We start from the raw sequence: 115343 nt of genomic DNA, 5'->3' as shown, positions 1-115343 counted from the left end.
GCACCACGCTCATCTGTGTTGCCGACACATTGGCATCGGGCGTACGGCCCTTTACATTAACTTCATCCAGTTGGCGGGTGTCTGGATTGAGTGCCACTTCCATCCGTATGTTCCCCCGCTCTATTTCCAGAAACCGGCTACGGGTGTAATAGCCTACGGCAGAAAACGTCAGGTTATACGGCCCGGGCAGCACTTGCATGCTAAAAGCGCCAGTACTATCTGTTGTTGTGCCAGCACCCTGCTTCTTGTCATAGACCGACACGTTGGCCAATGGTTTGTTCGTTACGCCATCCATTACCTGACCGTAAATACGGAAACGGGTCTGGGCGTGGGCAGACCCACAAAGAAACCAGCAACTGACGAAGAGAAGCCAATACTTAATACGTATACGGTATGTCATAAATAAGTCGATTAAGCGAGTTCATTACCAGTTCGTTGGCGGACCCAGTTGAGACAGCGGGAAATTACCAGGACAGCTTCCGGGTGGAATAAACGCCTTGTTCAGCCGATTCAGGAATCTGTCGTACTGAATCGTATCGCCCGGAATAATCAATCGTTGTTTGCTCACGGCCGAGGCTCCAAAGTAACCCAGCGCCAGCACGGTTGTATCAACCTGCTGGTGCACGTTGCCCTCAATAGAAGCCGGTTGCGGATCGAATAGTGAACCGGTTCGGCTGCGTTGTTCCTCAAAATGAGTCCAGTATTGATAAGCCGAGCGGGTTAATGAATACTGCCGAACTTCAACGAATTGTTTCCCAATGGCATACACCGGCGAATTAAATACCAGTCTATGACTGATCCGGTTACCATTGATGAGCGCATCCGACAGCACATTGGTTAGCTCACTGAAATAAGGGGCCCAGCAAGAACAAACACTACAGCTAGAATGCATGGGATCAACGTTAGTCCAGCGGGGTACATAACTGTAGGTCGACCAGCGATAATAGTCTCCCAGAGAAGCCGGATCTCGGGTGTCGATAAAAATACCATACAGATCGGGCTGACCGAAGCTGCTGTTCTGTCGGCGATATTCCGCATCAACTCGCTCAATGGTTGCCACCGGAGCCAGCAATTCAGGATTCGATATATAGACCGTACCATCGGGCAAAACCACCTTTAATGTGTACCGATGGCCAGCTTGGCCCTGAAAACTGGGGTCGCGTACCCAATAATAGGACGGTTGAAGCAAGTCCTGCTCAAGTTGCACCGTCCGATCACCATTATCGGTAATGGTGACCACAGCTCCATTGATAATCAACTCTTCCGGGAAGCCTCCTCCCGACGAATACGCTCCCGACAAAGTCAGTTTGATGGGATAAGGGGGCGCTTCGTCGGTAATCAACCCATCCACCACCAGGCGCGGTTTTACCTGCCGAATGGGGAGCTGTACCTCATTCACGCAAGCGGTTAAGATCATACCACAGAGATACGCAGAGATGGCACAGAGATTCATAAAGACTTTTGTTTGCCGTACGACTAGTTTGTTTAACCCGCCAGTCCAGCTAAAAACCTCAGTGTATCTCCATACCATCGCTGTGTATCTCTGTGTCATAACCTGTTTTCTTTGTATCTACCAACCCACGGGCGGGCCTAATTGAAAGATCGAAAAATTATCCGGGCAATGACCGGGAGGGATAAATACCTTATTGAGTCGGTTCAGGAATTTGTCATATTGAATCGTATCGCCCCGAATAACCAGCCGCTGTCGACTTACCGACGATGCACCAAAATAGCCCAGCGCCAGCACGGTTGTATCGGCTTGCTGATGCACATTTCCCTCAATAGAAGCCGGTTGCGGGTCGAAGAGGGAGCCCGTTCGGCTACGTTGCTCCTCAAAACGAGTCCAGTATTGGTACGCCAAACGGGTAAGCGAATATTGGCGTACCTCAACGTACTGCTTACCAACCGCATAGACGGGCGAATTGAATACAGACCGATGGCTGATGCGATTCCCATTGATGAGCGCATCCGACAGCACATTGGTTAGCTGACTATAGTAAGGCACCCAGCAAGAGCAAGTATTACAAACGCCACCCACCCCCGGCGGGGGTGGGTGCTGAGGATCATAACTTGTCCAGCGGGGTACGTAGCTATACGTCGACCAGCGGTAGTAATCTCCCAACGTGGCTGGGTCACGGGTATCGATCAGAATGTTATACAGGTCGGGCTGACCAAGACTACCATCAGACTGATGAAATTCGGCAGAAACCTGCTCCAGAGGTGCCACTGGAGCCAGTAATTCAGAAGTCGATACATATACAGTCCCATCCGGCATAACCACCTTCAGCGTATACCAATGGCCCGCCTGACCCCGAAATGTAGTGTCCCGAACCCAATAATAAGACGGAAGTAAAGGATCTTGCTCAAGTTGTACGGTTCGGTCGCCGTTATCCCTAATGGTCACAACGGCTCCGTTGATAATCAACTCTTCCGGAAAACCTCCTCCCGACGAGTAGGCTCCCGACAAGGTCAATTTTATTGGATATGGTGGTGCTTCGTCCGTAATCAGCCCATCAACCACCAACCGCGCTTTCACTTGCCGAATGGGAAGTTGAACCTCATTCACGCAGGAGGCTACGAGTAAGACACTTAGAAATGTGAAGATGCTCCGGAGTTTCATATGCTTTTTTCTCATGGCAAGAACTCCCAAAAATCCGTACACCCCACTTGCCGATAACCCTGTGATCCTACAACCGTCTGGCTCTCGTAGCCCCAGCCGAGGTAGGCCCGATTAGGTCCACTCCACACCACCAGATAGCGATTGCCTTCGCCCGGATAGTCGGTCATGTATTGCCATTTATCGGTAGTGGGATCATACTGCCAGATGTCGCGAAGGCCCTGCTGGCTGGTGGCAATGCCCAGCCCAAAATAGCCCTTTCCTTTGACCGAAAAGCCAGCACCGCGTGTTCGCTGAGTACCCGGGAAGTCGGCCTTACGTGTCCATATATCTTTCTGCGAATCGTAGGCAAACAAATGTGGCTGGCTTCCCTGAACCTGATTAACAACGTAACCGACTTCACCAATACTGAACGTAGCCATAACTCCCGGTTTTTCTGGTAAAGGAGCACGAGCTTCCTGATCAAATTGCACATAAATTCCCCGCATGGCCGGTGATCCATTATTAGTCAGGAAAAACGCCCATTCTGTAGTTGTAAAATAAGCAAGCTCACCATCTTCGCCCTGGTAGTAGGGAAATACAGCACTACCGCCACCCGGAAAAACAGCATATTGATCTCGTAGATAGACATACTTACCTGGGAACAAATCATCTGTTTGATAGCCCAACCCATAGAAGTACGACCGGTCGATATTATGCCCGTACAAAATATACTCAATCAGACCCCGCCGAACTGTTACCCCAGGTGCATAGGCATCATACCAGGCATTTTGCTCATTTCCAAATACAACGGTTTGCCAGGTTTCGGCATCAACATAGCGCGTAACCCGAACCGAACTACCCGAGCGGTCGGCGGTGTAATCAATGATGGAGCCCGTAAAATCACCACTGTCAAATGGCAAATGTTCCCGTCGCTTCCAGGGGTTGTAGGTCGTATGTGTGTACGCCCGCTCCAGGGTCAGGCTGTCTTTCTGATTGTACCGAAAACCCAACTGTAGTTTATAGGTCTGCCCTACCTGCACACCTGTTAGTTTAAATGTAGTTAAGGTAAATGGGTCGTATGCTTTTGTCTCGCCGGTCTCCAATGGCAAAAGCACCCCCGAAGTGGTTTGCGCCGTCAATCGCCAATCCGTCGATTTAATAGCCGACGTGAGTTTAATGACTACCTCAGCCGTTGTTGCACCGGTCGTCTGCACCGATACCAGCGCAGCCTGTGAGGGTAACACAATTTTCGTATTAATGATGGTAGCCGGTCCGGGCGATTTGGGTTGGCAACCGATCAGGCTTAGCAGCACAACAAGGAGCAACCCAATAACTTCTTTCATGAACGCAGAGCGGATAGTTATTATAAACTTACAGTTATTTAATTAAACGAATACAGGATAGCGAATCTACATTAAAATGATTGCCAACTGGTTATTTAACGGATCAGTTTTTAAAATGCAGCTCGTTGGCAAAGCTGCTATCAGAAAGCAGCTAAGTAGTCGAATGGCGCTTGAACGCATGCGTAGACGGATCAAAGTCGATCCGTTAATTCACAACGATTCAGCAAGATACGCTACTCGCAACAAATCAATCAGCAGAAATCTAAATTAAATTTTATCGAAATAGTTGTATTAATTCTTTTTATTTACCAATTTTGAACCACTTACTGCTTCGGCAGTAGCCAACATTGCTTTTTTCAATTCAGGTTGTATTCAACAGGAAAGGCTGGTCGCCCTACGACCAGCCTTTTTTTATTGGATTTACCAAGCTTCTAACTTCTGGAACTCTTACCTTTGCGGCTTCAATCGCCCGCGTTCGGTAATGCCGCTGATTGCCCCATCAAGTTATAAGCCACCCACCCGTTTGTGGAACGGCCACCTGCAAACCATCATTCCCTCGCTGTTCCGCAAGGTAGCAGTCTCCTACGTCCGCGAACGTATCGAAACCCCCGATGATGATTTTCTGGATTTGGATTGGGCGAATTCGATGAATAGTGAACAATGGATAATGAACAATGCAGAAATTCCTTCTCAGCATTATCCATTATCCATTACACATTATCCATTGGTTATCCTCACCCACGGTCTGGAAGGCAGCTCCACGAGTCCTTATCTGGCCGGAATGGTACGCCATCTAACGCAAAATGGATTCGACTGTCTGGCCTGGCACTACCGGTCCTGTAGCGGTGAGATGAATCGGCAGCAACGGTTTTATCACGTTGGCGAAACTGGTGATTTGCAGCTGGTTATACAACATGCGCTTTCGAAAGGCTATCAAACCATTTATCTGATGGGGTTCAGCGCAGGAGGCAACGTAACGCTCAAATACCTGGGAGAACACGGTACGGCAGTACATCCAGCCATCAAAAAAGCGGTAGTGTTTTCAGTTCCCATGTATTTAATGGGATCGGCACGGCGGCTTGAACAGTGGGACAGTCTGGTTTATAATTACCGATTTAACCGAACGTTAAAACGAAAAGTATTGGAAAAAGCCGCAGTCATGCCGGGCATTTTTCCGACCGAAGCCGTGCGAAAAGTACGCAGCGTTCGGGAGTTCGATAATACGTTTACGGCCCCCATGAACGGTTTTCTGGATGTGGAAGACTATTATACGCGAAGCAGTTCATTGCAGTTTATACCCGCCATTACCATTCCAACACTGATTGTCAATGCAAAAAATGACCCTTTCCTGTCGCCGGAATGTTTCCCGAGCGAGTTGGCAAGGGAACTACCGAACATGTGGATGGAGTTCCCTGAACAGGGCGGCCACTGTGGCTTCCCGGCAAAAGATGAAGGCATCCAGGGGACGTACTGGTCAGAGAAACGGGCAGTAGCATTTTTAACAGCACCTAACTTGATTTACCAATAAGAAGATCACTAAATCGCTGCGATGGCGATATCCCAATCATGCTCACTAAACAACCGAACGTCGGCACGACCGAACAGACGTATTACATTATTGATTTCGACAGCACCTTCACCAAGGTAGAAGCACTGGACGTACTGGGCGAGATTTCGCTCATCGGTCGCCCAGACCGCGACGATGTACTGAATCAGGTTAAAGCCATTACTGACCGGGGTATGTCGGGCGAAATTTCCTTCACCGAATCGCTCAATCTACGCCTGAATCTTTTAAAGGCCCACCGTGATCAGTTGCCTGCTCTGATCGAAAATCTGATGGGTAAAATATCCGATTCGTTTCAGCGGAACAAGGCGTTCCTGACTGAGAACGCGGATAATATTTACATCGTCTCGAATGGCTTCCGGGAGTTTATCGTCCCCATCGTAACATCGCTGGGTGTTCGGGCCGATCACGTGTTTGCCAATACGTTCGTGTTCGATGAAGCGGGTGCAATTGTTGGTTTCGACCCTAAAAATCCACTTTCGGCCAACGATGGCAAATCGCAGGTGATCCGGAATCTGAAACTCGATGGCGAAGTGTACGTTATTGGGGATGGCTATACCGACTATGAAATTCGGGCATCGGGTCTGGCGAACCGGTTTTATGCCTTTACCGAAAATGTAATGCGTCCTCGTGTCGTTGAAAAAGCCGATCACGTAGCCCCTTCTCTCGACGAATTCCTATACCATAATAACCTGAGCCGGAGCCAGTCGTACCCCAAAAGTCGGATTAAAGTGTTGCTGTTGGAAAATGTCCACCCCGTGGCGGTTCAGCTCTTCGAACAGGAAGGCTTTAACGTGGAAATTCGGAAAGGTGCATTGGATGAAGAGGAACTCATTGAAGCCATTCGTGATGTATCGATTCTGGGTATCCGCTCAAAAACGAACGTGACGGCACGCGTTCTTGAACACGCGAATAAACTGATGACCGTTGGTGCCTTTTGCATCGGTACCAACCAGATCGACCTGGATGCCTGTACCGAAAAAGGCATCGCCGTTTTCAATGCGCCTTACAGTAACACCCGCTCGGTCGTTGAACTAGCCATTGGCGAGATCATTATGCTGATCCGGAGTATTGTGCCCAAGAGTAATTTGATGCACAAGGGTGGCTGGGATAAATCAGCAAAAAATAGTTTTGAAGTTCGTGGGAAGAAACTTGGGCTGGTTGGTTATGGCAACATCGGCACCCAGTTATCGGTCGTCGCCGAAGCCCTTGGCATGGAAGTTTACTTCTACGATATAGTTGATAAACTGGCTCTTGGTAATGCCCGCAAATGCAAATCGCTGGACGAACTGCTGGCCATTGCCGATATTATCAGCCTGCATACCGATGGACGGAAGGAAAACAAAAACCTCATCAGCTACCGGGAGTTTTCGCTGATGAAAAATGGGGTTATCTTCCTGAATCTCTCCCGTGGCCATATTGTTGATATTCCTGCGCTGGTCGATTCCATTGAGCGTGGTAAGGTTGTAGGGGCTGGCATCGATGTTTTCCCGCATGAGCCAAAAACCAACAATGAGGAATTCATGAGTACGCTTCGCCGGTTGCCAAACGTAATCCTGACGCCACACATTGGAGGTAGCACCGAAGAAGCGCAGGCAAACATCGGTAATTTCGTTCCGGGCAAGCTGCTGGAATACATTAACAACGGAAGCACTTATGGCAGCGTTAATTTCCCTGAACTGCAACTACCTATGCTGAAAGGAGCACACAGACTGTTGCATATTCATACCAACGTACCGGGTATTCTGGCAAAAATGAACTCTATTTTCGCTAAATACCACATCAATATTCATGGTCAGTACCTGAAAACAAACGAGCAGATTGGCTACGTAATTACGGATGTCGCCAAAGAATACGCTGACGAAGTGGTTGAGGAACTGAAAGGGATTGATAACACGATTAAGTTTAGGCTTCTTTATTAATGAAAAACACCTACTACACGCCCGGCCCCGCCGAACTCTACCCAACCTTCTACCAACACCTTCAACAGGCGCTGGATGATCAGATTGGCTCGATTTCGCACCGGAGTAAGCAGTTTCGGGAAATCTATAGATTTACCGACGAGCAGTTACGAACCTTACTGAATATACCCGCCACGCATGGCATTTTCTTTACCGGCTCGGCATCGGAGGTGTGGGAACGTGTCCTGCTGAATTGCGTTGAATTTGAGAGTTTTCACGCCGTAAATGGCTCCTTCTCCCAAAAGTTTTATGACTATGCCAATGCCCTTAACAAGCATACGCATCTGGTCGAAAAACCATTTGGAGAGGGATTTGACGCGGCTGATATTGAGGTACCCGCCTATGCTGAACTGGTTTGCCTGACGCATAACGAAACCTCATCGGGTGTGCAGATGAAACCTACAGAAATCCATAAGCTCAAGCGCAAATACCCCAAGAAGCTGTTTTGCGTGGATATGGTCTCATCCGCCCCCTACCCTGACCTGGATTTCGGCATCATTGATTCAGCGTTTTTCTCGGTACAGAAAGCGTTTGGTATGCCTGCCGGATTAGGGGTCTGGATTGCCAGCCAGGCGTGCCTGGAAAAAGCCGAACGCTTACAAAAAACGGACGACTTCACGATTGGCGCGCATCACACGTTACCAACCCTCTGGAAACATTATAAGGACTTCGAGACGCCGGCAACGCCAAACGTGCTGTACATTTATCTGTTGGGTAAAATTGCGGAAGATTTTAACCGGATTGGCATTGATACGATTCGAAAACAGACCGAAGAAAAGGCCCGGATGATTTATAAATTCCTGGATAGTTCTGACGCCTACGAACCGTTTGTCAAACAGGAACGGCACCGGTCGCAAACGGTCGTTGTAGCCACCACAAAAAAGCCATCGGCAGAAGTCATTGCATCGGCTAAAACGGCCAATATGATTGTGGGTAGCGGCTACGGAAAGTTCAAAGACACGCAAATTAGGATAGCTAATTTCCCTGCCACATCAGTTGAGCAGGTGTCGGCACTGCTTGATCAATTGAAGTAATTCTGAGTCACTCCTCAAGTTGTAGTACAAACGCCTTCTCATAAAATGGGAGGGCGTTTTTTTTGTTCACCCGGTCCTGGCAGCGGTAAAACACAAACTTTATGCCTCATTCGTGGTTAATAGGACATTAGTTGCATGCTCTCAACTCAACGACGATGAAAAAAATACTTACGCTCCTATTGGTATCGACAAGCCTATCGATAGTTGGTCTGGCTCAGAACCGATCCGATTCAACCGACCGTTCGCAGCCGCTTGTCAACGACCGGACGAAACAGGAACTGCGTCAGAAGGCCACACAGGCTAGTGACAAGATCGAAGATGAAATCGACAAATCACTTAGTTATCAGGAAACACATCAGTTAAGCTGGTTCGATCCCGGAAACGTATTTGTTGGTGGAGGTATTGGTTTTGGCACAACTAGTGGTCAGGTGTACTTCGACGTCAATACCCGCCTTGGCTATTTTTTCCAGCCGGGTTTTGCGGCTGGTTTACGCTACGACGCAGACCGTCTTGTGGGAAATAAATATCACGCCCGGCAGGTCGGCGCATTTGCCCGGTATTACCCATTTCGTACCCGAATCAGCAGCTTTGTGGGAGCCAGTATCAATAGCGGGCGGGAATTCTCGGAAACGATCCCGCTCGACACCAAATCTAAATACACGAGTGTTGGTCTTGAAATTGGTATGATGGCCTGGATTCTACACCGATTGGGAGCTGAAATTTCGTACGAAAGCAGTTTCTACAATAAAATAGACCCAACCGTTAGCCGGGGTAAAGGAGGACGACTGAAATTCGGCGTTAACTACTACTTCGGCCGTGTTGGAAATCGCGGCCTGAAGCTCGCCCGGTAATCTTGCTATAAAAAAGGCCAGCAGAAATGATCTGCTGGCCTTTTTTTATACTTCAGGTAATAGCCTCAAGTGGTGTTGCGTATGTATGTCGGTAAAAATTAGCATTTCCTGAACCGTTAGCTTGCCAAGTACGGGGTGGGGTATACAATAGGTGGCTAGCTCCTGCTCTGACCAGGTAGTAATTGCCTCCACTAACGCCTGATAAATCCCGGTAAAACGTTCCACTAGTACACTTTTCTCAACCTGCATATCCTCCAGCCGGGGCGACATAGCAACAGGAGCTTTAGCGCCTGTCCCCAGTATTTCTGAATAGGCCGACGCTAGTTCGGTATAGGTTCTTGAGGGCCAATCGGCTTTGCCCCACTGTACCAACCCCTCACGCGGACCAGTCATCAGTCGTACGACAGGTCGGGCTGATAAGTAAAGGTGTTGCATTACCTCAGCCACCGACCACTTTTCATTAATATGCGAGTGAAATTGCTCTTCGGAGAGACTATCTGCCAGGTCAATAAATGCCTGACAGTTGGCAGATAGGTGTTGTTGAATTGTCATAGTTGTGTTTTTAAAGCGCCCTCACGGCAGAAATTACTACTTTTGTCTACGAATGCTTCGCAACCCAAACACAATCAATTTCACCAATCTTCTGAAAACCAATGAAACATCTTCTGTTATTATGTTTGTTGCTTGCCGCGTCAACGGGTGTATTTGCCCAGAATGAAGCTAGTTTCCATGGCAAAAAAATTACCGAAAAAGGGGCGATTCCAGCAACTCAGTTAGCTACTAAAATGGCCGACAAAACTGAAATGCCAGCCAAAGTAGAAGGCACCGTTGAGTCGGTCTGTAAGGTAAAAGGGTGCTGGATGAAAGTCAAAACCGGTGATGGGCAAACCATGCGCGTTACATTTAAAGACTACGGTTTCTTTGTTCCGAAAGACATTGTCGGTAAAACTGTTGTGGTTGAAGGTACCGCTGAAACCACCACCACCCCTGTAGCCGATTTACGTCACTACGCCGAGGATGCGGGCAAGTCGAAAGAAGAAATTGCAAAAATTACCGAGCCTGAAAAAGCGCTGACCTTTGTTGCGGATGGCGTCATTGTGAAAAAATAAGGAAGCGGTTCCAACCATTTTTCTGGCAGTAGTATCCTTGTAGGAAACAAATTGCAAGTACTATGTTAGACTCAATGAAACGGCTTTCTGGTTTTCTCATCGTTGGAACTCTTCTCTTTTCAGCCTGTAAATCGTCCGATACGCAACCGTCTGATCTGGTCTCGGTTGGCTTACACCAATCAGCCCGACTAGCTTCGGATGTAGTTGTTCGGGTCGATTCTATTCAGGATAGCCGCTGCCCAACGGGTGCTACCTGCGTCTGGGCTGGGCAAGCAAAAGTAAAGATGCTGCTAGTGAAAGAAACAGATTCCACGAAAGTTAATCTGGTCATTGGAGCAAGCCTTAATCCAGACTCGACAAAGCGCCAGGACTCAACGAATGTTACCCTGAGCAACCAGACCTATAAGGTAATTCTACGCGACGTTTATCCCTATCCGACCACATCGACCCAGGGCCAGCCCCAGGCAGCGGTTGTCCAGGTAACAAAAATATAAGGGTTCTTCAACGTCTTTTCGTATTTTGAGGGCTGTAACCGATGGTTACAGCCTTTTTTGTACCCAACCAACTTCATTTATGAAAAAACTATACCTGCTGGCAAGCTTGTCCTTGCTGGCCTCTCCTCTGTTTGCCCAACGCACACTGATTCATTGCGGCAATCTCTTCGATGGTGTTGGCAATAGCCTTCAACCCCAAATGACGGTCGTTGTTGAAGGCAACAAGATTACTGCCGTACAAAAAGGATACACAGCACCTGCCGGGCAGGATCGGGTGCTGGACATGAAATCAAAAACCGTTCTGCCTGGACTGATCGATATGCACGTTCATTTGGAAAGCCAGACGCGTCGGGGTGGTGCCATTGACGGCTTTACAAGCAACCCAGCAGATGTTGCCTATCGGGCGGCAGGCTACGCTAAAACTACATTATTAGCAGGCTTCACAACCGTTCGAGACCTGGGTGGATCAGGCGTAAATGTATCACTTCGCAACGCCATCAATGCTGGACTGGTAGAAGGGCCGCGTGTACTTACTGTAGGTAAATCCATTGCCACAACGGGCGGTCACGCCGATCCAACCAACGGTTACCGCAAAGACCTGATGGGCGATCCCGGCCCAACGGAGGGTGTTATCAACGGTCCTGAAGATGCTCGAAAGGCGGTTCGGCAGCGCTACAAGGATGGATCTGACCTGATCAAAATTACCGCAACGGGTGGTGTACTAAGCAACGCCAAAGATGGCTCGGGACCACAGTTTACGGAAGAAGAAGTAAAAGCGGTTGTTGATGCGGCCAAAGATTACGGTTTTGCGGTAGCTGCCCACGCCCATGGTGCCGAAGGAATGAAACGCGCTATCCGTGCTGGTGTACAGACCATCGAACATGGCACGCTGATGGATGATGAAGCGATTGATCTGTTCAAAAAGCATGGTACATATTATGTTCCAACAATCATTGCCGGTAAAACCGCGGCTGATTCGGCCCGGCATTTCGGCTATTACCCTGCTCTGGTAACTCCGAAAGCGTTGGCCATCGGCCCAAAAATTCAGGCCACATTTGCCAAAGCTTACAAAGCAGGGGTAAAAATTGCCTTTGGCACCGATGCGGGTGTTTACATTCACGGCTTCAACGCCAAAGAATTTGAATACATGGTTGAAGCAGGAATGCCACCAGTAGAAGCTATTAAAGCAGCCTTGATGACCAACGCAAAACTGCTGGGTATGGATGCGCAAATCGGATCGGTTGAAGCCGGTAAGTTTGCCGACATTATCGCCGTAGACGAAAACCCGATTCAGAATATCAAAACGCTGCAAGCCGTCAAATTTGTCATGAAAGACGGGAAGGTGTATAAGCAATAGAGGGAGAAGGGAGGAAAGAAAGAAGGAGGAGGAAGATAGGATTATGCAAAAGCCGACCTCCTTATTCCTCTCCTCCCTTCTGTCCCTCTCCTCCTTCCTCCCTTTCCTCCTTCTTCCCCATTATCAACTCATTCACCCGTTTAGCTTCATCATGTTGCACCCAGTGGGTGGCATTTTCGATAAATTCGACGCGTCCGTTGTCGCAAAGATCAATGCTGAGTTGTGCCATCTCCCGCTTTAGGAATTGATCCCGGACGCCCCAGATTAATAAGGTCGGTACAGTAACCCGTATAGTTGGTTGTCGAGCAGGTGGTTTTTGAAGGGAAGCCCGATACCAGTTGATCATGGCCTTCGCAGCACCTGGCTGCGACCAGGCTGCTGTATAGTGTTTTAGATCAGTATCACTAAATATTCCCCGTCGGCTGCTACGTCGTAGTGTTTGGGTCAGGAAAGTCCAATTGCCCAGGCGAACGACGGCTTCCGGCAGCCAGGGCAACTGAAAGAAACCGATATACCAGCTACGCAGCATTTGCCCTATGTTCCGACTGGCGTACCGCTTCATCACAATCGGGTGCGGGACATTCAGAACAACCAACCGCTCTACGCGTTCCGGGAACGAAACCGCCGTCCACCAGGCAACAGCCGCGCCCCAATCGTGACCCACAAGTATAGCGTTGTGCCGACCTGCGGCATCGATTAGTCCAATAACATCTGCCACCAATGAATCAAGGCTATAGGCAGCTATCCCAGTTGGTTTATCACTGATGTTATAGCCCCGCTGATCGGGCGCCCAAACCCGGAAACCGGCCTCTGCTAAGGCATCTATCTGTTTCCGCCAGCCATACCAGAATTCCGGGAACCCATGTAGCAAAATAATAAGAGGCCCATCTATTGGCCCTGCCTGAACGACATGAAGTCGAACGGGGGGCGAACCGGCAGATGGGCCACTTGTGTCAATAAACGTATGCGTCACAGATCGAAGTTAAAAGCCAAAATAGCGTTCGGCGTTGCGATAGCAGATATCCTGAACGATCTCACCAACCCAGGCAACGTCGTTAGGTAATTCACCGTTTTCGATTTCGTTACCGAATATATTGCACAAAATCCGCCGGAAATATTCGTGACGGGGAAATGACACGAAACTGCGCGAATCGGTCACCATACCCACAAATGCACTCAGGAGACCCATGTTGGAGAGGGCGTTGATCTGTTTCTCCATCCCATCTTTCTGATCCAGAAACCACCAGCCTGAGCCAAACTGCACTTTACCTCGTATCGACCCATCGTTGAAGTTCCCGATCATGGTGGCTATCACTTCATTATCTGCCGGATTGAGGTTATAAAGAATCGTTTTAGCCAGTTGATTCCGATCATCCAGGCCACCCAGAAAACGTGACAACGAGGCTGCTTGCGGAAAATCGCCGATACTATCCCAACCCGTATCAGGGCCAAGCTCACGGAGTCGGCGGAGGTTATTGTTTCGCAGAGCGCCCAGGTGAAACTGTTGTGTCCAGCCCTTTTCGTGATCCCACTCAGCAAACTGAACCAGCATGAAGGATTTGAATTTCAGAACGTCAATTGGCAAAATGGCAACTCCCCTATTCAGTTGATCGAATATCCGTTGTACCTCACCTTCGGTGTAGGGTTCGGCATAGATCACCTCCAGGCCATGATCGGACAGGCGGCAGCCCATTTCAGCGAAATAATCATGACGCGATTTCAGGGCGTCGAGGTAGCTGGCCAGTGTGTGAATCTCGCGATTGGTCAACTCGGCTAGTTTCTGCACGTATCCCCGAAACACGATAGGATCATCGGCAGCCATCGCTTTATCGGGGCGAAAAGCGGGCAGAATCTTCACATTGAAGCCATCCTGCACCAGCTGCTTGTGGTGTTCCAGTGAATCCAGTGGATCATCAGTTGTACACACCACCCGAACATTGAAATACCGAAGTAGGCTCCGGGCCGACAAATCCGGCAATTGATCGTTACAGGTATCGTACACCAACCGGGCGGTCGTGGGATTTAAAACGTCGGTTATCCCAAACGGGCTTTTCAATTCCAGATGTGTCCAGTGATACAACGGGTTTCGAAGTGTATACGGAACGGTTTCCGCCCATTTTTCAAATTTCTCCCAGTCACTTGCATTACCCGTGCAATAGCGTTCGTCGATGCCATGCGTACGCATAGCCCGCCATTTGTAATGATCGCCATAGAGCCAGAGTTGCGTAATGGTGTCAAACTGTTTATCGGCCGCAATCTGATCGGGTGGCAGGTGACAATGGTAGTCGATAATGGGCATTTTTCGGGCATAGTCGTGGTAGAGTCGACGGGCCGTTTCGGTTTGCAATAGAAAATCGTCAGATAAAAATGTAGGAGCGGGCGAAAGTGTAGTCATGCTGGCAAAAGCAAAAGCCGGGTCATTTCTCCCGGCTTTTGCTTTTATTTTTACGGTTATGCTATAGCCATCTGGCAATTCAATAGAACTCCCCTCCCAGCAAACCGAGCCTTAACCCGCGCAATTCGGCCAGTCAACGGATACTGACTCATTTACCAACTGAGTGTTTAGAAAAAAAAGCGTTCTTTGCTGCTTTTCTCCCTAAACACGTAAACTTGTTTTGCAAACGCCAACTACTTCGGGCCGTTTTCGATGGCGGATTGTTGCCTTACTATTTCTGGCAACGACGATAAATTATGTAGATCGGCAGGTGTTATCGTTTACGATGACCGACGATTTATTCCGAAAAGAGATGCTCGATGTAGCGCCTAATACAGTTCTTACCAAAGAAGCCACCGACCGGTTTAAGGTATTGTATGGCGATGTGGATGCTGCCTTTAAATTTGCCTATGCCATTGGTTTTCTGCTGGTTGGCTGGCTCATTGACCGCATTGGCACTCGAAGGGGATTCTCACTGGGTATTATTATCTGGAGTATTGCCGCTGTTCTGACCGCGTTTGTCAACAATATGACCGGGCTTCGATGGGCGCGTGCATTTCTCGGTCTGGGCGAATCGGCCAACTTCCCCTCCTCGGTTAAAACCGTTGCCGACTGGTTTCCTAAAAACGAACGTTCATTTGCGCATGGCCTATTCAATGCCGGCACAAACGTGGGTATCATTCTCACCGCCATTTCTGTACCCTATTTAATTTTGCAATTTGGCTGGCGCAGTTCGTTCCTCGTAACCGGTCTTCTGGGCTTTGGCCTGCTCATTTTATGGTGGTTCACCTACAGTAAACCCGAACGGAGCACCAAACTTACCGCAGAAGAACTGGCCTATATTCGCAGCGACAACGAGAAAGTAGCACCCCGGACGGTATCCTGGGGGCAGTTATTGGGGTATAAACAAACCTGGGCTTTTGCTGTCGGGAAATTAATGGCCGACCCGATCTGGTGGTTCTACATGTCGTGGCTACCCGATTTCTTCAACTCCAACGACGCCCTCGACCAGAAACTCGATCTTAAAAGTTTTGGTGTTCCTTTCCTAATTATTTATGTCGTGTCTGATGCCGGCAGTATCTTTTTCGGCTGGCTCAGTACGCAGTTTATGAAGCGGGGTTGGTCGGCTAACCGCGCGCGTAAAACAACCATGCTAATCTGTGCACTCTGTGTTGTTCCTATCTTCTTTGCGGCCCAAACCAGTAGTCTGACGGTTGCCATTGCGCTGATTTCCCTGGCAACCGCGGCTCACCAGGGCTGGGCCGCCAATATGTACACGTTTGCGTCAGACCTTTTTCCGAAAAACGTAGTCGCGTCTGTTAGCGGAATCGGCGGTATGTTTGGGTCGGTAGGCGGTATTTTATTGTCCTTATTGGCAGGCCGGATCATCACCGCTTTCGGGTACAGGCCAATGTTTATTATTGCAAGCTGTTCGTATCTAATTGCATTAGCTATTATTCATTTAGTATTGCCGAAATTAGAGCCCGTCAAGGCCGAAGAATTAGAAAAAAGTGGTCACTGGCTGATGGGGACCCGCTCCTAATTAATCCGTTTCAAGTTCAATCGAATGAAAATTATCACTTTTGGCGAAGTTATGCTCCGGCTTAGTCCGCCGGGTGTTGGGCGGTTTGCTCAGACAGACAACCTGATGATGCACTTTGGAGGTACCGAAGCGAATGTGGCCGTCTCCCTGGCGCAGTTTGGCTTACAGTCCTTCCATGTTACTCGTTTTCCAGATCATGCCCTTGGTCGGTCGGCCGCTGGTTATCTTCGTAAGTATGCTGTTAGTACCCAACACATCCAATACGGCGATGGGCGACTCGGGCTCTATTTCCTGGAAACCGGAGCCGGAAGCCGGGCCAGCCAGATCATTTATGACCGGGTCGATTCCGCTTTTTCACGAATAAAACCGGATGACATTGACTGGGAATCCATTTTACAGGGGGCCGACTGGTTTCACTGGACAGGCATCACCCCTGCCCTCTCACAAGGCGCTGCCGACTGTTTGCTGGCAGGTATTCAAACGGCCAATCGGCTCGGTGTTCCTGTTTCGAGCGACATCGTTTATCGAAGTAATTTGTGGCAGTACGGCCGAAGTCCGCAGGAGATCATGCCTGCCCTTACCGAAGGCTGTACGCTGGTACTGGGCAGCAAAGGGTTGTTTTCTGAGCTTTACGGCGTTGTTGGAAGCACGTTTCAGGAATCAGGGCGTGCGCTGATGAAGCGCTTTCCGAACGTTCGGTACATAACGGATACCAAACGGACCTCTGTTAGTGCATCCCACAATCGGCTGGGGGCTAAGTTATTCGATGGGCAGGATGTGTATAAGTCAAGAGTCTATGATATTCAGCCGATTACCGACCGAATTGGTACAGGAGATGCCTATATGGCGGGCTTAATTTATGGGTTGCTAACGTTCAACGACTTGCAGCGGGCTGTGGAGTTTGGCGCGGCAGCCTCGGCCTTAAAACATACCATTCCGGGCGATGTAAACCTGGCTACCGTTGCCGAAGTAAACACGCTGGCCAATGGCAACAGTTCGGGAAAACTGAAACGGTAAGTAAGTGAGCCAATTTTGATTCTTTAGAGTCTATTACCGCTCAATAGACTCTAAAGAATTCAACGAATCAATAGATTCTAAAAAGCGCCTGATTCGCAAAGTAGTTCGTATTATTGCTGAATTATGAAGAATCCAGCCATAAATTTCCATTTCAGATAACAGTAACGATTATCCAACTGATGACTGCAAAGCAGATTGCCACCCATCCAATCATGGCTAAATTAACCCGTTCGACACACCCCGCACCCGTTTTTCCCGAAAAAATTCTTCAATTTGGTACTGGCGTTCTCCTCCGCGGATTGCCCGACTACCTGGTTCAGAAAGCGAATGCGGAAGGGCGATTTGGGGGGTCTATTGTCGTCGTCAAATCGACGGATAGCCAAACCAATGAATTTTCGGATCAGGATAACCTGTACACCGTGGCAGTTCGTGGACTTCAGCAAGGGCAACCTGTTTCCGAAACCACAATTGTTTCGGCCATTAGCCGAGTACTGGCGGCACAAACGCAATGGAAAGAAATTCTGATGCTGGCCCGGAATCCAAAACTGCAGATCATCATTTCAAATACCACCGAAGTAGGTCTGGATTATGTAGAGGAAAGCATTTTTCAGCATCCTCCGCAGTCGTTTCCGGCTAAATTAACGGCCTTTCTGTACGAACGTTTTCGGAGCGTTGGTGGCTCACGAGCCAAAGGGCTAGTAGTTATCCCAACCGAACTTGTCACGGATAACGGCCTGAAACTCCGCGATGCGGTCGAAAAAATGGCCCAATTCAACGAGCTGGGAAAATTGTTCACCAAATGGCTCAAGTTCCACGTTCGGTTCTGTAACTCACTGGTTGACCGGATTGTAACCCGCCCTACTAAAGAAGCTCAGGAAGCATTACAACAGGAGGCTGGCTACGAAGATGAGCTATTAACCTTTACTGAGCCCTATCACCTCTGGGCCATTGAGGGCGACGATCGTGTGCGGGAAACGTTGAGTTTCGCGGATGCCAGCACCCCACAGATCATTATCGACGAAGACATCAATTTTTACCGGGAGCGTAAGTTGCGGGTGCTTAATGGTACGCACTCCCTGACAATGCCGTTAGGTTATCTGCTTGGCCTGGAAACCGTTGCCGACGAAATGAGCCATCCCGCTATGAGCAAGTTCATCGAATCGCTGATGCTTACCGAGATTGTACCGACCGTACCGGATTATGATATTCCGGGTATGGATAAAGCAGCGGTTGCACAGTTTGCCAACGATGTACTCGATCGTTTCCGTAACCCCAACCTCGACCACTTGCTGTTAAATATTTCGCTTCAGGAAACCGCAAAAATGCAGTCCCGCAATGTAGCAACCATTCAGCGCTATTTTGAGCAGTTCAATGCCGTGCCCAAACACATTGCATTGGGCTTTGCGGCTTATTTGCTGTTCATGAAAGCAGTTCGGGAAGAAAAAGGGCAGTTTTTTGGAGAAATCGCCGTTAATGGCGGCATCCTGACCTACCCAATCCGCGACGATAAGGCGGGCTATTTTTATGGCGATTGGAAGACGGTCAAAAAAGGAGTTCCTTCAACTGTACAGCCTTTTGTAAAAAGCGTACTCTCCGATGTGTCAATCTGGCAAACCGATCTGTCGGCACTTCCCGGTTTTGTTGAGGCCGTAGCTCAATACCTAAACGACATGCTAACAGCTGGCGTAGAAAAAACCCTGACAAAAGCGCTCTCCTAGCTTCTCTCTGGGCTACTAGTAGCCCACTCTTTTCTGGTAGTCCACGAAACAAACAGTTCCTGTCAAACATAAGTTGGCAGGAACTGTTTGTTTACTATATCCTATCAAATCATCTAATTTTTACATTTTAGATGAATTAACTACTTATTCATTCGTTCGGCAGCGTTTATGAAAACTCTTTCTTATTGGGCCAGTCGTCATGTATCCCTTGCTATTTTTCTAATTATACTCGGCGAACTAGCGAATGGTGTTAACGGCGTTTTACTAGGTGCTACACTAGTAGGGGAATTCCCGTTGATTTATCTCTATGTATGTATGCTGGTCCTGATCGGCCTGGCAATTTACGTACAGCTTTCTGCAAGGCAGCTACCATCAGCAACCCATTATTGGCTTGGCCGACGGTGGCTGTTCGTCGCCTTTCTGAGTAACTTCCTACTGTTTGGATTATTGGGTGGGATCTGGAATCAACGCGTACAGACACAACAGTCAACGGCAAACGTCTTCGGTGGTCGACGTATTGTCGTAGCTGGTGATTCGCTGTCACCAGTAGATTCTGTCCGCCGGTCAACTCAGCCGGAAATTAAGGCTACTCCTTCCGACACACCGAAGAGTCCACGTGGGCTCTACATCGTATTGGGTATACTAGGTATAGCTGTCGCCTATGTTGTCACCGGCTTAGCGTGCAATATCGCCTGTGCAGGCAACGGATTTCTGGCATTATTGGCTTTTTATCTAGGTTTGGGAGGTCTGGCAGGTTCCTTTTACTACGTCAGCAAAGCCGTTCAGAAAACACCCAAACGACGACGAGATATGACGGTCGATGAGCGAAAAAGGGATAGTCGTCGGTTCTGGCTGCCCTGGGTCATTCTGATTGGCATTGCGTCGGTACTTCTTCTGGTAGGAGCCACTAAATGAAAAAGCCACTGCAACACGAAATTTAGTCGTGTTGCAGTGGCTTAGGAAGTAGCAAAACTACCTGCTTATAAAAACGCTCGTATCTTCTCAGCCGTCTCAGTCAGTTCAGCCTGAGTCGGTTTTAGTTTATTGTAAAAATTCATATCCGCCATGGAGTTGAGTGGGATTAAATGGACATGTGCATGTGGCACCTCCAATCCAATAACGGCGACTCCGATGCGTATACAGGGAATAGCTTTCTCGATAGCCGGGGCAATCTTTTTAGCAAACGCCATCAGCCCGATATACAGCTCATCATCCAGGTCAAAGATATAATCGACCTCTTTTTTAGGAATGACCAGCGTATGGCCTGTGGCCGTTGGCATCACATCCAGAAACGCAAGGTAATTGTCCGTTTCGGCAATTTTGTGCGCCGGAATCTCACCAGCAACGATACGAGAGAAAATGGAAGGCATAATGAATGAATAATGTAAAATGGATAATGAATAATGTAGGATAGCAGCCGTCCCATTATCCATTTTGCATTATTCATTATCCATTAATTTACCGGGCTATATCGATTACTTCAAATTCCAGTACACCGGCGGGGACTTTGATCTCGGCAACATCACCCACATGTTTGCCTAACAGCCCTTTCCCGATGGGAGAACCTACAGATATCCGGCCCGATTTCAGGTCAGCTTCTTCCTCAGAAACCAGCATGTAGGTCATTTCAGCACCGTTTTTCTTGTTTTTAATCTTCACTTTCGACAGCACCGAAACTTGCGATACGTCAATCGTTGATTCATCAAGAACCCGAGCGTTAGAGAGAACTTCTTCAAGTTTCGATATTTTCAGTTCATGTAAACCCTGAGCATCTTTTGCCGCATCGTACTCCGCGTTTTCGCTGAGATCTCCCTTATCGCGGGCTTCGGCAATCTGGCGGGCAATTGCGGTCCGCCCTTTCGTTTTCAGATCAACTAATTCAGCTTTCAGCCGGTTGAGCCCTTCTTCTGTGTAATATGAAATCTTTGCCATAATATAATAATACGTACTCGTTATTCACATTGGTTTGGTGTGCTCCCTAAAAACAAAAAGAACGGTACACCGACCGTTCTGCAACCAAATTGGTTTTCTTTGCAGACGCGTCAGGGGTGCCGTCGGGTTTCCGAAGCAAACGGTTCAGGACTATAAAAAATTGTTCGTCGCATAGGCTAAGCCATTTTCTGGCCGGTCACATTCTGACGCAGCGCGTTCTAACCAACGCAACTGTGATACAAAAGTAAAAATACTTCACGGCTATATCAACACATAGCCCATTCGCTTCGTAAAAACTGATTTACTGATTCATGCCTACTCCTCTTCGCATTGTATTCATGGGTACGCCCGATTTCGCCGTTGCCAGCTTACATCGGCTGCTGGGCGCGGGTTGCCAGGTTGTTGCAGTCGTTACCGCTCCAGACCGTCCTTCTGGCCGTGGGTTACAGTTGACTCCCTCACCGGTTAAGAAAGCGGCAGAAGCAGCCAATTTACCCGTTCTTCAACCCGAAAAACTCCGTGATCCGGCATTTCTGGAACAACTCGCCAGTTATCAGGCCGATCTGCAGGTAGTGGTTGCTTTCCGAATGCTGCCTGAGGTAGTCTGGGCTATGCCAACCATCGGCACGTTTAATTTACATGGCTCCTTGTTACCGCAATACCGAGGGGCAGCTCCTATCAACTGGGCCATTATTAATGGTGAAACCGAAACGGGTGTTACAACCTTTTTTATCGAAAAAGAAATTGATACGGGGCAGATGATCTTTCAGGATTACGAGCCTATTTACCCCGACGATAACGCCGGAACGGTGCATGACCGATTGATGGAGCGTGGGGCCAATCTGGTGCTCAAAACCGTGCACGCCATTGAAGCCGGTGAGTATCCACGCACGCCCCAGCCCGTTGCCAATGATCTGAAACCAGCACCGAAACTCAGTCGGGAAACAACGGAAATCAACTGGAATCAACCTGCCCACGCCATTCGTAATTTTGTACGCGGCCTATCGCCCTACCCCTCGGCCTGGACGTTGATCAACGGAAAAGTATTCAAACTCTACGATGTCTCGCTAGCCAACGAATCCCCGTTTGCGGCTGAACCGGGAGAAGCCTATACAGATAATAAGAAAACGATTCTGGTTCGGGCGACCGACGGATGGCTGCAACTCAACACCCTCCAGGCCGAAGGCAAACGACGTATGACTGCCGAGGAGTTTTTACGAGGGAATAAATTGTGAAGTTAAACACAGAGGCACAGAGAACATAGAATTAAATCAATTATCTCTGTGGCTAACTTCACAATTTTAATTCAGATTTTTCCCAATTACCCTAAACCCCCAACCATTCATGAAACAATTCCTTGCCTGCCTGCTCCTGATAACCTTAACCCACTTGTCCGTTAACGCCCAAACTGAAACCTACGCGGAGAAACTTGGCTTTCCGAAAGGCAAAAAAGTCGTTATTCTCCACGTCGATGATGCAGGGATGAGCTATGAATCGAACGTGGGTACGATTACCGCCATCGACAAAGGCATTGCCAACTCAACGAGTGTTATGATGCCTTGTGGATGGGTACCGCAATTTTTCGACTACCTAAAAAAACACCCCAACACCGATTCAGGGGTTCACTTAACGCTGACCTCTGAGTGGGATAACTACCGATGGTCGCCGGTGGTGGGTTGCAAAAACGCACCGGGTTTGTGCGACGAACAGGGTGCCTTCTGGCATTCGGTGGCGCAGGTCGTTCAGCACGCTTCGGCTAATGAAGTGGAGGCCGAAATCAGGGCGCAACTGGCCCGATACCGGGCGTTTGGGATGCAGCCAACGCATATGGATTCGCATATGGGAACCCTGTTCGATCCTAAGTTTATCATGAGCTACGCCAAAGTGGCGATGGAAGAAAAAATTCCGGTTCTGTTTCCGGCTGGTCACGCGTCCCTGATCTTTAAGGTTAACAATGTACCAGAGCCCATGCAGAAACTGGCTCAGCAGGTAGGCAAACAGCTTTGGGATGCAGGGCTGCCCGTTTTAGACGATCTGGACGGCACTAGTTATGGCTGGACTTTACCCGCCGGAACGCCAGTTACTGATGCCAACATTCAAAAGTACAAAACCCAGAAATTTATCGAGCTGATCAACTCGGCAAAGCCGGGCCTGACCTATATTATCATGCACTGCACCTCGCCTACACCTACCTTCGACCAGATTAGCGATTCAGGGCAGACGCGTAAAGGCGATATGCTGGCCATGATGGACCCCGCCCTGAAGGCCTTCGTCGAAAAGGAAGGCATCATCGTCACGAACTGGAAAGAGTTGACACAACGACGGGGAAACGTTAAGTAAATCTAAACGCAAAGGCGCAAAGGATGCGCAAAGAGCGCTAAGTATAACTATAATCTTTGCGACCTTTGCGTTGTCCTTTGCGCCTTTGCGTTTAAAAAACATGAAAATCAGTCTTATCTCTGCCGTTGCTGACAATGGCGTTATTGGCCTCAACAACGATATGCCCTGGCACTTGCCCGACGACTTTGCTTTTTTCAAACGCAAGACCAGTCACCATCCCATCATTATGGGCCGTAAATCGCTGGAAGCCTTGGGTAAACCACTGCCTAACCGGACCAACATTGTTATTACCCGTAACCCCGACTTTACTGCAGAAAGTGTGACAGTCGTACATACACTTGACGATGCGATTGACAAAGCGCGAAAAGCCGATCGAGCCACCGATGAAATTTTCGTCATTGGCGGTGCTGAGATTTATAAACTGGCCCTACCCATTGCCACAACGCTTTACCTAACCGAAATTCATCAGACATTCGAAGGAGACACGTATTTCCCAGCCTTCAACAAGAGCGAGTGGCAGGAAGTGAGTCGACGACTGCACCCAGCCGATGAGCGCCATGCAGTGGCCTTTGATTTTGTGGAATATGAACGCGTAAGTTGATTTATTTTTTGTCATTCCGACGAAAGGAGGAATCTCAAGTCTCTTGATAGTCAAGTTTGAGATTCCTCCTTTCGTCGGAATGACAAAAAATCTAGCCGTTACAACAGGATCAGCTTAATTCTCCTCCACGATCTTCACACCCCAGGGCTCCAGCGGTAATACCGCATTTGGCGCGATTGCTCCGTTAGAAAGCAACTCTTTTCCGGCTTTATAGGGGTAGGTCACAGAGGCAGGAGCAGCCGAATAATTAAAGTAGTAGTGAATTTGTTTGCCCTGCTGATTGACCCCGGATTTGGTAATGAGCGGGAAAGCCAGTTGCTGGTCGGCCCCCCAAATACCCGCTTTTTTCACCGCATCTTCCAGTATTTTTTTTAGGATCGCATCGCTGGTGATACAGCCCATATAAGTTGCTAACCCCTTCCCGTACTTATTTTCGGTGATGGCTGCGTATTTACCCCAAACGGGATGATCATAGTAAGCAAGTACGCTGGCAGTAGTCGGTGTGATCAACTCCATCCAGGTCTTGACGCTATTTTGCTCGTTGCCTACTTTATAAGGATCGCCCTTCAACGAAACCTGCACTGGAATTGTGAATTGACTATAATAAATCCCGCAGGCTTCATTGATAATACCTGGCTGACGCGTTGATCTCACTTTCACGTTTTCGTCGGAGAAACCACTTTTAAAGGTGTAAACAATGTGCCCGCCGTTTTTCACGAAACTATTCAGTCGATTCAGCAACGCATCCGAAGCCGCATAAAGAGCCGGAACGATCAGCACTTTGTAGCTTTCCAGGTTTGTACTCGTTGGATCGACGAAATCAATGCCGACGTTCATCTGATACAGCGCGTCATACATGGGCCGCAGCACATCGTTGTACTTTTCTCGGGCACCCCATCCAAAACTAAAGGCGTTGAAAGCGGTCAGCGCTTCGTTGCTGAACAGCATTGCCACCGAGTTTGTCTTTTTGAGGTTAACCAGTTTCGAACTGAGCTTCTCAAAATCACGCCCAATGGTTTTGGCTTCGTCGTAGGTAGGATTCGGTTCAAAATCGTGGCTCAACAGCCCTTTCCAGTATGTTTCGGCAGAGTTATGAATGGAATGCCAGTGCCAGTATTCCAGCATGTTAGCACCCGACGCCAGATGACTGAACGCCTGTAACCGCAACTGACCCGGATAGGGAACCCACTGCGGAAAGCCCTGCGCTTCGGTTTCGAGAACCAGGTAATTTTTGCCACGTTTCGACGCATCGACTTTCATAGAACGGGCTAGGTCGCCACCTAATGAAATTTCGGTTCCGGTGAGCTTATCCTGCGTTGGGTGATAAATGTCGATTCCGGCAACATCCATTGCCTTAGCTGCCGCGAAATGATCAACATCAGCCTGAATACCATACGAATAGCCCCGCCAATCAAGATCAAAATTCTGCGTAATAAATTGATCCGGACGTTTGTATTCCCGCACAAGCGCAGCCTGCCAGGCTAGATAATCGGTGACCAGCTTTCGCTGAAACTTCGAGAACTCCGAACTCAAACTGGCGTTGATCGTACCGACTGTCGATGGAAAATCGTCCCAGTTATTGATTCGATTGCTCCAGTAATCCAGCCCATACGCCTTGTTGATAGCGTCCAGTGTTTTGTACTTTTCCTTCATGTACTGAACAAAAGCCTGCTGAACGTTATCTCCTGTCGTATAGTAGTGCTTCGTTTCATTATCGACCTGATACCCAATAATAGCCGGATGCGATTTGACGTGTTCCAGCATCTTCCGAATCACGCGTTCGGCATGAAACCGGAAGTGTGTATTGGTAATATCCATATTCTGGCGAGCACCGTACCGATTGGGTCCCTGTGGCGTAATAGCCAATACATCCGGGTATTTTTTGACTAGCCAGGTCGGCACGGCATAGGTAGGCGTTCCAATGATCACCTGGATACCTGCCTTGTGCATCGCGTTCAGTACACGGTCGATGTGCGAATAATCGAACACGCCATCCTGCGGCTCCACTGTGCTCCAGGTTGATTCGGCAATTCGAACGACATTGATACCGGCCTCTTTCATCATCTGGATGTCCTTCTCCAAACGCTCATAGGGCATGTACTCATCATAATACGCTACGCCAAACAGAAGCTTATCCTGCTTAGGTGTTTGGGCCGATGCCGTGCCAGCGAGAAGACTAAACGTAACAGCAAGGAAATAATAGATTTTGGTCATGTAGGTTATGGCTTACACTAATTTGCTCCCCACCGATTCGAGCAGGGCCTTTGTCCGGCGGATACCTTCCTCCTCGGCCATTCCTTCGCCTTCGAACTCAACACCAATATAGCCTTTGAAACCCGAGTCTTTCACCAATTTGAGCATACGGGCGTAGTCGATCTTGGTTTCCTGGCCCTGAGCGTTGAACCCATAACTTTTGGCACTTACCCCACCTTTGGCATAGGGCAACATTTCGGTGACGCCTTTATAACGGTCGTATAGCTTCTCACAGTTTTTTTCTGAACTACCCCAGTCATGCGACTGACAGAAGTTTCCAAAGTCAGGCAAGAGTCCGCAGTTTGATTTGCCAACGGCTTTCGCTACGGAGGCCATCCAACTCCCATCCGACGAGTGGCCACCGTGGTTTTCGGCAACGACATTGATACCCAGCGGAGAAACTTTTTCAGCCAGTCGACCCATACTTTCGATAGCCCGCTTGCGGACTTCATCGGCCGAATCTTTGCTTTGTAGATTCACCCGAATCGTTTTGCAGCCTAAATAGTGAGCCGCTTCTGCCCAGACATAATGGCGCGTAATGGCATCGGCCCGTTTGGCCGCGTCGGCATCCACCAGATTCCCGGCGGTGTCGATCATCAGCAGATGGTTCGTAACGCCCTCGTCCTTACTCCGCTTGAGCAGTTCCTGTAGATAGGCCGGTTCGTTCTTCACGAATTGATCGACGTACTCGACCACCGTGATGCCGAAATCCCGGCGGGCTCGGGTTGGGAAATCAAGTGTCGTGGTTTCCTTTTTGAACAACGCCCGATGCAGCGACCACTGAGCCAGGGAGATGCTGAAAAATAAAGGCTTAGGAGCCGCCAGTGACTCTAGGGTCGGCAAGAGTGGCAGTGTAGCAAGAGCACCTAGCTGCCCCAGAAAATGGCGCCGGGTTGTGTGCATAGTAGTATGGGTTGATTAGGTAGATTACGAAATCGAAATGGGGACCTTTCTGTGCTGTCAGATTTAAGAATCTGACAGCACGCAACAGCACTCAAAAGAGAGGGAACGCACTTATTTCAAACTCAAAACCGCTTTCTTATACTTCGCGGTTCGGGCATCCTGAATGACGCCTTTCCAGTTCAGACCAAAGCCGAAATCATAGACATGCCCTTCCGAATCGCGGTACGAAGTCATATCACGGGGAACATCTTCGGCTTGAGTTTCTACGGTTTTCATATCGACGGGAAATTGCATGGGTAACAGGGCCGAGGGTTCGTGTGCACCCGTGAGGATGTCCATGAGCGCCTGATCCTGCACGCCAAAATGGGCCAGAATGGCGTTCGATTGGCTTTCAAACTCTTTAACAACCGTTGGGTTCGACACCTGTAAGGCAACAATTACGGGCTTCCCCTTCATCATAGCATAAGTTTCGGTGACCATGTTCAGATCTGACGTGTTGATCGTCTTGGCGGTTTTGCCGTTATAGGTCCGGTTCGTGAATTTCTCCAGTGGATCGCCACCCGCAATACTTGGGTCACGGGTACCCTGAGCGGTATAATCGCCGTATTGCAGACTAACGGGAACGTAGCCGGTTCCGCCCGCTTTGGCATCGGGAATGCTGTATCCCCCGCCCGAATCCGGACTTCGCATGAACACCAGCGCGTAATCGGCTTCGGCAGGGTTATCCGTTACCGTGAAATACTTCTTCACGATGTTCAGGCTGACAGGATATTCGAGTTTTTCGGGAATATCCATACCCAGAAAATTGCGGCCGGCAGGTGTAAATTGCTTAGGAATATAAACCGTTTTGCCTTTAGTCAGCGGCAGGGTTTTGGCTTTGTTTTTCAGCATCACCACCGATTCCAGTTGCGCCTGATAGCCCGCCTTCATGAACTCAGCCATACCTACCGATTTTTGCGAAACCTGCGGATCTAAGTAGGGATTTTCAAACAGCCCAACCCGGAAGACATTCTTGAGCAATCGAACGGCCGATTGTTCAAACCTGGCCCGCATGAAGGCTTCGCCGTGCTCTTTAACGCCCATTTTGTAGGCTTCCATAACCGGTCCCGATTCATTGTTGCCGCCAAACTGATCGACGCCATTCATCAGGATTTTGTAGTGTCGTTGCGCAACCGACAGTTTTTCGACACCCCACGATTTACCCGTCAGAAACACATCGACCGCCGTTTCATCGGCTGTAATGAGCCAGTCGGTGCAAACGACACCGTCGTATTTGTATTTGGTCCGTAGAAGGTCGTGGATGATGTATTTGTTATAGCTGTTCCCTACGTTTTCGCCGTATTTCTTATCCTGATCGAACGAAATTGTGTAATACGGCATCACCGCCGAGGCCATGCCCGTTTTACCACTTAGTTTGAAAGCACCGTTCAGAAATGGCAGAAAATGCGTCTGGAAATTCTTGCCCGGATAAACGGCGTATTTACCATAGCCATAGTGCGCGTCACGTCCGCCCTCACCCGAGCCACCACCCGGCCAGTGTTTTACCATGGCATTTACACTATGGTAACCCCAGCCGCCTGTAATTTCGTTAGCTCCGGTTGAGGTTTGAAAGCCATCTACGTAGGCACGAGCCATATCGGTAGCCAATTGCGGATCTTCACCAAACGTACCACTCACCCGGTTCCAGCGCGGATCAGTTGCTATATCGATCTGGGGAGATAGGGCTGTAGCAATACCCAGCGAACGATATTCGGTAGCAGCAATCTGACCGAATCGTTGCACTAGTTCAGGCTTGAACGTAGCCGCTAAACCCAGCGAACCGGGCCACATGGAAATTGTGCCCCCCGCTCCGGCGTTAAATTCGGCATTTGCACGCGTACCGTGGCGCGGATCGGAACTGCTGTTAACTGGAATTCCCAACCCAAATCCTTCGACCAATGCCTGGGCATTATTGTTCCATTCGGCAGCCGCTTCAGGGCTTTGCACCGACGTAATCAGGACGTGCCGCAGGTTATCTTTAGTCAGGAACTCCCGTTGCTGGTCTGATAGATCGGCAACTTTAGCGCCACTTTGGGCGAATATTTTCCCATTATACGTACCTGCAAACGGGCCACCCGCTGCTGCCGGAATAGGCTGGTGTTTACTGTACAACATCAGCCCGGCAATCTGGTCGATGGACATTTTGGAGGCCAGATCTTTAGCTCGAACATCGGCCGATAGCCGCCAGTCTTCGTACTTATCCAGTTTACCGTTCTTATTCAGGTCTTTAAAGGCAAACCCTTTATCGGTTAGCAGTTTAACGCCGGAAGTGGTGGCGTAGCCCAAAGTCTGCCCACCTTTATTAGTAACTTTCGTCCAGTTTCCGGACTTTGTTTCGGTCCAGTTTTGGCCTATTGCTACGGATGCAGATAGCAAGCTTAATAGGCCGATATAGGTACTTTTCTTTCTCATAGTTGGTCGGTTATTAATCAAATTTATTGAGCTTTTTTTGTCATCCCGACGCCAGGAGGGATCTCAAGCTTGACTAATGTGGAAGCTTGAGATCCCTCCTGGCGTCGGGATGACAAAAAACTTATTCAGGCAATCTTTAGTCATTTCCCAACTCCATAATAAGTCTCCCAAAAAGCCATCTGCGGTTTTGTTGGGAGTAGGCGATTCTGGATGGTTGTATCCAGAATTAAGACGTTTTCGATGGCAGGCGTATAGGCAACCCACTTAGGTAAATCTTTGCCATTGGGGTTACCCGTTTTAGCGAAATTCACCCAGTACGATGACATTGCATCGGCTAGTGATTGATCGACGGGTTCCCAAGGGCGATTGAGTGTATGCAGGTTATTATAGGCGTACACAATCTCGCCCGAGTGAAAGGCCCCAAATTGTGTCTCGGGTGTTGCGGCAGGTAGTTTGCGATTAAAATTATACATATAGACCGGCGCTTTACCTGTTTTTGTCTGCATTTTAGCCCACGTATAATCCTGAATACCAAACGATTCATCCCGACCGCTGGCGATTTTCGACTGGGCTGCTTCCGAGTCAGTTTTTGCCGGATATACGGCCAGAAAATCGTCGGCTCTATTGGCAAATCGTTTTTTCACCTGCTCCCGAAAAGCCTCCGCTTTGGTGGGAGGTCCAGACACCCGATCCTCCGCATTCCAGCCCACAATGAGCGGCACATCATTCTGGTGGCCTTTCGCATAGATGTCCATTATCGACTCGGGAACCACGTAGCCATCCGTAATGGGTGCACTCAAGCCACCATTCGCTTTCAGAATATCGTCGGCCGATTTAGACCGAAGTTCGCTCAGAGAAGTTGCGCCCAGCGATGTAGCGAACGTAACCCCCTGTTGCTCGGCTCCCTGAAAGGTCAACTTAGGTCGAATAGGACTAGCCACGAAGCTTCCACCACTTTCGGCAATTGCCTTTTGAAAAAGCCCTTTGGTCAGTGGCGAAGCCGTCAGGAAATTAACCGCAAAGGCACCTGCCGACTGTCCGGCAATGGTAACGTTAGCAGGATCACCACCCATCGCGGCTATGTTTTTCTGAACCCAGCGGAGGGCCGCGATCATATCCATCAATGCATAGTTGCCTGACGCATTATGACCTGACTCCTGCGATAATTCGGGGTGCGCCATAAAACCGAAAACACCGAGCCGGTAGTTGATATTGACGAAGACAACTCCTTTTTTCGCCATCGCTTCCCCGTCATAAATGGGGCAGGCTCCTCCCCCACTCCGAAAGCCTCCACCCGGTATAAAGACGATCACCGGTCGTTTTTCGGTAGCGGACTTAGCACCAGTCCACACATTCAGATACAAACAGTCTTCGCTAATAGGGGCTTCAGGAATCAGAAACTCCGTCGACCAGTACATAAAGGGTGTAGGTTTGCCTTGCATCGGGCTTGGCCCAAATACCTGGCACTTCCGAACGCCCGTCCAATTGGCAACAGGCTGTGGCGCTTTCCAGCGCAGATTCCCAACGGGCGGGGCCGCAAATGGAATGCCTTTAAAGATGCGGATATCGCCCGTTTTGTTGGCCGTTCCCTCAATCGGGCCATTCTCCGTTTTAACAATCGTTGATTGACTAAAGGCAGAAAAGGAAATTAGGGCCAGGATAAAGAGGAAGGTTCGTTTCATAGAGGATTACCGGCTGTGATGTCGGGTAGAAGTGCCAGACACCACAAGAATAAGGTTTTTAAATCCCCTTCAGGGGATTTAGGGGTTTCAAGACGGTTATTTATAGTTTTATAAGCTCACAACGGGTTGCCTTTCTATCTCTTAAGGTGCTACAACGCCATTGCTTTTCAAAATCTTTTGAAAAAACAGGACATGAAAAGGGAGCGAATTCTCCCAATAATCCCATGTATGACCGCCGGGATGCTCGGTATAATCGTGAGGGGTTTGATTATACACCAGCCGTCGGTGCAATTCGCGGTTTGGTTCAATCAGGAAATCGTCGACACCACAATCAATGATTAATGGCAAGCCGTTGGCTTTCATTTTGTCGGCCATGTTCACTACCGAATTGAGGGCGTATAAATCGGGCGTTGAGCCAACTGGACCCAGAATCCGGGCGAATTGGGGGGCAATCTGTTTGGCAAATTCAGGGGTAATTTTCCAGTGTGTTGCACTTAAATCCAGGGCTCCGCTCATGCTCCCTGCCGCACAGTAGAGATCCGGGTGGCGGGTAGACAAGTACAAGGCACCATGACCACCCATACTCAGGCCCGTAATGACCCGCCCTTTCCGGTCACGAACGGTCCGGTAGGTATTATCAATCTTCTCGATAACTTCCTTCGTAATGTAAGTCTCGAAGAGGTTATCTTTCTGAATAGGACTGTCCAGATAGCCACTTAGCGGCTCCCCTTCCGGGGTTACAATAATCAGATTATACTGATCCGATAGATTCTGCAACAGCATCTTGTCGGGCGTTTTGGTCAGCCAATCGCTGAACTTTCCACCGCCCCCATGCAACAAATACAAGACCGGATAAACCGCTTTGCCTTTGGCGTAGGAGTTGGGCAGAATAACTCCAGCTCGCAGGTTTTTCTGCATGGCCGCCGAAGGGATGTCCAGCGAATCGACTTTGGCCGCGAAGGATAAGACGCCTAAGCTTATAAAGTAAATAAAGAGAAAGGAGCGAAGTAATTTCATGTAAGCAACTTTTTGTCTGGGCCAAGCTCCGGCTTAGCCCGTTAAACCAATTCTATAGGGCCAAGCCGGAGCCTGGCCCAGACAAAATCTAGCTAATCACTTAAAAAGCATCGGCGTATATTCATTGAGGTACTGCCGCCAGTTCACCCAGGTATGACCTCCTGATGTTTCTTTGTACTGGTATTTAATGTTGTGTTTATCGAGCATAGCCAGCGTTTTTTTGTTGGCGTCCATCACAAAATCATCTTTACCAATAGCAACCCAGAACAGCTTTTTACCCTTGTTGAAAGAAGGGTCGTTTAATACCTTCGCGTATTTTGTATCGGCTTCGTCAGCGGTTGCACCAAAGAACCCCGAGCTAAATACACCCACGTAATTGAATAGCTCTGGATGCGTCAGCGTTACATCAAGAGTTTGAAAGCCGCCCATCGACAGGCCAGCAATCGCCCGACTTTCGGGGGTAGCTACCGTCCGATACGTTTTCTCTACGGTAGGCATTACGTCTTTCAGTAACTCGCTGGAAAACTGATCCCGCATTTGATTCATTGCCTGCGCATTGGGCATACCCGTTTGTGGAGGTAGCGGCATACTGCCGTTGGGCATCACCACGATCATGGGTTTCGCTTTTCCAGCCGCAATCAGATTGTCCAGAATGAAACCCGACCGGCCAATGGTATTCCAGCCCGAGTCATCATCACCTCCGCCGTGCAACAAATAAAAGACGGGGTATTTACTCGATCCTTTTTCGTAACCTGGTGGTGTGTACACGTGCATCCGGCGCATCATACCCAATGTGTTCGATGAATACCAAACCTCGCGCACTTCGCCGTGTGGCACCGCTTTGTTATCCTCAAAAGCAGTCTCCGGGCCAGTCACTGCCATCATGTTTTCTAAACTGCTGATGCCTTGTTTGATAACCGGATTCTTAGGGTCCATCGTCCGAACGCCATCCACCGATAAGGTATACGAATAGTAATCAGGCTTCAATGGGCCAATCACCACCGCCCAAACACCCTGATCATTCTTGGTCAGACTGAGCGGTTTCGGGCTGGACTGGAAGTCGCCCCCTACGGTTACTTCTGTTGCTTTGGGCGCATAAATCTGAATGATCACGCGCTTATCGGACAGCACTTTAGGCGAATTGAGGGTGTCGTTGGGCGTTGGTGTCCGCTGGGGCATTTGAGCCATAGCCCCCATCGAGATCAGCGTAGTACATAGGGCCAGCGCAAAACTGCGGGCATTTGTCAGGGTTTTCATAGGAAATAAAAAATGGTTTGAGTGATGGCGCGAGGCTCTGGCCTCGTACCTATTATTCATCGGCCTCTGGCCGATAGTGTTAGTGTTTAATGAAACCGGCCAGAGGCCGGGGAATAATAGAGACGAGGCCAGAGCCTCGCGCCATCGTCATTTCCGCCAGAGGTTTGGCAACAATTTGTAATAGAGTAGATGCCGCCAGGTGCCCCAATCATGTGCGCCTTCACCACCTACATAGTACTCGTGGTTGACGTTATGTTTTTGCAAAGCTTCATGAAGCGCCACCGCCCGTTTGCCAATGGTCTCCACCTCGCCCGTTCCCTGTCCAACCAGCAGGTAATCAACTTTCCGGTTGACGGCAGGATCGTTTAGCAGCGCGGCACTCACTTTTTCGGTTTCCAGATCGCCCGCACTCAGCACACCGAAGGAGCTAAACAGATCGAGATTTTTGAGCGCTACTAATTGCGTGTGCCGACCACCCATCGACAAGCCAGCAAACGCACGACCTTTCCGGTCGGCACGGGTACTGTAGGTCTTGTCTACAAAGGGGATGATCTGTTTTTTTAATTCCTCTTCAAACAGGGGAAATGTCTTTTCGGTATGATTTGGGTCGCTGCGGTGAACAACCTGATTGTTAGGCATGGCAATCAGCATGGGCACCATTTTACCCTCGGCAATCAGGTTATCGGCAATGAAGTTAGCGCGCCCATCCAGTGCCCAACCCGACGCCAGTTCACCACTGCCGCCGACCAGATACAGAACCGGGTATTTCTTTTTGGGCGAATAACCAGGGGGCGTGTACACATAGATTTCCCGTTCGCCATTCAGCACGTCGGAATGGTAAATATGCCGGGTTACAGCGCCATGTGGCACGGGCCTGGCATCGTAATAAGCCGGGCCATCGCCCTGAACGACCACGTTACTATAGCCCGGCTGGTCGTTGAAACCAGTCAGCGTATTGTTAGGGTCAACGACCTGTACGCCGTCGATCACGAATTTGTACACGTAAATATCTGGCTTAACGGGGCCAACGGTTAAGGTCCATAGTCCGTCGTCGCCTTTCTGAAATGGAATAGGCTCTTTTGCCTTTAAGGCCAGCAATATCGGCCCACCCGTAAGCATAACCTGTTTGGCCTCAGGTGCTTTGAGTCGGAAGGTTATGGTATGATCATCGCGGACTTCGGGCGAGATTACGTTCGCCCCAAACGGCAGTAGATTCTGCGTATTTTTCTGGGGATTCCAGTCCAGATTGACATGTGCCTGCTGGGCATTTACCCCTTGGATGCCTGCCAGCAACAGCAATGCCAGCAGGCTGTTAATTCGATTTTTAACCATCTGTTCACCTTTGTGTCAAAAGTACATAAAGTTCGTATTCATTATAAGTACGGCAAGGATTTTTTGCAGGATTTTGAGATTAAGAAATTGGTATCTCAAGCCTCAAAACGGTCTATACTATATATATACATCTTGACTGTGAGCGGAGCAGCCCCTTTGGGGGCGGCATGTTAATAGCAATTGTAGTTCACAAAGTCTTATAGCTCCGTAGGTGCGACCTGTATATATCAAAATAGGTCTCACCTACGGAGCTACAGGGTTAGGGTCTAGTATTTTCTATTAACATACCGCCCCTAACGGGGCTTAGGCAACGGTCAAAAGATGTATATGCTGTAGCTATTTTCACGAGAGTGGTTTACCGTATAGACCGCTATCTTCATTTAAGTCAATAGTGCGGAGATCACTCCTATAAACAAATCCTGACAACGTTCCCGGCAACGATTGCGTAAATAAAGGACAATCGTTGCTTGAAGGAGTACCGATTTTTGGGTCACTTTAGGATGAAAATCAGCATCAGATCGTCTAAAATCGCGTCATTACAACTAGTCGATTTCTCTCCCGAGCCCCAATGAAAACGCTTACTGGCCTACTCGCACTCATTCTCATTACTGCCTTTCGCATGGCTCCTGGCAGCTCAGAAGGCAATGTCAGTTTTAATTCAGCAGGAGTTGATTTGCCGAAAATCCAGGCTCCTACATTTCGAAAAGATACCTTACTGATTAGCAAATTTGGTGCGGTAGCCGATGGACTCACACTCAATACGTCGGCCATTAACAAAGCCATTGAGCAATGCAATCGCCGTGGCGGGGGTGTAGTCGTGATACCGCGTGGCCTTTGGTTAACCGGACCAATTTCCCTGAAAAGCAACGTCAATCTGCATCTGGCCGAAGGTGCTTTAGTACAATTCACCGACCAGCGCACCGCCTATCCCTTAGTGAACACGTCCTGGGAAGGTGAAGACGCTGTTCGGAATCAGGCTCCTATTTCGGGCACTGACCTCGACAACATCGCCATTACTGGCAAAGGCATTCTGGACGGGGCTGGCGATGCGTGGCGAATGGTCAAAAAAATCAAACTCACCGACGATCAGTGGAAGAAGCTCGTGGCATCGGGCGGGGTGGTAAACGATAAAAAGGATATGTGGTATCCCTCAGAACAGTCGTTTAAGGGAGCCACTATGACGGCCGTAAAATCTGGCCAGCCGATGGCGTATTACGAGGGCATCAAGGATTTCCTGCGCCCAAACATGCTGAGCCTGACGCGCTGCAAACGCATTTTACTCGAAGGTGTCACCTTTCAGAACTCGCCTGCCTGGTGCCTCCACCCGCTTCTGTGCGAGCATATTACGTTACGTAACGTCACGGTAAAGAACCCCTGGTATGCGCAGAACGGCGATGGTCTTGATCTGGAATCATGCCGGAATGGACTGGTTGAGGCTTGTACGTTCGATGTGGGCGATGATGGCATCTGCATCAAATCAGGGCGTGACGAACAGGGCCGCAAGCGGGGCGTTCCGACCGAAAATATCATTGTGCGGAATTGCCGGGTGTATCATGCCCACGGCGGGTTTGTGATCGGGAGTGAAATGTCGGGCGGGGTGAAAAATCTGTACGTCTCGAACTGTCAGTTTATGGGTACCGATATAGGGCTACGGTTCAAAACGGCCCGTGGACGCGGGGGTGTCGTTGAAAACATCTATGTAGATGGCATCGACATGACCAACATTGCCGGAGAAGCCATTCTGTTCGACATGTATTACGCGGCCAAGGACCCGGTGCCGCAACAGGGCGAATCCACGCCGAGCGAGAGCAACGAACTTCCAATAATTCCGGCCCAGCCACTTTCTGAAGCCACTCCTCAATTCCGGTCGTTTCAGATTCGGAACATAACCTGCAAAGGGGCTGAAAAGGGTATCATGGTGCGTGGCTTACCCGAAATGGCGGTGAAGGCTATTCTGATTGAAAACGCGGTTCTCCAAAGTCGGAAGGGGTTTGTCTGCATCGAAGCTGAGAACATCCGCCTGAAAAACGTAACCCTACTGTCACCAGCCAAAACGCTGATGCAAATCCAGAACAGCCGTAACATCACGCTCGACAACATCCACTACGCCGACAACACCAACCTGCTCATGCACATCTCCGGCGACCGCTCGAACGGCATCAAACTCCTGAACACCAATACCTCGCACGCAAAGAAAACGGCAGAGACAAGCGCCGGTGTCCCAGCGAATGCGTTGAGGATGAACTAGATTCTATCCATACCTCTAGTTGTGACTCAGGGCCTGTAAGCTAGCTTACAGGCCCTGAGTTTTTATAAGGGTGTGTTCTCTATCGAACTATTAGTTGCCTCTCCTCAAAATATATATGGTTAGTTCTTATGGCTAATTTATAGAGATAATAGTAAGTATTTTTTCAAATTTAGTTGCATAAGTCAAATCGATAGCATAAGATTGCAGGCAGTACTAAGGCAAAACCTAGCAGAAGAATCCCATAAAAACCTGAACAAAAAAGTCTTGTGACTGAGGAGGTTAAATTAAAAAACCACATTTACGATGCTAAAGAAGGGATCAAGCGATACGTTACGGAAGTGGTAGCCGAGTAACTATTTGAATGTGGATACGACATCATATTGATTCAGGAATTACTTAGCTACAATGCTATTCAAACGACCATGCGCTACACCTAAATTAGCAAAATAACTATCGCACCTGAAAAATTTAAAATATTAGTCTTTGGGTTAAAAAAATGAGAAAACATGAGGGTTTTTTCGTTTAGATTACCCCAATATAGATTCAAAATAAAATTCGAACAAATACTTAATAATGTAAAAGAAAAAATGGCTTTAAGGTTAACTGGATGCTTAATAGAGGACAAAAACAAAAAATTAATCCCACAGAATAGCCAATCGATATAATTAACAACATAGTGTTGGTCGAATATTTTTTGCAACCCATTTTCATAGCAATATTTCTTCTGTAAGTAAAAACTAAAGAAAGGAAATATCATAAATAGAAATGATAAAAATTTGTACTTCATATATTTTAATTTTGAGTGGTGGTGACCATTAAATAAGAACCTAAATTAGGTAAGTATACATATAAAATAGACAACATTCAACATCATATTTATAAAAAAAAGTGACGAACATAAGTACATCAACAAACATTTGTACCAGCAACCATTATACTATGAGGCAGTGTGATTCACTCGAAATTCACCACTTACTAACTCTAGTCACAGTAGGCGAGCTCCTAATTCCCTATTTTTTTAAATACTTTTCCATTGGTAGAAATTAAAAAAAGTATCCAGGTATTGACAAGTAAGAAAAAAATTGGGCTTTTCAGTTTAGCTTTTTTCGTTGTTTGGCTATTAATTCCACAGAAGTTCTCAATGCCTGTGGACAAAGCCTCGAAGAAAAGTTACAACCCAAAATCATTTTGGTACTACCCATGGGGAAAATCTATAACACACAAAGGCGTCGATATCTTTGCGAAAGAAGGCACAATTGTTCACTCGTCAACGATTGGATTTGTTCTTTACAGCGGACAAATTAATAGAGGAGGAAATGTAGTTTTGGTGTTAGGTCCGAAATGGCGACTTCACTATTACGCTCACCTGCAGACAATAAAAACGTCAACTTTTTCTTGGGTAAACAGGACTAAAACTATTGGAACAGTTGGAACGAGCGGAAATGCAGTCGGTAAAGAGCCCCATTTGCATTATTCAATAGTAACAATTATTCCATATTTCTGGCGTATTGATAGTAAAAGGCAAGGTTGGAAAAAAATATTTTTCCTTAATCCAATTGACTACTTGGACAACTATTTTGAACGTAAAACTTCATAATAGATATACAACCGTATGAGAAAACTACTACCATGCCAAATCTCTGTCTGTAACAAGTGCTATTCACTGATGGATTAGGCTGTATTTTTTTCTAATTTAGTTTCCCGCTGACAGGAGCCATATCCCAAACCAAAGCTGGCCCCTCTTTGATGTTGAATCCAATAACTAACCACCCAATTCAAATCCCTAAACCCCATGCTCTACATCACTCAGCTAATTTTCATCAAAGAAGGCCAGGAGCAGGTATTTCAGCAATTTGAAGACATTGCGATTCCGACAATCGCGAAATACAACGGACGGCTCTTGCTGCGCGTACGGCCTACAGAGGACGCGTTCATCGAACAGCAGATTGATAAACCCTACGAAATTCACCTCGTGGAATTTGATGCAGAGCAGGATTTTGAAAACTTTATGCAGGACGACGAACGGAAGAAGTTCCTACACCTTAAAGAGCAGTCCATCAAGGCGTCAATCCTGATCAAGGGAACAAAACTATAATACCTACAACCCCCTAAATTAAGCCTTCGTCACCATATCAACCGGCTGCGACGATGCCCGGACAATCATCCGGGTTGGAATTCGGATCATGTTGGGTTGCGCTACTTTTTGCTTGCCTTCAATCAAGTCGATCAATTTTTCGGCGGCTGTCTGACCAATTTCAAGAGCAGGCTGCACAACGGTACTCATGGGGGGTGCGAGCAAATCGGCAACGGCGGTGTTCGTAAAACCAATCAGCGAAATAGCTTCTGGAATGGCTACGTTGCGCTTTTTCAGGGCAGCTAAACAACCCAGCGCCAGCCGGTCACCAGCGGCAAAGAACGCATCGGGGGATTGATTCAGTAAATCATTCACAACGGGGTCCACGTCGTTCTGGTTGAATTCAGAATACCGGATCAGGTTTTCATCGTAGGGCAAGCCGTATTTCTCGAGGGCGGCCCGATAGCCTGCCAACCGCTCCTGGGTAATAGAGATGTAGGACGGAATAGCCAGATGCGCGATGCGCCGTCGGCCCGATTGAATCAGGTGCTCGGTAGCCGCAAAGGCACCGGTAAAATTATCGGCAGTGACGCAGAGTGAATCCAGCTCTTTTGAAACCCGGTCGAACAGGACAATGGGTAGTTTTCGATTCTGCAAGTCGCGCAGATGTGCGACATCTGCCGTACCACCCGACAGGGAAATAAGTAACCCATCTACCTTACGGGCAACCGCCTGCTGCACAATCAACAGTTCCCGTTCGTAGGACTCGTGGCTTTGAAAAATGATAACCTGATAGCCCCGGCTGTAGGCAATGGCATCGATCCCATTGATCGCCTGGGAAAAATAATTATTGGCAATTTGAGGAACAATAACCCCAATAACCCGGCTACGGTTTTCCTTTAAGCTAAGTGCAATTGGATTAGGCCGGTAATTGAACCGTTCGGCGTATTCGACGACCAGACGTTTGGTCTCCGGATTAATTTCATAGCTATCCCGCAACGCCCGCGAGACCGTCGAGGTCGAAAGGTTTAACGCACGCGCAATATCTTTTATCGTAATGGCCTCCAAAACAAAATACTGGTAAAGTACAAAAATTAACTAGTTCCTCGATACGTCAGTGATATAAGGTAAGTAGTGCGGTCAACTACTCATTTCTACGTTTTCCAGTAGGATAATCAAAATCCGGCAACGTTCCCGATAACGTTTGCGTGAATAAATATCTTTAAAAGTTTCTAACTAACAAATAGCCTGCTTAACCTTAGGAAGGCAAGTAACTAAACACTACTGCCAATGGGTTATTTGTTTTCCATAAAAAAGACAATTTTCGACATAGTTCCATCCGGCCTTATGAATCCCCTATCTATCCAGTCGCTGCCCCTGATTCAATCCAGCACCGATGTCAGTTTACCAATCCATCAGTTCCAGCAGCTACCCGAGCGGGTGCTTCAGTTCGGAACGGGTGTTCTGTTACGCGGCCTACCCGATTACCTGATCGACAAAGCGAATCGTCAGGGTATTTTCAACGGGCGAATTGTGGTCGTAAAATCGACGGATGGGGGCGATATGTCGGCCTTTGCTCGACAGGATAATTTATATACGCTCTGCATTCGGGGGGTTGAGAACAAAAAACTCGTTGAAGAAAACGTGATCTGCTCGGCCATCAGCCGGGTCTTGTCGGCGAAACAGCAGTGGGACGAGATCTTACGCGTTGCCATCAGCCCTGACCTGCAAATCGTCCTATCTAATACGACAGAAGTTGGTATTCAGTTAGTGCAGGACGATATTAAACAGTCTCCGCCGGAGTCATTTCCGGGCAAATTACTGGCCGTATTGTACGCTCGCTATCAAGCGTTTAACGGTGATCCCACAAAAGGGCTGGTCATCGTTCCAACGGAACTTATTCCAGATAACGGCACCAAATTGAAAGCTATTTTGCTGGAATTGTCCAATCAAAACGGACTGGAAGATACCTTTATTAATTGGCTCGAAACGGCTAATACCTGTTGCAATTCGCTGGTTGACCGAATCGTACCCGGCCGCCCAGACCCCGCTACCTATAAAGCGCTCTCTGAACAACTTGGTTATGAAGATGAGCTACTGACCATGTCGGAAGTATACCGACTGTGGGCTATCGAGGGAGACGAACATGTACAAGATATTTTGTCGTTCCATCAGGCCGATGAGAATATCTTCATCCGTCCCAACATCGACCAGTTCCGCGAACTGAAGCTTCGTTTGCTCAACGGCACCCATACACTGAGTTGCGGGCTGGCGTATCTGAGTGGTTTCGAAACGGTTCGGGAAGGAATGGACGATGAGGTGCTATCAGCATTTATCAGTAGCGTAATGCTGGCCGAATTGATTCCGGGAATCCCCTATTCGGTGGATGAAAAAATCGCGCAACGATTTGGTTTTCATGTGCTTGACCGCTTCCGAAATCCATTCATCGAACACCGCTGGATAGCCATTACGATGCAATATTCAGCTAAAATGCAGATGCGTAACATTCCTACGCTGCTCCATTATTACAAGCAATTAGGCGTAACACCCCGCTATATTTCCCTCGGCTTTGCGGCTTATCTGCTGTTTATGCGAGCAACCACACAACAGGATGGTGTATGGTATGGCGAACGGGCTGGTGAGGCTTATCCCATTCAGGATGCGCAGGCTGGCTATTTTGCCGATGTATGGGCCCGCCTGACACCCCAGGAATTAACGACAACTGTCCTTCAGAATACAGCGCTCTGGGGGCATGACCTGAACCAGTTACCGGGCTTTGCTGATTCGGTAGCTGGTTATCTGACGCAGATGATCGAAAACGGCGTATCAGTAACGTTAGCAGCTCAGTTCGACCATATAGAAAGTGTAACAAAATGAATAATTGAAACACAGAGGCACAGAGTTATTCACAGAGAACACAAAGGAAAAAATAGGTAGCTAAAAATTGTATCTCTGTATTCTCTGTGAATGACTCCGTGCCTCTGTGTTTCAATTACGTTATATCAAGATGAAACAGACCGTTTTAAAAATACATCCTAACGACTCCGTGCTGGTCGCTCTCACCGATCTGGAACCGGGCGAACGCGTGCAGGACGAAGGCAATTCGATACTGGTGACCGAGGCTATCCCGGCAAAACACAAGCTGGCGATCAATGCATTTGCGCCCGGTGACTCCATCACGATGTACGGTGTGCTGGTCGGTAAAGCCAGGCATGCGATTCCGGCCGGTGGTCGGCTGACGACGTTCAATGTGCAACATGCACCCAACAGCTACGATCTGCATGCGGCATCGTATCAATGGACACCACCCGCCGTTGATCAATGGAAGAACCAGACGTTCATGGGCTATCATCGTTCCGACGGAAGCGTTGGAACGGCCAATTACTGGCTCGTTATTCCACTGGTATTCTGCGAAAACCGAAACATTCAGGTACTCGAAGAAGCGCTCGTCAATGACCTTGGTTACGGTCGGAAGAAAACCTACCAGCGGCAGGCTCAGGAATTGAAAGCGCTGGTTCAGGCCGGGCGCTCCGTTGAAGAAGTGTTGCAGGCTGATCTGCAAAGCGCAGAACAATCGGTAAGTGGCCAGTTAAAACTATTTCCGAATGTTGATGGCGTGAAGTTCCTGATGCACGATGGTGGTTGCGGAGGCACCCGACAAGATGCCCAGGCGCTCTGCGGGATGCTGGCCGGCTACATCACTCACCCGAACGTGGCTGGCGCTACCGTCCTGAGTCTGGGTTGCCAGAATGCACAGGTGGCCATGTTGCAGGAAGAAATCCAAAAGCGAACTCCGCATTTCGACAAGCCGTTATTTGTGCTGGAACAACAAACCGTTGGTACTGAAGAATCCCTGATTAGTCAGGCACTCCGCCAGACATTCGCGGGACTGATGCAAGCCAATTCAGCTGTCCGACAACCCGCTCCACTCAGTAAACTGGTCATAGGATTGGAATGTGGTGGTTCCGATGGTTTTTCGGGTATTTCGGCCAACCCGGCTGTGGGCCATGCGTCTGATTTGATGGTTGCGCTGGGAGGCACCGTTATTTTATCGGAATTCCCCGAACTCTGTGGCGTTGAGCAGGAACTTTGTGATCGCGCTGTTGATGCCGAAACCGCCACCCGGTTCCGCGAATTGATGAATATTTACGCTCAGCGAGCCAAAGAAGCTGGGTCGGGTTTCGATATGAATCCATCGCCGGGTAATATCCGCGACGGCCTGATTACCGACGCCATGAAATCGGCGGGCGCGTCAAAGAAAGGTGGTAGTTCGCCCGTTGTGGCCGTGCTCGATTACCCGGAACCCGTACGCAAGCAGGGTCTAAACTTACTATGTACACCCGGCAATGACGTAGAATCGACGACGGCAGAAGTGGCTTCAGGCGCTACGGTTGTCCTGTTCACAACCGGACTTGGTACGCCAACCGGCAATCCAATTGCGCCCGTCATTAAAATTTCGAGCAATACGGCTTTAGCTAACCGAATGCCCGATATTATTGACATCAATACCGGTACTATTATTGATGGCGACGAAACCATTCAGCAAGCTGGCGAACGAATTCTGGAACACATTATCCGGGTAGCCAATGGTGATCTGGAAATAGCCGCCGTCCGCCACGGTCAGGATGATTTCATTCCCTGGAAACGGGGAGTTTCCTTATAATGAATAATGAACAATGAACAATGTATAATGTAAATGTCTGTCCATTATACATTGTCCATTCTCCATTATTCATTAGTTTATCGATTTACCCCCATGAAAAAGCCCTTTCTGAACAACGATTTTTTGTTGCAAACCGAAACAGCCCAACAGTTGTATCACGAGTTTGCCAAGCCGATGCCCATCATCGACTACCACTGCCACCTACCTCCCGATCAGATTGCGGAGAATAAGCAGTTCGAAAACCTGACGCAAATCTGGCTCTACGGCGACCATTATAAATGGCGGGCCATGCGCTCGAATGGAGTCGATGAAAGCTATTGCACGGGCAATCAGTCTGATTTTGCCAAGTTCCAAAAATGGGCAGAAACTGTACCGTATACCCTTCGGAACCCACTTTACCACTGGACACACCTGGAATTACAACGGTATTTCGGCATCACCGAAACGCTTAATGGCAAAAACGCCCGGCGTATCTACGATGCCTGCACGGAACAGTTACAGTCGCCGGATTTTTCGGTTCGGAATCTGCTTCGTCGGATGAACGTCGAAACTGTTTGTACAACCGATGATCCAGTCGATTCGCTGGAAAATCACCAGAAGCTTGCTAATGAGGGGTTTGAGATTGGTGTTTTGCCAACCTTCCGGCCCGACAAAGCCATGACCGTTGAGGATGCCGGGGTATTCAATCTATATGTTGCCCGTTTAGAAGCGGCCAGCAATATCTCAATTAGCAGCTTCAATGATTTTTTGACTGCCCTTCGCCAGCGGCACGATTATTTTGCGGCTATGGGTTGCAAACTTTCCGATCACGGTCTGGAACAGATTTACGCAGAAGACTATACCGACGCAGAAATCAGCCTCATTTTCGATAAAGTTCGTTCGGGGGATGAGTTGACTGGTTTAGAAGCCCTGAAGTTCAAATCGGCGATGCTGGTTCATCTGGCAGAGATGGATTGGGAAAAAGGCTGGACACAGCAGTTTCACCTCGGAGCGCTTCGGAACAACAACAGCCGGATGCTTCGTCAGCTTGGCCCCGATACCGGCTGGGATAGCATCGGCGATTTCGCCCAGGCGCGCGCCCTCTCCCGTTTCCTCGACCGGCTCGACACGAACGACAAACTAGCCAAGACGATTCTGTACAATCTTAACCCCAACGATAACGAACTTATCGCGACCATGATTGGTAATTTCAATGATGGATCGGTGGCCGGAAAAGTGCAATTTGGGTCGGGTTGGTGGTTTTTGGACCAAAAAGAGGGTATGGAACGGCAAATCAATGCTCTTTCTAATATGGGCTTGCTGAGTCGTTTTGTAGGCATGCTCACCGATTCACGCTCGTTCCTGTCGTACCCCCGGCACGAGTATTTCCGCCGGATTTTGTGCAATATGTTCGGCAACGATATCGAAAACGGTGAACTCCCCGACGATATGGACTGGACCGGCCAGGTAGTGCAAAACATCTGCTACGGAAATGCTAAAACCTATTTCGGATTCAGCAATAAGCCGATGTCGTTGACGGTTTGATCACTGATGGGTGATGTCAGTTTCTCAAAACTGACACTGAGCGGTTTCTTAAAACCGCGTTTGTAATTCATTTCAGACGGTTTTGAGAAACCGCACTTGTCAGGTTTAGAACCTGACATCACAGGATCGTTAAACTCTCGTTCTCGCTTGGCTTTGCCGAGTGAGAGCAGGGAACAGGAACCAGTTTATATGACCAAAGTCTGCTGCTTCGGCGAGTTATTATTACGATTTTCTCCAGTCGCTAATGGCGAATGGATTCGGCAAACAGCCATGCCCGTATTTGTAGGCGGGGCCGAACTGAACGTGGCAACCGCATTAGCCAATTGGGACGTACCCGTAAAATACAGCACGGTTCTTCCCGAAAACTCGCTGGCCGACGATATTATCGGGTACGTGTCCGACAAAGGAATTGACCCATCGGGCATTGTTCGTTTTGGGCAACGGGTGGGGAGTTATTATCTGCCCCAGGGAAGCGACCTTAAACATGCGGGCGTCTTTTACGACCGGGCTCATTCGGCTTTTTCAGAGTTGGCGGTTGGCAAAGTTGATTGGAACACTGTCCTACAGGATACTAGCTGGCTACATGTCAGCGCCATTAGTCCGGCGTTGAGTGCCGATGTAGCCGCAGCCTGTCAGGAATTAGTGACTGTAGCTTCGGCTAAAGGCATTACCGTCTCAATCGACCTGAACCACCGGGCGCGGCTGTGGCAATATGGAAAAGCCCCTACCGACATTATGCCGGGTATCGTTGACTATTGCGACGTTGTGATGGGCAACATATGGGCAGCCAATGCACTACTGGGTATCCCGGTCGATACGCATATCCATAGCAAAGGGCAACAGAGTGATTATCTGAACCATGCCCTGGCAACGTCAGAAGCGATTCAGAAACAGTTTCCGCGCTGTAAAGTCGTGGCCAACACATTCCGGTTCGATACGCCACCCGCTGGGCTTCGCTATTATACGACCCTGTACACGGGTGGTCAACAATACGTTTCGACTGAATTACTGACCGATTCGGTGGTTGACCGGGTGGGAAGTGGCGATTGCTTTATGGCAGGACTAATTTATGGGCTCTATAACCAACATTCACCACAGGACGTGGTCGATTTTGCTGCTGCCGCTGCTTTTGGTAAGTTGCAGGAACTCGGCGACGCCACAGGTCAAACGGTGGCCGATATAATTCAACGAAGTAGTTTGAAGTCTGCAGTTTAACGTTTGACGTTATTGTTTCAGGTAAGAATCGTTTTCTGGAGACTTAAGCCAGACAAACCGCAGACTTCAAACCTCAAACGACAAACAACCTTAACCACAACGAATTTATGCCCGTATTCTCCCCAAAAGAAATCCTTGACCTGGTTATCAATCACCCGATTGTACCCGTATTCTACCATCCCGACGCCGACCATGCTCAGGCTATTGTGCAAGCTTGTTACGACGGAGGTTTACGCGTATTTGAGTTCACGAACCGGGGCGACAAAGCGCTTTCTGTTTTCACTCAGTTAGCTGGCTATGTACGAAAAAATTGTCCCGAAATGGCACTGGGTATCGGCACGATCCTGACCGCCGATGATGCCCGGAAATTTATAGCCGCCGGGGCCGATTTCGTGGTTCAGCCCATAACAACACCCACGGTGGGCGATGCATGCCGCGTTCAGGGCGTCCCCTGGATGCCAGCGGGTTCTACACTGAACGAAATTTATCAGGCTACCCTGCTGGGTGCTGATCTGGTAAAAGTGTTTCCGGGCAATGTGGTTGGGCCGGGCTTTATTAAAGCCATCAAAGGGCCAATGCCTTCGCTGAAACTCATGGTTACGGGGGGTGTTGAACCAACGAGTGAGAGCCTGAATGCCTGGTTCAAAGCGGGTGTTACGGCCGTGGGCATTGGCTCGCAATTATTCTCCGGCGATAGCGCCGACCCATCAGCTTTACGAGACCGCGTAGCTGCCCTAGTCCAGATTGTTACACCCTACATTCCTCAAGCCGCATGAATAAACCCATGGGAAGCTACCGCTGGACTATTGTAGCCCTGCTGTTCTTTGCGACCACCATCAATTACCTCGACCGGCAGGTGGTTGGCTTATTGAAGCCCGCGCTGGAACAGGAATTCCACTGGTCGGAGCTGGATTTTAGTCGAATTATACAGGTTTTTTCGGCGGCCTACGCCATCGGGTTGCTTGCGTTTGGGCGGGTAATCGACCGTATCGGCACCAAAATGGGCTATACGATCTCCATTATTTTCTGGAGTTTGGCCGCTATGGGTCATGCGCTGGCCACCAGCACGTTCGGCTTTATCATTGCCCGTATTGGGCTGGGGCTGGGCGAAGCCGGTAACTTTCCCGCAGCCATTAAAACTGTAGCCGAATGGTTTCCCAAAAAAGAACGGGCCCTGGCAACGGGTATTTTTAACTCAGGAGCCAACATTGGTGCGGTGGTCGCGCCGATCTTAGTACCCTGGATTCTGGGTGTTTACGGCTGGCAAATGGCATTCATTATCACTGGAGCCGTTGGTTTTGTGTGGCTGGTTTTCTGGCACTTTACCTACCAGATACCCGCGAAGCAGGCTAAACTTTCTAAAGCCGAATTCGACTACATTCACAGCGACAACGAAACTACTCCCGACGATGTGGCCGATCACGGCAAACCCGTATCCTGGGCTAAACTGCTCAGTGTTCGTCAGACCTGGGCGTTTGTTTTCGGTAAGATGCTGACCGATCCCATCTGGTGGTTTTTCCTCTTCTGGTTGCAGGATTATTTTGCCACTACGTTCCACCTCGACACAAAAAAGCCAAACCTATATCTGGCGGTTCTGTATACGCTGGTCAGTATTGGTAGCATTGGCGGAGGGTATCTATCATCGGCGCTGATTAGTCGGGGATGGACCGTCTGGCGGGCGCGCAAAACGGCCATGTTCATCTTCGCCTTACTGGTGATACCCGTTATTGCTGTTCGCTTTGGACCGGGTATCTGGGGCGCTGTTGCTCTGATTGGTTTGGCTGGTGCTGCCCACCAGGCCTGGAGCGCCAACATTTTTACAACTGCTTCCGACATGTTTCCGAAACGGGCCGTTAGCTCAATCGTGGGCATCGGCAGTATGGCCGGTTCAATTGGCGGTATCATTTTCCCGGAGATTGTCGGCCGTATTCTGGATACGTATAAACATGCGGGCGACGCCCAGGGGGGGTATAGTATCATCTTCCTAATGTGCGGATCGGCCTATTTGCTGGCCTGGTTGGTCATGCACCTACTTACCCCAACCATGCAGCCCGTTAATTTAGGAATACCTGAATCAGAGCCAGTTGCTTAACTGTTTGACGTTTGCAGTTCGAGGTTTGATGTTGAATCCAGAACATCAAACCTCGAACTGCAAACGTCAAACCTAAGAATATAATAAACCTATATAAAACGTCCAGATAAGTCTAAACCTACCAAAAATCCCAGTTAATCGGTAAACTATCTATTTATATCTAATTTTTCGATACGTATGGACGTGCAACAAATCGACATTACCGCTTCACATCCGCTGGCCCTACCCGTTGGGGTAACGCTCGACCGGTACATTATGCACCGGCAAACCGCCTTTCCTTATGCTACAGGCGAACTTTCACAACTCCTGCGCGACATTGCCTTGGCGGGTAAAATCATCCACCGGGAAGTAAATCGGGCGGGACTGATCGACCTCACGGGCGGTATGGGCATTCAGAATGTGCAGGGCGAAAGCCAGCAGAAACTGGACATGATTGCCAATATTCGGTTCAAACGGGCATTGACCAACGGCGGAGAAGCATGCGCCATTATTTCGGAAGAAGAAGAAGATATTATCTATACGGGCAACAATCACGGCAAATATGTAGTAGCGATGGACCCGCTCGATGGCTCATCGAATATTGATGTAAACGTCTCCATTGGCACTATTTTCTCCATCTATCGCCGGGTAACCCCTATTGGAAGCGAGCCCACCCTGGCCGACTTTCTACAAGGTGGCCGTCGACAGGTGGCGGCTGGCTATATTCTTTATGGCTCCTCGACCATCATGGTCTACACCACGGGGCATAGCGTTAATGGATTTACCTACGATGCCTCTCTGGGCGAATACATCCTATCCCACCCCGACATTCATAGCCCCTGCACCGGTCAGATTTACTCCTGCAACGATGGAAATGTAGATGGTTACGAGGACGGGATCAAAGAGTATTTAGCTGATTGCCGGAAGAAACAGTATTCTGCCCGATATATTGGTTCGTTAGTTGCTGACTTCCATCGTAATCTGCTCAAAGGCGGCATCTATTTGTACCCGCCAACGAAGAAAAGCCCAGATGGTAAACTACGCCTGCTCTACGAGGCTTTCCCCTTAGCATTTCTGGCTGAGAAATCAGGCTGTTTGGCCACCTCAGGCCATCAGGCCATTCTGGATATTAAACCCCACAGCTTGCACCAACGGACACCGTTGTACATCGGTGCGCCTGTAATGGTGGAAAGTTTGATTGATTTATTGAAGTAGAAGCTTCTGGTGAAGCTGTTTAAACTTCCCCTTTAATAGAAAAAGCTATGCTGTTTTTTTGTCATCCCGACGCCAGGAGGGATCTCAAGTTTGACTAATACGGAAGCTTGAGATCCCTCCTGGCGTCGGGATGACAAAAAAACGCAAACCCAAGCTAGAGAATGAAAGTTAAAACAACCCCATTACAAAACCCTTCTCCCAAGAATAACAAAAAAACGCTGTTTTATCCTGTCTAAAAAACCCACTATCTTGTCGGTATCATTATGCATTCGTTTAGCAACCGATAAGATGCTTCCAGCCCGTTTTTTACTAGCCGCTTTTGGAGCGATTTGTTCCTGCCCGCTGCTGTTCGCCCAACAGACCATTTCGATTTCTTCGCCCGATAAAGGCATTGTTCTTTCAGTCAGCAATGCCCAAACTGGCGCGGTCACCTATAAGGTTTCGTACAAAGGCAAAAAGGTCATTGAACCCTCGGGGGTTGGGTTTATAATGAGCAAGCCGAAGATATCGCTAACCCAGTTTACGATTGCATCGGCCGATTCATCAACCAAAGATGAAACCTGGAAACCGGTTTGGGGCGAGGTCAGTCAGATCCGCAATCACTATAAAGAACTGGCACTTACCTTGACGGACAAAGGCATTTCGGGAATTAAAATGCGGGTTCGGTTTCGGGTGTTTAATGATGGCGTTGGTTTCCGGTACGAGTTTCCGCAACAAACGGCCCTTACCCATTTCGTTGTAGCCGATGAAAAAACGCAGTTTGCGCTGTCCGCCGACCATAAAACCTTCTGGCAACCTGGCGATTACGACTCAAATGAATACCTCTATAACACCACCCGACTGAGCGAAGTTGATGCGGTTACGGCGTCGAATAAGGAGAAAGACACGGCCTTAAAATCACTCATTGGGCCAAATGCGATCCAGACACCTTTGCTCTTTAAAACGGGCGATGGGCTTTACTTCAGTATTTACGAAGCGGCTTTGCTCAATTATCCAGTCATGCACCTGCAACTGGACAAGAAGAAATTAACGCTCACCTCGCAATTAGTGCCCGATGCCGTGGGGAACAAAGCGTATTTACAAACGCCCACCCAAACGCCCTGGCGAACGATTATCGTTAGCGACAAAGCTACCGATATACTGGCCTCCAAACTGATTCTGAACCTGAACGAACCCTCAACCATTGCCGACCCATCCTGGATAAAACCGCAGAAATTTGTGGGCATGTGGTGGGAGATGCACATCGGGAAAGCAACCTGGGAAAAAGCGGGTGGCAAACACGGGGCCAATACCCAGAACGTGAAAAAGTACATCGACTTTGCCGCAAAATACGGCTTCGATGGAGTATTGGTGGAAGGCTGGAACGTGGGTTGGGAAGACTGGTTTGGCAACTGGAAAGAGAACGTGTCCGACTTTGTAACTCCCTACCCCGATTATAACCTCGATTCACTAACGGCCTACGCTCAATCGAAAGGTGTTCGGATTATTATGCACCACGAAACGTCCGGTTCCGTCACCAACTACGAGCGCCGGATGGATGCCGCGTTTCAGTATATGGTGAATGAAGGCATCAATACGGTGAAGACGGGCTACGTGGGCCGGATTATTCCACGCGGTGAACACCACGACGGGCAGTGGATGGTTGGCCATTACGAACGTGTAGCCGAAAAAGCCGCCCAGTACAAGATCATGATCGATTCGCACGAATCGGCCCACCCAACCGGTTTGCACCGTACTTACCCGAACTGGATGGCGAGCGAAGCTGCACGGGGCAGCGAATTCAACAACGCCCCTACCCTCGGCATCACGCCCGAACACACCACGATTCTGCCGTTTACCCGAATGCTGGGAGGGCCAATGGATTTCACGCCGGGTCTGTTCCGATTTAAACTCAACCAGTTCGATAGTACCCGGACAACGCGCGTTCGCACAACGCTGGCGAAACAATTGGCCCTGTATATCACACTCTATAGCCCGCTGCAAATGGCCGCCGATTTGCCGGAAAACTACGAGAAACATCTGGATGCCTTTCAGTTTATCCGGGATGTGCCCGTCGACTGGGACGATACCAAAATTATTGCTGCTGAACCAGGTGATTATCTGATCATTGCCCGAAAGACAAAAGGAAAAGATAGCTGGTTTTTAGGGGCAATTACGGACGAAAACAGCCGGGACATATCCATCGACTTTGACTTTCTGGAGCTTGGCAAAACCTACGAAGCCATCGTTTATCGTGACGCCCTCACTGCCGATTGGCAAGCCAATCCCGAAGCGTACACCATCGAAAAGATACCCGTGAACAGTAAAACAAGGCTGCCTATTCATCTGGCCAAAGGCGGTGGTTGTGCTATTCAGGTGAAGAAACAGTAAAAGCCATAACTATCTTATTCCAACCTCATTAGTCAGTTCAGGGTCTACCAGGCAAATCAACGACAATGGCCATGAAAAACGGAATACAGTTTTTTTGCTTATTGGTTGGTATCTGGGCTTGTTCAAAATCAAACAACGACTCGGCTATCAGTCCGGATGGAGTGGACGGGCCAAAGAATGCCACCGCGCTACTGAATGACGAAGACTGGTATGGGCGTGGAACTGCATCTAAACTGGTGGCAATTTCAGGAGATACCTGCCGCATAAATCGGTTCAACGTGTACATTTCAAATGAGCTGCCTTACCCAAAAGGAGCCAGAAAAGCAGCGCCTTACAATTGTATTGGCCCCTGTGACCAAACCCAGTACCTGAGTTTCGAGAAAGTGCCCTTAGCCATTGGAAAATACGATGCGGTCAGGCTAACTAGCTGTACACCTGCTCCAATTACAGGTGTCAGTTACGGGCTAATTATTGGTGGCGATGTGGTTTTTACTGCTTACCGGGCCCAGGGAGCCAATAGCGGCTGGATCGAAGTTACCCGAGCCGATACGGTTGCGAACGTAATTGAAGGAAAGTTTGAGCTAACGCTAACATCGCAGGAGGCCAAAACGGTTCAATTTCGGAACGGCAGTTTCACCCTCCCCCTACAGAAATAAATCGAACGTTTGTGAGTAGGCTGGTTTCTCTTCGAGATTTGACTTATCAACAGTTGGTGTAGTACAGTTATTTTTCAACGCAAAGGCGCAAAGACTGACGCAACGGACGCAATGAAATACTCTTAGCGTTGGTTGCGTCATTTCGTTGCGCCTTTGCGTTAAAAAGTAGAGCATACCGATAAACGAATGAAACTACACAGGTTTAACCTAGGCCAACCTCTTAATACCTACATTCACATATTGCTTCTTGCGGCTGGCTGCGTCATCCCATTTCGGTCATTCAGCCAGTCCGGATTCTCGAAACCGCTTGCCTTTCCTGGTGCCGAAGGTTTCGGGAAATACACAACCGGCGGTCGGGGTGGGCAGGTGCTGATTGTTCGAAACCTGGACGATAGCGGCCCCGGAAGTTTTCGGGAAGCGGTTACAAGCCGAGGACCACGCATCGTTGTCTTTGCCGTATCCGGCACGATAGCGCTCCAATCGAAAATCCTAATCCGGCAGGGCAACCTAACCATTGCAGGCCAGTCGGCACCGGGCGAAGGCATCTGCTTGAAAAACTACAACCTTAGCATCGAAGCCAACAACGTCATCATCCGCTACCTACGCTTCCGATTGGGTGATGAAGCGAAGCAGCAGGACGACGCCATTACGGGACTTCGGCAGAAGAAAATCATGATTGACCATTGCTCCATGAGTTGGGCAACGGACGAATGTGCGTCGTTTTACGACAACGAGAATTTCACCATGCAGTGGTGCCTGATCTCCGAGAGTTTGAACAAGTCTGTCCACGAAAAAGGCGCGCACGGCTACGGTGGCATCTGGGGTGGTCTGGGTGCTTCGTTTCACCATAACCTGATAGCTCACCAAAACAGCCGAATGCCCCGCTTCTGTGGGTCACGTTACCACAAGCAGCCCCAGCGCGAACTCGTTGATTTCCGAAACAATGTCATTTATAACTGGGGAATCAACAATGTGTATGGGGGCGAAAAAGGCAACCACAATCTGATTAACAACTACTACAAGCGCGGCCCAGCAACACCGCTCAACCTGCAAAGCCGGATTGTAAACCCATCGAAACCCTACGGCCAATTTTACGTATCCGGCAATTTTGTCGTAGGCGATTCAGTGATCAGCCGCAACAATCTCGATGGAGGAATCCAATGCGATGAGCCCGATTCAGCCATTGCCACGCAGCCATTTCTAGTTGAAAGCATTGCCGAACAAACCGCACAGCAAGCCTTTGAACAAGTGCTAAACAAAGCCGGAGCCAGTTACCGGCGCGACGCCACCGATGTTCGGATCGCCAATGACGTTCGCGTGGGAACAGCTTCCTTTGGTCCACAGAAAAAAGGAATTATTGACTCCCAAAAAGATGTAGGCGGCTGGGTTACCCTCAAGCAGGAGCCTGCCCCCACCGACACTGACGCCGATGGCATGCCCGACAACTGGGAAACCAACCACGGTCTTGACCCAAGTAGTCCGTCGGATGCCAGTCAGTTTAAGCTCGACGAGCACTACACGAATGTTGAGGTATACCTCAATAGTTTAGTTTTATAGTCGGTGACAGGATAGCGCGAACGTCTTCGTTCGTGCTGATTATTCCCCGGCCTCTGGCCGGAAGTAAGTAACGGCAAGGCAAATCGGCCAGAGGCCGAAGAATAGTCAGCACGAACGAAGACGTTCGCGCTATCCGGCTGGAATCCATTCTGATGTTCTCGCTTGGCTTCGCCGATTGAAGACTATTGTTTTAACGGCCTCTGGCCGGTGTTGTATAGCAAAAACGGGCCAGAGGCCCTTGAAGGAATAGCCCTCACTGGTACGCCAGCCCGGTCGGCAGAGCCAAGCGAGAACATCAGCGCAACCCATCATCATTGCGCAGGATGTGGTAGTAGCGATTTCAAAATGGCACTAAAGGCTAGAATCCACATCCCTTTATGTATAAAATACAATATTACTTTTATCTAGTTTATCTTCGAATCGAGTTCTTACGGGCAATACACATCCAATAGTTATAGGAATACCGAGTTGGTTTATAGTTTGGCAACGTTCCCGGTAACGATTGCATAGAAAAAAGCAATAAATTATTTGTTAAGTTTAACTAATAAGAGGAATTTAATAGATGAAAGGTCCGACAACTGATAGATAAGCTTAACAGCTATCCTTCCTAAAATACAATATTCCTTTTAGGTAGAAGTCGTTCTATTAGTTGTCCGAAAAGCCTTCATAAGTTAAAACTCTATACGTTTTTACCGTGAACTATAAATCGCTCCCCGACGAAATGTTGCTACTCTATTTACGGACAGGAGATCAGCAGGCTTTTCGAGAGATTTACCAGCGTTACTGGAAAAAACTGTATGCCATTGCCAGGCATAAGATCCAATCCCTAGATGTAGTTGAAGAACTGGTGCAGGACATTTTCCTCAAATTATGGGAGCGTCGGGACTCGCTACGGGTCGATAAGTTGGATGCCTATCTGGCTACCGCTGTCCGGTATGCGATTATCAATCACGTCAAATCAACGCTGGTTCACGAAAAATACGCCGACTATGCCTACGCACATTTTACCGAAGCGTCGTACGCAACCGAAGAACAGCTCGATCTGGCCGAGTTAATGCAGGCCGTTGAGCAGCAATTAAATGATCTGCCCGAAAAAACCCGCCAAATATTCCGCCTGAATCGCCTTGAATATCAGTCCGTCAAAGAAATTTCTTCCCAGCTAAAAGTCCCCGAGCGAACGGTTGAGTATCACATTAGTCAGGCCATCAAATCCCTCCGCATCTATCTTCGCGACTACCTGTTAGCCGGCTTTTTGATAGGGTTATTTCTGTGATTTTTAAGGACGTCAACTATTTTTTTGTGATGTCAGATGCTTACATTTGACATGTTAGGTTTCTCAAAACCTAATGAATTAGAGTAGGTTACTCAAAACCTCATAGCATCGGTTAAAAGTAACCGACGCCACAAAACAGTTGGCGCATGTTGACCCTCAGTACGTACCATTCCAAACCCACAAATAAAACTTTATCAAGAATTTGTATCCCCAGCCAATAATAACAGTATATTTTTCAAAGAATTAATAAGATTGATTGCGGTTAGCTGTACAGCTCACTGACTTAGGTAGTAGAAACCATTGCTACTGCGTCATGAGCCGAAAATCATTCGGATTACTCTTACAGAAATACCTGCGGGGGGAATGCACACCTGAAGAAAAATCATTTGTTGAACACTGGTATGGCTTGCTCGAAACCGAAACGGGCGAATCAAATCAGGCGCTGGATACAAACGAACTGGAGGCCCGTCTCTGGAATCAGATCCAGCGTAAAATGGAGACCGATGAGTCTACCGATCAGGGCCGGGTTATTCCGCTACGTACATACCGCTATCGGTGGATTGGAATTGCAGCAGCGTTGCTCCTGGTTGGTGGCTGGTTTTTCGCTGATTTAATACCGCTACGGTCGCTTACAAGCTCGATTCATACCGACTGGGTTGAACAGGCCAATACGTCAGCAAAACCGTTGGTCGTTCGCCTGGAAGATGGAAGCACCGTTCAGTTAGCGGCTCAGAGTTCCCTTCGATTTCCCAAACACTTTACCGCTACCGAACGAACCGTTTACCTGACGGGAAATGCTTTTTTTTCGATTCAGAAAATGCCAACCCGCCCGTTTTATGTCCACACGGGCGAGGTTATTACGAAGGTTTTAGGCACGAGTTTTTTCATCCGGACCAAGGCCGACACTCGTCAGGTACGGGTTGAGGTGGTTACAGGCCGGGTTGCCGTTTATACACAACAGGAAGAGAAGCAACCAGCCACCAATGGCGTAGTGCTGAGCCCCAATCAAGCCGCCACCTTTTTCGCTAAAGAACAGCACTTTGTAACCGGCCTCGTTGATGCGCCCAAAGTCATTCCAGCGCCAGAAACAGACCGAAAGCAAGTCTCCTTTCAATTTGATGACGCCCCCTTAGCAACCGTTCTTGCGCAACTTGAGCAGGCCTATGGAATCGATATTGAAGTCGAAAATGAGCAGCAGAATAACTGCCCGCTCACAGCCGATCTGACGAATCAACCGCTGTATACGCAGTTAGATATTATTTGTGCAGCCCTGAAATCAACATACGAAGTCCAGGGTACCACTATTTTAATCAGTGGCAAAGGCTGCGTTGACTAAGTCAATGAATAAAGAATAATGGATAATGTAAAATTAGCAATGGTCAATTAAAATCTCCTGGTTATCAATCCATTATCCATTATCCATTATCCATTATCCATTATCCATTATCCATTATCCATTTACAAAAAAAAACCAAAACCCTATGAATCGATCGTTTCCAAACCCCTGATTTTCTAAAAAACGCTGGTCATGCGATCAACATGAACCAGCGTCAAGTATCCAGAATCCCATCGGGCAGACCGCGAATCGTGCTCCGACGGGAAGGATCATTTTGCCGATTGTCCAATCAAACAAAACTCTTAAAGGTATGAAAAAAAGAGAACCTGTACGTACAGGCAACTCGCCCAGCCAGCATGCTCGTTTATTTCTGCGGCTTATGAATTTATCACTCGTTCAACTCGTCCTGATGATTGCCTGTACGAGTCTGTCCATTGCATTCGATGGCAAGGGGCAGGAATTGATGAACCGTCCGGTTACGCTGAAAGTGGAGGGACAACGGCTCCGCTCGGTGCTGACGCAAATCGAAAAACAAACTGCCGCCCGGTTTGTCTATAGCTCAAAAACAATCAACGCCGATCGGCTCGTTACGCTTACGATTACCGATAAGCAATTAAATGACGTTCTGACCGAACTTCTTAAACCACTGAAACTAACCTACCGATTAGTGGGTGGCCAGATCGTGCTGGAGACTGACGATGCTGCCCATACGCTTGTCAGTCCATCTAGCGAAGCGGTTGATCAAACCGTATCGGGCACGGTAACCGACGAAAAAAACGCTGGTCTACCGGGCGTTAGTGTTGTCGTGAAAGGTACCAACCGTGGTTCGACGACCGATGCGAATGGAAAGTATAAACTCACAATACCCGACGGTAACGGGGTAGTGCTGACATTTTCTTTTGTTGGCTACCAGAGTCAGGATGTAGCGGTGGGTAGTCAAACGACGCTCAACGTGTCTATGACGCCCGACGTAAGCGCATTGGACGAAGTTGTTGTGATTGGCTATGGGGCCGTTCGTAAAAAAGATCTGACGGGTTCGGTTGTTCAGCTTAAGGGCGAACAACTGAAAGAAATTCCAACATCCAATGTACTGGAAGCAGCACAGGGTAAAATTGCCGGGGCCGACATTACCCGAAGCAGTGGTCAGGCAGGTGCCAAAGTGAACATCACGATTCGTGGCAACCGCTCCATTGGGGGTAATAACTCACCGCTGATTATTGTGGATGGCATTCAGTACAGCAATCTGGAGGATATCAATTCCAATGACATCGAAACGATGGATGTACTGAAAGATGCCTCGTCCACGGCTATCTACGGTTCGCGGGGTTCCAACGGGGTTATTCTGATTACTACCAAAAAAGGCAAAACAGGCAAACCAGACATTTCCTTTAATGCATACTCGGGTATTTCGCAGGTAACGATGTATCCGAAAGCGATGGATATCACCGCGTTCCGGGATTTTAAACGGGAAGCCTGGCGGGCGGGCGGGGTCTGGAAAAGTCCAGCCGATGATGCTGCCATTTTCACCAACGTAGCGGAATACAATGCGTTGCAGAACGGCGTCTGGACCGATTACCAGGATGCTCTCATTCACAATGGCCTGCAACAGGATTATCAGGTTGGCATTCGGGCCGGTACCGACCGCCTGAAATCGTACGTTTCTGTTGATTATTACAATGAAAAGGGGATTCTGAAACTGGATGAACTGAAGCGCTACACCGGCCGACTCAATGTCGATTTTACCGTTAACGACTGGATGAAAATCGGACTACAAAGTCAGCTTACCTATTATAACCAGAGCGTACGGAGAGATCCGCTGAACCAGGCCAATAAAATCAGTCCCCTCGGTTCTCTGTATGATGCGAACGGCAATTTCAATTACATCATGCTGGATGGCCAAACGGCGAACCCACTTTCGGATGAGCAGCCTAATGTCTTCAACAACACGGTATTAACGACTCGTGTCTTAACGAACGGCTATCTGGAATTAACGCCCATTAAAGGGTTGATGATTCGGAGTACGCTGGGCGTTAACCTCGCTTCTGTACGGGATGGAGCTTATTCGTCGCCGAAATCGATTGATCGCTCACTGTCAGGAAAGTCGCTCGCAACCTATAATACCAGCAGTAGCCGAAGCCTTAACTGGGAAAACGTGGCCACTTATCAGCGCACGTTGGGACAGCACGCTGTAACGCTGACGGGTATTGCCAGTTACCTGAGCAATTCATCCGACAATGCCTCGGCTTCGGGTGTTAATCAGTTGCTGCCGTCGCAGTTATTTTATTCACTGGGCAGCGCTACCGAGGAAATCAAGATTAATTCAGCCTACTCCCAGAACAACCTGGTGTCGTTTGCCGGTCGGTTGAATTACGCGTTTCGGGATCGGTATTTGCTAACGGTAACGGCTCGGGAAGATGGTTCGTCGAAACTGGCTGTAGGCAATAAATGGACATTTTTCCCATCAGCAGCTTTTGCGTGGCGCGTTATCGACGAAAAGTTTATGCAGGGTGTTAAGGGACTGAGCGATCTGAAAGTACGGGCCAGTTATGGCGTGGCGGGTAATGATCCATCAGGGCCTTACGCTACGCAGACAACACTAACCCGGCTCGCCTTCGGTTACGATGAAGTGGCCGCTCCGGCCTACACTTTTTCCCGGAACGTCGGCAATATGGAATTAGGCTGGGAACTATCGTATACCAAAAATGTAGGCCTCGACTTTGGGTTGCTCAATGGCCGGATCAATGCCTCTGTTGATTATTACGATACCCGTACGCAGGACTTACTGCTAGACCGTGGTTTGCCACCAACAACGGGCGTAACGACTGTTAAGCAAAACATCGGCAAAACGCGGAACCGCGGTATCGAAGTATCGTTGGGAAGCACCAACATTCGAACCTCCAGCCTAAGCTGGACCAGCAACGTTACCTTCACCAAAAACAAGGAAGAGATTACAGAACTGGTAACGGGTGGCAACGACATTGGCAATGGCTGGTTCATCGGTTCGCCCATCAATGTGTTTTACGATTACGAAAAACTGGGTATCTGGCAGACGTCCGAAGCCGATCTGGCGGCCAAGTTATCGCCAACCCAGTTGCCGGGCGAGATTAAAGTCAGAGATCAGAACAACGACGGTAAGATTGACGCCGTTAATGATCGGATCATCCTGGGAAATCCTCGTCCGAAATGGAGTGGTGGTTTCGATAACACCGTCAAATTCAAAGGCTTCGATCTGAATGTATTTCTATACGCGCGTATCGGGCAGATGATTAACTCCGACCGCTCGGCCCGTTTCGACCAGCAGGGTGTTGGCAACAGTACGGCGGGGCTGGATTACTGGACACCCGAAAATCCTACCAATGCGTATCCACGACCCAACAAAAACGGTGGTCTGAAATACCTGTCGACCCTGGGCTATGTGGATGGTTCTTTCGCCCGGATTCGGAATATCACCCTGGCTTATAACGTACCGGCAAAAGTACTCCCCAAAGCCATCCGTGGGGTGCGGCTCTACGTGACGGGTAAGAACCTGGTCACCTTCACTAAGCTAAACTACGACCCGGAGCGGGGTGGTTCCGAAAACTTCCCCCTGACCAAACTCTATGTATTTGGCCTGAACGTCAACCTATAACCCAAAAATTTCGTATCGATCATGAACGCATTTCTTTTAAAAACGGGGTTATTGACACTGTCTCTGCTTACCCTTTTCTCGTGTAACGATGTCCTGGAGGAATATAACCCCAGCGGCCTGACCGCCGAAACGGTGTACACCACCCCCGAGGGCTTTGAAACCTTAGTCAACGCGGCCTACACCTATCAGCGCTGGTGGTATGGCAAGGAAGAAGCGCACAACATCGCCGAAACCGGCACCGACATCTGGACCAGCGGATCGGGTGAAACCGACCGGGGACTTACTCAGTACCTGAACCTTCAGGGTAGTGATGCCTATTTGACTACGGAATGGCGCGAGTTCTATGCTGCCATTAATCTATGTAACGGGGGTATAAACCGCATCGATAAAGCGGGGCTGTCGGCTACTTTGCGGCCCATCCGGGAAGGTGAACTTCGGTTTCTGCGTGCCTTCTATTACTGGCATATCGTTGAAACCTGGGGTGGGGTTCACTTCACGACTGAGGAGACCAATGGCATTGTTTCAACGGCCAATCGCACACCCGTTGAAACATTTTACAACCTGATTTTTGAAGATTTGAAAATAGCCGTTGCCAACCTGCCCGTTACTCAGCCACAATACGGTAAAGTGACCAAAGGAGCTGCTCAGGCGTTTCTGGCCCGGATGTACCTAACACGGGGCATGAACAAAGAAGCCCTGGAAATGGCGCAGGCCGTAATCGCAAGCAATACCTACAAACTGGAAGCCAATTACGCCGACCTCTGGAAGATGAGCAATCTGAAAACCAAGGAGGCTATTTATGTCGTGGATTATTCGGCAAACCTGGCTCTCGATGACCTGGCCAATACGACCTTCAACCCCTACGGACACAGCCGGGGCAGCAACAACGCGCACCTGTTGTACCTCATGAAATACGACGACCGACCCGGTATGGTACGTGACATCCTGAATGGCCGTCCGTTCAACCGCTACATGCCTACCCGCTTCCTGCTGGATCTGTACAGCGACGATGACGCTCGTTACGAAGGTTCGTTCAATGAAGTATGGTATGCCAATTCAACCACTCGTCCTGCCGGCATGAACCTGGGCGATACGGCGGTGTATTGCACCCGGAAAGAAATTCCCGATGCGTTTGAGGCTACCCGCAAATACCAGACGTATGACCGAAGCAAGATTTACAATGCCAACGGAACCGTAAAAGACAACCTACGCTACCCAAGCCTGTCGAAATTTATGGACCCGACCCGGCCTAGTCTGAACGAAGCCCAAAGCGCCCGTGATGTGTTTGTTATCCGCCTGGCCGAAGTCTACCTGATTGCTGCCGAAGCCCAGATGAAGTTAGGGAACTTGCAGGCCGCTGCCGATTACATCAACGTATTGCGCACCCGGGCTGCGAAAGCAGGTAAAGCGGCCGCCATGCAGATTACGTCGACACAGGTAACGCTCGATTTCATTCTGGACGAACGCGCCCGCGAACTGGCCGGAGAGCAAATCCGCTGGTTCGACCTGAAGCGTACTGGCAAGCTGGTGGAACGTGTTAAAGCCTATGCGCCTGATAATGCCGTCAATATCCAGGATTATCACGTCCTGCGTCCCATTCCGCAAACGCAGTTGGATGCCGTAACCAACAAAACAGAGTTTGCCCAAAATCAGGGGTATCAGTAGACAATAGAATGAATGATGGATAATGGACAATGAATAATGGATAATGGATAATGTAAAATGGGTACCCAAATGGCCATTATTCATTATTCATTATTCATTATTCATTATTCATTATCCATTACTATATAGCATGAACCGAAGCCGCTTTCTCCAACTCACTGCCTCACTCGGCCTTACCGCTTTGCTGGCGTTTACACCCCCGCCCGGCAAAATCACCGTCTACCTCATCGGCGATTCGACCATGTCGATCAAGGACGTGAAGGCCTATCCCGAAACGGGTTGGGGAATGCCATTTGCCCATTTTTTCAATGAAAGCGTAACCGTTGATAATCGGGCGATGAATGGCCGCAGTACCCGAACCTTCATTGAGGAAAACCGCTGGCAACCCGTAGCCGACAACCTCAACGAAGGCGATTATGTACTGATTCAGTTTGGCCATAACGACGAGGTAAAAACCAAGAAAAGCTATACCACCGAAGACGAGTTCAGGAAAAACCTGATTCGATTCATCACCGAAAGTCGGGCCAAGAAAGCCAATCCGGTACTCATCACCCCCGTTGCCCGACGCCAGTTTGATGCCGCCGGAAAGATAGAAGGCACCCATACGCTTTATTCCGAACTGGTGCGGGCTGTGGCCAGTGAATACAAAACCCCACTGATTGATTTAGACAAACAAAGTCAGGAACTTCTGCAAACCTTCGGCCCCGAAAATTCTAAACTGCTCTTTCTCCAGCTAGCACCCGGCGAACACCCAAACTACCCCGATGGTAAAGTAGACAATACGCACTTCAATGAACTCGGAGCCCGCAGAATGGCCGAGTTAGTATTGGCTACTATTCGAACGTTAAAATTGGATCTGGCCGATCGGGTTGTGAAACGAGAAACGAAATAGCAGGAATACCCAACCAACGTTTTGCACTTTATCCATTTATTGCGATAACCCAGGAAAGGAATTTACCAGAAGCGTATAAATGTTTTTTAGAACGAGTTATGTAAACTAAAAATTCATCCCTCAACAGTATATTGGCTTGCCTGATTAGCTTAAAGCACTAATTAGCTTATCCTGTATCACTATTTCGGGACGCACGCTTTACAACCCGTTGCCCTATGATTCATTATACACACCCGAACCGAATTCTGGTTGCATTAGATTGTATCATTTTTGGTTTCGATGGCGGAGAACTGAAGCTACTACTCATTAAACGAAACTTCGATCCCGAACGTGGCAAATGGTCATTAATGGGTGGCTTTTTGAAGGAAGAAGAAGACCTGGAGGCTGCCGCCCAGCGTATCCTGTATGATCTCACAGGGTTAACGAATAACTACCTCGAACAGTTACAAACCTTCGGCGCGATAAACCGTGATCCGGTGGAGCGAACCATTTCGGTCGTGTATTACGCGCTGGTCAATATTCAGGAGCAGGACGTCAATGCTATCAACGCGCATAATGCCTACTGGATTAACCTGAGTGAAAAGCCGGATCTGATTTTCGACCATAATGCGATGGTTGATCAGGCAATGCGTCAACTGCGATACAAGGCGGCCTTGCACGCTATCGGCTTTGAACTTATGCCCGATAAGTTCACCATTCCGCAGCTTCAGAAGGTGTACGAAGCCATCTACAACACCCAGCTCGACCGTCGGAACTTCAGCCGGAAAATTATGTCGACGGAACTCCTGACTGATACCGGAGAGAAAGACACGAACTCGGTGACCAAAAAAGGAAAGCTCTACAAACTAAACACCGAGAAATACCAGCAATACCTGACCGATTATGTCAGTTTCTTCCCGGAGTTAACGCTTTCATAATTCCTTAGGAAGCCGTCTAAAAACCCCTAAATCCCCTGAAGGGGACATTGCTCACTCTTAGATAAAGTCCCCTTCAGGGGATTTAGGGGTTTTTAGACGGTCCCAACAAATAATAATTGCATTTTCCATGAAAATAACACAAAAGCGCTGTAATATTGTGTCACAAACACACTATTCAACAAAACTGTAAGTCCCTGCTACTAAAACCGTACTTTTTAGTCAACCCGAGTACCCTTATCTATGAATAATCAATACGTTATCGGCGTCGATTTTGGTAGCGATTCGGTCAGAGCCTTAGTTGTGAATGCCCAAACGGGCGAAACCGTAGGAACGCACGTTCACGAATACACTCGCTGGAAACAGGGACTGTACTGCGACCCAGCCAGCTCGCAGTTTCGGCAGCACCCACTCGACTACCTCGAAGGACTAACGGAAACCATATCGGGTGCGTTAGCACAGGCTCCCGACGAAGTTCGCCAGCAGGTGGTAGGCATTTCCATTGACACCACGGGTTCTACACCCGGCCCCGTCGATGAAACCGGCCTCCCTCTAGCCTTACGGCCTGATTTTGCGGAGAACCCAAACGGCATGTTCATTCTTTGGAAAGACCATACCGCCAACGCCGAAGCAGAGGAAATCAATACCCTGGCACACCATTGGGATACGGATTACACCAAATATGTTGGTGGTATTTATTCCTCAGAATGGTTCTGGGCCAAGATGCTACGAACGCTCCGGGTCGATGAAGCCGTTCGTGAACACGCGTTTTCCTGGGTCGAACACTGCGATTGGATATCGGCGGTGTTGACGGGCAACACCAATCCGCTAACCCTCCGGCGCTCCCGCTGTGCGGCTGGCCATAAAGCGCTCTGGCATAGCGAGTTCGACGGACTTCCTTCCGATGAATTTCTGACTAAACTTGATCCGTTACTCAGTGGATTACGTGATCGGCTATTCACGGATACGTATACTTCCGATCAGGCCATGGGCAAGCTATCCCCTGAATGGGCAGAAAAACTGGGACTGTCGACAAACGTAGTGATCGGTATAGGTGCCTTTGATGCGCATATGGGCGCGATCGGTGCCGAAATTGAACCCTACGCCTTCGTGCGCATCATTGGCACCTCCACCTGCGACATTCTGATGGCCCCCAACGAGGAAATCGGCCACCGGCTTATTCGGGGAATTTGTGGCCAGGTCGATGGGTCGGTGGCACCGGGGATGCTCGGCCTGGAAGCAGGACAGTCTGCATTTGGGGATGTATATGCCTGGTTCGCCCGTTTGATTACCGGTCCGGTGCGCGAATTGCTGGGAGCAGAAGCCGCCGAAACGTTAAGCCAACAACTAATTCCACACCTATCGGCACAAGCCGCTAAGTTGCCCGTTACCGGGAATGATGTGATTGCGCTCGACTGGATCAACGGTCGCCGGACACCCGATGCCAATCACACGCTTAAGGCAGCCATTGCCGGATTGAACCTGGGTACCGACGCCCCCAAAGTGTTTAAGGCACTGGTCGAAGCAACGGCCTTTGGCTCCCGTAGTATCGTTGACCGGTTTATTGAGGAAGGTGTCCCCATCAAAAAGGTAATCGCCATTGGCGGTGTAGCCAAAAAATCGCCCTTCGTCATGCAAACCCTCGCCGATGTGCTGAATAAGCCCATCCAGGTAGCTAGTGCCGACCAGGCTTGCGCCCTCGGTGCGGCTATGTGTGCATCCGTAGCGGCTGGCGTTCACCCTACCATGGAAGCCGCCCAGCAAGCCATGGGTTCCGGTTTCGATGCCGAATACATCCCCCGCCCCGACAACGTGGCCGTGTACGAGACGTTGTATGCGAAGTATTTGAAATTGGGTGCCTTTATAGAAGGCAAATAACACAAGTGGTGTCAGGTTCTTCAACCTGACACAGAGCGGTTTCTGGGACGCCAGCCGGTCAAAACCGTCTGAATAAATGTAAAACGCGGTTTTGAGAAACCGCACACGTCAGCTTTAAGAAGCTGACACCACAAAAAACAGTATTATAATGATCGATTTAAAACAATTTGAAGTCTGGTTCGTAACCGGAAGCCAGCATTTATACGGGGAAGAAACCCTGAAGCAAGTTGATGCCCACTCGCTCATCATCGCCAATTTTCTGGGTGATAAAATACCGGTACGCGTGGTTTTTAAGCCCGTCGTGAAAACGCCGGACGAAATTTATGCCATTTGTCAGGAAGCCAATGTAGCGCCCAACTGCGTCGGTATCATTACCTGGATGCACACGTTTTCGCCCGCCAAAATGTGGATTCGGGGGTTGAGCGTCCTGAAAAAGCCACTGCTTCACCTGCATACGCAGTTTAACCGGGATATTCCCTGGAATGATATCGACATGGATTTCATGAACCTCAACCAGTCGGCGCACGGCGACCGGGAGTTTGGGTTCATCATGTCACGCATGCGTTTGAATCGCAAAATCGTCGTTGGTTTCTGGCAGGAGCAGGATGTGATCGACAAGATTGCTTCCTGGAGCCGGGTCGCAGTGGCCGCTTTTGAGCTAAAAACCATGAAAGTGGTTCGTTTTGGTGACAACATGCGGCAGGTAGCCGTAACCGATGGCGATAAAGTTGCCGCCGAAATGACCTTCGGCATGTCGGTGAATACGCATGGCATTGGCGATCTGGTAGCCGTTATCAATCAGGTGACGGACGCCGAAATCGACCGGCTCGTCGCCGAATATGCGGATAGCTACACGCTAATGGACTCGCTGTTGAAAGGTGGAGCACAGCATAGTTCCCTACGTGATGCGGCCAAGATCGAGATTGGCATGCGGGCCTTCCTGAAAGATGGCAATTTCACGGCCTACACCGATACGTTCGAAGATTTGCACGGCATGACTCAACTACCGGGTATTCCTTCGCAACGCCTGATGGCCGATGGCTACGGCTTCGGTGGAGAAGGCGACTGGAAAACGTCGGCGATGGTTCGCACGATGAAAGTGATGGCTGCTGGCCTGAAAGGCGGCAACTCGTTCATGGAAGACTATACCTATCATTTCGATCCGGTAAATCCATTGGTGCTGGGTTCGCATATGCTCGAAATCTGCCCGTCTATCGCGGCTGGCAAACCAACCTGCGAGATTCACCCATTGGGTATTGGTGGCAAAGCAGATCCTGTTCGCCTGGTATTTAACGCACCGGCTGGGCCAGCCATCAACGTATCGCTCATCGACATGGGCAACCGGTTCCGACTGCTGGTCAACGAAGTAGAAGCGGTTGAGGTGCCGGAAGCACTACCGAAACTGCCCGTAGCACGTGCCATCTGGAAACCCATGCCCGATATGCAAACCGGCTGTGCAGCCTGGATTCTGGCGGGTGGTGCCCACCACACGGTTTACAGCCAGAATCTGACGACCGATCAAATCGAAGACTTTGCCGACATCTTCGGTGTCGAATTAGTAGTCATCGACCGCAACACAAATCTTCGGCAGTTAAAGAACGAACTGCGCTGGAGCGAAGCCGCTTACCGGTAGCTTTAAGATAGCACGAACGAGGACGTTCGCGCTATCACAAGAAACCCAACCTTTTCCTATGAAAAAACAACTCCTAACCTTCCTTGTTGCCGGGAGCAGCCTGATGGCTTCAGCCCAGAACAAAGCGACGATCAATGCCAGCGAGGGCAAACACGTCATTAGTCGTCATATCTACGGCCACTTCGCCGAGCATTTGGGCCGTTCTATTTACGATGGTTTTTATGTGGGCGATGGCAACACGAAAATCCCTAATAAAAACGGGGTTCGGCTGGATGTGGTCGATGCACTCAAAAAGCTAAAGATTCCGAACCTCCGCTGGCCGGGTGGCTGTTTCGCCGATACGTATCATTGGAAAGATGGTATTGGTCCCAAAGCCAAACGGCCTAAAATTGTCAATACCTGGTGGGGTGGCGTTACTGAAGATAATAGTTTCGGCACCCATGATTTCCTGAACATGTGCGAACTCCTGGGAACGGAGCCGTATCTGGCCGGTAACGTGGGGAGCGGCACCGTACAGGAATTGTCGGATTGGGTTCAATATGTAAACTTTGAAAAGAACAGTCCCATGTCGAACCTGCGCCAGCAGAATGGCCGACAGGCTCCCTGGAATGTGCGCTATTGGGGTGTAGCCAACGAAGCCTGGGGTTGTGGCGGCAATATGAAACCGGATTTCTATGCTAACCTGTACCGTCAGTACAGCACCTTTATGAACAACCGGGTGGGCAAGGAACGTATTTTCAGGATTGCATCAGGAGCCAGCGACAACGATTATACCTGGACCGAAACCCTCATGAAAAATATTCCCGCCAGCATGATGGAAGGCCTGGCCATGCACCATTATTCAGTGCTGTCGTGGGGCGAGGGCAAAAAAGGTTCGGCTACGCAGTTCTCCGATCAGGAGTACTTCAAAACCATGCAACAGGCATTGCTGATGGACGAGTTAATCGAAAAGCACTCGGCCGTAATGGACAAGTATGACCCAGAGAAGAAAATAGCCCTGATCGTGGATGAATGGGGTGGCTGGTACAATGTCGAGCCCGGCACCAATCCAGGGTTCCTGTATCAGCAGAATACCATGCGCGATGCCGTTCTGGCGGGAGCCACGCTCAACATTTTCCATAAACACTGCGAACGTGTCCGCATGGCGAATCTGGCACAGGCCATCAATGTATTACAGGCGGTCATTCTGACCAAAGGCGACAAGATATTGCTAACGCCTACTTACCACGTCCTGGAAATGTATAATGTCCATCAGGATGCAACGATGCTGCCCGTTGACGTGAAATCGGACGATTTTGTTATGGATAAGGAAAAATTACCTGCCGTATCCGTTTCCGCGTCCCGCGATAAGGCCGGTAAGGTGCATATCTCACTCGTGAACATCGACCCGAACAAACCGCAGGATATTTCGGTGGATCTAAAGGGGTTAAAAGCCGCGGGCATCACCGGACGCATCCTGACCTCCGCCAACGTACACGATCATAATACGTTCGAGAACCTGACTAAAATCAAGCCGGTCGCCTTCAATGGTGCCAAACTCTCCGGCGATAATGTAACAGTAACCCTGCCGCCCGTTTCGGTGGTAGTGTTAGAACTTTAAAGAGTGAAAGAGTGAATGAGTGACAGAGCGAATCCGTGTCTCGAGTACTCATCCACTCTTTCGCTCATTCACTCTTTCGCTCTTTAACCATGTACACATCCTTAAAAGAAGAATGTTACGAAGCCAATATGCAACTCCCCAAGCTGGGCCTGGTGTTGTTTACGTTTGGCAATGTAAGCGCCGTAGACCGTGAACGGGGGGTATTCGCGATCAAACCCAGTGGCGTTCCCTACGACGAACTGACGCCTTACGACATTGTCATTTGTGACTACGATGCGAAGGTGGTTGAAGGCACGATGCGTCCGTCGTCGGATACGAAGACCCATGCCCTGCTCTACAAAACCTGGGAGAAAATTGGCGGCATTTCACACACCCACAGTACCCATGCGGTGGCCTGGTCGCAGGCGGGAATGGACATTCCTATTTTCGGAACCACCCACGCCGATCATACGCATCAGGACATCCCCTGCGCTCCCGCCCTGACCGACGAGATGATTCAGGGCGATTACGAGCACGAAACAGGCCATCAGATCTTTAATGCATTCGCGGAAAAAGGGCTGCTGTATACCGAAATGGAAATGGTGCTCCTGCAAAATCATGGGCCATTTACCTGGGGAAAAACTGCGGAGAAAGCCGTCTATAATTCGGCCGTGCTCGAAGAACTCGCTCGTATGGCGTACCTGACCTTGCAGATTAACCCAAACACACCCCGTATAAAAGACACCCTCCGGCTGAAACATTACGAACGCAAGCACGGGAAAGATGCCTATTACGGGCAAGGGTGTTGAGGCATTGATTCTATTTTTGTAGTAGTATAGCCGACAAACAGACTTTGTCTGTGGTGTCGGGTGGCGTACCACAGACAAATATCCATTTCCCAAACCCCTTACTCGTTCATGAAATTTTTGACTCAATTTTTATCTCTGGCCCTGTTAGCGGGTTGCGTGACCATGAATTCCTGCACTTCCAAAAAAGAAACAACCGAGCAAAAGCCGGGAATCGAAAAAGCCGCATACGGCCAACTGCCCGATGGCCAAACGGCTGATTTATACACGTTGCATAACGAATCGGGCATGACCGTCAGCATCACCAACTACGGCGGCATCATTGTGTCGCTAACGACGCCTGATCGAAATGGCAAATTTGAGGATGTTACCCTGGGGATGGATTCGCTGGCGGGCTACGTAAAAGGAGTACCTTATTTTGGTGCCTTAGTGGGTCGGTATGGCAACCGGATTGCCAAAGGGAAGTTTACGCTGGATGGCAAGCAATACACGCTCGTTACCAACAACTTTGGCAATCACCTGCATGGAGGTACCAAAGGGTTCGATAAAGTTCTCTGGACCGCCACACCCGTTGAAGGCGACGAACCTGCGCTCAAGCTTACCTATGTATCGAAAGATGGCGAAGAAGGTTATCCGGGCAATTTATCGGTAGAGGTAACGTATACATTGCAAAAAGATAACGCCCTCAAGATTGATTACCAGGCAACTACCGACAAGCCAACGGTTGTCAACCTGACCAATCACACTTACTTCAACCTCACTGGCGGTGCCAAGCGCGACATTCTCGACCACGTCGTGACGCTCTACGCCGACAAGTTTATCCCGATCGACAAAACGCTGATTCCAACGGGCAAACTACAACCTGTTGCGGGGACACCCTTCGATTTCACGAAGCCAACGGTTGTTGGTACGCGCATCAACGATTCGACCGACACACAGATCAAATACGGCGGAGGCTATGATCATGGCTGGGTGCTAAACGGTACAGGCGATTCGCTGAAACTGGCGGCTACGGTCTATGAACCCACCAGCGGACGCGTCATGGATGTGCGCACAACGCAACCTGCCATTCAGTTCTACACCGGTAACTTCCTGGACGGAACATTGACTGGTCGTGAGGGATTCCCCTACAAAAAGCGGTATGCTTTGTGCCTGGAAACAGAGCACTATCCTGATTCTCCAAACCAGCCTAACTTCCCAACAACGACACTGCGGCCTGGTGAGACCTACAAATCCACCACGATTTACCAATTCTCGTCGAAGAAGTAGATTTTTTAACCGCAAAGGGCGCTAAGGTTTCGCAAAGAACGCTAAGGGTATGTCCATTGCGTTCTTTGCGTTAATCTTAGCGCCCTTTGCGGTTAAAATCCAATGTCAGATTAACCCATTACCGAACGGGCTACTATACCCAGGGGTTACAATCCTGTGCTGGAACGACGGCTCCAGGCTATTGCTGATTATGGCAACTGGATTGCCGCCATCGGTGAGTCGGTGACGATATATTTGCTGGCTGTTGAAGCGCAGCAACCGATTATTAGTCCATAATTTCAATTTTGGATTCGGCATTTCCATTAACTCACCTCAGTACATTATGGCGACCAAATACCTTAGATTTCAACACATTGACAATCTTTTTGAGCTTATTCTTGTTGCTAAAAAAAATACGTTTGTATATTCGGCATAGTTAGAGATAACAAAGCGCCTTTGCCATGGAAGAGCTAAAGCATTATAATAGCTTTGAGGAACTGAAAGATCACTCAGAATCGATCAATCCGGCTTCTGCTAAATCGATGGAACGTCATGATCGATTTGAGGAATTCATAAGTCTTTTGAGGAACGCACATGTCAGTGATACCCCGTCTACAGAGAATAATAAGGCAGTAGACAAACATACTGTGTATGCAGTATAACAGTTCCATACTTGAGATATTCGCTATATTTAAAAGAAATTTTGTAGAATATATGATTGTGGGCGGCACTGCCGTAGCGTATTATGGGTATTCTAGAAAATCAACAAATACAAAGGGAGAAATTGTAGACAAACCTGACTTAGATTTTTGGTACAATCCAACCTATCCGAACTATTTCAATCTAATTAATGCCTTAGAGGAGCTAGGGAAAGATGTAACAAAATATAGAGACGATTTTTCCCCTAATCCTAAGACGTCTTTCTTCAAATTAGAATTTGAGGATTATACGCTTGATCTTCTTCCAACTATAAAAGCCCCCTTAAAATTCAGTGTATCTTTTGCAAAGAAGAAAGTGGCTCAATATGATGGCGTTGACATTCCATTTATAAGCTTAGACGATTTAATCCAAGATAAACTGACTACACCAAGGCAAAAGGATATAGATGACATTGAGCAGTTGAGAAGGCTTAAATAGCTTCAGTGATAAAACCTGCAAAATCGTAATCATCATAACAATCTGCTGGAGCCACCCATGTGGTTCTACTTTACGCCCATACTCTCCGCAAAAACCGCAACCAGTTACCGTGCATAACATTGGCAATATCTTCCTCAGTGTAACCCCGCTGGCGTAGTAAATCGGGCACTTTCTGTAAGTCGGCAATAGTTTCCAGATCATAAGGCGATTGCTCCTTGCCGAAGGCACCGTCTAAATCCGAGCCGATGCCGATGTGGCGGGCGTTACCGGCAATCTGACAGATATGATCCAGGTGATCGATCATTTTGGCCAGATTACAGTTCATGCTTTCGGGGGTCGATTGACCGCGCACCCAGCCAGGCACCATCATCCAGGCATCCAACGCCCCGCCAATAACGGCATCACGAGCAATGAGTTCCCGAAGTTGTTCGTCGCTAAACTGGCGGTTATGGTCGACCAGTGCACGGCAATTATTGTGGCTCGCCCAAACTGGCCCCGTGAAGAAATCGAGCGCTTCCCAGAAACTATCGTCGCAGAGGTGAGTTGCATCCAGGATCATATTGAACCGTTGCATTTCCAGCAACAGATCCCGTCCGGCCATCCCTATGAAACCTATGGCATCGGTGCCCTGTGCGTAACGTCCCGGCCCATAGTGAGCGGGTCCAATAGCCCGCAAGCCATAGTTATAGGCCGTTTCAACATAAGCGGGTGTCACCATTGAATCGGCACCTTCCAGGCTTAGTATATAACCCACCGGTTTTGACTCATTCGGCGTTCCATCGTTCCAGAGCGCAATGTGTTTCTCCAGACCTGCCAGATCCCGGATTTGAATCATCTCACCGGCGGCTTCCATTTGTTCATACCAGATTCGCTGCGCCTGTGTTTGTGCCCAGGCCTGCTCTGGCGAATGCCAGCCGGGAAGTGGGTTATCAGGGGCAACATAACGACCAATCTGCGTAGCCACAACTAACCCAATGGTACCCTGGCGTAAGTCAGGCAACGATACAGTACCCTTGGCCCGGTCTGGCTTATCGGTCATACCGTGTTCGCGTTCGCGCAAGCGCGCAACCGGCTGTCGCAGGTCGCGATTCCACTCCATCGCGTTCATACTCAGGTCGAGGTGGGCATCTATTGTAAACATGAAAGAAAATTAAATGGTAATGACCCGATCCCGGGAAACAGCCAGCCATTCACCCGTAGTAAGGCCGTTTTCGATGGTATAGCCCCGTTCGTACAGGGCAACGGTTGGGCAAACGTGGTTGGGTATCCCGTAAAATACATCACCTACTTTGTAGGAATGCCCCTCCCCTGTTTCCAGAACCAGATGCTCTTCACTCTGACCAACGGCTTTCAACTCCGGCGCATTCAAAAACGTAACCCGACTGAGTAAATCGCCTTCGGGAGCGATGGATTTATGCCCCAGATCAACGCAGATTTTCGAGGATTCCGGGAGTGAGATAACCCGCGACACAACCAACGCGGCTGGCAGAAACCCCTGCTCAGGCAAAATGGTCTGGTAGCCTTTATCCCAATAGATAAACGTACCGGGACTACACTCAACATCCGGCCGTTTGGCATGAATCGGGAACGTGGGGCTACCCCCAATTACAATGACCGGTTTTGCAAATCCGCGTGCAGTCAGGGTTTCGCTGAGCAGTTGCACGGGCCAGAAAGCCGCATCACATTCAGACGTACGAATGGCCAGGTCGGAATTCCGAAGGTGACCGTCGTAAGCATGTAAGCCTACTGGCCGAACGCCCGGCAGTTGATCAAGTTCGGAATAGAGCGTTAGTACAGCCCCGCCCGGCGCAATGCCTGTGCGGTTCATACCTACATTCAGGTCGATGTACACGGGTACAACCAGGCCAGCCGCCACCGCTAGTTCTGATAGCGTGGTGGCGGTAGTAATAGTATCGACCAGACACGAAAAATGCGTATCTGGGTAGGCTTTAATCAACGCCAGCAGGCGATGCATTTTGGCTTCGTTTGGCTGATAGGCCAGCAACACATCGGGGGCACCAATCATGGCCAGCATTTCGGCTTCGGCAATGGTGGCACATTTGAACTTCCGGATACCCGCTTCCAGCAGCAGTCGGGAGGCTTCCCGCGATTTATTGGTTTTTACATGCGGTCGCAACCGACTCACATCACCGATCGTGCTTTTCAGCAGGGCGATATTATGCTTCACCCGGTCGGGATACAGCACCAGTGCAGGCGTATCGAGTTGGGCAACATCATCAATCAGGTACCAGGATGCTTGTTCCATCGATCAGACCAGTTCAAATAAGGCTTCTACTTCAACCGGAATATTGTCGGGTAAAGAACCCATCCCTACTGCCGACCGTACACCAATCCCGTTATCGGGTCCCCAAACGGCAGAAAACAGTTCGCTACATCCGTTGATGACGTAAGGATGACGGCCAAAATCAGCCGTACAGTTCACCATACCCAGCACTTTAATCACGCGTTTCACCCGGTCGAGGCTACCCAGGTGAGTTTTGATGGTCGATAAAATGGTCAGGCCCACCTGACGGGCGGCCAGTTTCCCCTGCTCAATATCCATATCGGCCCCAATGCGACCAATAATCAGGCTTTTGTCATCCTGAACAGGGCCGTGGCCTGATACATACAGGTATTTGCCATCGATCAGATACGGTTTATACACTCCTAATGGCTGGGGAGCGGGTGGCAACGAAAGGCCGGTTTGCGCAAAAGCTGCTTCGGGCGATAAAGTGGAAGTTTCCATACGAATTGGTAGTCAGTAATCCCTCTAGGCATAGGGTTTGCAAACTTAATCGAAACTCTGCGTCCGGTTGCTATCTTGCCCTGTATTTACAAAACCACAACATGAAACAACGAATTGCACACATTGCCCTCGTCGTGGATGATTATGATGATGCCATCCAGTTTTACACCCAAAAGCTCAACTTCACCCTTCTGGAAGACACGACCTTGAGCGAGACAAAACGCTGGGTGTTAGTAGCTCCCCCTGGCTCTGCCGAAACCTGTTTGTTGCTGGCCAAAGCGGATGGCGAGCAACAACGAACCCGAGTTGGGAATCAGACTGGCGGTCGTGTGTTCCTGTTTTTATTTACCGATGACTTCTGGCGGGATTATCATAACATGCGGGCAAACGACATTCATTTCGTAAGAGAGCCTATTGAAGAAGCCTATGGCACGGTAGCAGTCTTTGCCGATTTGTATGGAAATTTGTGGGATCTTCTGGAACCGAAAAGTGTAACGGTGTAAGCTGTTATATCTTTCGGTGGTGTTGGTTACTACCGTTAGTACTGTCGGTTACTCGTTAGTGCTGTCGGTTACTAATAACCGACAGCTTAGGTTTCTCAAAACCTACTAGTGGCACCGTTAGGTTTTGAGAAACCTCGTATGTCAGATGAAAGCATCTGACAGCAAGAAAACCCAATAGCCAGCTTCGCCTAAAACTGCATCTCCGGAATTGCTCCCTCCACAATCAACCTACCTTCCGTAGCCTGCCGAACCTCCTCGATGGTTACACCGGGGGCGGTTTCCAGTAGTTTAAATCCGCCTTCAGGAAGTACGTCAAGTACAGCCAGCTCTGTAATGATTTTCTTGACACAACGGAGACCCGTCAGCGGTAAGGAGCAGGCTTTCAGGAGTTTCGATTGACCCGCTTTATTGACGTGTTGCATTGCCACGATGATGTTCTTGGCCGAAGCCACCAGATCCATTGCCCCACCCATGCCTTTCACCATCTTGCCCGGAATTTTCCAGTTAGCAATATCGCCGGTTTCCGAGACTTCCATCGCCCCCAAAATCGTGAGGTCGATGTGCCCACCCCGAATCATCGCGAAGCTATCTGCCGAACTAAACAGCGATGAACCCGGTAGCATCGTAACCGTCTGTTTGCCCGCATTGATCAGGTCAGGATCAACTTCATCTTCGGTAGGAAATGGCCCGATTCCCAGCAGTCCATTTTCGGATTGCAATACCACATTCATGCCATCAGGAATGTAATTGGCCACCAGTGTGGGAATGCCAATGCCCAGATTGACGTAATAGCCATCGCGAAGTTCCTGTGCAATTCGGCGGGCAATTTGATGTTTATCTAACATTATAGTATAGAACGCAGATCGTTATGATTTTAGGATCAATAATGATTTTTTCGATTATTGCTGAATACTTTACGTTTGTGTTGGGGCTCACGACCAAAATTAAGGAGCATACCTACTTCAATATCAGTTGCTTTAAGGTAATTAATTAACTGTGCTTCGTGTTCGGGTGCTAATCCCGCAGCTGCTTTCAGTTCAATAATAACACAATCATTAACCATTAAATCAGCATAATACAGCCCTACTTTTTATCGATTATACTATACGTCGATGGGCTTTTGAGCAATGCAATTTAAGCCTAGGTCCTCCATTTCCAGGCACATTGCATTTTCATAAACTTTTTCTAGAAAGCCATAGCCTAATGTATTGTAAACTTTATAGAATGCTTTTACTATCAATTGAGTAAGATCTGAGTGCTGATAGTTAGTATACATGATTAGCAACAATTGCTTACAAAATCATAAAGTAAACATAACAATCTTAAAAATCAGCGTTCTATAAATCTGACAGTCCGTTGTTCGATACGCTTTTCGTAGTTACTACCCTGAAAAATTCGGTGGACACAAATTCCTGGTGTATGAATTTGATTGGGGTCGAGTTCACCAGCCGGTACCAGTTCCTCCACTTCGGCAATGGTGATGTGGCCCGCAGTCGCCATCATCGGGTTGAAATTCCGGGCGGTTCCTTTAAAAATCAGGTTGCCCATCGTGTCGCCTTTCCAGGCTTTCACTAGCGAGAAGTCGGCTTTAAGCCAGCTTTCGAGCAGGTACTGCTTTCCATCAAACTCACGAACTTCTTTTCCTTCAGCAACTTCGGTCCCCACACCAGCGGGGGTAAAAAACGCAGGAATGCCCGCGCCACCTGCCCGTATCCGTTCAGCCAGCGTGCCCTGTGGAATTAAATCAACGAGTAACTCGCCCGACAGCAATTGGCGTTCAAATTCCTGATTTTCACCCACATAGGACGAAATCATTTTTCGCACCTGCCTCGTTTTCAAGAGCATACCAATACCAAAATCGTCGACCCCCGCATTGTTTGAAATGCAGGTCAGATTTTTTACGCCCGTTCGGAGCAGAGCTGCAATACAGTTTTCGGGAATGCCACACAGGCCAAAACCGCCCAGCATCAATATGGCTCCATCGGGAATATCGGCAACAGCCGCATCGGCCCCGGCTACTACTTTGTTTATCATTAGCTTACACGAATACCTGAGATTGAATTGGGGTAATTAATGCCACAATATAGCAAGACCACCAGCAAACAAACCTAAGGTTTCTGTGGATTTTATAACCGCCCCTGGCAGTCAGTTGAAATTGTCTGTTTTAAGCCAAGTAGAAATTCATTTGGCCTGTTTTTTTAGATTAGAGCACAAATTCTCCCTGCAAACACTGTTTTCTGCGCCCTCTATACTATCTTTTGCATCTGAATTGGCAACTTGAATGTTGCGTTTACGCTAACCAGGCTCTATGCGGTATACGATATTGACCCTTTGTTTTCTCTCACTAGCTACCCGAGCCGCCGGGCAGACTACCGCTCCAGACAGTTCATTTGTGCTGCTTGCCAAAGAACAAGCTGTCCGTTCATACGAGCAGGCTATGTATAAGCAGGAACATGTTTACGAGGGCAATGGGTACATTAACCATGATCACCGGATAAAAATCCATCCGTATTACCTTGTTGATAGTTTACAGGCCGGAACAATCACCTATAATGACGTACACTATCATGATGTGCGTATGCTCTACGATATTGTTCGCGACGAACTCGCCATTCAACCACCCGAAGGAGGCTATCGGCTTCAGTTGAATAGCAACAAAATCAGTACGTTCACGATTGGGCAACACCAGTTTACCCGACTCATTGGGGATAGCGCCCTGGGCGTCCGTACGGGCTTTTACGAGATCCTGTATAACGGAAAAGCAAAGGTGCTGGCTCACCGCGTAAAAACGGTTCATGAGGATATTTCCAGTGGGACATATAAAGCGGACTACTTGTTCAAAGACCGATTTTATATCCAGAAAGAGGGCAATTACCATGAAGTGAAAACCAAAGGCTCTTTTCTGGCTTTGTTTCCCGACCAGGCAAAAGCATTACGAAAATACCTTCGCGCCAATCGACTTAAATTTAACGACGAACAACGCGAATCGGCTATTACCCAAGCGACTAAACGTTATGAGGAATTAACCCACTAACCATGGTTTCATTTTACCGCACCATTTTCCTGGCCCTCCTATTCATTGGGTTTAGAGCAACCATTTATGCACAAAAACCCGTTGAAAAGCCTCTTCGGGGTACCTTTCAGAACCAGCGTTTTGAGCAGTTTGTGCAGGCGATTGAAACGCAAACACCATACCGTTTTTTCTACAACGCAGCTGATGTAGATAGCCTGATCGTTGACATGCAGGTCGATAATCAGCCCCTGCGAACGGTACTCCAACAGCTTTTCAATGGAACCAAATACAGCTATGCAATTGATAATCAGCAGCGGGTGTATATTACCGCTAACCGACTGATTCGTACCGAACTGCCCATTGGCTTCTTTCAGCGAGGAGGTACAAACGCTGGAGTTGACTCAACGTCAAGCGCCTATCTGACCGAAAGTCAGAAAAAATATATTGAACCTGAAACAAAGGTGTATGATATAGGGAAACGTACAAACCCCATCCGGCCGGGCCGTTCAACCATTGCGGGATTCGTACGGAACGTAGCCTCGGGCGAGCCAATTGTAGGGGCCGCTATTTATATTGAAAACCCACGAATCGGCACCGTCTCCGACCAGTTTGGGTATTATTCAATCACACTGCCCCGTGGGCGACACGAGCTAAAAATACGCAGCATTGGCCTTAAGGACACCCGGCGCCGGATTATCCTCTATTCCGACGATAAGTTCAACATCGAGATGGAAGACGATGTGATTGCCCTGAAAGAAGTGGTCATCGAGGCCGAAAAGGATAAAAACATCTCGGGCCTTCAGATGGGTCAGGAACGGGTAGATATCAAAAGTATCAAACAAGTTCCTACTGCCCTGGGCGAAGCCGATCTGCTCCGGGTTATCCAGACACTGCCGGGCGTAAAAACCGTAGGTGAAAGTTCAACAGGTCTTAACGTGCGAGGGGGCGCTACCGACCAGAATCTGATTCTGTACAACGACGCTCCAATTTATAACTCATCACACCTGTTCGGGTTTTTCTCCGCCTTCAATCCCGATATGATCAAGAGCGCCGAACTCTACAAAAGCGCCATTCCGGCGAAATTTGGCGGGCGGCTTTCGTCGGTGCTGGACGTACAAACCCGCGACGGCAACAAAAAGAAGTTTGTTGGCTCGGGCGGCATTGGCTTGCTCACCGGTCGCCTGACACTCGAAGGGCCATTGATCAAAGATAAAACCTCGTTCATTGCGGGCATTCGCACAACCTACTCCGACTGGTTGCTGAAACAGTTGCAAAATGCAGCCTATAAGAAAAGTGAGGCCCAATTTTACGACCTGAACCTGCACATTACGCACGAGATGAACGAACGAAATACGTTCTATCTGACGGGCTATTTGAGTAGGGACAAATTCAAACTAAACAGCGACACCGCCTACAGCTATCAGAATCAGACCGCTACCCTGAAGTGGAAACACATCATTAATAATAAGCTCTACAGCGTTTTTACGGGAAATTACAGCGGCTACAAATACAACGTATCGAGCGATAAAAATCCGGTCAATGCCTATGATCTGGGCTTTTCCATTAATCAGTCGCAGTTGAAAGCCGATTTTAACTATTTCCCAACCAATCAGCACACCGTTGATTTTGGGATTAGTTCAACCTACTATAAACTTTCTCCCGGCAATTTTCAACCCAGGGGCAGTGAATCGCTCATTCTGCCCGACGTAGTGCCTACGGAGCAGGGGCTGGAGAGCGCTGTTTACATCGGCGACCGGTTCGATATCAGCCCTCGCCTGTCCATTAGCGCAGGGATTCGGTATTCGTTCTATACCTATTTAGGGCCAGGGTCGGTGTATCAGTACGTTCCGGGCCAGCCTAAAACGATTGATACCATTACCGATACGCTCAGCTACGAAAAGAACAAGGCAATTAGCAATTATAGTGGACCCGAGTACCGGTTTGCCATACGCTATGGGCTGTCGAACACGGCGTCGATAAAAGCCAGTTTCAACCGGACACGGCAGTACATCCAGATGCTCTCGAATACAACGGTCATCTCGCCCACCGATATCTGGAAACTGAGCGACCCAAATGTTAAACCGCAGATTGGCGACCAGTATGCCATCGGGTTTTACAAGAACAACCAGTCCAATACCATTGAAACATCGGTAGAAGCCTATTACAAAACCATGCAAAATCGGCTGGACTACCGAAGCGGGGCTTCACTGATCCTGAATCATCACATCGAAACCGACGTGGTCAATGCCGAAGGAAAGGCCTATGGCGTTGAGTTCCTGATCAAAAAAATGACGGGAAAACTCAATGGCTGGCTAAGCTACACCTACTCACGAACCTTGCTGCGCACCAATGATCAGCTTGGCAATGAGATCATTAACAAGGGAAGTTATTACCCCAGCAACTACGACAAACCGCACGATGTTACGATGATTGGGAATTACAAGATCAATCGTCGATTTAGCATATCCCTTAATTTCACCTATAGCACCGGGCGGCCAATTACCTTACCGGTATCGAAATACGTATTGGATGGCTCACTCAGACTACTGTATTCGGAGCGCAATCAGTACCGGATTCCCGACTATTACCGCGCCGATCTGGCTATGAATATTGAAGGCAATCATAAAGTTAAAAAACTGGCGCACAGTTCGTGGACCGTTGCCATCTATAACCTAACCGGACGACATAATGCCTATTCGGTGTATTTCAAGTCGGAGAATGGCCGGATCAACAGCTACCAGCTGTCTATTTTTGGCAATCCAATTCCGTCAGTTACGTATAATTTTAGGTTTTAAGTTATGGGATTTAAACACACGTCTATAAAATTCCTGGCCTGGCTTCTGGTTCTGCTGGTAGGTGGGTGCGTTGACCCCTATCGGCCACCCGAAATTACGTCGCCCGCCAGCTATTTAGTGGTGAATGGCTTCTTCAATAGTGCAGCCGGAACCACCACAACGATCCAGTTATCGCGTACCCAAAACCTGGCCGACCCTAAAGCCCCGTCGGCCGAAACCAAGGCGATAGTCACCATTGAGAGCGCCCATAAAGACATTTATACCCTGAAAGAAGGTACGGTTGGATCCTATACACTTACCGGCGTAATACCCGTAGCCAATGAAACGTATCGACTGCATGTTAAGACGACGAAAGGGACGGAGTATTATTCCGATTACGTGCCCGTATTAACAACCCCGCCTATCGACAGTATTACCTGGCATCCGGACAACGAAGGGTTGCAAATCAATGTGAACACCCACGATCCGAAAAATAATACGCGCTATTACCGGTATGAGTATGAGAGTACCTGGGAGTATTATTCTGAATACACATCATCGTTTGAGATCAAGAACAATAAGATTGTTGATCGTACAGAGAGCGTCTTTCAATGCTGGGGAAGTGAGAACTCGTCTACGATCATTACAACAACAACCAATCGACTGAGTCAGGATGTTGTCAGCCAGTTCCCGATCACGCACATACCCAGCACTTCACTTAAACTACAAAGCAAATACAGCATTCTGATTCGTCAGTTTGGGCTAAGTCAGGAGGGATTCAATTATTATGACCAGCTAGCCAAAATAACGCAAAGCATCGGTTCCATTTTTGACCCACAACCCTCACAAATTACTGGCAACATTCACTCATCGGTAAACGATGGTGACCTTGTGCTGGGCTTTTTTCGGGTCGGAACCATCGAAAGTAAACGCATATTCATTCGTAAAGCGCAGTTACCGCCCTGGTATACCAACAACGGTCTGGGTAGTTGTGTAGTCGATACAATGAGCACCGGCGACGTCCTCAAAGAGCAACCCGGTATTATTAGTCTTTTAGTACCAGGCCAATACCTGACAACCAGTGAGCCTTGTCTTGATTGCCGCCTACGGGGAGGAGTCATCAAAAAACCTGATTTCTGGGAGTAGATAACTGAGCTTTTTTAAACACAGAGACACAGAGAATTAAATTACTGATTTTTAACTCCTTAATTCTCTGTGTCTCTGTGTTTAAAATCAACTTTAAAAAATGACAAAAAACAGGTACATAAACGGGATTTCATGGGCAATGCTCCTGCTGGTTGGCGGGTGCGTTGATCCATATCGCCCACCTGAAATCACTTCCCCTGCCAGCTATTTAGTGGTGAATGGGTTCTTTAATAGTGCAGCCGGAACCACCACAACGATTCAGTTAACACGCACCCAGAATCTAACCGATACGAAAGTACCTACCGCCGAAACCAAGGCAGTGGTCACCATCGAGAGTCAGAACAAGAGCACCTATACACTCAAAGAAGGTACCGTTGGCTCGTATACACTAACTGGCGTAACGCCTGCTGTAGGCGAAAGCTATAGGCTTCATATCAAGACCACGTTGGGAGGTGATTACTATTCCGACTACGTGCCGGTTATACCAACGCCACCCATCGATAGCATTAGCTGGTATCCCGACAACGAGGGATTACAGATCAATGTAAATACCCACGACCCCAAAAACAACACCCGCTATTACCGCTGGGAATATGACCAGACCTGGGAATACAATTCGGTTTATACCTCGGCATTTGAGATACTGAATAACAAGATTGTTGATCGTACCGCGAGTGTATTTCGCTGCTGGGGCAGCGAAAATTCGTCCAACATCGTATTGGCAACAACATCGCGGCTCAGTCAGGACATTGTCAGCCAGTTTCCCCTAATTCACCTTCCGAGTACGTCTGATCGACTGAGTGTCAGATACAGTATTCTGGTTAGGCAGTTTGCGCTGAGTCAGGAAGGGTACAACTATTATGATCAGTTGGCCAAAATAACCCAGAGTATCGGCTCTATTTTCGATCCGCAACCTTCTCAGATTACGGGTAACATTCATTCGCAGTCCGACGGAACTAATCTGGTGCTGGGCTTTTTCCGGGTCGGAACCGTCGAAAGCAAGCGCATTTTCATTAACAAATCGCAATTGCCACCCTGGTATCCCAATTCAGGGGTGGGAAGTTGTGATATCGATACCCTGAGTGGTGGCGATATACTACGAGACCGGCCCGGTATTATTGATCGGTATTCGCCTGGTTTATACCTCACTACCAATGAAGCCTGCCTCGATTGTCGTTTACGGGGCGGGGTGATCAAAAAACCTGATTTCTGGGAATGATACGATTTAGAACTAGCCATGCCATGCACATCATCCACCAGCCCAGTATGACAACAAAGATACTTCTGCATAGTACCAGAGACCTACTGGCTGGCCTGTTGCTATTGACCAGCCTGGGCAGTTTCGGCCAGTCGGCGGAATCTGCGAATGCTCTGGTACAATCCTTTGATACCTACCGCAGGCAGGCACTACAGGAGAAATTGTTTGTCCACACGGATCAGGGCTTTTATCTGGTCGGTGAGACACTCTGGTTTAAGGCCTATTATGTAGATGGCTCACTCCATCAGCCGCTCGACCTGAGTAAAGTTGCTTACGTTGACTTGCTGGATACGGAGCAAAAGTCCGTTCTGCAAACCAAAGTTGCGCTGGCCGCTGGCGGTGGCAATGGGAGCATTTTCCTGCCGGCATCTCTTAATTCCGGCACGTACCGGTTGCGGGCTTACACCAACTGGATGAAGAATTTTAGTGCCGATTTCTTCTTCGAAAAAAAACTAACGATCGTTAATCCATTTAAGCCGTTAGGTCTACCCCTGTCACCCCAGGTACCGGACTACGACATCCAGTTTTTCCCGGAAGGTGGCAATCTTGTGCAGGGCCTGACGAGCAATGTAGCCTTTAAGGTAGCCGATGCCGCCGGCCGGGGAGCCAATATGCGGGGCTGGGTCCTGAACGGGCAGAACGATACCCTTTCCCGCTTTACCACGCATCAATTTGGCATTGGCATGTTCGCGATAAAACCATCAGAGAATACAACGTATAAAGTCCTCTTCCGCGACGATAAAGGCCGGACTGTTACCCGTTCGTTACCTGCCATACAACCGCAGGGCTACACGATGAGACTAGAAGACAGCGGTGCCGATCAGTTAAAAGTCACCGTGGCAACTACCCTTGACGCGCCCTCTTCGGTTTATCTGTTTGCCCACACCCGCCAGGTCATTAAAGCGGCAGAAATGCGGTCTATTCAACGCGAGACCACGTTTTTACTCGACAAAAAAGCCCTTGGTGAAGGTGTTTCGCACCTGACAATTTTCAATGCCGACCGAAAGCCGGTTTGTGAGCGGTTGTACTTCAAACGACCCGCCCAACAATTTACCCTCGCGCTGAAACCCGATCAGAACCAGTATGCCACCCGAGCCAAAGTAAGCATCGACGCTTCTGTGCTGGCTCCAGCCACAAAAACCAGTCAGGCAGCCCTCTCCATGGCCGTTTATCGGGTCGATTCGCTGGCCCCGGTCGGTTCAGGAACCATCCTGAGTTACTTATGGATGACCTCCGATTTGCAGGGCACTATCGAATCGCCGGAATACTACCTCCAGCCCGAAACAGCCGAAATTGCTCAGGCAACTGATAATTTGATGCTGACGCACGGCTGGCGCCGGTTTCGCTGGAACGATGTATTGTCAACCCAGCCGAAGCCAGTGGTCCGCTTTATTCCCGAACACAATGGCGCGCTCGTTCAGGGGACCGTAACCGATCCGGGTACAGGGAAACCCATGCCCAATATACAGACCTATTTATCGACACCTGGCAAACCCGTTCGACTCTATGTGTCCCGCTCCGATACGGCGGGACGTATCAAGTTTGAAATGCAGGATTTCTACGGACCCAAAACGCTCATTGTTCAAACGAACCCAGTGGATAGCCTTACTAAGCTAACGATAAACAGTCCGTTTGCCGATGCCCCTCCGGCCAAACCACTCCCTGAACCTGCGATTACAGAAGCACAGGCCGACCAATTGCTGAACCGTAGTGTGGCCATGCAGGTGCAGTCAACCTATTGGGGTGATCGTGCCATTCAATATAGCTATCCGGCGGTTGACAGTGCGGCATTTTACGGTCCTCCCAGCGAATCGTACCTTCTCGATGTCTATACGCGATTTCCCCGTATGGAAGAGGTTCTTCGGGAGTATGTGCTGGGGGTAATGCCTCGAAAACGACAGGGGCATTTCCGCCTGAATGTATTGAATGGGCCTTACCGAGCCATTTTTGAAAACGAGCCGCTGGTACTGATGGATGGCGTACCCGTGTTTGACATGGATAAGGTTATTGAATTCAGTCCTTTGAAAATAAAGCAGTTGGATGTAGTCACCAACTACTATTACCTGAGTCCATTCCTGTTTCATGGCATCATCAGCTTTATGACCTACAAAGGCGATTTAGCGGGCTTTCCGCTAGATACTCGTCTGGTAAAGGTAGACTATGATGGCCTGCAACTTCAGCGTGAATTTTACGCACCCCGCTACGACCGAACCCCAACCAAACAGACCAGCCGCCTGCCCGATGCCCGAACGCTTCTGTATTGGAATCCAAGCCTGCAAACCAACACACAGGGAAAAGGTCGGGTTGAATTTTACACCTCCGACCAGACCGGCACCTATCTCGTAGAGGTCAATGGATTAACAAAAGACGGGATTGCCGGGAGCCAGCGGGTTATGTTTACCGTACTAAACACGCCGAAGTAGGTGGGTACAGTAAGAATTATGAAATACTCGTTTATCACTAGTTTATTGCTTGTTAGTTTGGCGAATAGCCCCGTCGACGTACAGGCCCAATCCAACCCTAACCCAACTTCCCAAATTGCCAGGGGCACTTCAGCCCGAGGCAACACCACGCGCCCCTGGACGTACTGGTGGTGGATGGGGAGTGCAGTCAATGAAGTCGATATTACTCATCAACTCGAACAGTTTGCCAAAGCAGGTCTTGGCGGTGTTCATATTATCCCTATTTACGGTGTAAAAGGCTACGAAAATCAATTTATTCCATTTCTAAGTGATCGTTGGCTGGCCGTTTTTGCGCACACCGTTCGCGAGGGCAAACGGCTGGGTGTGGGTGTTGATCTGACCACCGGCACTGGCTGGCCATTTGGCGGGCCGGGCGTATCTACCCCAACCGCGGCTAAAGCCTGGAAAGTGGTGGATGGTAAACTCACGACCGTTCTGACAAAGCAACAGGTGAAACGTCCCGCGCCCGGTGGCCAGGGTCTGGTAATTGACTACTTCAACAAAGAGGCCGTTCAGCAGTATCTACAGCGTTTCGACTCAACGCTGGCCCACTTACCTGAACAACCGCGTGCCGTTTACAACGACTCGTACGAGGTATACGGTGCCAACTGGTCAGCTAATTTTCTGGATGAATTTAAGGCCCGGCGAGGGTACGACCTCACTAGTCAGTTAGCCGCTTTTTTAGATACAACCCGAACTCCCGAAAGTATCCTCGTTCATCAGGATTATCACCAAACGCTTGCTGAACTTCTCCACAACGGGTTTGCGTCAACCTGGGGCAGCTGGGCCAGTAAAGCGGGCTATTTATCCAGAAACCAGGCGCATGGTTCGCCGGGGAACCTCATTGATTTATACGCACAGGCCGCTATTCCCGAAACCGAATCATTTGGGTCCAGTCGCTTTCCGATTCCAGGGTTACGGGTCGATGCCAACTATGAGGTCGACCGATTTGGTACGCCGAATCCAATGGCCATGAAATTTGCATCGTCGGCCGCCAATCTGTTAGGAAAACCGCTGGTCAGTTCAGAAACGGGCACCTGGCTGGCCAACCATTTTCAGGTATCACTCTCGCAATTAAAACCGCAGATAGATGAGTTGTTTGCGGCTGGAATCAACCATATTTTCTACCACGGTATCCCCTACTCACCCAGGGCTGAAGCCTGGCCGGGCTGGTTATTTTATGCCTCAACCAACTATGGCCCATCGTCTCATTTCTGGCCACACCTACCTAAGCTGAATCAGTATATTGAACGTTGCCAGACGCGTTTACAAACCAGTAAACCCGACAACGATGTGTTGGTTTACTTCCCGATTCATGATCTATGGGCCACAAAGGCAAAGTCAGCGGGGGGCATTCATCAGTTGGAAGTCCACCATGTGGAGCAGTGGCTCCTTCCCCAGCCATTCGGCAAATTGTGTGAGCAACTCACACAACGAGGCTACTCGTTCGACTATGTTTCTGATGAGCTACTCAAGGGGTTAACCGGGAGCAAACAGGGCATTCGAAGTCCGGGGGGAGCCAGGTATCAGGTCGTACTGGTTCCACACAGCACGTATTTACCCGAAACTTCCCTCCGGCAGTTGGAGCGGTTAGCCCGGCAAGGTGCCCGCATTGTCTTCGACGGATTACCGGAGCAGGCACCGGGTTTTCATAATCACCAAGCGCGTTCGACTACAGTTCAGCAACTCGGACAAACGCTCCGGCAACTAAAAACCGTAACTGTCAGTACCGATGTATTCAAATCCTTACCACAGCTGGGCGTCCGGGCAGAACCGTGGGCAGGTGAAGGCCTTTTGTTCATTCGAAAAAAATCTGGCTCTCAGCAGGATACAACGCAATATTTTATCACAAACCTGGACAACCAATTCCACCAGAACTGGATTACGCTTGCTGCAACGGGTCTCGTAAGTCGGTATAATCCCCTCACAGATCAGACGGAGGTAATACCCGTCCGAAAAAGGCAAGGTGGAAAGAACGAAATCTTTTTACAGCTTGAACCGGGTCAATCCTGTTTTATACATGTTTATTCAGGAACGCCAACAGTCCTAAACGAAGCAGCGCAAAAGCGGCTAACGTCAACCTCGAATGGCCAGTCCATCCGCTTAAAAAATCCCTGGCAGGTACAGTTTCTAAAGGGCCGTCCGGCGTTGACAACCACAGCCACAATGCCAAGCCTAACATCCTGGACAAGTTTATCAGATTCAGCTGGTTACTTTTCTGGCACCGCCCGCTACACCACAACTTTCGACTTACCCGCCGGAGTCAACGTATCATCCTACCAACTCGATCTTGGCGACGTACGGGAAGTCGCCGATGTAAAATTGAATGGTCAGCCTCTGGGAACCGCCTGGTGCATCCCCTTCCGATTAACCATTCCGGCAGACCTATTAAAGCCCGCCGGAAATAAACTGGAAATTGACGTTACGAACCTATCCGCCAATTACATGCGCTTGTACGATAAGCTGAATCCCGGCTGGAAGAAATTCTACGACATCAACATTGTGGACATTCGCTACCGCCCTTTCGATGCCACTCGCTGGGAAGCCTTGCCCTCCGGGCTGCTGGGGCCAATTAAGCTGACTGCTAAAAAGTAAATCCAATCAAAAAAATACCTCTTAACGTGATGTCGGTTACTTCTAACCGACATAGTTAGGTTTCTCAAAACCTAACGGTGCTACTAGTAGCAGATGTAAGCATCTGCCATCACAATAAGGGCCGATAAATCTAAAGAAAATCGGTTCACTTAATCTCCAATAGGATTACAGGCTCCTGCCAAACAGTATATTTAGGCACTGACTGTCTCCTACTCCTATGAAACGATTTTTGCTTCCCCTAATCCTTCTGTCGGCCACAGTATTTATAGCCGCTACCTTTATAAACCAACTCGGCCCACCCAGTTCCAGCAACGATTGGCCGGAATATTTAGGTGGTCCAGATCGGAATCACTATTCCACGCTTACCCAAATCGACACTGCGAATGTGAATAAGCTGAAGATGGTCTGGCAATACCATACGCTTGACTCGGGGCAGATTCAGTGTAATCCAATCATAAAAAATGGTGTTCTGTATGGCATGACGGCCACCACCCAGCCCTTTGCCGTTAATGCCGCTACGGGGAAGCAAATCTGGACACGAAAGGATACGACATCGGTACGGGCAATGGTGCGTTCGGGGAGTACCAGCCGGGGGGTTACGTACTGGGAAAGTGGAAACGACAAGCGTATTCTGTTTACCAATGGCCCCTGGCTGTATGCCATCGAAGCCGCCACCGGTAAGCCCGTCAATTCCTTTGGCGATCAGGGACGTACCAGCCTGAAGGCGGGACTGGGACCCACAGCGAAAGATAAATCAGTTATTTCGAACACGCCCGGCACCGTTTATGGCGATCTGATTATCATGCCCATGCGCCTGTCTGAGGGGGCCGATGCGGCTCTGGGCCATATTCAGGCCTTTAATATCCGGACGGGAGCACTGGCCTGGGTGTTTCATACCATTCCGCAACCGGGCGAGTTTGGTTATGAAACCTGGCCAAAGGATACCTACAAAAATACAGACGTAGGCGCAGCCAATAACTGGTCGGGCATGGCGGTTGATCGGCAGCGGGGTATCCTGTACGTACCAACCGGTTCGGCAGCGTTTGACTTTTACGGGGGCAATCGACCAGGGAAGAACCTATTTGCGAACTGCCTGCTGGCCCTCGACGCCAAAACGGGTAAACGACTCTGGCACTTCCAACTCGTTCACCACGATATTCTCGACCGCGACGCTCCTGCGCCCCCAAATCTGCTTACAGTCACTCATAACGGTAAACGTGTGGATGCTGTAGCGCAGGTTAGCAAGCAAGGCTATGTTTTCCTGTTCGATCGTGTTACGGGCAAGCCCTTATTTCCGATCAAGGAAGTGCCCGTACCGGCTTCTGATATCGACGGCGAAAAGGCCTGGCCAACGCAACCTATTCCCACGAAACCAGCGCCCTACGCCCGGCACAGCCTAACCGAAGTTGAGATAAGCGATTTAGCTTCAAATCGGGAGGAGTTACAGGCTACACTCCGTAAAAGTCGTTATCAGGGAGCCTTTACGCCCCTGAGCAAAGAGGGAACCATTATTTACCCAGGACTCGACGGCGGTGCCGAATACGGTGGTGCGGCTGTTGATCCCGATGGTATTATGTATGTGAACAGCAATGAGATGGCCTGGCTGATTTCGCTGAACCGGAAACTGTCCAACGACCAGCTTGCCCAGCTCAGCCCCGGCCAGCGGGTGTATACCACGACCTGTGCCCAATGCCATGGTGCCGAACGAAAAGGAAATCCGGCCAGTGGTTTCCCTTCGTTAGTCGACATCAACAAACGCAGGAATAGGGCCTTTGTCAACAACATTGTCACGAACGGAAAAGGGATGATGCCTGCCTTTCCCAGCCTGTCGACCAAACAGAAGCAGTCATTGCTGGCGTTTCTTTTCGGGGATGAAAATCAGGAGCCCGGCATGAATCATGATCCCGAGCCAGGGCTCAGCAAAGCCGAGCAGGCAAAAACGAAGGTTCCGTATCAGATATCGGGCTACAGCAAATTCCTGGACAAAAACGGCTATCCGGCAGTTCCCACACCCTGGGGCACGCTCAACGCCATTAACCTCAACACCGGCGAATACGTCTGGAAAACCGTTTTGGGAAATTATCTAGAGTTAAAAACCAAAGAACCTACGGGCTCAGAAAGTTACGGCGGGCCAGTTATTACGGCAGGTGGGGTTCTGTTTATAGCAGGCACAAAAGACGGTTTATTCCGGGCCTTCTCCCGAAAAACGGGCAAGCTACTCTGGCAAACCAAACTTCCGGCCGCAGCCTTTGCCACCCCCAGCACCTATGAGGTTAACGGGAAACAATACGTCGTTCTGGCTTGTGGGGGTACGAAGTTAGGTGCCGCAAAAGGAGACAGTTACGTAGCATTCGCTTTACCCTGACAGTTTACGGTATTCAGTTTACTGTTTACTGACGCGAAAGCAACTGTGCGTCAGCCAACCGTAAACAGTAAACTGAATACCGTAAACTGACAACTTTAACAAATCATGAATCAATCCATTGGCATTGACCTAGGCGGTACGCGTATCAAAGGCGTACTCATTGATACACGTACCGGCGAGGTTTTAGAAAAACGAATCACGCCAACCAACGATGGTGAAACGAATAGCTGGAAATCGGTTATTGCCCAGACCGTGCTAGACCTGAAAGCCGCAGCCAACGAACCCATCCTGGGAGTAGGGTTAGCAGCACCTGGCCTTCCTACCGTCGATAATTCAGCGATTGCATGTATGCCGGGTCGATTACCGGGCCTGGAAGGTTTCGCCTGGGCCGACTTCCTGAACGAACGTGTCTGGGTCCTGAACGATGCCCATGCCGCATTAATGGCCGAAGCCCGTTTTGGGGCAGCCCGCAACGTCGCCAACGCAGCCATGCTGACCCTGGGAACGGGCGTTGGCGGTGGACTGCTTGTCAATGGCCAATTATATCAGGGCTTTTTCCAGATGGCAGGACACCTCGGCCACATGTCCGTCGATGCCGACAGCGACCAGCTCGATGTTACCCACGCACCCGGCAGTCTGGAGGATGCTATTGGCAACGTGACCGTTGGCCGACGCTCGTATGGCCGCTACCAGAGTACGCATGAACTCCTGGATGGCTACGTACAGGGTGAGCCGGTGGCCACACTCGTCTGGCTAACCTCCGTACGCCGGTTGGCAGTGGCTTTGGCTTCCATAGCCAATTCGTTTTCGCCTGAACTGATCGTGTTAGGCGGGGGAATCACGCAGGCCAATGACGCCCTGTTCACCCCTTTACAAACCTTTATGGACTTATTCGAATGGCGACCCAGCGGAAAAAAAACAACCATTTGTAAAGCCCATTTTGAAGATTGGGCCGGTGCTATTGGAGCAGCTGCCTGTTTTCATAACTAATTGTTTGCAGTTTGTAGTTCGACGTTTGAAGTTAGCTGTCGCAAAAGCAACTGTATGGTCAGTAAACGTCGAACTACAAACTGCAAACCTCAACCAACAACCCATGTCCCTCACCTCCCAATACATTCAAAAATCCAGAGCGATTCTGGATACTGTTGAGCAACAATCAGACGCTATTCAGCAAGCTGCACAGTGGTTTAGTCAGACGATTCTGGCTGGGCGTATGGTGCATTTGTTTGGTAGCGGCCACAGCCGAATTATGGTTGAAGAAATGTGGCCCCGCTATGGCTCATTTCCCGGCTTTAATCCCATTGTCGAACTATCCCTCTCCTTTCACAATCTGGTAGTGGGCGCAAATGGCCAGCGACAGGCTATGTTCCTGGAAAATGTACCGGGGCTGGCGCAGCGCATTCTCCGGAACTATGATCTTTCGGAGCAGGATTCGGCCCTTGTCATTTCGTCCAGCGGTTGCAATGTCGTTCCCATCGAAATGGCGGAGTTGTTTCAGAAACAGGGCGTGAAAGTGGTGGCCCTGATCACAAAACAACATGCTGATAACAGTACCAGCAAACGGGCCGATGGCAAAAAACTAAGTGACTTTGCCGACTTGGTGCTGGACACGGGTGCAGCAATGGGTGATGCTATGGTCACCGTTCCGGGATTGGATACGCCTGTTGCGCCGGGCTCAACGGTTGGCGGGGCCGTAGTGGTCAACTGCCTAAAGGCCGAAGTGGCTGGTTTACTTACTCAGGCAGGTTTCCCCCCCAAGGTGTTATCAGCCGCAAATGTAGTAGGTGCCGAACGGGCCGTTTCCCTGTTTGAAAGCGCCTATGATGAACACGCCCATCGGCTGGCAAAGCTCTACGAACGGGTAGGGATACCATCTTATGTTAGTGAACCAGGTAAGCCATAGAAACAGCTACAAGGTTTAGATTGAACGGGCAATTAGTTCCGACTCACATGCCGTATGACTTGTTTTAACTGATCGTAATCTGACCCATTAACAAAAGCGGCTATGTTCCCGGCCTTGTCAATCACAATAAAACTCGGGATACTAGCCACTTGAAATTTTCGATTAAAACTATACGAATCCGGAATCGGCATAAATGGTAGCGTTTGAGTAGCCATCACATTCGCTATCTCTTCCTTCGACTCTCGTAAAATGCCTAATGAAATGAGGCCATTATCTGATTGATATGGCCGTATCACATCGGCAAATTGGTTTGCCTGACTAGGCCCCCAGAACGGTTTACTCAAACTGACCCAAAAACTAAGGATAACCACATGCCCTTTCAAGTCGGTTGATCGGTACACCTTGTCATCTATACCCGTCATGACAAATAAAGGGATGGGGTCGCCCACTTTGGGCTGTAATGTGGAGTCTAGTTCATTGTAAAAAATGTGGGTTTCCCGTTCTTCCGCCGTCGTTGGCCGAATCATATAGGCACTGGCTTTACCATACTCATCAAATACGGGCATCATATGGTAGCCATATGGGTCCTTCTGCATTAATTGCCGATACGCCTGATAGGAAATCTGTTTGCCGGTAGTCTTGTCAACGATTTTCGTGCTCTCGTCGATGCGTACCTCCTGCCGAATGCCCGCCTTTTCTTTTCTTACATCCGACTGGGCTACGGTTGAAAAGCAAATCAATGCCTGAACAGCCGCGATAAAAACGACTATGGAAACGTTTTTCATAACGGGTGAATATAGTGCTGAGATGACTCAAAGTAAGGAGATCACCCTTTTTGACGCAAGCACCCGCTTACATTTAACAATAAACTAATGCAGATGGCTACTGAAGTAAATGTCAATCCCTATTTCCGTGCTGATATAATAACGCCTTCCAGGGCTGGATCAGCAGGCGTTTTTAGCGTGTAGCCAGGAGGCACTACAAAAATACCAGGACCGCCCCGTACTGATCGTTCGTAGAAGGCATTCCCTTCTATCCGGCATTCATAAAGCTGAGGAGCGGAGGTTGCAGCTGTAAGTTGAAAAGTGCCGTTCGTCTCGCTAACACCAACATCTTTTATGTGAATTTGTGACCCAGCCTCGCCAATTGTTTTGTAGACACTCCCGATCCTGACCGAGTCAGGCCCTTTACGATCAACAATGATATAGAACTCACTGACACCAAGCTTATTGATCCCCTTGCTTGTGTAGAGTGTATCTCCATTGAGTACATAGGACTGAATTACATACTTACCAGCAGCACGAGCGGCCACATCATTTGGTGTAGTATCCTGTGGTTTACAGCTTAAAAGTCCTGAAAAGCACAACAGTAAAAGCAGTTTTCCCATAGAGCTGAGCGTTTATTCAGTTAACGCATGAGCAATTTATTTCATACAAATGCCCATGTATTTAGTTAAATAAACAGTAATCTTCTCAATGATCTATACGATTGGGCCTTCTTCATCAAATCTGACCAATCTCTTACCAGAAAAACGTCAGACTCAACCTTGCAAAAAACGGGGTGCCGGGGGTAAAGTGAATTTCATCGACGGGAGCGGCTTCCCCTTTCAGGCGGCTCTCGGTGGCAAACTGGGTTTCTTTCCAGCGCGTGTTGAACAGGTTCTGTACCGATAAACCGAGCGTGTAGTTTCGTCGGGCGTAGTTGGCCTGCATATCCGTTACGAAATAGCCCTGGGCTACAATCGAGTTGTCTTCGTTAGCCGGGCGATTAGCTATGTACCGATAACGCAACGAGCCACTGAATCCATGATGCGTTTGCACCGACAAGCCACCCGTTGAGGTAAACGTTGGTGCCAGAGGCAGGTAGTTTTGTCCAGCTTCGGCGTCGAGGGAACGGGGTTTCGCCGTGTTCAGGTCCAGATCGGCGTATAGAATTTTACTGATCTGGTAGCGAACCGACAGATCGACTCCCGCCCGACGCGACCGGCCACTTGGTTCCACTACACCTTCATCGCCAACATACACAAACTCCTGCTGCAGCCACAAATACCAGGCAGCTGCGTTGATGAGCAGTTTTGGAACGGGTTTAAAAATAACCCCCAGGTCGGAGCCATAGGCAGCGGGCAAAATCTCCCGGCCGTTTTGAGCCGTTACCACCCGCGCATCGTTGGAGTGAAACCCCTTACCTGTATTGAGGTAAAGCTGAAGTCGAGGATTCAGGGTATAGTACAAATTCAGCTTGGGTGATACAATGGCCTGCGTAGCACGTTTGATTGTTGCAGATGCTGCGAGCAAATCCTCATACTGGCTCCGAAAATAATCGACTCGAACACCGGCATTGACCGTAAAGCGGGCCGAAACCTGAATCAATTCATCCGCGTAGAGAGCCGCGTTGATTTCATTAATATTCCCAAATTTGAGTTGATTCAGGGTTTCAACGCGATTTTTCGTGTGCGACAGTTCAGTATGGTAGGTGATATCCTGCCGATACTGCGCCCCCAAAGTTGTGGTCCAGTGGCTGTTGCCGATATTAGTTTCGGTGGAATAGCTGCCGTTGTAGCCAAACAGATTTCGGTGCTCTTTCTGACGAATCTGATCGCCATTGACGGTATCTTCCTTGAAAAACGTAAAGTTGGAATATAGCTCAAAATTGTAGTTGCTGTAGAACAACTGATTCTTGATGACATGATTCCGGGGCGTAACTGTTACGAGTTGCGCATTGACATTTGTCCGGCTGGTTTCCCCTCCTTCACTTGGGTCAATGGAGCCGAAGAAATCCGTTAGCCCAGACGCTACCGCCCGGTCAGGAATTTGTCCCGAGTGATTCCATTTACTCCAGAAGGTCGAGCCGGTTAACGTCAGGTTGGTGTTGGCCGCCAGGTGGCCGTGGTACTTACCAACCACATTCAATCGTTTGAAATTCTGCGGATTATCGAAATACGAATTGGTATACGAATACTCCGATGCCAGATAGGCGGACTGATTTTTAACTCTACCTTTTTGGCCTAACAAATCCAGTCCCGCCACCGCACGGTACGTATCATACTGCCCGGCTTCGAGTTTCACAAACGAACGATCGAGGGCCGTCTTTGTCCGAAAATCAACCCAACCGGCAGTTGTCAGATTACCCTTATCCGCACGGTACGGCCCTTTTTTAAAATCAACCCCTTCAACTAATTCAGGAATGACAAAATGGAGATCAGCATAACCCTGCCCGTGGGCATGCGACACCATATTCACGGGCATACCATCAACCGTCAGGCGGATATCGGTACCGTGATCGAGATCGAAGCCGCGCAGGAAGATCTGTTCAGCTTTCCCCCCACCCGCGTGCTGACCAATAAACAGCCCCGGTACCATCCGCAAAATCTCCTGCGAATTGGTAATGGGCCTTAGTTTAATATCCAGACTACTAATCAGTTGCTGATCGTGTGCCCGTTGCGACGAGACCACGACTTCGCTCAGTTCTACAGAAGCCGTAGCCAGCAGGGTATTGACCGTAACTGTCTGATCGTCCAGCACCGTCACTTCAACTACCTGCGTTTTAAACCCCACATGCGACAGTTCAACTTTGTAAGGAGCAGCCACCAGACCATCGAAGCGATACTGGCCCAGCTCATTGGTGACCGTTGCTTTGCCGAGTCCGGTAAGCTGTACGGTTACCCCCGGCAAAGGTAGATTCGTCGCCTGGTCATATACCTTCCCGGCCAGATTGCCGAGGTGCGCATAGGCCTGGATACTAACCAGAATCACGATCAGAAAGGAAAGAAAAGGTTTCATACTACCTGCAAACTTACGATGCATTACGTAATCATACATACTTGTTTCCAAGGTCTGTATCCTCCCAGACCATGCGTTATTAACACCCTACAACGTAAACTTCGGGTTGGTTTTCCGGGCGGTTGCCACTAGTTTATCCCGCTGACCAGCGTTACCCAGCGCCAGCTCAATAGCGCCAGCCTCTTGTAACAATTCCGGGTCTTTACTGCCTGTACGCAAGGCTATCTGCATATGTTGCTGTGCATTTTTAAGATCATGCTGATTGAAATAAACCCAGGCCAGTGCATGATTCACGTCAATGTTTTTAGGCCGCTTCCTGTACTCGATCAATCCGTATTTTTTTGCCGAATCTAGCTGGCCCGATTTTGTGTAGAGTTTACAGAGTTCGAGGTCAACAGCGTGACCAGAACGGGCATCTTCATCCAGCATCTTTGCTACCTCCACGTATTTCTTTTTGGCTTTTTCCTGATCACCCTGCAAGGCATAGATCTCGGCCATCTGCTCATGGAAGGAGAATTCGGGCATGATCTTAGCTGCTTTTTCCAGCGTGGCCAGCGCCAGAGGGTATTCCTTCCGGGCTTTCAGAATCCGGGCTTTTCCGGCCAACGCAAAGGCATAGCTGGGCCGCATCACCAGAATGCCATCGTACTGTTTTTCGGCGTTGTCCAGCTGGCCGGTTGTTTCGTACAGATGGCCGAGGATATTTTTGCTCCAGCACTGAGGCTCTGAACCCGGCAAGCCAGCCTGAACGGCCAGTTTCATAGCCTCAATCGAACTGGGGTAACTTCCGTAGATCTCCCGCAGGTACGAAGCCCGTGAGTACGATTCCAAAGAGGGCTTCAACGCCTGCATCTTATCCGACATCGCCACGGCTTCTTCATAATTACCCAGTTCCACATTGGCATCGACCAGTACGCCATACACATAGGCGTTGTTTGGGTTAATCTGACGGGCTTTTTCGGCCAGCTCACGGGCTTCAGCAAACTGGTGCTGCGACATTTTCACCGATGCCTTAAAGGTGGTAGCCTCAAAGTTCTTCGGGTCCATAGCCAGTACGCCGTCCAGAATTTTCAGGATAGCCGGGTAATAATAAGGGTGTTCACCCGTAATCCGCGCTTCCGACAGATAGATCACGGCGATCTGTAATCGGGGCTTTACGTCATTGGGTTCTTTGCGGATTTTCCCGTTCAGGTCCGCAACTTTTTCTTTGGTTCGCTGCCATTCAACGGCAGAAGCCAACTCACCCCGGCGCTCGAACAAAGGGGGAATGTCCATGGTCGAGCTAACTTCGGTCGATGCCGTTTCCTTCGCTTTTTTTGAGCAGCTAAACTGCAAGAAGATCAGGAAAGCGAGTAAAACAAGTCCTAAGGCGGGCATGAGTCGGTTGACGAATAAGGTATAGAGTTGCATAAGGGTAGAGTTTTTTAGGTTTGTAGGTTGAGGTTTGAGGTTTAAAGTTTGAGGTCTGAAGTTGGTTAACATAGGTAATACGATCGCGTCAGCCAACTTCAAACCTCAAACTTTAAACCTCAAACTCATAACGATTACTGCCGAACCATCTTGATAATCTTCCGTTCGGTTGGGGTTATTACCTGCAGGAAGTACAGGCCCGGCTGCTCGCCTAAACGGACGGTATGGCGTTCAACACTGCCCGCCTGGTTGATCGTCTGCTGGCCCATTGACTGACCCTGGCTATTAATGACACCCAGTTTCAGTACCTGTCCTTCAGCGCCCGTCACTTCAACCGTTATGTCGCTATTGGCGGTCGGGTTTCCCAGTACACGTACCAGCAGGGGTGACACTTTTTCGGTAGCAGCAATACGGCCTGCTGATTTCGTTTGGTCTGGACCCACATAGCCCCGACCAATAAACCCTCTCCAGGGGTCCTGCACAAATGGGAAACCAGCCTTCAGCGTTGTATCATTTTTGACAACACCCGCATTGAAACTAAGCACTTTGCCTAAGCTTGCCGTTACGGGCGACTGACCGGGTACAAAATCATCGTACCACAACCCAATAGCCGCCAGCACAACACCACCCACCGCCTGCAACTCAATGGTGGTCACGTCATCCTCTAACCGGCGACCGTTGGGAAAGCCGTCCATGTTGGGAATGAACTGAAGGTTCGGATTGGCATAAGTGGCATCGGTCAAGCCCAACACGGCTGCCTTCACCAGGCCCAGCGAACTGAAGTTGGGGTCGTTGCGGGGGGTAGCGGGCACGGCCATGTTCAGCCGCAGCATATCACCCAAGGTAGGCAGGAAGTTGTGAATGAAGGGTTTACCGGCTGCCAGAGGATTGCCTGCTTTTCCCGTCGCCAGTTGATAGGGCTTCAGGTTAGGCACCCCTGTATAGAAAATAGGCAGCAAGTCAACCGCTCGTGGGCTGGCATTGTCAGGCAGTAACACTTTACCGAAAGCGGCTTCGGCCAGGGCTGTTCCATCCAGGGCAGCATTGCCTTTGAGCCCAAACAAACCAGGCTTGCCATTGCGGAAGTCAAATGAACCCAATGATTTCGACTGAATACGGAGTGCCGACAAACCGGGAACGGCCGCACCAAACTGCGAATCGTCCATGTAGAGGGCTAATTCAGGATTGGTAAAGTACTTGGCAAACTGCAGATCATTGCCACCATAGGGGGTAAACGAGTTCCACTTGTCTTTCAAGCCAATAGGAATAACCGCTTCGTTGGTCAGGGGCATGCCCAAACGGGAGACCTGTACCCAGCCACCATCGTAGCCTACATCGCCACCGTTATAAATGGTTTTGATCTGACGACGGCTCGACGAAGCCCACACACCAACTACATAGTCAGGGTCCAGAATATTAGCAGCCTGTGCTACCGTTTTGCCATTCTTTTGCAACATGGAAACGGGCACTTCAATGGCAATTGTATGGCAGTTAAAATGGTACAACGCATCCCGCGCCTGCGCTGTAGACCGGAAGTTTCCGACATCGAAGATGCCGCCCAGATCAACGAAGAAGGGATCATCGATTGGTCCGCAGAAAATCCGCTCTCCTGTCGAGGATGTCGTGATTGCCTTGGTTGCCAGTTCATTGTACGATGCAGCGCCCAAACCAACGGCTTTATCTTCAATGGAACGAGGCCCAATATTTGCGGGTGGCACTACGCCATTGCTCACAATTGTCGTCCAGCTCTGGCCCCCATTGGTACTGCGTTCGCAGATGTAGGTTGTCTTTTGATTTTGCTTACCTAATCGGATATTAAAGAAGGTAGTTGGGTCCTCGTTTTTGATCGAGAACGTAAACCGGTACGTAATATCATCGCCGGGTGTAGCCGCATTGTTCTTGACGTGAATTTCATACCGGATGTTCTCCCCGAAGGTGTACCAGTTAGGCCCACCAGCTGGATCTTCAAACGGGATGTAGTTAGCGATCAGCACTATTTTTTCCGCGTCGGTTGGGCTTTTGAACGCATATACGTCGGTATTGTCGGCCAATGGATCGCTGGAAATTAACGGGGCTTCGCGGTGCGACGATGCCAGCAGCTGACTATAGGGCATATACGTCAGTACCGCCGTCAGCAAAATGAGAAGTATCTTTTTCATGATTGTTGCTAGATGGTTGACGTGATTAGAATTTAGTCACTTTGGTATAGTTAAGACCACGCCAGGGTGTTTGCACGTAGGGGAAGCTAGTTTTCAGCGTCGTGTCATTTTTGGTAACGCCCGCGCTAAACTTCAGCACGTTCCCTAAATTGGCCGTTACGGGCGACTGACCGGGTACAAAATCGTCGTACCACAACCCAATGGCCGCCAGCACCACACCACCCACCGCCTGCAACTCAATGGTGGTCACGTCATCCTCTAACCGGCGACCATTGGGAAAGCCATCCATGTTGGGAATGAACTGAAGGTTCGGATTGGCATAAGTGGCATCGGTCAAGCCCAACACGGCTGCCTTCACCAACCCCAGCGAACTGAAGTTGGGGTCGTTACGGGGGGTAGCGGGCACGGCCATGTTCAGCCGCAGCATATCACCCAGGGTAGGCAGGAAGTTGTGAATGAAGGGTTTACCGGCTGCCAGAGGATTACCTGCTTTTCCCGTCGCCAGTTGATAGGGCTTCAGGTTAGGCACCCCTGTATAGAAAATAGGCAGCAAGTCAACCGCCCGTGGGCTCGTTGCATTGGGCAACAAAACACCGCCAAAAGCGGCTTCGGCCAGGGCTGTTCCATCCAGGGCAGCATTGCCTTTAAGACCAAACAAACCAGGCTTGCCATTGCGGAAGTCAAACGAACCCAATGATTTCGATTGGATTCGGAGTGCTTTTAATGACGGAACGGCTCCACCAAACTGTGAATCGTCCATGTAGAGGGCCAGCTCTGGGTTCGTGAAATAGGGCGCAAACTGCAGATCATTGCCCCCATACGGCGTGAGCGTATTCCACTTGTCTTTCATACCGATGGGTATCACCGCTTCATTGGTCAGAGGCATTCCCAGGCGCGATACCTGTACGTATTCGCCATCAAAGCCTACATCGCCACCGTTGTAGAGCGTTTTGATTTTCTGACGACTTGCTGAGGCCCATACCCCAATCACAAAGTCAGGATCAAGAATGGTGGTTGCCTGCGAAACGCTCTTGCCATCTTTCTGCAACAGACTGACCGGAATTTTCAGGGCAATCGAATGCACGTTGTAGCGGGCCAGTCCATCTTTCGGTGCATTGACCGGGTTGCCATCGGGTCGGAAGTTACCCACGTCGAAGGCTCCGGCCAGGTCAACGAAGAAGGGATCATCAGCGGGACCGCAAAAGACTTTCTCGCCCGATGAAGCCGTAGCAATGGACTGTTCAATGAGTTCGTTATACGATTTACCTAAACCAAGACCCGGTGTGTCGATAGAGCGTGGCCCGATGTTATAAGCGGGTACTACGCCGTTACTAACGATTGCCATAAAAGGGCCGCCGTTCACACTTTTTTCGCAGACGAAGGTCGTTTTCAGGTTTTGCTTACCCAGGCGGATGTTGAAAAACGTGCTTGGGTCTTCGTTGTTGCGGGAAAACGTAAATCGATACGTAATGTCGTCGGTTGCGGTATTCGCCTTGTTTTTAATGTGAATCTCATACCGAATCCGTTCGCCAAAGGTGTAATAGTTCGGGCCGCCATCGGGCAACTGAAACGGAATGTAGTTCGCAATGATCGTAATTGTGTTCGGGTCGTCAGGACTTTTGAACGCATACACATCGGTATTATCAGCCAGCGGATCGTTGGAAATCAGCGGGGCTTCACGGTGACTGGAGGCATACCCTCCAATCGTTAGCAGCATCAGAGCACCACTCAGAAGTAAACTCCTAAGTCGGCCAGAGCACAAAGGAAACGTGCGCATAGATTTTTTGTGTTTAAACGTGAAAAAATTATAAAAAAGGGCAATAAATTCTGAGGACAGGCAACAGCTTCCCTTACCAAGCCAGGCGCTTGTCAGGAGCATCAGGTTGTACTAAGAGCGTTGAGAGAGTGGACGATTAATGCCGAAAAATAGGACCTGGAGAAACGAGTCTCTCAGGCAGAAAGCAGGAACAAAAACGCTGAAAGTCAGGTAGATGGGCGTATATGTTTTTTATTTCATTTTAGAATGGTTAGAGTATTTTTGCTTAGTTGAACGTATATACTCCTAATGTCTGGAAATAGTTTTAGTGGTATTTCACTTTATGAAAATAGTAATATGTAATTAGAAAAACTTTTCAAATGAAAGTATTTTAATGTAGTCCATTAAGACATCATCCTGGTCGCCTTCTATCGCAAGAATAACATCAATCAAAAAGGCCTCTGTTGTCGAAAAAGGGGCTTTTTAGGTCGTATTTGGATTCCCTTCGAAGCTCATTTTTACCCATTTTCGGACAGAATCTACCTTAAAAAAAGCCCGGAATAACCTATTAAATCTGGCAACTGTTGCTCGTTTTTAAATCCAGGTACTAGTCATATTACGTTAGTACAAACAGATATGAACGCAAAAATTCATTACTCAACACCATTGTTATGACTATAGAAACCACTAATCAATTTGATTACCTGATCAGCGGCTCATTATGAAGTACCTTCTGGTATCCATTCAAGGTAAACTGACTAGTCATGCTTGAATGTCTTGCCCCATTAGCTGGTTTCAGTCTGGTAAAATCATAAGTTAACTTCCTGGAAACAACATCCACTCTACCTTCCCAAACGAAGAGTATCAGGCTACCTTTTTTCTTCTAAAAACATAAACCCAATTCATTACATATGGGAACCCGATCCCAGGGCGATATTAAAACCAAGCTTCTCGCAGCCGCTTTGTATTTATTTAACCGATTCGGCTTCGTAAGCGTCCGGCTTCAGCACATTGCCGACGAAGCTGGTGTTAGTGTTGGTAATCTGGCCTATCATTTCAACACAAAAGATGCCCTGGTTGAGGCTCTTTATCAATCCATTCAACTCGCTCAGGAAAAATTACTGTCCGATTTACGCCACCATCCACTCTTCAGCAGCCTGGATCAGTATATCAGAAACACGTTCAGTTTACAACAACAATACAGCTTCTTTTTCACGGATACGCTAGAGTTAATGCGGGCTTTTCCCAGCCTGAAACAAGCGCACAGAAAGCACCTTGACTGGCAAACCAGACAGGTTGACTGGCTCTTAACATTTAGCTCGGCCAGAGGTGCTTTACGAATTCCAGTAGCCCCTGACTCTTCAGTACTGTTAGCTCACCGATGTATGCTGTTAACAGAGAGCTGGGTGAATTTCGAGCGGATGCGGGGCATTGGTGCCCATGAGCTAACAATAACTAACTATCGTCTTGCCGTTTGGTCGGTATTGAGTCCCTACTTTACCACAAAAGGTATGCTGGAGTTTAAGCATCTCAATTCTCAATAACTAGTGTACAGCGTGTTTAAAGAAAGGGCGACATACGCCATATCTGGGAGATATGGCGTATGTCGCCCTTTCTTTAAACACGGTTAAGACACCCCACAACTCATCCAGTAACAAGACACGAATGCACCAGTATTTTTACTCAGTTTTCTCCTCCTGCTACACGCATTTTCCTTGACATTCACCTGTATACAAACAAAACTGGCTCAGGGGCTGTCTTACCAATCTGTTACCAGTATTTATAGAAGATAACGAAGATTATATTTGAATTAAGGGGTTATTAAAAATTATATTCTCCCTGCATACCCATTCATAAAATCCAATAAATTATATTGACTTCAGATCTGATCTATATCCATTGGCTCAGTTTTCAGGCAAAATCAAACACCCCTAAACTAACTCGTACAAAATCCCCAATCAATCCATCAACAATGCGTTATTCTACTTATTCATTCCTGGTTATGCTGCTGGTCAGTTTGAGCACAGCAATGGCTCAGACACTCCCCTCTCCCAAGGAACATTTCGGGTTCGACATCGGCGATGATTACCAGCTCGCGACCTACACCCAAACCGAAGCCTACGTTAAGAAGGTAGCTGCTGCTTCTGACCGGACCAAACTGATGGACATCGGCCTGACCGAAGAAGGTCGTCATCAGTTCATGCTGATCGTTTCGTCGCCAGCAAACTTAAAAAACCTGGCGCGCTACCAGGAGATTTCGCAGAAAATGGCCCGTGCAGAAGGTCTCTCCGATGATCAGGCGCGTACGCTGGCGAATGAAGGCAAAGCCGTTGTCTGGATTGACGGTGGTCTACACGCAACCGAAACCGTTGGTACGCATCAGCTCATCGAAACCATCTATCAACTGGTGAGCCGCAAGGACCCCGAAACCATGCGCATTCTGGATAATACCATTATCCTGCTGACGCACGCCAACCCCGACGGACAGGAAATCGTATCGAACTGGTACATGCGCGAACCTAAACCAGAAAAACGGTCGCTGGATAACCTGCCCCGGCTGTATGAGAAATACGCTGGTCACGACAACAACCGCGATTTCTTTATCATGAACCTGAAGGAAACCCAAAACATTGGCCGTCAATTGTTTGTCGAGTGGTTTCCGCAGATCATGTATAACCACCACCAGGCGGGCCCAGCGGGTTCTGTACTGGCGGGTCCTCCTTACCGCGATCCGTTCAACTACGTTTTTGATCCGTTGATGGTAACGGGTATTGATGCACTGGGTGCCGCGATGATCAACCGGATGAATGTTGAGAACAAACCAGGCTATACTCGTTTGGGTGGTTCTGTTTTCTCGACCTGGTACAACGGTGGTCTGCGCACAACGACGCACTTCCACAACATGATCGGGTTGCTTACCGAAATCATCGGGAATCCAACGCCCGAAGAGGTTCCTCTGGTCCCTAGTCGCCTGATCCCTAATGGAAATACGCCGTTCCCGGTTACTCCCCAAAAATGGCATTTCAAACAGTCGATCGAGTATTCAGTATCACTCAACTACGCGGTACTGAACTATGCCTCCCGCTATCGCGACGAATTGTTGTTCAACATCTATAAGATGGGTAAAAACTCCATCGACCGGGGCAGCAAAGATTACTGGGGCCTTTCGCCAAAGAAAATCGACGCGATCAACCACGCGTTTCAGACAGACCCGAAGAAACCAACCTCTACGTCTGCAAACGCGGCTCTGGCGCAGTACGGATTTATTCCGCGCGGAGGGGGCATGCCGGTTAAATACTTCGATACGATCATGAAGGCCCCTGTCCTGCGCGATCCTCGTGGGTTCATCATTCCAGCCAATCAACCTGATTTCGCAACGGCCGTTAAGTTTGTCAATGCGTTGATTCGTACCGGTATCCAGATTCAGCAAGCCACCGCCGACTTTACGGTAGCGGGCAAAAAGTACCCTGCCGGTTCGTACGTCGTGAAAGCCGATCAGGCATTCCGTCCGCACTTACTCGACATGTTCGAGCCACAGGATCACCCCAACGATTTCCAGTATCCGGGTGGCCCTCCGGTTCGCCCGTATGATGCAGCTGGCTGGACACTGGCGTACACCATGAATGTTCAGTTCGACCGAATTTTAGACGCGTTCGATGGTCCATTCAAGAAACTGCCCTATGGCGAACTTCAGTCGCCGGAAGGGCATGTTGTTGGAACGGCGGGTGGCGGTTATATCCTCAGTGCCAAAGCCAACAACTCCTTCATTGCCGTCAATGACCTGCTGGCTTCGGGTGTCGATGTATTCCGTCTGCCCAATGGCGTGGGCGGTAAATCGACGGTAGAGTCGGGGGCGTTCTTTGTGCCCGCTTCAGCCAAAGCCAAGTCGCTGTTAGATAAATCGGCGAAAGATCTGGGCCTTGAAGTAACGGGCGTTGCCAAAAAGCCAACGAGTTCGATGACGAAAGTATCGCCCATGCGGATTGCGTTGTGGGATACTTACGGCGGTTCGATGCCATCCGGTTGGGTGCGCTTCCTGATGGAACAGTACCACTTCCCAATGAAAGTGATTTATCCTGCCGATATCGATGCGGGTGATTTAAAGAAGAAATTTGATGTCATCATATTCGTAACACGGGCTATTCCACCCGCTACGGGCGCCGATAACGACATTTTCAGAGGTCTGGAACGTGAGCCAAAAGAAGAAAGCACACCGGCTGAATACCGTCCGTGGTTAGGCAAAATCACGGCAACCAAGTCGATTCCGCAAATCAAAGCCTTCCTGGAAGCGGGTGGATCGGTGGTAACGATTGGCACCAGCACCAACCTGGCCTATCACCTAAAATTGCCCGTTAAAAATGCATTGACCGAAATGACGGCTGCGGGCACGGAGCGTCCTTTGCCAAACGAGAAATACTACATTCCAGGCAGCGTTCTACGGGTAAATCTGGACTCGACTCAACACGCCACCTGGGGTATGCCTACACTGACCGACGTCTATTTCGATGCGAGTCCGGTGTTTAAAATTGCGCCTGAAGCCATCGCCAAAGGCATTGTGACCCCACTCGCCTGGTTTGACACCAACAAGCCGCTTCGTAGTGGCTGGGCCTGGGGACAATCGTATCTGCAGGATGGCGTAGCCGCCTTTATGGCACCTGTTGGATCGGGCAAGTTCTATGCGTTCGGACCCGAAATCACCTTCCGGGCACAGGCACAAGGCACTTTCAAACTGCTCTTCAACCAGCTTTACGGCTCCGGCAAGAGCGGATCGCAAGGCAGCGATGTTGTTAGCGAGTAAGTACTCGCTGAACTAAAGAAAATTACACTTCCTCAATAACTAAAAACTGGTAACCGCGTCCGGTGTCACATTCAATTCAGATGTGGTGCAGGGCGCGGTTTACTTTTGGGGTCGTTTGTCGTGATGTCGGTTTCTTAAAACCGACACGCGAGGTTTCTCAAAACCTATTGTATCTGATGCATAATGTTCTCACGAGGTTTTGAGAAACCTCATGTGTCAGATTTAAGAATCTGACACCACGGCAAAACCGACATCACAGCAAACCACACCAATCTATATTTTTCCCTTCATCATTTCCTCTCCTCCATCATGACCAGACTTTTCCAACTCCTTAGCCTGCTCCTGCTGCTCAGCCGAATAGCGGGACAGGCGCAGACAATCCCGTCGCCCAAAGAGCATTTCGGATTCAACATTGGCGACGATTATCAGCTATCAAACTACACCCAGACTGAAGCCTATTTCAAGAAACTGGCAGCTTCGGATCGGACCAAGCTGGTCGATATTGGCCTGACGGCAGAAGGTCGGCATCAGTACATGCTGATCGTTACCTCGCCCGAGAATCAGAAAAAACTGGCTCGCTATCAGGAGATTTCCCAGAAACTCGCCCGCGCTGAAGGGCTCTCTGAGGAACAGGCACGGGCGCTGGCGAACGAAGGCAAAGCCGTTGTCTGGATTGACGGTGGACTCCACTCGACGGAAACTGTGGGCACCATGCAGCTCATTGAAACGGCCTGGCAGTTAGTGAGCCGCAAAGATCCCGAAACGTTGCGCATTCTGGACAACGTTGTTATTCTGCTCACCCACGCAAATCCAGATGGGCATGAACTCGTTGGGAACTGGTACATGCGCGAGCCGAAGCCAGAAAAACGGTCGCAGGAGTTTCTGCCCAGGCTGTACCAGAAGTACATCGGCCACGACAATAACCGCGATTTCTTCATCATGAACCAGCGGGAGACGCAGAACATCGGTCGTCAGTTGTTTGTCGAGTGGAATCCCCAGATTCTGTATAACCACCACCAGCGTGGGCCAACGGGAACCGTACTGGCAGGCCCTCCCCTCCGCGATCCGTTCAACTATGTGCTCGATCCGCTCACGGTAACGGGCATGGATGCGCTGGGATCGGCCATGATCAACCGGCTGAATACGGAAAACAAACCCGGTTATACACGACTGACAGGCACGCCCTATTCGAACTGGTTCAATGGGGGATTACGCTCAACGACCCTTTTTCACAACATGATTGGCCTCTTGACGGAGATCATTGGCAACCCAACGCCGGAAGTAATTCCGCTGGTACCTGACCGATTGATTCCCAATGTGAACTCGCCTTTTCCAATAACCCCGCAGCCCTGGCATTTCAAGCAATCCATCGACTATTCCCTATCGCTCAACTACGCGGTTCTCGACTATGCCGCCCGCCAGCGGGATCAACTGCTGTATGGAATTTACCGGATGGGTAAAAACTCTATCGAGCGGGGAAGCAAAGATGCCTGGACCCTCTATCCAAAACGAATTAATTCCATTACCCCGAGCTATCAGACCGACCAACGCAAAAGCAGCCCCGCCGGTAGAGGGGCCAGCGAGCTATCCTCGCGCGTCAGTGAAATCCCGACAGCTTATTACGATACCCTGGTAAAGGGGCCGCTGTTACGCGATCCTCGTGGATTTATTATTCCCGCCAATCAACCTGATTTCGCCACGGCCGTTACGTTCATCAACGCCCTGATCAAAAATGGCATCCAGGTCCAGCAAGCCACCGCCGACTTCACGGTAGCGGGGAAGAACTATCCGGGTGGTTCGTACGTGGTAAAAACGGATCAGGCCTTCCGCCCGCATGTCCTCGACATGTTTGAGCCCCAGGATTACCCCAACGATTTCCAGTATCCAGGTGGCCCTCCGGTTCGCCCGTATGATGCAGCTGGCTGGACACTGGCGTACACCATGAATGTTCAGTTCGACCGAATTTTAGATGCGTTCGATGGTCCCTTCAAGAAACTGCCCTATGGCGAACTCCAGCCGCCGGAAGGGCATGTTGTTGGAACGGCGGGTGGCGGTTATATCCTCAGTGCCAAAGCCAACAACTCCTTCATTGCCGTCAATGACCTGCTGGCTTCGGGTGTCGATGTATTCCGTCTGCCCAATGGCGTGGGCGGTAAATCGACGGTCGAGTCGGGGGCGTTTTTTGTGCCTGCTTCAGCCAAAGCCAAGTCGCTGTTAGATAAATCGGCGAAAGATCTGGGCCTTGAAGTAACAGGCGTTGCCAAAAAGCCAATGAGTTCGATGTCGAAAGTATCGCCCATGCGAATTGCGTTGTGGGATACCTACGGCGGTTCGATGCCATCCGGTTGGGTGCGTTGGTTGATGGAACAATACCATTTCCCCATGAACGTCATCTTCCCGCAGGACATCGACGCTGGTGAGTTGAAGCAAAAATTCGATGTGATCGTGTTTGTGAGTCAGGCCATTCCAGCCGTTAGTCGGGAGAATGAACCGTCGGGTTTTAGTGCCCGACGAGAACCAAAACCCGACGAGATACCAGAGGAGTATCGCCCCTGGCTAGGTCGGATCAGCGCGGCCAAATCCATTCCGCAACTCAAGACCTTCCTGGAAGCGGGTGGAACAGTAGTTACTATTGGTAGTAGCACCAATCTGGCGTATCACTTAAAATTGCCGGTTAAAAACGCGCTGACCGAAATGACCAGCGCTGGGCAGGAACGGCCCTTGCCAAACGAAAAATTCTACATTCCGGGCAGTGTTTTGCGGGTCCGTTTAGATTCGACTCAGCACGCTACCTGGGGCATGTCCACGCTGACCGATGTGTATTTCGATGCCAGTCCAGTGTTCAAAATTGCGCCTGAAGCCATTGCTAAAGGCATCGTGACTCCGCTGGCCTGGTTTGACACCAGCAAGCCCTTACGCAGTGGTTGGGCCTGGGGACAGTCGTATTTGCTGGATGGTGTGGCGGCCTTCATGGCACCCGTGGGTGCGGGTCGATTCTATGCGTTCGGTCCTGAAATCACCTTTCGTGGGCAAACCCAGGGCACCTTTAAATTACTCTTCAACCAGTTGTACAGCATTGGCAAAGCGGGTCCGCAAAGTGGCCAGACTGTAAGTGAGTGATGTACTGACAATCAGGCGAATCTGAAAAATTCCGGTAAACATATAATCGACATAGATGCTTATCTGTTTGCCGGAATTTTTGCGCCATAGTGTCGGTTTTAAGAAACCGTTCCGCCGTTCTCGCTTGGCTATTTTGTAAAAACCAATATAGCATTTATTAGAAAGCCCTAACACACAGATACCACTGAAAGTCCTCAAACAACCCTAATGGAAATCAAACTACACCAACTAAACGAACTTAACATTCCTGAAGTGATTTCAGAATCTATTGTCATTGATAATACTCAGGACGCGGTCGATTTGTTAGGCAATATATATTACCAGGGTTTTGACAATATCATTGTTCATCAGAAAAACATCACGCCAGATTTTTTTGATTTGAAAACGGGAATAGCGGGTGAAATACTTCAGAAATTCTCAAATTATCGAGTTCGTTTAGCCATAGTTGGCGATTTTAGTAGTTATTCGAGTAAAAGCATACAGGATTTTATGTTTGAAAGTAATAAGCTCGGGCAAATTAACTTTGTCGAATCAGAAGCCGAAGCTATAGATCGGTTGTCAAAAAAATAACCCCTTATTCACTTACCGCCATGAAATCCCACTTCGAGCTTAGCGATGAGTTGTTTGCCGAGCAATTCAAGTCCTGCCGGTTAGATCCAGCTATTTTCAGTCATGAGGCTCACTTGCGATTAGCCTGGATACACATACACCAATACGGTGTTGATACCGCAATCGAAACCATTTGCGAGCAGTTAGTGGCTTTCGTTGACGCACTCGGTGCACGCGATAAATACAATAAAACGCTGACGATTGCGGCCATCCGAGCTGTCAATCATTTTATGAACAAATCGGATGCGAATAACTTCTACGATTTCATCCAACAATTCCCCCGATTAAACTACAATTTCAGGGAGTTGATTTCGGCTCACTATCAAGTGGATATCTACAAGTCTGAGCTTGCCAAACGGGAGTACCTGGAACCAGATTTATTGCCCTTTTCGTAGAGATTCAACACAGAGGCACGGAGAACACAGATTTTATTTACGTAATTTTTCTCTGTGTTCTCCGTGCCTCTGTGTTGAATAATTCTTTACTTCACATAAACCGGCACCTCAAACGAAAAACAGATTTCTGTTTCGGATGGATGGCTGATACGTAGTTGGGAAGCGTGCAGGGTCAGAATCTTCATCACAATGGCCAAACCCAGGCCTGAATTGGGTGGGCGCACGACGGTATCCACATTGTCGATCTGATTGATCGCTGATAAATAATCCTGAATGGCCGTTGGCAGAAGCCCCACCGAATTGCTTACCGATACAGTTACGAATTGCCCGTTGCTGGCCAACTGAAGCTGCACATGCCCGCCCTCCGGGGAATAATGAATGGCGTTTTCCACTAAATTCTGCAAAACGTGCTCAACCATATTGATATCTGCATAACAAACCGACGGCACTTCACAATTGACGCAGGTAAAAGCAACACCTTTCTCCTGCGCCATTAGTCGAAAATTCGTGTAGGTTTCCGTGACCAGATCAGACAATAAAAATGGCTCTTTTTCGGGTTGCCGCTCTTTAGCCTCCAGTTTCGATAGCTCAAACAGTTCGTTTATCCGCCTGGTCAATCGGTACGAACTTTGCAGAATTGCCCCTATATACTGTTTCTGAGTGGGATTGAGCGATGCATCCATATCCAGCGTTTCGGCATACCCGCGAATCGACGTCATGGGCGAGCGCAGATCGTGCGAGACATTCGCCACCAGATCGCGCCGGAGTTTTTCGGATGTTTGCAACTGGTCAAGACTTCGCGCCAACTGATCGGCCATGGTATTGAAAGCGTTGGCCAAGGGCTTCAAATCGCTGGTGGGTTTCAACTGGGTGCGGGCCGTTAAATCGCCATCCCGAAATCGCATTACGGTTTTGATGATGTGCGTTAAGTCGCGGGTGAGTAAGTTGAATACCACGAAACCAACCACCAATGCCGCCAACAGCATAAACAACGTTGTTTTAAGCCCCCATTCGAAGGCATAATCCTGAAGCAACTGCATCGACGTGGTGCCATAGCTCTCTCCTAGCAACACCACATACACATAGCCCTGCAAGCGTCCCTGATCACGTACTTCGGCTGCCGAAAACACCTGTTGTCCATCCGTCTGCTTTGGGTCATCGCCCTGAATAAACACCAGGCCTTTTGTCTGAATAAACTGGCGTATGGGCTCCAGACTAATCTGGTGTCGTTTGATTTTTTCGGCAGGAGCCTCATACACCATCACTCTCCCAGTTGTGTCGAGCAGGTACACTTCGGCGCTGGGGTTGGTGACCATCGCGTCGAAAAAGATGCGCTCGGTAGCTTTCTGGTTTACATGCATCCCAACAAAAGGCTGGGAAAATTTGGCAATGTGCGTGGCCACCTCCCGGTTAAGTCGCTGGTGGGTGGCTTTGAAGTACCGAATCGCCACAAACCCGGTGAGTACACTATATCCAGCCACCAGCAGGAACACCAACAGCGACAGCAGAACCGCCAGCCGACCATAGGTCGCTGGATACAATCGGCTGGGTTTGACGTTTACTGCTGTCATGCAGGGGTGGGTTTTACAGGTTCGGCGAATCGATAGCCAATACCCCAGGTTGTCAGAATATAGATTGGCCGGGCAAAATCGGATTCGATTTTGTTGCGCAAGCGGTTAATGTGAGCGGTTACGGTATGCTCATAGCCCGAAAAATGGTAATCCCAGACCAGATGAAGCAACTCTTTCCGGCTATAACTCTTACCGGGATTCTCGGCCAGCAACACCAGCAAATCAAACTCTTTCGGGGTGAGTTCAACCCGATTACCATCCAGCGTTACAATCCGATCTGCTGTATGAATCCATAAGGCATTGTGGGTAATAATTGACGAGGGTGTTGGCGTGGCAGTAGTACCCAAACCAGACCGACGTAGCATGGCCCGCACTCGCGCCATAAATTCCTGAATGCCAAATGGCTTTGTCAGATAATCATCGGCCCCAGCTTCCAGGCCGGCCACTTTATCGGCTTCCTGCGTTTTAGCTGTTAGCATCAGAATCGGCGTAAACGTATCACGCTGGCGAATTTGACGGCAAATGTCGATGCCATCCATATCCGGTAGCATTACATCGAGAATGCATAAGTCAACCGTCTGCTGTGCCAGTTGGGCCAATCCATCACGACCAGACCCGGCGGTGACAACGTCAGCAGGTAAGGTTCGAAGATGGATACGAACCAGATCGACAATGAGCGGATCATCTTCAATAATCAGGATTTTCTTCATGGCAGTGTTCATACAGGCTTCGGCTTTGTCAGATTCAGGTTATTCAGCAAAATTCCTGATTCTGACTGAACAGAAAAATTTGATTATCAAAATGTTAGACTTCCGTGATAACTTTTCAAATCAGGAAAGGCTTCTATGTACAGCACCGGTGGTGGCTTTCGTATTTCCAAAATTATGGATTTCCGAAGCCAGCATCTGATTCGATCAACACAAGTTTCACCCTGTAAAATCAATCCATTTTCTCATGAAAAAAGTAATCGCATTAGCTTTCGTAGCTGCAATGACCCTGTCCACGGCCGTATTCGCTCAGGACAAAATGAAAGCCGACAAAATGAAGAAAGATAAGATGTCGGACGGCAAGATGATGAATGATACGATGCGCAACAAGAAAATGTCAACGCACAAAATGAAGAAAGACAAGATGAAAATGTCGGACGATAAGATGAAATCGGGCAATTAGTGATCTGTGTGTAAGGGCGTTGAATGTCAGACAACGTAGTGATGATAGTTGCATGATCGCTACGTTGTCTAACATTCTGTCTGACAACTAACTCATCTAACCGAAAGGTTTTTCGTGTAAAAAGCGCCTGAACGATGACAACTACCAGCACGTTCATCTTGTTTTACGCAAACGTCAGCCTAAACTCAGTACCAGTTCCCTGCTCCGACCGGACACTGATCTGGCAGGAAATGGCACGGGCTAAATCGCGAATCAAGTGCAGCCCCAACCCACTCTTGCCAAGTATAGCCGCATCGTTGGTGTAAAGTGCCTTCAATTGACTTTGCGACATACCCGGCCCATTATCCGTGATAGTTAGCACCACGCGTCCATTTTCAGGACGGGCCTGCCACTGAATGTAGGCGTCAGGATTGTTTTTGAGGGCCTGAATGGCATTGCTGGTCAGGTTCTGCATGATGGTGCGCAGGTAATCTTCATCTGTGGCTACCTGCAAGCCTTCGGGCGTATCGAAGGTGAATCGCACAGTAGGTACACCCACAAAGAACCGTTGCAGATAGTCATACAGGCTTTCCACGGGAATGACTTTTATATCGGGCTTAAATTGCTGCATTTGCCCCTTGCTCCAGAGTAACATCGACTCCATCGTATCGAGCAGACCTTCGGCGGCTTCTGTAATATTTTGCTGATGGCGGGCTACCTGATCGGGGGGCAGCAGGTCGGAGTTTTCGCGCTGGAGATGCAGAAAATTAATCAGGTTGGCAATCGGACCGCGCAGATCATGACTCAGGATGGCGAAGAATCGGGTCTTTACCTGATTGGCCTCATCGAGTTCCTGATTCAGATGGAGCAGCGTTGTATTGGTTTGCTGGCGGGTTCGGCTCTGCCAGTACAGTAATCCTCCGATCACCACCAGTAGCCCAATACCCACCAGCAGGGCCAGTTGCTGACGTTCCTGCCCGGCAATGACCAGCCGATTGATTTCGAGCTGCTTATCGCGCAGTTCAAGTTCGCGTTTGCCTTCCAGTCCGGCAATTTTATTTTTGTTTTCCTGCGAATACAGCGAGTCCTGAATAGCCTGATAGGCTCTGAAATTCTGATAGGCCGCTTTGTAATCGCCACGTAGGGCTTGTAATTCGGCCAGATTCCCCCGAAAGTAGGCCTGATCACTTACCTCGCCCTTATCGGCACTAAGCCCGATGGATGTATTGAGGTAGTCCCCGGCCAGTTGCAGTCGCTTCTGCCGGTCTTGGGGTTGGATACGAACCGTGTTCAGGGAATCATAACGGACCAGGTCGAGATAAGCGATACCGAGGTTTGCGAGGTTATTGACCGCATCGAGGTGTCGGGGGTTGATACTGTCCCAGAGCTGCTTCGCTTTCAGCGCATACCTGATCTTCTGACTATACTCGGTTTGCATCGCTACAGCCAGATTGCCGT

86 protein-coding genes and 1 pseudogene (2 of these 87 cut by a window edge) are annotated in these 115343 nt (G+C 49.2%); 55 read left to right on the top strand and 32 right to left on the bottom strand.

Annotated elements, in window-relative coordinates; all coding sequences use genetic code 11:
- From ACYVGO_RS00855 to ACYVGO_RS00840, 4 genes are all read right to left on the bottom strand, one after another.
- On the bottom strand, positions 1-400 hold the 5' portion of the coding sequence (locus tag ACYVGO_RS00855; protein WP_460966844.1) for a TonB-dependent receptor. The gene continues 1976 nt to the left of window position 1, outside the view; 400 of the gene's 2376 nt are visible here — the first part of the coding sequence; its start codon is at positions 398-400; its stop codon lies beyond the left edge, outside the window.
- A gap of 24 nt (positions 401-424) precedes the next feature.
- Positions 425-1453, bottom strand: coding sequence for a DUF4249 domain-containing protein (locus tag ACYVGO_RS00850; protein WP_460966842.1), 1029 nt, complete (start codon positions 1451-1453; stop codon positions 425-427).
- Positions 1454-1570: 117 nt separating this feature from the next.
- Positions 1571-2620: a DUF4249 domain-containing protein gene (locus ACYVGO_RS00845; RefSeq protein WP_460966840.1), complete on the bottom strand. Its 1050-nt coding sequence runs from the start codon at positions 2618-2620 to the stop codon at positions 1571-1573.
- Positions 2621-2631: 11 nt separating this feature from the next.
- The gene (locus tag ACYVGO_RS00840) at positions 2632-3942 is read right to left on the bottom strand and encodes a Kelch repeat-containing protein (protein ID WP_460966838.1); all 1311 of its coding nucleotides are present in this window, start codon (positions 3940-3942) and stop codon (positions 2632-2634) included.
- A gap of 481 nt (positions 3943-4423) precedes the next feature.
- On the opposite strand from ACYVGO_RS00840, the gene ACYVGO_RS00835 reads away from it, so the two are divergent.
- From ACYVGO_RS00835 to ACYVGO_RS00820, 4 genes are all read left to right on the top strand, one after another.
- Complete coding sequence (locus tag ACYVGO_RS00835; protein ID WP_460966836.1) at positions 4424-5470, top strand: YheT family hydrolase; 1047 nt, start codon at positions 4424-4426, stop codon at positions 5468-5470.
- Between the two features lie 38 nt (positions 5471-5508).
- Entirely contained in the window at positions 5509-7428 is a 1920-nt protein-coding gene (gene serA, locus ACYVGO_RS00830) for a phosphoglycerate dehydrogenase (protein WP_142773968.1), read from the top strand.
- A complete protein-coding gene (locus tag ACYVGO_RS00825) occupies positions 7428-8501 on the top strand; it encodes an aminotransferase class V-fold PLP-dependent enzyme (protein WP_142773969.1) in 1074 nt (357 codons plus the stop codon). Before serA ends, ACYVGO_RS00825 begins: the two co-directional genes overlap by 1 nt.
- Positions 8502-8656: 155 nt before the next feature.
- Positions 8657-9352, top strand: coding sequence for a hypothetical protein (locus ACYVGO_RS00820; RefSeq protein WP_142773970.1), 696 nt, complete (start codon positions 8657-8659; stop codon positions 9350-9352).
- A gap of 45 nt (positions 9353-9397) precedes the next feature.
- On the opposite strand, the gene ACYVGO_RS00815 is transcribed toward ACYVGO_RS00820, so the two are convergent.
- Positions 9398-9904: a DinB family protein gene (locus ACYVGO_RS00815; protein ID WP_460966833.1), complete on the bottom strand. Its 507-nt coding sequence runs from the start codon at positions 9902-9904 to the stop codon at positions 9398-9400.
- 101 nt (positions 9905-10005) lie between these two features.
- On the opposite strand from ACYVGO_RS00815, the gene ACYVGO_RS00810 reads away from it, so the two are divergent.
- The 3 genes from ACYVGO_RS00810 to ACYVGO_RS00800 all read left to right on the top strand — a co-directional run bounded on the left by ACYVGO_RS00810 (position 10006) and on the right by ACYVGO_RS00800 (position 12312).
- Positions 10006-10461 carry a DUF4920 domain-containing protein gene (locus tag ACYVGO_RS00810; RefSeq protein WP_460966831.1) on the top strand — a complete coding sequence of 152 codons (456 nt, stop codon included), beginning with the start codon at positions 10006-10008 and terminating at the stop codon, positions 10459-10461.
- Positions 10462-10535: 74 nt separating this feature from the next.
- A complete protein-coding gene (locus tag ACYVGO_RS00805; protein WP_246859175.1) occupies positions 10536-10955 on the top strand; it encodes a hypothetical protein in 420 nt (139 codons plus the stop codon).
- Positions 10956-11034: 79 nt separating this feature from the next.
- Positions 11035-12312 carry a metal-dependent hydrolase family protein gene (locus tag ACYVGO_RS00800; protein WP_142773974.1) on the top strand — a complete coding sequence of 426 codons (1278 nt, stop codon included), beginning with the start codon at positions 11035-11037 and terminating at the stop codon, positions 12310-12312.
- Positions 12313-12373: 61 nt separating this feature from the next.
- On the opposite strand, the gene ACYVGO_RS00795 is transcribed toward ACYVGO_RS00800, so the two are convergent.
- Both ACYVGO_RS00795 and uxaC (ACYVGO_RS00790) read right to left on the bottom strand, forming a co-directional pair.
- Complete coding sequence (locus tag ACYVGO_RS00795; RefSeq protein ID WP_460966828.1) at positions 12374-13285, bottom strand: alpha/beta fold hydrolase; 912 nt, start codon at positions 13283-13285, stop codon at positions 12374-12376.
- Positions 13286-13294: 9 nt separating this feature from the next.
- Positions 13295-14707, bottom strand: a complete 1413-nt coding sequence (gene uxaC, locus ACYVGO_RS00790) for a glucuronate isomerase (protein ID WP_460966826.1) — start codon at positions 14705-14707, stop codon at positions 13295-13297.
- Between the two features lie 220 nt (positions 14708-14927).
- Between uxaC (ACYVGO_RS00790) and ACYVGO_RS00785 the strand changes: the two genes are divergently transcribed.
- The 4 genes from ACYVGO_RS00785 (at position 14928) to ACYVGO_RS00770 (ending at position 19939) form a co-directional block, all read left to right on the top strand.
- Entirely contained in the window at positions 14928-16289 is a 1362-nt protein-coding gene (locus ACYVGO_RS00785; RefSeq protein WP_142773977.1) for an MFS transporter, read from the top strand.
- 24 nt (positions 16290-16313) lie between these two features.
- On the top strand, positions 16314-17306 hold the full coding sequence (locus ACYVGO_RS00780; protein WP_460966824.1) for a PfkB family carbohydrate kinase: 993 nt from the start codon (positions 16314-16316) through the stop codon (positions 17304-17306).
- A 179-nt stretch (positions 17307-17485) separates the two neighbouring features.
- Positions 17486-19024, top strand: a complete 1539-nt coding sequence (locus ACYVGO_RS00775; protein ID WP_460966822.1) for a tagaturonate reductase — start codon at positions 17486-17488, stop codon at positions 19022-19024.
- Positions 19025-19192: 168 nt separating this feature from the next.
- Positions 19193-19939 carry a hypothetical protein gene (locus ACYVGO_RS00770; RefSeq protein ID WP_460966820.1) on the top strand — a complete coding sequence of 249 codons (747 nt, stop codon included), beginning with the start codon at positions 19193-19195 and terminating at the stop codon, positions 19937-19939.
- 65 nt (positions 19940-20004) lie between these two features.
- On the opposite strand, the gene ACYVGO_RS00765 is transcribed toward ACYVGO_RS00770, so the two are convergent.
- Together ACYVGO_RS00765 and greA are read right to left on the bottom strand one after the other, a co-directional pair.
- The gene (locus ACYVGO_RS00765) at positions 20005-20394 is read right to left on the bottom strand and encodes an HIT family protein (RefSeq protein ID WP_460966819.1); all 390 of its coding nucleotides are present in this window, start codon (positions 20392-20394) and stop codon (positions 20005-20007) included.
- Between the two features lie 88 nt (positions 20395-20482).
- On the bottom strand, positions 20483-20956 hold the full coding sequence (gene greA, locus ACYVGO_RS00760; RefSeq protein WP_460966817.1) for a transcription elongation factor GreA: 474 nt from the start codon (positions 20954-20956) through the stop codon (positions 20483-20485).
- A gap of 311 nt (positions 20957-21267) precedes the next feature.
- Here greA and fmt point away from each other — a divergent pair, with 311 nt between their 5' ends.
- From fmt to ACYVGO_RS00745, 3 genes are all read left to right on the top strand, one after another.
- Positions 21268-22191 (top strand): methionyl-tRNA formyltransferase, encoded by a 924-nt coding sequence (fmt, locus tag ACYVGO_RS00755; RefSeq protein ID WP_460966816.1) that lies wholly within the window; start codon positions 21268-21270, stop codon positions 22189-22191.
- A 109-nt stretch (positions 22192-22300) separates the two neighbouring features.
- A complete protein-coding gene (locus ACYVGO_RS00750; protein WP_460966814.1) occupies positions 22301-23296 on the top strand; it encodes a polysaccharide deacetylase family protein in 996 nt (331 codons plus the stop codon).
- Positions 23297-23396: 100 nt separating this feature from the next.
- Positions 23397-23897, top strand: coding sequence for a dihydrofolate reductase (locus ACYVGO_RS00745; RefSeq protein ID WP_460966812.1), 501 nt, complete (start codon positions 23397-23399; stop codon positions 23895-23897).
- A gap of 114 nt (positions 23898-24011) precedes the next feature.
- On the opposite strand, the gene ACYVGO_RS00740 is transcribed toward ACYVGO_RS00745, so the two are convergent.
- The 7 genes from ACYVGO_RS00740 to ACYVGO_RS00710 form a co-directional block, all read right to left on the bottom strand.
- Positions 24012-26111 carry a beta-galactosidase gene (locus ACYVGO_RS00740; protein WP_460966811.1) on the bottom strand — a complete coding sequence of 700 codons (2100 nt, stop codon included), beginning with the start codon at positions 26109-26111 and terminating at the stop codon, positions 24012-24014.
- A gap of 12 nt (positions 26112-26123) precedes the next feature.
- Positions 26124-27053: a sugar phosphate isomerase/epimerase family protein gene (locus tag ACYVGO_RS00735; RefSeq protein WP_460966809.1), complete on the bottom strand. Its 930-nt coding sequence runs from the start codon at positions 27051-27053 to the stop codon at positions 26124-26126.
- Between the two features lie 111 nt (positions 27054-27164).
- Positions 27165-29504 (bottom strand): glycoside hydrolase family 3 protein, encoded by a 2340-nt coding sequence (locus ACYVGO_RS00730; protein WP_460966807.1) that lies wholly within the window; start codon positions 29502-29504, stop codon positions 27165-27167.
- Positions 29505-29644: 140 nt separating this feature from the next.
- The gene (locus tag ACYVGO_RS00725) at positions 29645-31186 is read right to left on the bottom strand and encodes a carboxylesterase/lipase family protein (protein ID WP_460966805.1); all 1542 of its coding nucleotides are present in this window, start codon (positions 31184-31186) and stop codon (positions 29645-29647) included.
- A 141-nt stretch (positions 31187-31327) separates the two neighbouring features.
- Positions 31328-32203: an alpha/beta hydrolase gene (locus ACYVGO_RS00720; RefSeq protein WP_460966803.1), complete on the bottom strand. Its 876-nt coding sequence runs from the start codon at positions 32201-32203 to the stop codon at positions 31328-31330.
- 96 nt (positions 32204-32299) lie between these two features.
- Positions 32300-33400, bottom strand: a complete 1101-nt coding sequence (locus ACYVGO_RS00715; protein ID WP_460966937.1) for an esterase — start codon at positions 33398-33400, stop codon at positions 32300-32302.
- A 207-nt stretch (positions 33401-33607) separates the two neighbouring features.
- The gene (locus ACYVGO_RS00710; protein WP_460966801.1) at positions 33608-34792 is read right to left on the bottom strand and encodes an esterase; all 1185 of its coding nucleotides are present in this window, start codon (positions 34790-34792) and stop codon (positions 33608-33610) included.
- A 568-nt stretch (positions 34793-35360) separates the two neighbouring features.
- Here ACYVGO_RS00710 and ACYVGO_RS00705 point away from each other — a divergent pair.
- The 3 genes from ACYVGO_RS00705 to ACYVGO_RS00695 all read left to right on the top strand — a co-directional run bounded on the left by ACYVGO_RS00705 (position 35361) and on the right by ACYVGO_RS00695 (position 39135).
- Positions 35361-37040 carry a glycoside hydrolase family 28 protein gene (locus ACYVGO_RS00705; RefSeq protein WP_460966799.1) on the top strand — a complete coding sequence of 560 codons (1680 nt, stop codon included), beginning with the start codon at positions 35361-35363 and terminating at the stop codon, positions 37038-37040.
- A 1033-nt stretch (positions 37041-38073) separates the two neighbouring features.
- Entirely contained in the window at positions 38074-38637 is a 564-nt protein-coding gene (locus ACYVGO_RS00700) for a M23 family metallopeptidase (RefSeq protein WP_460966797.1), read from the top strand.
- Between the two features lie 195 nt (positions 38638-38832).
- Positions 38833-39135 carry a DUF1330 domain-containing protein gene (locus ACYVGO_RS00695; protein ID WP_460966795.1) on the top strand — a complete coding sequence of 101 codons (303 nt, stop codon included), beginning with the start codon at positions 38833-38835 and terminating at the stop codon, positions 39133-39135.
- An 18-nt stretch (positions 39136-39153) separates the two neighbouring features.
- Here the strand turns inward: ACYVGO_RS00695 and ACYVGO_RS00690 are convergent, their stop codons facing one another.
- A complete protein-coding gene (locus ACYVGO_RS00690; protein WP_460966793.1) occupies positions 39154-40182 on the bottom strand; it encodes a LacI family DNA-binding transcriptional regulator in 1029 nt (342 codons plus the stop codon).
- A gap of 279 nt (positions 40183-40461) precedes the next feature.
- Between ACYVGO_RS00690 and ACYVGO_RS00685 the strand changes: the two genes are divergently transcribed.
- From ACYVGO_RS00685 to ACYVGO_RS00580, 22 genes are all read left to right on the top strand, one after another.
- The gene (locus tag ACYVGO_RS00685; protein ID WP_460966791.1) at positions 40462-41991 is read left to right on the top strand and encodes a tagaturonate reductase; all 1530 of its coding nucleotides are present in this window, start codon (positions 40462-40464) and stop codon (positions 41989-41991) included.
- Positions 41992-42121: 130 nt separating this feature from the next.
- Positions 42122-43777, top strand: coding sequence for a UxaA family hydrolase (locus tag ACYVGO_RS00680; protein ID WP_460966789.1), 1656 nt, complete (start codon positions 42122-42124; stop codon positions 43775-43777).
- A gap of 93 nt (positions 43778-43870) precedes the next feature.
- A complete protein-coding gene (uxaC, locus tag ACYVGO_RS00675) occupies positions 43871-45301 on the top strand; it encodes a glucuronate isomerase (RefSeq protein ID WP_460966787.1) in 1431 nt (476 codons plus the stop codon).
- A gap of 189 nt (positions 45302-45490) precedes the next feature.
- Entirely contained in the window at positions 45491-46516 is a 1026-nt protein-coding gene (locus ACYVGO_RS00670) for a sugar kinase (protein WP_460966785.1), read from the top strand.
- A 107-nt stretch (positions 46517-46623) separates the two neighbouring features.
- Positions 46624-47292: a beta/alpha barrel domain-containing protein gene (locus ACYVGO_RS00665; RefSeq protein WP_460966783.1), complete on the top strand. Its 669-nt coding sequence runs from the start codon at positions 46624-46626 to the stop codon at positions 47290-47292.
- Positions 47289-48608 (top strand): MFS transporter, encoded by a 1320-nt coding sequence (locus ACYVGO_RS00660; RefSeq protein WP_460966781.1) that lies wholly within the window; start codon positions 47289-47291, stop codon positions 48606-48608. The genes ACYVGO_RS00665 and ACYVGO_RS00660 overlap by 4 nt, the downstream gene beginning before the upstream one ends.
- 177 nt (positions 48609-48785) lie before the next feature.
- Positions 48786-49802: a class 1 fructose-bisphosphatase gene (fbp, locus tag ACYVGO_RS00655; RefSeq protein ID WP_460966779.1), complete on the top strand. Its 1017-nt coding sequence runs from the start codon at positions 48786-48788 to the stop codon at positions 49800-49802.
- A 288-nt stretch (positions 49803-50090) separates the two neighbouring features.
- Positions 50091-52172, top strand: coding sequence for a glycoside hydrolase family 97 protein (locus ACYVGO_RS00650; protein WP_460966777.1), 2082 nt, complete (start codon positions 50091-50093; stop codon positions 52170-52172).
- 71 nt (positions 52173-52243) lie between these two features.
- Positions 52244-52828 (top strand): hypothetical protein, encoded by a 585-nt coding sequence (locus ACYVGO_RS00645; RefSeq protein ID WP_460966775.1) that lies wholly within the window; start codon positions 52244-52246, stop codon positions 52826-52828.
- Positions 52829-53014: 186 nt separating this feature from the next.
- Positions 53015-54385, top strand: coding sequence for a pectate lyase family protein (locus ACYVGO_RS00640; protein ID WP_460966773.1), 1371 nt, complete (start codon positions 53015-53017; stop codon positions 54383-54385).
- Between the two features lie 694 nt (positions 54386-55079).
- Positions 55080-55658, top strand: a complete 579-nt coding sequence (locus ACYVGO_RS00635) for an RNA polymerase sigma factor (RefSeq protein ID WP_460966771.1) — start codon at positions 55080-55082, stop codon at positions 55656-55658.
- Positions 55659-55971: 313 nt separating this feature from the next.
- Positions 55972-56994, top strand: coding sequence for a FecR family protein (locus ACYVGO_RS00630; RefSeq protein WP_460966769.1), 1023 nt, complete (start codon positions 55972-55974; stop codon positions 56992-56994).
- Between the two features lie 310 nt (positions 56995-57304).
- A complete protein-coding gene (locus ACYVGO_RS00625) occupies positions 57305-60622 on the top strand; it encodes a TonB-dependent receptor (protein WP_460966767.1) in 3318 nt (1105 codons plus the stop codon).
- 21 nt (positions 60623-60643) lie between these two features.
- Positions 60644-62287: a RagB/SusD family nutrient uptake outer membrane protein gene (locus ACYVGO_RS00620; RefSeq protein ID WP_460966765.1), complete on the top strand. Its 1644-nt coding sequence runs from the start codon at positions 60644-60646 to the stop codon at positions 62285-62287.
- Between the two features lie 130 nt (positions 62288-62417).
- On the top strand, positions 62418-63179 hold the full coding sequence (locus ACYVGO_RS00615; protein ID WP_460966763.1) for a rhamnogalacturonan acetylesterase: 762 nt from the start codon (positions 62418-62420) through the stop codon (positions 63177-63179).
- A 215-nt stretch (positions 63180-63394) separates the two neighbouring features.
- The gene (locus tag ACYVGO_RS00610; RefSeq protein ID WP_460966761.1) at positions 63395-64096 is read left to right on the top strand and encodes an NUDIX hydrolase; all 702 of its coding nucleotides are present in this window, start codon (positions 63395-63397) and stop codon (positions 64094-64096) included.
- 240 nt (positions 64097-64336) lie between these two features.
- Positions 64337-65971: a ribulokinase gene (locus tag ACYVGO_RS00605; protein WP_460966759.1), complete on the top strand. Its 1635-nt coding sequence runs from the start codon at positions 64337-64339 to the stop codon at positions 65969-65971.
- A gap of 148 nt (positions 65972-66119) precedes the next feature.
- On the top strand, positions 66120-67604 hold the full coding sequence (gene araA, locus ACYVGO_RS00600; RefSeq protein WP_460966757.1) for an L-arabinose isomerase: 1485 nt from the start codon (positions 66120-66122) through the stop codon (positions 67602-67604).
- A gap of 58 nt (positions 67605-67662) precedes the next feature.
- On the top strand, positions 67663-69204 hold the full coding sequence (locus ACYVGO_RS00595; protein WP_460966755.1) for an alpha-N-arabinofuranosidase: 1542 nt from the start codon (positions 67663-67665) through the stop codon (positions 69202-69204).
- Between the two features lie 89 nt (positions 69205-69293).
- Positions 69294-69992, top strand: a complete 699-nt coding sequence (locus tag ACYVGO_RS00590; RefSeq protein ID WP_142774013.1) for an L-ribulose-5-phosphate 4-epimerase — start codon at positions 69294-69296, stop codon at positions 69990-69992.
- Between the two features lie 108 nt (positions 69993-70100).
- A complete protein-coding gene (locus ACYVGO_RS00585; protein WP_460966753.1) occupies positions 70101-71258 on the top strand; it encodes an aldose epimerase family protein in 1158 nt (385 codons plus the stop codon).
- 630 nt (positions 71259-71888) lie between these two features.
- Positions 71889-72374, top strand: a complete 486-nt coding sequence (locus tag ACYVGO_RS00580; RefSeq protein ID WP_460966751.1) for a hypothetical protein — start codon at positions 71889-71891, stop codon at positions 72372-72374.
- Positions 72375-72444: 70 nt separating this feature from the next.
- Here the strand turns inward: ACYVGO_RS00580 and ACYVGO_RS00575 are convergent, their stop codons facing one another.
- The 3 genes from ACYVGO_RS00575 to ACYVGO_RS00565 are packed head-to-tail and all read right to left on the bottom strand — an operon-like array spanning position 72445 to position 75120.
- Complete coding sequence (locus ACYVGO_RS00575; protein WP_460966749.1) at positions 72445-73515, bottom strand: dipeptidase; 1071 nt, start codon at positions 73513-73515, stop codon at positions 72445-72447.
- 9 nt (positions 73516-73524) lie between these two features.
- Positions 73525-74640 carry a D-TA family PLP-dependent enzyme gene (locus tag ACYVGO_RS00570; RefSeq protein ID WP_460966748.1) on the bottom strand — a complete coding sequence of 372 codons (1116 nt, stop codon included), beginning with the start codon at positions 74638-74640 and terminating at the stop codon, positions 73525-73527.
- Between the two features lie 3 nt (positions 74641-74643).
- On the bottom strand, positions 74644-75120 hold the full coding sequence (locus tag ACYVGO_RS00565) for a RidA family protein (RefSeq protein ID WP_142774018.1): 477 nt from the start codon (positions 75118-75120) through the stop codon (positions 74644-74646).
- A gap of 101 nt (positions 75121-75221) precedes the next feature.
- Between ACYVGO_RS00565 and ACYVGO_RS00560 the strand changes: the two genes are divergently transcribed.
- Complete coding sequence (locus ACYVGO_RS00560) at positions 75222-75623, top strand: VOC family protein (protein ID WP_460966746.1); 402 nt, start codon at positions 75222-75224, stop codon at positions 75621-75623.
- A gap of 188 nt (positions 75624-75811) precedes the next feature.
- On the opposite strand, the gene ACYVGO_RS00555 is transcribed toward ACYVGO_RS00560, so the two are convergent.
- The 3 genes and pseudogenes from ACYVGO_RS00555 to ACYVGO_RS00545 form a co-directional block, all read right to left on the bottom strand.
- Positions 75812-76468, bottom strand: a complete 657-nt coding sequence (locus ACYVGO_RS00555; RefSeq protein ID WP_460966744.1) for a CoA transferase subunit B — start codon at positions 76466-76468, stop codon at positions 75812-75814.
- A 35-nt stretch (positions 76469-76503) separates the two neighbouring features.
- Positions 76504-76899: pseudogene (locus ACYVGO_RS00550) on the bottom strand (GxxExxY protein).
- Positions 76900-76952: 53 nt separating this feature from the next.
- Positions 76953-77657: a CoA transferase subunit A gene (locus ACYVGO_RS00545; RefSeq protein ID WP_460966743.1), complete on the bottom strand. Its 705-nt coding sequence runs from the start codon at positions 77655-77657 to the stop codon at positions 76953-76955.
- A gap of 274 nt (positions 77658-77931) precedes the next feature.
- Here ACYVGO_RS00545 and ACYVGO_RS00540 point away from each other — a divergent pair, with 274 nt between their 5' ends.
- The 9 genes from ACYVGO_RS00540 (at position 77932) to ACYVGO_RS00500 (ending at position 93139) form a co-directional block, all read left to right on the top strand.
- Complete coding sequence (locus tag ACYVGO_RS00540) at positions 77932-78657, top strand: hypothetical protein (protein WP_460966741.1); 726 nt, start codon at positions 77932-77934, stop codon at positions 78655-78657.
- 2 nt (positions 78658-78659) lie between these two features.
- Positions 78660-81431, top strand: a complete 2772-nt coding sequence (locus ACYVGO_RS00535) for a carboxypeptidase-like regulatory domain-containing protein (RefSeq protein WP_460966739.1) — start codon at positions 78660-78662, stop codon at positions 81429-81431.
- A 3-nt stretch (positions 81432-81434) separates the two neighbouring features.
- Entirely contained in the window at positions 81435-82556 is a 1122-nt protein-coding gene (locus tag ACYVGO_RS00530) for a DUF4249 domain-containing protein (protein WP_460966737.1), read from the top strand.
- Positions 82557-82656: 100 nt separating this feature from the next.
- Positions 82657-83775 (top strand): DUF4249 domain-containing protein, encoded by a 1119-nt coding sequence (locus ACYVGO_RS00525; protein ID WP_460966736.1) that lies wholly within the window; start codon positions 82657-82659, stop codon positions 83773-83775.
- Between the two features lie 47 nt (positions 83776-83822).
- A complete protein-coding gene (locus ACYVGO_RS00520; RefSeq protein WP_460966734.1) occupies positions 83823-86237 on the top strand; it encodes a hypothetical protein in 2415 nt (804 codons plus the stop codon).
- An 18-nt stretch (positions 86238-86255) separates the two neighbouring features.
- Positions 86256-88871, top strand: a complete 2616-nt coding sequence (locus ACYVGO_RS00515) for a glycosyl hydrolase (RefSeq protein WP_460966732.1) — start codon at positions 86256-86258, stop codon at positions 88869-88871.
- Between the two features lie 217 nt (positions 88872-89088).
- Positions 89089-91236: an outer membrane protein assembly factor BamB family protein gene (locus ACYVGO_RS00510; protein ID WP_460966730.1), complete on the top strand. Its 2148-nt coding sequence runs from the start codon at positions 89089-89091 to the stop codon at positions 91234-91236.
- A gap of 105 nt (positions 91237-91341) precedes the next feature.
- Positions 91342-92226, top strand: a complete 885-nt coding sequence (locus ACYVGO_RS00505; protein WP_142774029.1) for an ROK family protein — start codon at positions 91342-91344, stop codon at positions 92224-92226.
- Positions 92227-92329: 103 nt separating this feature from the next.
- Complete coding sequence (locus ACYVGO_RS00500; protein ID WP_460966728.1) at positions 92330-93139, top strand: sugar isomerase domain-containing protein; 810 nt, start codon at positions 92330-92332, stop codon at positions 93137-93139.
- Positions 93140-93171: 32 nt separating this feature from the next.
- Here ACYVGO_RS00500 and ACYVGO_RS00495 read toward each other — a convergent pair whose 3' ends face one another.
- The 6 genes from ACYVGO_RS00495 to ACYVGO_RS00470 all read right to left on the bottom strand — a co-directional run bounded on the left by ACYVGO_RS00495 (position 93172) and on the right by ACYVGO_RS00470 (position 102204).
- Complete coding sequence (locus ACYVGO_RS00495) at positions 93172-93924, bottom strand: TlpA family protein disulfide reductase (protein WP_460966726.1); 753 nt, start codon at positions 93922-93924, stop codon at positions 93172-93174.
- 119 nt (positions 93925-94043) lie between these two features.
- Positions 94044-94526, bottom strand: a complete 483-nt coding sequence (locus ACYVGO_RS00490) for a hypothetical protein (protein ID WP_460966724.1) — start codon at positions 94524-94526, stop codon at positions 94044-94046.
- A 133-nt stretch (positions 94527-94659) separates the two neighbouring features.
- Positions 94660-96918 (bottom strand): TonB-dependent receptor, encoded by a 2259-nt coding sequence (locus ACYVGO_RS00485; protein ID WP_460966722.1) that lies wholly within the window; start codon positions 96916-96918, stop codon positions 94660-94662.
- Positions 96919-97005: 87 nt separating this feature from the next.
- Positions 97006-98328, bottom strand: coding sequence for a tetratricopeptide repeat protein (locus tag ACYVGO_RS00480; RefSeq protein WP_460966720.1), 1323 nt, complete (start codon positions 98326-98328; stop codon positions 97006-97008).
- 134 nt (positions 98329-98462) lie between these two features.
- Positions 98463-100487 (bottom strand): DUF4331 family protein, encoded by a 2025-nt coding sequence (locus ACYVGO_RS00475; protein WP_460966718.1) that lies wholly within the window; start codon positions 100485-100487, stop codon positions 98463-98465.
- Between the two features lie 25 nt (positions 100488-100512).
- Positions 100513-102204: a DUF4331 domain-containing protein gene (locus ACYVGO_RS00470; protein WP_460966935.1), complete on the bottom strand. Its 1692-nt coding sequence runs from the start codon at positions 102202-102204 to the stop codon at positions 100513-100515.
- Between the two features lie 950 nt (positions 102205-103154).
- Here ACYVGO_RS00470 and ACYVGO_RS00465 point away from each other — a divergent pair.
- From ACYVGO_RS00465 to ACYVGO_RS00445, 5 genes are all read left to right on the top strand, one after another.
- Complete coding sequence (locus ACYVGO_RS00465) at positions 103155-103787, top strand: TetR/AcrR family transcriptional regulator (protein ID WP_142774036.1); 633 nt, start codon at positions 103155-103157, stop codon at positions 103785-103787.
- A 428-nt stretch (positions 103788-104215) separates the two neighbouring features.
- Complete coding sequence (locus ACYVGO_RS00460; RefSeq protein ID WP_460966715.1) at positions 104216-107041, top strand: M14 family metallopeptidase; 2826 nt, start codon at positions 104216-104218, stop codon at positions 107039-107041.
- Positions 107042-107350: 309 nt separating this feature from the next.
- Complete coding sequence (locus ACYVGO_RS00455; RefSeq protein ID WP_460966713.1) at positions 107351-110161, top strand: M14 family metallopeptidase; 2811 nt, start codon at positions 107351-107353, stop codon at positions 110159-110161.
- A gap of 207 nt (positions 110162-110368) precedes the next feature.
- Entirely contained in the window at positions 110369-110731 is a 363-nt protein-coding gene (locus ACYVGO_RS00450; RefSeq protein WP_460966711.1) for a DUF4180 domain-containing protein, read from the top strand.
- Between the two features lie 20 nt (positions 110732-110751).
- Positions 110752-111165 carry a hypothetical protein gene (locus tag ACYVGO_RS00445; RefSeq protein ID WP_460966709.1) on the top strand — a complete coding sequence of 138 codons (414 nt, stop codon included), beginning with the start codon at positions 110752-110754 and terminating at the stop codon, positions 111163-111165.
- 86 nt (positions 111166-111251) lie between these two features.
- Here ACYVGO_RS00445 and ACYVGO_RS00440 read toward each other — a convergent pair whose 3' ends face one another.
- Both ACYVGO_RS00440 and ACYVGO_RS00435 read right to left on the bottom strand, forming a co-directional pair.
- The gene (locus tag ACYVGO_RS00440) at positions 111252-112736 is read right to left on the bottom strand and encodes a sensor histidine kinase (protein ID WP_460966707.1); all 1485 of its coding nucleotides are present in this window, start codon (positions 112734-112736) and stop codon (positions 111252-111254) included.
- Entirely contained in the window at positions 112733-113458 is a 726-nt protein-coding gene (locus tag ACYVGO_RS00435; protein WP_460966705.1) for a response regulator transcription factor, read from the bottom strand. Before ACYVGO_RS00435 ends, ACYVGO_RS00440 begins: the two co-directional genes overlap by 4 nt.
- A 232-nt stretch (positions 113459-113690) precedes the next feature.
- Between ACYVGO_RS00435 and ACYVGO_RS00430 the strand changes: the two genes are divergently transcribed.
- Positions 113691-113906 carry a pentapeptide MXKDX repeat protein gene (locus tag ACYVGO_RS00430; protein ID WP_142774042.1) on the top strand — a complete coding sequence of 72 codons (216 nt, stop codon included), beginning with the start codon at positions 113691-113693 and terminating at the stop codon, positions 113904-113906.
- A gap of 163 nt (positions 113907-114069) precedes the next feature.
- Here the strand turns inward: ACYVGO_RS00430 and ACYVGO_RS00425 are convergent, their stop codons facing one another.
- Positions 114070-115343 carry the 3' portion of an ATP-binding protein gene (locus ACYVGO_RS00425; RefSeq protein ID WP_460966703.1) on the bottom strand. It continues 865 nt past the right edge of the window, so 1274 of the gene's 2139 nt are visible here — the last part of the coding sequence; its start codon lies off the right edge, out of view — the gene reads right to left on this strand; its stop codon occupies positions 114070-114072.

The organism is Spirosoma migulaei, from assembly GCF_054776855.1.
Note: the sequence above shows the minus strand (reverse complement) of the source record. Positions and strands in the feature narration are given on the sequence as shown.

What these genes read in the sequence shown, in the direction of transcription:
- ACYVGO_RS00850 (WP_460966842.1), bottom strand. Translation starts at nt 1,453, where the DNA reads ATGAATCTCTGTGCCATCTCTGCGTATCTCTGTGGTATGATCTTAACC.
- ACYVGO_RS00845 (WP_460966840.1), bottom strand. Translation starts at nt 2,620, where the DNA reads ATGAAACTCCGGAGCATCTTCACATTTCTAAGTGTCTTACTCGTAGCC.
- ACYVGO_RS00840 (WP_460966838.1), bottom strand. Translation starts at nt 3,942, where the DNA reads ATGAAAGAAGTTATTGGGTTGCTCCTTGTTGTGCTGCTAAGCCTGATC.
- ACYVGO_RS00835 (WP_460966836.1), top strand. Translation starts at nt 4,424, where the DNA reads ATGCCGCTGATTGCCCCATCAAGTTATAAGCCACCCACCCGTTTGTGG.
- serA (WP_142773968.1), top strand. Translation starts at nt 5,509, where the DNA reads ATGCTCACTAAACAACCGAACGTCGGCACGACCGAACAGACGTATTAC.
- ACYVGO_RS00825 (WP_142773969.1), top strand. Translation starts at nt 7,428, where the DNA reads ATGAAAAACACCTACTACACGCCCGGCCCCGCCGAACTCTACCCAACC.
- ACYVGO_RS00820 (WP_142773970.1), top strand. Translation starts at nt 8,657, where the DNA reads ATGAAAAAAATACTTACGCTCCTATTGGTATCGACAAGCCTATCGATA.
- ACYVGO_RS00815 (WP_460966833.1), bottom strand. Translation starts at nt 9,904, where the DNA reads ATGACAATTCAACAACACCTATCTGCCAACTGTCAGGCATTTATTGAC.
- ACYVGO_RS00810 (WP_460966831.1), top strand. Translation starts at nt 10,006, where the DNA reads ATGAAACATCTTCTGTTATTATGTTTGTTGCTTGCCGCGTCAACGGGT.
- ACYVGO_RS00805 (WP_246859175.1), top strand. Translation starts at nt 10,536, where the DNA reads ATGAAACGGCTTTCTGGTTTTCTCATCGTTGGAACTCTTCTCTTTTCA.
- ACYVGO_RS00800 (WP_142773974.1), top strand. Translation starts at nt 11,035, where the DNA reads ATGAAAAAACTATACCTGCTGGCAAGCTTGTCCTTGCTGGCCTCTCCT.
- uxaC (WP_460966826.1), bottom strand. Translation starts at nt 14,707, where the DNA reads ATGACTACACTTTCGCCCGCTCCTACATTTTTATCTGACGATTTTCTA.
- ACYVGO_RS00780 (WP_460966824.1), top strand. Translation starts at nt 16,314, where the DNA reads ATGAAAATTATCACTTTTGGCGAAGTTATGCTCCGGCTTAGTCCGCCG.
- ACYVGO_RS00775 (WP_460966822.1), top strand. Translation starts at nt 17,486, where the DNA reads ATGACTGCAAAGCAGATTGCCACCCATCCAATCATGGCTAAATTAACC.
- ACYVGO_RS00770 (WP_460966820.1), top strand. Translation starts at nt 19,193, where the DNA reads ATGAAAACTCTTTCTTATTGGGCCAGTCGTCATGTATCCCTTGCTATT.
- ACYVGO_RS00765 (WP_460966819.1), bottom strand. Translation starts at nt 20,394, where the DNA reads ATGCCTTCCATTTTCTCTCGTATCGTTGCTGGTGAGATTCCGGCGCAC.
- greA (WP_460966817.1), bottom strand. Translation starts at nt 20,956, where the DNA reads ATGGCAAAGATTTCATATTACACAGAAGAAGGGCTCAACCGGCTGAAA.
- fmt (WP_460966816.1), top strand. Translation starts at nt 21,268, where the DNA reads ATGCCTACTCCTCTTCGCATTGTATTCATGGGTACGCCCGATTTCGCC.
- ACYVGO_RS00750 (WP_460966814.1), top strand. Translation starts at nt 22,301, where the DNA reads ATGAAACAATTCCTTGCCTGCCTGCTCCTGATAACCTTAACCCACTTG.
- ACYVGO_RS00745 (WP_460966812.1), top strand. Translation starts at nt 23,397, where the DNA reads ATGAAAATCAGTCTTATCTCTGCCGTTGCTGACAATGGCGTTATTGGC.
- ACYVGO_RS00740 (WP_460966811.1), bottom strand. Translation starts at nt 26,111, where the DNA reads ATGACCAAAATCTATTATTTCCTTGCTGTTACGTTTAGTCTTCTCGCT.
- ACYVGO_RS00735 (WP_460966809.1), bottom strand. Translation starts at nt 27,053, where the DNA reads ATGCACACAACCCGGCGCCATTTTCTGGGGCAGCTAGGTGCTCTTGCT.
- ACYVGO_RS00730 (WP_460966807.1), bottom strand. Translation starts at nt 29,504, where the DNA reads ATGAGAAAGAAAAGTACCTATATCGGCCTATTAAGCTTGCTATCTGCA.
- ACYVGO_RS00725 (WP_460966805.1), bottom strand. Translation starts at nt 31,186, where the DNA reads ATGAAACGAACCTTCCTCTTTATCCTGGCCCTAATTTCCTTTTCTGCC.
- ACYVGO_RS00720 (WP_460966803.1), bottom strand. Translation starts at nt 32,203, where the DNA reads ATGAAATTACTTCGCTCCTTTCTCTTTATTTACTTTATAAGCTTAGGC.
- ACYVGO_RS00715 (WP_460966937.1), bottom strand. Translation starts at nt 33,400, where the DNA reads ATGGGGGCTATGGCTCAAATGCCCCAGCGGACACCAACGCCCAACGAC.
- ACYVGO_RS00710 (WP_460966801.1), bottom strand. Translation starts at nt 34,792, where the DNA reads ATGGTTAAAAATCGAATTAACAGCCTGCTGGCATTGCTGTTGCTGGCA.
- ACYVGO_RS00705 (WP_460966799.1), top strand. Translation starts at nt 35,361, where the DNA reads ATGAAAACGCTTACTGGCCTACTCGCACTCATTCTCATTACTGCCTTT.
- ACYVGO_RS00695 (WP_460966795.1), top strand. Translation starts at nt 38,833, where the DNA reads ATGCTCTACATCACTCAGCTAATTTTCATCAAAGAAGGCCAGGAGCAG.
- ACYVGO_RS00685 (WP_460966791.1), top strand. Translation starts at nt 40,462, where the DNA reads ATGAATCCCCTATCTATCCAGTCGCTGCCCCTGATTCAATCCAGCACC.
- ACYVGO_RS00680 (WP_460966789.1), top strand. Translation starts at nt 42,122, where the DNA reads ATGAAACAGACCGTTTTAAAAATACATCCTAACGACTCCGTGCTGGTC.
- uxaC (WP_460966787.1), top strand. Translation starts at nt 43,871, where the DNA reads ATGAAAAAGCCCTTTCTGAACAACGATTTTTTGTTGCAAACCGAAACA.
- ACYVGO_RS00670 (WP_460966785.1), top strand. Translation starts at nt 45,491, where the DNA reads ATGACCAAAGTCTGCTGCTTCGGCGAGTTATTATTACGATTTTCTCCA.
- ACYVGO_RS00665 (WP_460966783.1), top strand. Translation starts at nt 46,624, where the DNA reads ATGCCCGTATTCTCCCCAAAAGAAATCCTTGACCTGGTTATCAATCAC.
- ACYVGO_RS00660 (WP_460966781.1), top strand. Translation starts at nt 47,289, where the DNA reads ATGAATAAACCCATGGGAAGCTACCGCTGGACTATTGTAGCCCTGCTG.
- fbp (WP_460966779.1), top strand. Translation starts at nt 48,786, where the DNA reads ATGGACGTGCAACAAATCGACATTACCGCTTCACATCCGCTGGCCCTA.
- ACYVGO_RS00650 (WP_460966777.1), top strand. Translation starts at nt 50,091, where the DNA reads ATGCTTCCAGCCCGTTTTTTACTAGCCGCTTTTGGAGCGATTTGTTCC.
- ACYVGO_RS00645 (WP_460966775.1), top strand. Translation starts at nt 52,244, where the DNA reads ATGAAAAACGGAATACAGTTTTTTTGCTTATTGGTTGGTATCTGGGCT.
- ACYVGO_RS00640 (WP_460966773.1), top strand. Translation starts at nt 53,015, where the DNA reads ATGAAACTACACAGGTTTAACCTAGGCCAACCTCTTAATACCTACATT.
- ACYVGO_RS00630 (WP_460966769.1), top strand. Translation starts at nt 55,972, where the DNA reads ATGAGCCGAAAATCATTCGGATTACTCTTACAGAAATACCTGCGGGGG.
- ACYVGO_RS00625 (WP_460966767.1), top strand. Translation starts at nt 57,305, where the DNA reads ATGAAAAAAAGAGAACCTGTACGTACAGGCAACTCGCCCAGCCAGCAT.
- ACYVGO_RS00620 (WP_460966765.1), top strand. Translation starts at nt 60,644, where the DNA reads ATGAACGCATTTCTTTTAAAAACGGGGTTATTGACACTGTCTCTGCTT.
- ACYVGO_RS00615 (WP_460966763.1), top strand. Translation starts at nt 62,418, where the DNA reads ATGAACCGAAGCCGCTTTCTCCAACTCACTGCCTCACTCGGCCTTACC.
- ACYVGO_RS00610 (WP_460966761.1), top strand. Translation starts at nt 63,395, where the DNA reads ATGATTCATTATACACACCCGAACCGAATTCTGGTTGCATTAGATTGT.
- ACYVGO_RS00605 (WP_460966759.1), top strand. Translation starts at nt 64,337, where the DNA reads ATGAATAATCAATACGTTATCGGCGTCGATTTTGGTAGCGATTCGGTC.
- araA (WP_460966757.1), top strand. Translation starts at nt 66,120, where the DNA reads ATGATCGATTTAAAACAATTTGAAGTCTGGTTCGTAACCGGAAGCCAG.
- ACYVGO_RS00595 (WP_460966755.1), top strand. Translation starts at nt 67,663, where the DNA reads ATGAAAAAACAACTCCTAACCTTCCTTGTTGCCGGGAGCAGCCTGATG.
- ACYVGO_RS00590 (WP_142774013.1), top strand. Translation starts at nt 69,294, where the DNA reads ATGTACACATCCTTAAAAGAAGAATGTTACGAAGCCAATATGCAACTC.
- ACYVGO_RS00585 (WP_460966753.1), top strand. Translation starts at nt 70,101, where the DNA reads ATGAAATTTTTGACTCAATTTTTATCTCTGGCCCTGTTAGCGGGTTGC.
- ACYVGO_RS00580 (WP_460966751.1), top strand. Translation starts at nt 71,889, where the DNA reads ATGCAGTATAACAGTTCCATACTTGAGATATTCGCTATATTTAAAAGA.
- ACYVGO_RS00575 (WP_460966749.1), bottom strand. Translation starts at nt 73,515, where the DNA reads ATGTTTACAATAGATGCCCACCTCGACCTGAGTATGAACGCGATGGAG.
- ACYVGO_RS00570 (WP_460966748.1), bottom strand. Translation starts at nt 74,640, where the DNA reads ATGGAACAAGCATCCTGGTACCTGATTGATGATGTTGCCCAACTCGAT.
- ACYVGO_RS00565 (WP_142774018.1), bottom strand. Translation starts at nt 75,120, where the DNA reads ATGGAAACTTCCACTTTATCGCCCGAAGCAGCTTTTGCGCAAACCGGC.
- ACYVGO_RS00560 (WP_460966746.1), top strand. Translation starts at nt 75,222, where the DNA reads ATGAAACAACGAATTGCACACATTGCCCTCGTCGTGGATGATTATGAT.
- ACYVGO_RS00555 (WP_460966744.1), bottom strand. Translation starts at nt 76,468, where the DNA reads ATGTTAGATAAACATCAAATTGCCCGCCGAATTGCACAGGAACTTCGC.
- ACYVGO_RS00545 (WP_460966743.1), bottom strand. Translation starts at nt 77,657, where the DNA reads ATGATAAACAAAGTAGTAGCCGGGGCCGATGCGGCTGTTGCCGATATT.
- ACYVGO_RS00540 (WP_460966741.1), top strand. Translation starts at nt 77,932, where the DNA reads ATGCGGTATACGATATTGACCCTTTGTTTTCTCTCACTAGCTACCCGA.
- ACYVGO_RS00535 (WP_460966739.1), top strand. Translation starts at nt 78,660, where the DNA reads ATGGTTTCATTTTACCGCACCATTTTCCTGGCCCTCCTATTCATTGGG.
- ACYVGO_RS00530 (WP_460966737.1), top strand. Translation starts at nt 81,435, where the DNA reads ATGGGATTTAAACACACGTCTATAAAATTCCTGGCCTGGCTTCTGGTT.
- ACYVGO_RS00525 (WP_460966736.1), top strand. Translation starts at nt 82,657, where the DNA reads ATGACAAAAAACAGGTACATAAACGGGATTTCATGGGCAATGCTCCTG.
- ACYVGO_RS00520 (WP_460966734.1), top strand. Translation starts at nt 83,823, where the DNA reads ATGACAACAAAGATACTTCTGCATAGTACCAGAGACCTACTGGCTGGC.
- ACYVGO_RS00515 (WP_460966732.1), top strand. Translation starts at nt 86,256, where the DNA reads ATGAAATACTCGTTTATCACTAGTTTATTGCTTGTTAGTTTGGCGAAT.
- ACYVGO_RS00510 (WP_460966730.1), top strand. Translation starts at nt 89,089, where the DNA reads ATGAAACGATTTTTGCTTCCCCTAATCCTTCTGTCGGCCACAGTATTT.
- ACYVGO_RS00505 (WP_142774029.1), top strand. Translation starts at nt 91,342, where the DNA reads ATGAATCAATCCATTGGCATTGACCTAGGCGGTACGCGTATCAAAGGC.
- ACYVGO_RS00500 (WP_460966728.1), top strand. Translation starts at nt 92,330, where the DNA reads ATGTCCCTCACCTCCCAATACATTCAAAAATCCAGAGCGATTCTGGAT.
- ACYVGO_RS00495 (WP_460966726.1), bottom strand. Translation starts at nt 93,924, where the DNA reads ATGAAAAACGTTTCCATAGTCGTTTTTATCGCGGCTGTTCAGGCATTG.
- ACYVGO_RS00490 (WP_460966724.1), bottom strand. Translation starts at nt 94,526, where the DNA reads ATGGGAAAACTGCTTTTACTGTTGTGCTTTTCAGGACTTTTAAGCTGT.
- ACYVGO_RS00485 (WP_460966722.1), bottom strand. Translation starts at nt 96,918, where the DNA reads ATGAAACCTTTTCTTTCCTTTCTGATCGTGATTCTGGTTAGTATCCAG.
- ACYVGO_RS00480 (WP_460966720.1), bottom strand. Translation starts at nt 98,328, where the DNA reads ATGCAACTCTATACCTTATTCGTCAACCGACTCATGCCCGCCTTAGGA.
- ACYVGO_RS00475 (WP_460966718.1), bottom strand. Translation starts at nt 100,487, where the DNA reads ATGAAAAAGATACTTCTCATTTTGCTGACGGCGGTACTGACGTATATG.
- ACYVGO_RS00470 (WP_460966935.1), bottom strand. Translation starts at nt 102,204, where the DNA reads ATGCTGCTAACGATTGGAGGGTATGCCTCCAGTCACCGTGAAGCCCCG.
- ACYVGO_RS00465 (WP_142774036.1), top strand. Translation starts at nt 103,155, where the DNA reads ATGGGAACCCGATCCCAGGGCGATATTAAAACCAAGCTTCTCGCAGCC.
- ACYVGO_RS00460 (WP_460966715.1), top strand. Translation starts at nt 104,216, where the DNA reads ATGCGTTATTCTACTTATTCATTCCTGGTTATGCTGCTGGTCAGTTTG.
- ACYVGO_RS00455 (WP_460966713.1), top strand. Translation starts at nt 107,351, where the DNA reads ATGACCAGACTTTTCCAACTCCTTAGCCTGCTCCTGCTGCTCAGCCGA.
- ACYVGO_RS00450 (WP_460966711.1), top strand. Translation starts at nt 110,369, where the DNA reads ATGGAAATCAAACTACACCAACTAAACGAACTTAACATTCCTGAAGTG.
- ACYVGO_RS00445 (WP_460966709.1), top strand. Translation starts at nt 110,752, where the DNA reads ATGAAATCCCACTTCGAGCTTAGCGATGAGTTGTTTGCCGAGCAATTC.
- ACYVGO_RS00440 (WP_460966707.1), bottom strand. Translation starts at nt 112,736, where the DNA reads ATGACAGCAGTAAACGTCAAACCCAGCCGATTGTATCCAGCGACCTAT.
- ACYVGO_RS00435 (WP_460966705.1), bottom strand. Translation starts at nt 113,458, where the DNA reads ATGAACACTGCCATGAAGAAAATCCTGATTATTGAAGATGATCCGCTC.
- ACYVGO_RS00430 (WP_142774042.1), top strand. Translation starts at nt 113,691, where the DNA reads ATGAAAAAAGTAATCGCATTAGCTTTCGTAGCTGCAATGACCCTGTCC.